This window comes from Marinobacterium stanieri (genome assembly GCF_900155945.1).
GTDB lineage: Bacteria > Pseudomonadota > Gammaproteobacteria > Pseudomonadales > Balneatricaceae > Marinobacterium > Marinobacterium stanieri.
The window spans coordinates 346,029-458,556 of the sequence record NZ_FTMN01000003.1 but is presented as its reverse complement, the minus strand read 5'-3'; the positions used below and the strand labels follow the sequence as shown (position 1 = coordinate 458,556).

Genomic DNA, 112,528 nt, shown 5'->3' with positions numbered 1-112,528 from the left:
TCGGGCATAGGGAAACAGCGTGCGATCCAGCCAGTACGCCAGCACCGCTGCGATAGTGACCAGCGCAATCTTATACAGCACCACGGGCAGCTGCTGAGGGCTGACCAGGGCGATGCCTGCCAGCAGTGCCACACTGACAATCAGCCAGACAACCAGGCGTGGAATGGGGAGTTTAGAAAGGAAGTTCTGCAGCATGTCGGCGTCCTCTGACTGTTGTGGGTACAGTCAGAGAATGACGCCTATCTACGGGGGAGTAATTTGAACGGGGGCAAAATCAGTTCAGGCCGTCAAATTGCTTTGGCTTGTAGCCAGTAATTTACATATTTTTGGTGAATTGGGAAAACTCGTGCCAGACAGCTAAAAAAACGAATAGAGCCATAGAAAAAAAGAACACACCACTCACCAAGACCAGCGAAAGCAACTTGGTTTCAGTCATGAAAGGAGCCATCACCGATTCAGGCACAAACAAAACAGCCAAGAAATTCAAGCACACAAGAATCAATAGCCCCATGCTAACGTGCAGCCTGTGTACAAGTTTTTCAAAATATTTCGTTTTCTTTGTATTCTCGACCAGCTTGTTCCCGCTTGCTGAAGCCAGAATAGTAAGAGAGGCCAAAACAAAACCGAATAATACCCCCGCAACGCTCGCCATGGTTGATGCAATAGGCTGAATTACATCTCGCCCAAACCCTGGGACAACTTGCCAGCTCAGATAAGCTATGCCGCTGGCGAAAGCAACACCAACAACGATGACAATTTGTTTCATTACAATTCAGCCTATACGTGTCTCATCAAGGGCGCCAAAGTAACTGAGTATCTCAGGCTCTTTCACGTTCCGGGCGTTGTCTATGACCTCTTGCATTCGACTGGCAGAAGGATAACGCCCATCAAACTCTATCACTTCATCGTATACCAGCCGGTCTGTTACTAGATCAAGAGGGTGAACGACTCCTCCAGCATCTTCCAGCTCAAGCTGAGCCTTTGATACGTCAAACCTGTCTTTCATTTCTAAGAATGCACGCTTAAGCCCAGAGTCTAGATAGCGCTGTTCTGGACTGTCGGAATGTCCATCTCCCCGCATGGTTAAATTTATTTTAGCTGCATTGGATACACCAAGGCTTTGCATGATTGAGTTATTGAAGTTGTGTTCCAAACCTTCAAACAAAGCTGGATTGGTTGGGCGAGCAATTGAAATTTCAGCCACACGGATATTTACATCATCAGCCATAAGCCGGCGTAGATCAGCAGCCTCAATGATCGGGTTGAGGCTGACATTATATCCACCTTGCGAGAGATAACGGCCAAACCTCATTGGATTGATAGCAAAGCGGTTTCGCTGGAGGATAATGAGGGCGTAGTCCGAGTAATATGAGAAAAACGTCTTATCAAGAAGCTGCTCATCCTCCGCCAAGTCAAGCTCACGCTCCTCTCCTCCGGGAATCGCCGCATGGGGCAGATCGGCTTTCTTATATTTGGCTATTACACCACGGTAACCCGTGCTAGTGGTTTCTATATCCCGAAGCTCATAAGCTTTCCCTCCAAGTTCGCGAACGGTGTTTTGATCAGGGGAACGGTGCTGGGTCAGTAGCTGCTCAAACACTTGCTCCATAGTGCGTGCAGGCAGGTCAGCACGACTGTTAATGATCTGACATTGAAAAAAATCACACCACACACGCTTAACATTTACAGGCATCCTTTTCTCCTTAAAGCTATCTGCTATCCCAAAGCACGTTTTTCAGTCTCATCTAATGCGACCAACATTCGTGCCGTACACAACCCCACAGCGCTCGCACTTGAACACCTTTCCGCATTCGTTTTTTGCCTGGAACTTCCAGCGGTGGCCTACGATAAAGCAGAGCATTCGGCCAGCAAAAGCTTTAAAAATCTGCATCCTAAAGTGTCCAGTTGTTAACAGTCACTTCACGGCTCGTACCAGCCATCCCAGTAGACACCCTTGGTGCCAGTCTCCTTTTTCGTGCAGGCAAAGTTTCTCTTGGTGCCTTCCAGACGCCCCGTCACATTGTCAGGTTTATCTATGATTACATCCAAGCCAAGACCGGAGCTGGTTTCAATATTAGTCAAGCAGCTACGCAAAGAACGGAACTCACCACCCATTACCGTATTGCTGCCACTTTCACCTTTGCCACCAAACAGGACGTAGAGCGCAAAAGCCATAAAGCCCAATAACAAAATTACACGAATCATTTTCCCTCCTTAGACCATGCCCAGGACAACCCCAAAGGTGATACCCGCTATGAACAGAAGCCCCGAATATTCGGGGAATTCCATCATCCAAGAGATGACTCCCCCCCTTGAAACTGTGTGTTCTGGTGTTTCAGATTCGCTCCGCAAATGTGATTCAGGCTCGGCAGTAACATTCAACCGAGACTTTAGATCACCACGTTCTTCCAACAGATCAAGGATGAACCCAACTTGATCACGGTGATCCAGGCGAAGCTCAGCTGCACCTTCGACACCGATTACCCGGTGGATCGTGCGCCAGGTCTCCCACGGCGGCTCCTCATATTGCAGGAACAACGCTTGAACTCGGTCATTAAGCTCCTTGCGTTCATCTTTGGTAAGCAGCCGGCCATGTGCATTATGTATTTGGTAAAAGTCCCTTCCGGCCACCCGGTTGTTGATTCCATCAACGTCCAATTCCATGTCATATCCATCCTTACTTCTTGATGAAATTGCGCCCCGCTACAGTATTGCCATTACCGGAAACGCTAAAAGACGTATCGCCCCCGCTATCAATGATGCTGCCTTTGTTTGACACTCTGCCACCGCTCTTGGCAAACACGCTGGCAGTTGAACGTAGGGCTTTTTTGCCTTCAGGAGCGCTTTGTCGGTAGCAGTCGATCAATTGCTGCTCATCAACCGACAGAACGTTCAAAGCCTCCATCACCAAGTCGGCATTACCGATCTCCAGCCCAGTAAGTAGCATCTGCACACGAGTCTGGGCCTCTGTATCCAAGCCTGTTATTTGGGCCTTTTCAGTTGCATTCGCCACAGCACCCAGCCGACGTTCTAACTCCTTCTCACCATCAGAGCGGAACATTTCACCTTCCCCTGTTGCGAGCCATTCCGCACGAACATTGAGCTTGCGGATCAATGCTTCATTTTCTTCCCGCGTAAGATTCAAAGCTCTGCCGCGAGTCAGGTTTTTTACGCGATCCACACTCACGCCCATGACTTCAGCCAAGCCTTTCTGCTTGCACCCAACAGCCGTCATTAACTCCTTCAGCTGAGCCGAAAGTACTCCAGACATAAAAATACCCTTGACTAGGAGTACTCAGTACTCCTATATTTAAGTCACACACACGCTACAACTGATTCACACACTTCTAAGACGCAGGAGCGCCCTATGAATATTCCGTATCCGCTGCCTAAAACAACTCCTTACACCGGGGCCGAAGTCAAAGCCCTATTCGAGGCTGCCGGTGTGCCGATTTCTACTTGGGCCGAAGCCAATGACTACGACCGCCGCAAGGTTTACATGGTCATCAATGGTCAGTTTAAGGGCTCTCGCGGTGCATCCCACGACATTGCAGTCAAGCTGGGCATGAAGCTATCGCTGGATGCGGTTGCTCGCGGGTTAAAAAACCACGCTCATCAAGAATATGCCGTTGCTTGAGGTGCGCCGCTATGACCACTTTCTTCAACACCTTCGGTTTCCCCGTTAATGCTCCAGTGATCGGTGACGTTGTGCCAGCTCAAGCTGCTCGACCAACCCCGACAACATCGCCTGCGCATAAGGCTCGAAAGCCGTATCGGGCCATCGTTGCTTGCTCAGCGCGTTGCTCAATCCATTTAGGCCATGGCCGCCGCCAGTCTCAGAGGCCGACGCAAGATGAAGCCACGCTTGGGCTAACGCCTGCACCTGGCCTTCTAGTTTCAGTAAACGCTCATCAGTCGTCATAGCCATGTCCTCGGTTGATCAATGTACCGAAGAGCCTAGCGCTTTTGAAATTGATTTACCTATAGCAAAAACAAAATTTGTTTGGAAGCGGCAACAGTCGCAGCAAAAAGAGGAGTTCCAATGACTTCCCGGCGTTGGAAACACTATCAGCCCAGCAACATCCGTCGCGCCCTTGAGGGGTGTAAGGAATTTGCGCGAGAGCGCCATAACCTGAGCGTCGAACGCATTGCAACCGAGATGGGGCTGGAAGATCACTGGGTTCTTTACAAATGGATCCAGACAGGACGCATCCCGGCCACACAGATCATCCCGTTCGAGAGGGCTTGCGGTATCAACCTGGTCACTCGCTGGGTAGCGGCCCATACCGGCAAGCTGCTGGTTGATATTCCATCCGGGCGCCAGGCAGAAGCCGAAGATATTCAGGAATTGCAGGAGCAGTTGAACGCCGTTACGGGGCTGCTGATTAAGTTTCATGCAGGCAAGACCGGCGCTGAAGACACGCTGGCCGGTATTCAGAACGCCATGGAAGCACTGGCCTGGCACAGGGGCAACGTGCAGCAACACGCGCAACCACAACTGGAGTTTTAACGATGTCAGAGACCTACGTCAGTAATACCGGCGTCAAGCACTTAAGAGCCATCAAAGCGCTGTCAGGCCACACCCTGGATGGCGTCAGCAATACCGAGCTGGCTCAGGCGCTTAATGTCCCAGCCAGTGGCGTCACCCGCATTATGGCCACCCTGATCGCCGAGGGATTTGCGGTGAAACTGGATAACGGCCGATTTGCCCCCAGCGTGGCGCTGCTTCAGATAGCGCAACGGACGGCCAACGAGCTGAGCAATGGCGCTGATCGGATAAATGAACTTACCCAGCGCATTGCGGCTGGCAGTCGATAAGGACGGGGCAATGAAAACAAAGAGCGAATCACCTCAAGACCAAGCCATGCAGATTCTAGGCATGGCCGAGGCAGCCTTTAACCAGCACATGATGACGCTGGTGATGCAAGGCAACCCGGTGCGTGAAATGGCCAAAAACCATGACATTCCGTTTTTGGCCGAACATAACCCTGAGTTTAAAAACCCTTTGCTGAGTGCACTGCTGATTCAAATTGCTGATCGTTTTGAATCATTGATCCGTGAAGGGAAAACGACCACTCAGTCATTGAAAACAATGCGCATAGACGGACTTCTGGACCGCTATATGGAACTGACCGAACCCGGCGTGGAGGTGCACTGATATGGATCGCGATAGCTCAATTGGAACACAAGAAGAGAACCACGAGCTGGAGCTTGATTCTCAGTCCGTGCAGGCAGTGCATGAGCTGCAGAACAAAAATGCGGCATTGCAGAGCGCTTTCAGCGAGGAACAGCAGCACAAGAACGCGGTTGTAAACCAGCGTATTGGTCGCCGGCAGATTCTCACCATGTTTGAGAAAATCAGTAACGTTACGAATCTGGTTGATCTTCAAAAAATAAAGGAATCTAAGGAATACAAAGGGTTACAGGTCAGCATTGATGGGGAAACTCGCAATATTACGACTTGGGCCGACTACTGCCGGGTAGTTGAAGGGCGTTCCGTCGAATCCATCGACCTCGATCTGCAGAACCTCAATGCATTCGGCGAAGAGCTGTTTGAATCGATGCGTCAGGTCGGCATTGGTCCTGGAAAGATGCGGACCTTGCGCAAGCTTCCAGATGACGATATTGCGCTGATTCAGCAGGCCCGCGAGTGCGATGACAAGGACCAAATCGCGGAGCTGGTCGACAGCTTAGTGAGCAAACACGCCAGAGAGAAGCAACAGCTCGCTCAAGATAAAGAACAACTCACCAAAGAGCGCGACGACGCCCAGGCTGATAAAGCAGCTGTCGACCAGGTACTCGCAGACAAGTCCAGCAAGATTGATGAGCTGGAAAAGCAGGTCAGCCGCAAGCGCCTGGAACGCCTACCCCCTGATGAAGAAAGCCAGCACCTTCGGGAAGAAGCGAACAGTCTGCTGTTTGATGCCGAAACGTCCATTCGGCAGCTTGCTCAGCCCCTGGAACAGGTTGTCAGTCATGCAACAGAACACGGAATCGATATCGGTCATTGGTTGCGCGGTCAGCTGGATCAGCTGAGCGAGGCAACCGAGTACCTGCGTGAGCAATTGGGCATGGTCTCCTGGCAGCCATCTACCGACCCGGATCTGGATGGCGAGCAATGGGACGGTCAGGTCGTTGATGCGGAGAGGACAGTTCAATGAATACCTTGGCACAGGGGCAGTTCCTGCTCGACGTGGCACAACGTGCCGATCAGGCCGGTCATGGCGGCAAGAAAGAGATTTACGCTTCTGCTGCCGAACAACTAGGCGTGAGCATCCATACACTGCTGCGCCAACTGTCGGAGATCCGCCCAAGCAATCGTAAACGCCGTAAAGACGCCGGGCAGAGTGCGCTGTCCCGTAATGATGCAAAGAAGATATCGGCCTACATGATGGACAGCCGCCGCAAGAATAATAAGCGGCTGTCATCCCTGGAGGATGCCGTGGATGTTCTGCGCTCTAACGGTGAAATCGAGGCTGGGCGGATTGATGACGAGACCGGTGAGTTTTGCCCACTATCGCTGTCGGCTATTAATCGCGCGCTTTACCAGTACAACCTGCACCCGGAGCAGCTACGCCGCCCGACACCCAAGCAGGTATTGGCCAGCAAGCATCCGAACCACGTGTGGCAGATCGACCCGTCACTGTGCGTGCTCTATTACCTGCCCACCAAGGCCGGTGAAGCGCTCCAGGTGATGGATGAGGCGAAGTTCTACAAAAACAAACCGGGCAACATCCGTCGCATCGAAAAGGAGCGTGTCTGGCGTTACGTGATTACCGACCACACCAGTGGCGTGATCTTCGTGCATTACGTGCTGGGGGCTGAGAGCGGTATCAACCTGCTGACCGCTTTTATTCACGCCGCCATTAAGCGTGATGGCGATCCCTTCCACGGTATCCCTCAAGTGGTGATGGTCGACCCTGGCAGCGCCAACACCGGTGCGGTGTTTCGCAACGCGTGTCGAGCGCTGGGCATTCACCTTCAGGTGAATGTGCCGGGTCAACCTTGGGCAAAAGGCCAGGTGGAAAAAGCAAACGATATTGTCGAACGCTCCTTTGAACATCGACTGAAGTTTCTGGCACAGCCGCCCACCAGTCTGGACGAGCTGAATGCCGCTGTTGAGCACTGGATGACCTGGTTCAACGGCACTAAAACACACAGCCGCACCGGCAAAACCCGTTATGCGGTTTGGCAGACGATCCGAGCCGATCAGTTGATCATTGCACCTGAAGCCCAGGTAATCCGCGCGGTGGCAATGAGCAAGCCGGAAGTGCGCAAAGTAACAGTACAGCTGGAAGTCAGCTTCCGCAGCCGCACCTACTCCGTGGCCAATATTCCTGGCGTTCAGGTTGGCATGCAGTTGGAAGTCACTCGTAACCCCTGGCATGACGATGTGGCAGGTGTGCTTTACAAGGACGAAGACGGCCGTGAAGTCATGCAACTGGTTCAGGCTCAGGAAATGAATGAGTACGGCTTCCCGGTGGATGCGCCTGTGATTGGCGAAACATTCCGCAGCCACGCTGATACGGCCCTGGATACAAACCGCAAAGAGGTGGAACGCCTTTCTATGGGCGCTGACACCGACACGGATGCTGCCGAGAAGCGCAAACGTGGTGCAACTCCATTTGCCGGTGAGCTGGACCCGATGAAACCCATCACCGATACCCAGCTACCGGATTACCTGCCCAAGCGCGGTACTGAGCTTGATGTGCAGGCACCCACTGTTCAGGCCATTCGCTTGAACCATATCGATATCGCCCGCCGCCTGCGTCCGAAGTTTGGGGATGAATGGACGGGTGAACACTACAACTGGCTGGTTCAGCGTTATCCCGAGGGTGTCACCGAAGATGACCTGCCCAGCATTGAAGCCGCTATGCGCCGCATGAAACCCACGACGCTGAAAGCGGTTGGAGGTGAGTAATGTCTATGCGTCTTGATCGGGTACTGACGTCGTTGGATTTCACGAAATCCGATCTTGCCCGCCAGGTACATCTGTCCCCGGCAACGATTACGCAGCTGGTTCGTTACAACAAGTGGCCGAAGTCACGCACCGTTGAAGATTTCCAGGCCGAGATTATCGACATCCTGCGCGCCAATGGCCTGCAGCCATATCAGGAGAAAGGATTGTTCGAATTTGAAGCCCGCCCTCTGGCTCCAACCCAGAGGACGGCCCCAAGCCATAACCCAAACGCTGAGCAAGACCATAACTTGGAGAACCTGATGCTACTACGCAAACAGACCCTCAAACCAGAGACCAAACGCACCTTCCGGCTGTTCCGCGACCCGTTCGCGGAGGTGCGTGCTGCTGAAGAGGTGTATCTGACACACGATATTCGCTATGTGCGTGAGTCCATGCGCTCGGGTGCCAAGTTCGGCACGTTCATGGCGATTGTTGGGGAGTCAGGTGCTGGTAAATCGACCTTGCGTAAGGATCTGGCTACCTGGGCAGCCAATGAGCATGACCCGGTCATCCTGATCGAGCCCTACGTGCTGGGTATGGAGGAATCGGACGAGCGCGGCAAGACGCTGAAATCAGGCCATATCGCTGAATCCATCATGCGCTCGGTAGCCCCAGGCGAAAAGATCAAAGCCAGTTCTGAAGCTCGTTTCCGCCAGTGTCATGAGGCTTTGCTGGAAAGTTTCCGTGCCGGCAACCGCCATGTGCTGATCATTGAGGAGGCCCACGGCATGCCAATCGCCACCCTCAAACACCTGAAACGCTTCTATGAGCTGGAAGACGGCTTCAACAAACTGCTCTCCATCATCCTGATTGGCCAGACCGAGCTGGGTCGCCGTCTGGATGAACGCAACCCGCGTGTGCGTGAGATCGTGCAGCGCTGTGAAGTCGTCACGCTGCGCCCCTTGGATTCACATCTGGAAGGCTATCTGCAACACCGCTTCCAGATTGCCGGCGCGGACCTCAGCAAGCTCATGGACGCCAACGCTATCGAAGCACTGCGCACCAAACTCACCGGACAGGGGTTCTCTGCGCTGTACCCCCTGGCGGTTCATAACGTCGTAACGGCTGCATTGAATGAAGCAGCTCAACTCGGCATCCCAAAACTGACCGCTGACCTCATCAAGGGGGTGTGACATGTCGCACAAGAATAAAGACCTGCAAAACCAATTGATCACAGAGCAGCTGAGCAAAACACAGTTAGCCGTCAATACATTGCAGGCACTCCACCTCACGGTGTTGAGCATCGACAAAATTGGTGAAAGACCCCGCATCCGCATCCTGCCTGGGAAAGGCTGCGAGCAGCTTCGTACCGGGTGGATCACTCGTTCCATTAAGAACGGTCTCCGTTTTACTGAAAAAGTCGCCTTGGTCGCTGAGTGCCAGGTTAGCTGGGAGGAACGCTCATGAGCCTGCCGGGATATTACATCGTTGACCTGAAGGCCACGCGAGAGGCTAACCAGGTGATGTTCATGAGCCGAAGCCTGGGCGCTTCGGCGACCCCGGCCGCCGGGAATGCTGTTGTTTTCAGTGAAGAGGTCGTGAACGGCGATACCGAGCTGTATGACAACGGTGAAACCACCCGTGCTGTCTTGCGCAGCACTATCCACCAACACACAGGGGATCTGATGGCACTGCTGCATGGCCGCCCCGAACCCCATGAAGAGGAGATGATTGCATGACCGACACTACTGTTCAGCCTCACATCCCTGAAGGTTACCTGATGAACGCGGCCGGGCACCTGGTACCGGTCAGCACCATCAAAGATATCGATATGGCCCGCAATGATTTGGTGCTTGAGTTCGTTGCTCGCGCCGAGCAGCTGCAGGAGAAGATGCGTGACTTCAAACTCAGTGCTCTGGGCGATGTTCAGGCATTTGTGGAGCTGTCGGCTGAAAAATACGACGTGCAGATCGGCGGCCGCAAAGGCAACGTCCAGCTGACCAGCTTTGATGGCAAGTATCGCCTGACACGCTCCATTCAGGACCAGCTGTCATTCGATGAGCGCCTGAAAGCTGCGAAGGCACTGATCGACAACTGCATCCACCGCTGGGCTCAGGGCTCGGCCGAGGAGATCAAAGCTCTGGTTGAACATGCTTTCCAGGTAGATAAGGAAGGCAACATCTCCACTGCACGTGTACTGGGGCTGCGGCGCTTGGATATCCAGGATGACGAGTGGCAGAAAGCCATGCAGGCAATCGCCGACTCCATCCAGGTGACCGGCAGCCAGACCTATATCCGCCTCCACAAACGCGTCGGCGAGTCCGATCAGTGGCAGGCGATCCCTCTGGATATGGCGAAGTTGTAGGAGGCGTGATGACTCAGAACAGTCAATATGCGGGTGTCATCACCCTTGAGGACTTGGCTAAAACTCTGGCCTTCCAGGTACAGATGACAGAGCACCAAGCTTACCAAGCCCTGCGGGCGTTCGGCCACATTGTAGTGACCGCTGTCGCCCAGGATAAGGCTGTCCAGATCGAAGGCTTTGGCATGTTCGATAAAGGTCATAAACCCAACGGCGAGCCAGCCATCCGGTTCCGACAGCACAACAGCGTACGGGAGGTGTTGAGTCATGGATAAGAAGATCCTGGATAAGATCAAGAAATGCCTGGCGTTAGCGAAGTCCAACAACGCGAATGAAGCAGCAACAGCCTTGCGACAAGCGCAGAAGCTGATGGCTGAACATGGGATTACTGGCGATGATTTGGAACTGAGTGAAATCCAGCGTGCGGAAGTATTCGGATGCCCAGCGCAAACCCCATCCAAGTGGGTATGCCACTTGGTATCCATTGTCGGAGAAGCGTTTGGCGTTGAAGCCGTGTTGATGGGCAAATTCAAGGGCTGCGATGTGTCATTTATCGGCCCCGGCAGCCAACCGGAAATTGCCAGTTACGCCTATACCGTTCTCTACCGCCAAGTCAGCGCCGATCGCACAGCCCATGTACGCAGCTTGGGCAAACGCCTTAAGCCATCAACTAAGACCCGGCGTGGTGATCTGTTCGCCCTGCACTGGGTGCATGCGGTATATGCCAAAGTTCAGAAAATGGCGATGTCTGAACGCACCTGTCAGCTGATCGAGACCTTTAAAGAACGTGAGTTCTCCAACCTGACCACTACCGAAGGCCGAGAAAGTAAGACCAATAAGCGGGATATGGCATCAGCCCTGGCAGGACGTGTCCAAGGCCGTAAAGCGAACCTTCATCATGGTATGAGTGGCCACGCTGAGGAGCAGATGAGAATCGGAGGTGGGGCATGATTCATGACTTGGAACAACCTGCCAAAGACTGGGTTGCCGATCACATCGAAAACTTTGGTGTGCTTCTTAATAAAGGCGATGACCCAAGCTGTTTGATTCGGGTCCAGGGCTGCGAAATCGAAATACGCCTGAACAAAGTGCCTGGTCTTTTCGAGCGCTCAGAACAACATATAAATGTGGGTGGTGATTATGCAGCTCTCAACACTTGAAACCAGCGTCATTTGGGCATTGAACGATCACGGCCCTGCAGGCATTTCAACCATCATGATTCACGTGGATGGTTTGGAATCTAAGGCTCAGTTAAAACAGCTTTTGAAAAACCTGGCTGAGAAGGAACTCGTCAAGTTTCAATCAAACGGACAGTGGTGCGTGCTGAAAGACGCGAAGGGTTTGGCACTTGAAGTGGCCGGAACAGCAACCGCCAGTAGGCTGAAAAGCGCACCTGTTCAGAACCCCGCGCCACAGAAGAAACAAACGGCCAAAGCGCCGTCCAAGGCTCCTGCACATCCAGCGTCAGATAAACAGGATATTAACCCCGGAAAACTTCTAACAGACCTAGCAGAAAGGCTCCCTGAAGGAGCAGAGCTGAGGTTGAATAAAGAAGCAATCATCGTGCTGTGGAAGTCCCTGATCTTCCACTCCTCAGCGCCTGAGCTTGAAGGGACTATCCGTGCGATTAATACACTGGACCAGCAGTTGGTGCCGCAATGAGTAAGAACGCTGCGCGTACACGTGACTTGGCAGCGATACATGCTGCCAAGCGCGACCTCGCCATGGATGATGACACTTACCGAGACATGCTGGAGAGCTGGACCGGCAAACGCAGTGCTGCGGATCTCAATGCTCGCGAGCGCGGCCTGGTATTAAGCAACCTCGGCAAACTGGGGTTTCAGCGCAAACCACGCCAGCAGGTAGGTACTCATCCAGGCAAGCCGAACAACCTGGATTCAACACCCATGCTTCAGAAAATAGAAGCGCAGCTGGCTGATATGCAGTTGCCCTGGAGCTACGCCGATGCGATCGCCAAGCGACAGTTCAATATAGAGCGAGTGGCCTGGCTCAAACGCCGTGAACACTTCGATGCGGTCATCGCTGCGCTACACGTAGAGCAAGAAAAGCGGGCTCTGTGGCAAGGCGTCGAACGGGAAATGAAGCGACTGGGTATTAGTGAGGCCGATATCGAACGTGACTATAAACCACGCAAGGGCTGGAAGCGAAACCGCAAAGCGTTACAACAACTGCTCACTCTGCTGAATGTGAAGGAGGTGTGACATGTCTCGTGATGGATCAGTAATGGAAGGCCGACGCCATGAACTCCTGGAGGACGTACACGCGCAGACAGCGACGGTCATGCAGGAGCTTGGTATTGATGAAGCGGTCGCCGACCAGGTCGGGTGTGCCTTGGCAGACCATCTGGCTCAGAACTGGGGCGGTCAGAACTTTACAATCCCGATGGATCACCACTATCGTGTCAGCAAGCGCGACCAGGAGATCTATGCTGAGTTTGATGGCCGCAATCACCACGTGCTAGCCCGCAAATTCAACATGAGCGTTCGAGGCATATATAAAGTCATCAAACGCATCCGAGCCAAGGGCGACCCGGATCAGCATACGCTGTTCTGATCCGGTCCCCGGACCTTCCGTATTCTGAAACTCCTTTTCAATTTCTCATCCCGCCCCGTTGCATCCTATCCCTGTCCGTCCCACATTTTTCTCACATTCCCTGGATATTTATCTCACCTCTAAACAGTTGATGGTAGTGGCAGGTACTTTTTTGCCTGCAGCTACTGGACTGTATTGGCAGGGCGATCAATTGCTGAACTGGCTGCCTTTAGGTGCTTGTGCGGGCGGTTTTTTGGCAGCGCTGCTGGTTTATACCCTGAGTGGTGGCAGTCGGCTGACACCCTTGCGCATGATTTTGACCGGCGTGATCTGCGCCGCGATTCTCAGCGCCCTGGTAACCGGCGTATTGGCGTTATGGGGGCAGGCGCATACGGAGACTCTCGTATCCTGGTTGGCGGGTAGTCTTCATGGAAGAAGCTGGCAGCACCTGGAGGTGATTATGCCCTGGTCGCTGGCTGGATTGCTGGGTGCGGTTCTGGTGCTGAAACCGCTGAGTTTGTTACGGCTCAACGATGAGCAGGTGCTGGGGCTGGGGCTTAATCTGGGGCGCTGGCGTGCCGCAATACTCCTGTTGGCCACGCTGTTGGCGGCCAGTGCAGTTGCTGTGGCTGGCCCCATCGGATTTGTCGGTTTGGTGGTGCCGCATATGGCGCGCCGTTTGGTCGCCGGGTTCTTGCCAGGTCAATTGATGGTGGCGGCTGTGATCGGAAGCCTGTTGGTATCCCTGGCAGACTTGGTCGGTCGTGTAGTGGTGCAGCCTTTTGAGCTGCCCGTCGGTGTTTTGTGTGCGCTATTAGGTGTACCGGCTTTTCTATATTTATTGCGGCGACAGCCTGGATGACACAGGAAAATACACAATGAGCCTGATAGCTGAACAGGTGTGTCTGGGATATGACGGGCGCGCGATTGTTGAACAACTCAGTGTCCAGATATGCCCGCATGGGATAACAGCATTGATTGGCCCCAATGGGTGTGGCAAAAGCACCTTGCTGAAGGGGTTGGCAGGCCTCCTGAAGCCTATTGATGGCCGAGTGTCTTTGCGAGGCGAGTCGTTACACTCCTGGGCACGGAATAAGTTGGCACTGGAGGTGGCTATGCTCCCCCAGAAGCCGCTGGCGCCTGAAGGGGTTTGCGTCCGTGAATTGGTTGAATATGGTCGTTTCCCCTATCAAGGTCTGCTGCGCGGTGCCAGTGCGGAAGACCGGGAAGTAGTGGCCTGGGCGATGGAGCAGACAGGCGTGGCAAACCTTGCAGATAAGCAGGTGCAAGCACTTTCAGGTGGGCAGCAGCAGCGGGTCTGGATTGCCATGGCAATTGCGCAGCAGTCCAGCATTCTATTGCTGGATGAACCCACAACCTTTCTTGATTGGGGGCACCAGCTGGAAGTGCTGGAGTTGCTGGCCCGGTTGAACAAGGAACAGCAACTGACAGTTGTAATGTCACTGCATGATCTTAACCAGGCAGCACAGTTTGCTGACCGAATACTGGTTATGGAAAAAGGACAGTTGGTTGAGCATGGCTCACCAGCAGAGGTTATTGATTCCCAGATGCTGGCACGTGTGTTTAGCGTGAATGCTCAGGTCAGCGAGCAGGCTGATGGCAAGCCGTACAGCCAGGCATTGAGTTCGATGAAAGCCATTCAGCGCACAGGGGTGGAATAGGAAGTGAAAGTGAGGGACCTGCAAAAACGCTATCAGAAAGGACGGATTCCTTTTACCGCCTGTCGCCAGGATCCGCGTTTTTCCTATTGCCTGTACGTGCCTGAATGCCATCAGAACTATCCTGAACAGACAGCGCCGCTATTGGTAGTAGTACACGGCTCTGCACGTACCGCTGAAAGCTTTCGCGACGCCTTTGTAGAGTTTGCAGAACGGGAAAGGTGCGTGGTGTTGGCACCGTTGTTTCCGATCGGCGCAGTGGCTGCTGAAAGTTCAGATGGTTACAAGCTGCAGCCACCACGCGGTTATGCCTACGATCATCTGTTACTGGCAATGGTGGATGAAGTCGCGCAGGCATTTCATACGGAGCGTGATTTTTTGTTGTACGGTTTTTCCGGTGGTGCCCAGTTTGCGCACCGTTTTTATTATCTTCACCCTCAACGTATAAAAGGGCTGTCAGCTCATGCGCCTGGCCAGGTATGTCTCCCACCCCAGAGTGAGGAGGCATTGCATGCCATGCGGCAGGTGCCGGTGCAGTTGGTAATTGGCAGTGAGGATCGTGGTACTGAGCGTTCTGGGCTGGAGATGGGCTTGGGCCGGGCGCAGCTGTTGCAGATGTTGGCTGATGCGCTGGGAGCTTTAGGCGTGAATGTTTGCCGCCAAGAGGTTGAGGGAGCGGGGCATGATGGTTTTGCCCTGTTACCGGCGGGCCAGGCGTTTCTGGCCGAACAGCTCAGAAATGGACGATGCTAATTATTAGGAATGTGCAATAAAAAGCCGGTGCGAACACCGGCTTAAGAACTCCAGGGCACCTACATATTCGGGTAGTTAGGTCCGCCTGCACCCTCAGGTACCACCCAGGTAATGTTCTGAGCCGGGTCCTTGATGTCACAGGTTTTGCAGTGGACGCAGTTCTGTCCATTGATTTGGAACTGTGGGCCATCATCGCCTTCAACCACCTCATACACACCCGCCGGACAGTAGCGCTGTGCCGGTTCGGCGAATTTGGGCAGGTTCTGGCTGATCGGGATGCTGGCGTCCTTGAGCTGCAAGTGGCAGGGCTGATCCTCTTCGTGGTTGGTGTTGGAGAGGAAAACCGAGGACAGCTTGTCAAAAGAAAGCACGCCATCCGGTTTCGGATACTGGATCTCCTGGCATTCGCTGGCCGGTTTTAGCTGCTCGTGGTCTTTGTGCTCGTCATGCAAGGTAACCGGTATCTTGCCACCAAACCAGTTCTGGTCGATGTAGTTGAACGCACCGCCAAGATAGGGGCCGAACTTGTGCATGGCCGGACCGAAGTTGCGGGCGCGATAGAGCTCATCATACAACCAGGAAGAGGTATAGGCGTCGGTGAAGCCGCTCAGGTCCTTGCCGCCCTCGTCACCGGCGACCAGTGAATCAGTAATAGCTTCTGCCGCCAGCATGCCAGACTTCATGGCGGTGTGGATGCCCTTGATCTTGGAGAAGTTCAGGGTGCCGGCATCACAGCCGATCAGCAGCGCACCGGGCATGGTCATCTTGGGCAGGGTGTTGAAGCCGCCCTTGGTGATCGCACGAGCGCCGTAGGAAACGCGCTTGCCACCTTCAAGATACTGTTTGATCTCGGGGTGGTGTTTCATGCGCTGAAACTCATCGAACGGGCTGAGATAAGGATTGGAGTAGTTCAGGTCGATGATCAGACCGACGACTACCTGGTTATCTTCAGCATGGTAAAGGAAGAACCCGCCACTGGCGCCATCACTCAGCGGCCAGCCTGAACCGTGCACGACCAGGCCTGGTTTGTGCTTGGCCGGATCGATATCCCAGAGTTCCTTGATGCCGATACCGTAGTGTTGTGGGTCGGAATCCTTGTCGAGGGCAAACTTTTCGATCAGCTGTTTGCCCAGGTGGCCACGGCAGCCTTCGGAGAAAATGGTGTATTTGGCATGCAGCTCCATGCCGGGCATGTAGTTGGGGCCCTGCTCGCCAGCGGCGGTCACGCCCATGTCACCTGTGGCAATGCCTTTAACGCTGCCATCTTCGTTGTACAGTACTTCGGCAGCGGCGAAACCGGGGAAAACTTCAACGCCCAGTTCTTCAGCGCGTTCGCCCAGCCAGCGGGTCACATTGCCGAGGCTGACAATATAGTTGCCATCGTTATGCATGGTTTTGGGGACGAAGGCGTTGGGCAGTTTGGCTGCGCTGTTGGCATCCTTCAGCATGAATACCTGGTCTTCAGTCACCGGTGTCTTCAGGGGGGCACCTTGCTCTTTCCAGTCGGGGAAGAGTTCGTCCAGGGCGCGGGTTTCCATTACAGCGCCGGACAAAATATGTGCGCCGACTTCGGAGCCTTTTTCTACCACACAGACGGTCAGTTCCTGCTCGGCAGCCTGGGCCTGCTGCATCAGGCGGCAAGCGGCTGAAAGGCCAGCGGGGCCTGCGCCGACGATGACTACATCAAATTCCATCGATTCACGATTCACGGTTGTTCCTCCATCGGTGTGGATGCTGTGCTCTTATTATGTTGAACCACATCGTATGACATGTCTGTAAAATACCATCATAAGTAAAAACCCTTATTTGTAAAGCTTGATCCCTGTCAGAGGGGCTGCGGGTCATTGAAAATAGGGGATTTTGCGTATTCGTATTATCTGGTTATGATGCAGGCTGCGAGGCCCTGTAGAGCCAACAATACACAAGCAAAGGGTAAGGCAATGAAGGTTCTGGTAACGGTAAAGCGAGTTATCGATTACAACGTCAAGGTGCGGGTCAAATCCGACAACACGGATGTTGATCTGAATAATGTGAAAATGGCGATCAACCCTTTCTGCGAGATTGCGGTTGAAGAGGCCGTTCGACTGAAAGAAGCGGGCACGGCGACCGAGATTGTTGTGGTTTCACTGGGCCCGCAGGCGGCTCAGGAACAGCTGCGTACCGCTCTGGCACTGGGTGCCGATCGCGCCATTCTGGTGCAGAGTGACGAAAATCTGGAATCCCTGTCGGTAGCCAAGCTGCTGGCCAAGGTTGTTGAGAAAGAACAGCCGGATCTGGTGTTGATGGGTAAGCAGGCCATCGATTCCGATAACAACCAGACGGGTCAGATGCTGGCTGCACTGACTGGCATGGGGCAGGGTACTTTTGCCTCCGAGGTCAAGGTTGAAGATGGCAAGGTTCAGGTGACGCGTGAAGTCGATGGTGGTCTGCAGACGGTTGAGCTGAGCACACCAGCGGTCGTGACAACCGACCTGCGCTTGAATGAACCGCGTTATGCATCCCTGCCCAACATCATGAAAGCCAAGCGCAAGCCGCTGGAAACTCTGACACCGGCTGATCTGGGTGTTGAGGTTAAGGCCAATACCAAATTGCTGAAGGTTGAGCCGCCTGCAGAGCGTTCTGCCGGTATCAAAGTGGCAGATGTGGCTGAGCTGGTCGATAAACTGAAAAACGAGGCGAAGGTGATCTGATGAGTATTCTGGTTATTGCTGAACATGACAATCAGGCGCTTAAGCCGTCTACTCTGAGCACGCTGGCAGCGGCTGCCCAGATTGGTGGTGACGTGACCCTGCTGGTGGCTGGCAACGGCTGTGCGGCAGCAGGTGATGCCGCGGCCAAGGCAGAGGGTGTGGCCAAGGTTTTGCTGGCAGATAACCCGGCCTATGACCATGAAATCGCCGAGAATATGGCTGCGCTGATCAAGTCGCTGGCCGAAGGTTACACGCATATCCTGGCACCGGCATCAGCCAATGGTAAGAACTTCATGCCACGTGTTGCGGCGTTGCTGGATGTGGGCCAGATCTCTGACATCATTAAAGTGGAATCGGCTGATACCTTTGCGCGTCCGATTTACGCCGGTAATGCCATTGCGACCGTGCAGTCACTGGATGCAGTCAAGGTCATTACCGTGCGTGGTACGGCCTTTGATGCGGTATCTGCCGAGGGTGGCAATGCAGCTGTTGAAGCTCTGAGCCAGGTTGAAGATACCGGGCTGAGCCGTTATGTAAGTGAAGAGATGGCCAAGTCCGACCGTCCTGAGTTGACCTCGGCGCGTGTGGTGATTTCCGGTGGTCGTGGTATGGCCGACAGCGAACATTTCCACTTGCTGGAAAAAGTCGCAGACAAGCTGGGCGCTGCCGTGGGTGCTTCGCGTGCGGCCGTCGATGCCGGTTTTGCACCCAACGATATGCAGGTTGGTCAGACCGGCAAGATTGTTGCCCCTGAGCTCTATGTTGCCGTGGGTATCTCCGGTGCCATCCAGCATCTTGCTGGCATGAAGGACTCCAAGGTGATCGTAGCGATCAACAAGGATGAGGAAGCTCCTATCTTCCAGGTAGCGGACTATGGTCTGGTAGCGGACCTGTTCACGGCCCTGCCGGAGCTGGACGAGTCTCTCTAAGACGCTGCAATGAAAAAGGCCACGGCATATGCCGTGGCCAATTATTTCGCTGTCTCGTATAACGGCAGCTTACCTTCCCTTGATCGGCGCTCCCGAGCTCAGGACGCCTGTTGTGTCTGGTGAGTGGGATGGGTTGCGATAAAGTGCTGCAGTGCACTGTTCAGCAACGCCTGTTTTTCACGGTCACCGCAACGCTTGGCGCGTTCAATATCATCAATTATAAAGCGTTGAATACGCTGTTCACCGTCATGGGTGATCAGGTAATGGCCCAAAGCGACCGCAATCATGGGGTCCATGTGTTCATGTTCTGCAATAGCGGCAATTTCATCAGCCGATAGTTCACTCATTTCCAGGCACTCTTCATAGGTCAACATACCGCTCCTCCTGTCGTTATTTTGGGGGTGGTTTGACTTTGAACCAGGAATCTACGCCTCTCAGTTTAGGGGTAGATGGGTAATTATCGAGTCTTTCTGGCTGTATAATATTCATACAGTTTCGGGATTGGTGTACTCCTGCTCATGCTGCATTTGCTAACAGGAATGCCGGTTCTTTGGTGCAGGTGTTATCCTGCTTGCTTTGCAATGATTGAGCAGGAGCAATAATGGATCTTAGCCCCGATCAGATGTCGCCCACGGATATTTATCATGCCTTGACGCAGATCATAATACCCAGACCCATTGCATGGGTATTGAGTCCGAACGACACTAATGCCGAAAGCCTGAACCTGGCACCTTTCTCTTTCTTTAACGTGGTGTGCAGTGATCCTCCCATCCTGATGCTGTCGATGGGGAATAAATCTGACGGAACACTTAAAGACAGTTGCCGTAATTTGCTGGAGCGACAGAGGTGTGTCATTCACATTGCCCAGGATGCACAGGCTGCCCAGGTATCCGATAGCGCCAGAGAACTGAACTTAGGTGAATCTGAGCTTGAAGGCACCGAGCTGGAGCTTGTCGACTTCAACGGCACATCGATGCAACGTCTGCGTCAGGTGCCAGTGGCCCTGGCTTGTCGGTTGCATCAGCATCTCGAAGTTGGCAATAAGCCGCAAAACCTTCTGTTGGTGGAGGTGGAGCATATCTGGGTGGATGATGAAGTTTGCTTCAACGATGGCAAAGGGCGGGTACGCTTTGATGCCGAGAAAATAAAACCGCTGGCCCGACTGGGTGGAGCTGAATACGCCAGCCTGGATCAAGTGTTCCGGGTTCAGCGTCCCTAGGCCTGTTTGACTTATCCTGACGACTGCTGCAGAGTGCGCGCTTTTTTGTGTCTGGCCAAGCTCAGTCTTGGAGGAGAAAAAGGATGAACGCTGTACTCGCGGCTGTTGTCGTGATGCTTGTATTAAGTCTGTTGCGTACCCCTGTGGTCGTGGCGCTGGTCGCTGGCGCGTTAACCGCAGGTCTGCTGTCCGGAATGGGGCTGGAGCACACGCTGGATGTGTTCAGTGGTGGTATTGGCGGCGGCGCTGAAGTCGCGCTCAGTTATGCCATGTTGGGTGGTTTTGCCGTTGCGATTGCCCAGTCGGGCCTGCCGCATGCCATGGCGGATATGGTCCAGCGCAAACTGGGGGCCACGCAGGGTGCCGCCAGCCGTACCGTCAAGTACGCTCTGATTCTGGCGCTGATTGCGGTAGCCATCTCATCACAGAACCTGATCCCTATACATATCGCCTTTATCCCGTTGCTGGTACCGCCTCTATTGATGGTGATGAGCAAAATGCAGCTGGACCGTCGACTGATTGCCTGTGTGCTGACGTTTGGCCTGGTGACACCCTACATGTTTTTGCCCGTCGGTTTTGGCGGCATCTACCTGAACAATATTCTGCTGCAGAATGTGGCCGACAATGGCCTGGCAACCGATAACCTGAATGTTATGGCGGCCATGTGGATTCCCGCACTGGGCATGCTGGTGGGGCTGTTGCTGGCACTGTTCAATTATCGCAAGCCGCGCCAGTACGACATGGAGCGTCTGCAGGCGGCCGAGCGGGTTGAGGTCAACTATAGTGCGGCACGCCTGGCATCAGTCGTGGTTGCGATTCTGGCGGCGTTCGGAATTCAGCTCTGGAGCGGCTCCATGGTGCTGGGTGCCCTGGCCGGCTATATGGTCTGTACCCTGACGGGCATCATCCGCTGGAAGCAGGCGGATGGCGTGCTGATTGACGGCATGAAAATGATGGCGATGATCGGTTTCATCATGATTACCGCGGCAGGTTTTGCCGAAGTCATGCGTGAAACCGGTGAAATCGCAACACTGGTGAGCGGGACAAGCGATCTGATCGGAGGCAACAAGGCGTTGGCGGCACTGCTGATGCTGCTGGTTGGCTTGTTGGTGACCCTGGGTATAGGGTCTTCGTTCTCAACCATTCCGATCATTGCGGCTATCTATGTGCCTTTGGCCCTGTCGCTGGGCTTCAGTCCACTGGCAATTGTGGCATTGGTGGGTACAGCAGGTGCGCTGGGTGATGCCGGTTCGCCGGCCTCTGATTCAACATTGGGCCCGACTTCAGGCTTGAATGTTGACGGTCAGCACCACCATATTTGGGATACAGTTGTTCCCACCTTCTTGCACTACAACCTGCCGCTGTTGCTGGCAGGCTGGGCTGCGGCAATGGTGCTTTAAGTTCTGTAAAACTACGTGTCTGGCTGTTTGAACGGCAGCCAGGTGCGTAGCTCCTCAATCTGCAGCTCCATATGCTGCTGTTCCTCACGCACAAACTCTCCTACTGCGCGATTGAAGTCCGGGTGGGCCATGCGATGCAATGACCAGGTTCTGACCGGCTCGAAGCCGCGCTGAATTTTGTGCTCCCCCTGAGCACCGGGGTCAAAGCGGTCCAGTCCTTGCTGGATGCAATAGTCGATCCCCTGATAATAGCAGGCTTCAAAATGCAGGCTGTCGTAATGCTCGAGACAGCCCCAGTAGCGGCCATAAAGACAATCTTTACCGATGAAATACAATGCGGCGGCAACTGCCTGTCCTTGATCTTCTGCCATGATCAGCAGCATCTGGTCAGCCATCTGCTGGTGCAACTGGTGGAAAAAATCTGGCGCCAGGTAGCCTTGCCGGCCACGCTTCAAGTAAGTGGCCTGATAGAAGCGATAAAACTGCTCCAGATGCTGTGGCTGAATAGCTTCACCGGTTAATGCGTTCAGTTGAATGCCTTGTTCCGCTACCTTGCGGCGCTCACGACGCACGGATTTTCGTTTGCGTGAATTAAAGCGGGCGAGGAAATCGTCAAAGTTCTCATACCCCTGGTTAAACCAGTGATACTGGCTGCCCAGGCGAGGGTGTGTTGCACTGGGTGCGGTTTCAATCACACCAGGTTGCGGAAACAGGCAATGCCAGGATGAAGCACCCACTTCCTGCATGATCTGATCGAGAATTCCCGGTAGCAGCTCAACGGCCGTCGCTAGAGGAAGTGATGTGCCAAATCTTGGTCCTGTGGCCGGTGTAAACGGGATCGCATTGACCAGCTTGGGATAGTAGGGCAGGCCGTTGCGTTGATAGGCATCGGCCCAGGCCCAGTCGAATACATATTCACCCCAGGAGTGCGATTTGATGTACAGCGGTATGACCATCACCGGATGGTCGTTGTTATCGGTCACCAGGGCATGCAAGGGTTGCCAGCCGGTGCCTTCGCCAACGCTGGCTGTCTTTTCCAGCGTGTGCAGAAATGCATGGCGAAGGAAGGGGTAATCTGTACCGCAGAGGCTGTCCCATAGATCAGCGGGAATTGCATCGATGCCGGGGTGGAGATTGACTTTATACATGCTGACCTATACTAATCCTGTCACCATTTGGATTGATATCGAAGGAGCCGTTAATGGACGAGTTGGAGCTGGAATTTGAGCTGGACCCCCGTCTTGTCACTGATACTATCGCGATTGGCGACTTCCCGCTCTGTCGTTTGCTGTTGATGAACGACAGTCAGTACCCCTGGTTTATTCTGGTGCCGCGCCGTGCTGGTGTGACCGAGCTGTACCACCTGCCGGCCAATGAACAACAGCAGTTGATTCACGAGGCCAGTGAGTTGTCGGAGACGCTGGCCGACCTGTTTCAGGCGCGCAAAATGAACGTGGCAACACTGGGTAACATGGTGCCTCAACTGCATATGCATGTCATTGCCCGCAAGGAGTCTGATCCTGCCTGGCCAGGGCCTGTTTGGGGTAAGGTGCCTGCAGTGCCTTATGCACCTGAGGAGCTGGCGCGCGTACGCAGCAAACTGGAAGTGTTACTGGATGGGGAGTTGGCGTTCGAGCCGCATGATTGAGTGATCGATGAGAGTCGGGTTCGCGCGCGGAGCGCGCTCCCACAAAGCGCTCCCACAAAGCGCTCCCGCTGACCGCTGCCACAGTGTGCTCCCAGGGTGCTCTCTCATAGAGAGGTGCTGACCAGGTTGCCGGGGGCTGACATTAACCTGTGGGAGGCCAGTCCCCTGGTCGAATATCCGTTAGTCTACCTAATCAGGTGGACACAATTCAGGGCCTTTCGAAGGTCAGCATTCTTCTATCCCGGCATTGCCTGTCGCCGGGCCTGTCAGGTCCGGCTAAATCGGTTATAATCCCCGCCTTTGAATTCCATGTTGCACCCAGATACAGGAACAGGACAGTATGCGTAGCCATTATTGCGGCGACCTCAGAGCAGAACATATCGGAGAAGACATTACCCTGAGCGGCTGGGTTCACCGCCGTCGTGACCACGGTGGGGTTATCTTCCTCGACCTTCGTGACCGCGAAGGTATCGCCCAGGTCGTGTTTGACCCGGATCGCGAAGAGAGCTTCAATCTGGCCGATAGCGTTCGTAACGAGTTTGTTGTCGAAGTGCGTGGCACCGTGCGTGCGCGTCCGGAAGGCACCATCAACAGCGAAATGGGCACTGGCGAAATTGAAGTGCTGGGCAAAGAGCTGGTTATCCTGAACAAGGCTGAAACGCCTCCCTTCCAGCTGGACGAGCACCAGCAGGTGGGTGAAGATGTGCGTCTGCGCCATCGTTACATCGATCTGCGCCGTCCTGAGATTCAGCGCAAACTGCGTTTCCGCTCCAAGATTACGCATAACATCCGCAATTACCTGGAAGAAAACGGCTTTCTCGATATCGAGACCCCGATTCTGACCCGTGCGACCCCTGAAGGTGCGCGTGACTATCTGGTACCAAGCCGTACCCATGAGGGTAGCTTCTTCGCTCTGCCGCAGTCACCCCAGCTGTTCAAGCAGCTGCTGATGGTGTCCGGCTTTGACCGTTACTACCAGATCGCCAAGTGCTTCCGTGACGAAGACCTGCGTGCAGACCGTCAGCCTGAATTTACTCAGATCGACATCGAAACCTCGTTCATGGACGAGGAAGGTATCATGGGTCTGACTGAAGGCATGATCCGTGATCTGTTCCAGGAGATCCTGGACGTTGATCTGGGTGATTTCCCGCGTATGCCGTACTCTGAGGCGATGGACCGTTTCGGTTCCGACAAGCCTGACCTGCGTATTCCGCTGGAGCTGGTTGACGTTGCCGACCTGCTGCAGGATATCGAATTCAAGGTCTTTGCTGGTCCGGCCAAGGATCCGAAAGGCCGCGTTGCAGCACTGAAAGTGCCGGGTGGCGCCCAGCTGACCCGTAAGATCATCGACGAATACACCAAGTTTGTTGGCATCTACGGTGCCAAAGGTCTGGCCTGGATCAAGGTCAACGAACTGGCCAAAGGTGTTGAAGGTCTGCAGTCGCCGATTGTTAAGTTCCTGGGTGACGAAGTGGCCATGCAGGTCATGGAGCGTCTGGAAGCAAAAGATGGCGATATCATCTTCTTCGGTGCTGACAAAACCAACGTTGTTAACGAAGCCTTGGGTGCGCTGCGTATCAAGGTTGGTGAAGACATGAACCTGATCGAGCGCGAGTGGGCGCCGCTGTGGGTTGTCGACTTCCCGATGTTTGAAGAAACCGACAACGGTGGCATGACTGCGCTGCACCATCCGTTTACAGCCCCGAGCTGCACAGCGGAAGAGCTGGTAGCCGAGCCGGAAGGCAAACTGTCCCGTGCCTACGATATGGTTCTGAACGGTACCGAGCTGGGTGGCGGTTCTGTCCGTATCCATGATCAGGATATGCAGAAGGCTGTATTCAAGGTGCTGGGTATCTCTGACGAAGAAGCGGAAGAGAAATTCGGCTTCCTGCTCAACGCACTGAAATTCGGTGCGCCGCCTCACGGTGGTCTGGCCTTCGGCCTGGACCGTCTGGTGATGCTGATGACAGGCTCTTCTTCCATCCGTGAAGTGATTGCCTTCCCGAAAACCCAGAGTGCCGGCTGTCTGCTGACCGACGCACCGGGTGAAGTCAGCGCCGCACAGCTGCGCGAGCTGAACATCAAGCTGCGCAAAACCCCCTGATCCTATTCAGCGTGGGTGGGCGGTCGCCAGGCCGCCCGAATACATGACGAACAGATGAACAGGGCCGCCCGGCTCTGCAATCAATCGAGGATGTAGTTTTATGGCAGGTCATTCCAAGTGGGCTAATATCAAGCACCGTAAAGCGGCACAGGATGCCAAACGGGGCAAGATTTTCACCAAACTGATTCGTGAGCTGACAGTGGCCGCGAAAGAGGGCGGTGGTAACCCGGAGGACAACCCGCGTCTGCGCGCAGCTGTCGACAAGGCGTTGGGCGCCAACATGAAAAAGGACACCATCGAGAAAGCGATTGCTCGCGGTGCCGGTGGCGGTGAAGGCGACAACTATGACGAGCTGACCTATGAGGGTTATGGCCCGAACGGTGTCGCCATTCTGGTTGAGTGCATGACCGATAACGTGAACCGTACCGTGTCTCAGGTTCGTGCGGCTTTCAACAAGGCCGGTGGCAACCTGGGTACCAACGGTTCTGTTGCCTACCTGTTTGAAAAGAAAGCTCAGATCTCATTTGGCGATGATGCCGATGAAGACGCGATCATGGAAGCAGCGCTGGAAGCGGGTGCTGATGATGTCGTTACCAATGAAGACGGCTCCATCGATGTGTTCGCTCCCTGGCAGGAATTCATGGATGTTAAGCAGGGGCTGGTTGAAGCCGGTCTTGAGCCGGTATATGCCGAAGTAGGCATGATCCCGTCTACTACCGTTGATCTGGATGTGGACACCGGCACCAAGGCGCTGAAGCTGATCGATGCGCTGGAAGATCTGGATGATACCCAGAACGTCTATCACAATGCCGATATTCCGGAAGAGGCCATGGCCTGATCCTGATCGGATGTGAGTCATAGAGACCGGGGGCAACCCCGGTTTTTTGTACATGCAGGATGGTGGAGCAGCGATGCGGATTTTGGGGATTGACCCTGGCTCACGCATTACCGGCTACGGGCTGATTGATATTGATGGCCCCAAAACTCATTACGTCGCCAGTGGGTGTATTCGCATCAGTGGTGAAAACCTGGCTGAGCGTCTGCAGCAGGTGTATGCAGGTGTGACCGAAGTTATCCAGCGTTACAATCCTGTTGAGATGGCCATTGAGCAGGTGTTTATGGCCCGTAATGCTGATTCGGCGCTCAAGTTGGGTCAGGCCCGAGGGGTGGCAATTGTTGCAGGCGCGAATCATGCGCTTCCTGTTGCTGAATATGCTGCACGTCGCGTCAAACAATCGGTTGTCGGCAGTGGCGGGGCTGATAAGACCCAGGTGCAGCACATGGTCGCACATTTATTGAAGCTGCCGGGCTTGCCGCAAGTGGATGCGGCCGATGCTCTGGCCATTGCACTTTGTCATGCCCATTCTCGGGCGGGGCTGGCACCCGCAACGCGAACACGCAGTCGTAGCAGTGGTCGTTGGCGTTTATAAGGATTAAAGGAGAGCTTTCGTCTTGATCGGATATCTGAGAGGGCGCATTTTGGAAAAGCAGCCGCCCTGGTTGCTGCTGGACGTTAATGGCGTTGGTTACGAGGTGGAAGCCTCGATGAATACCTTTTACGGCTTGCCGGAAGTTGGTGCCGAAACCGGGCTGCATACGCATTTCGTCGTGCGAGAGGATGCGCAGCTGCTGTTCGGGTTTGTTGATGCACAGGAAAAGCTCCTGTTTCGGTCATTGATTAAGGTGAATGGTGTAGGGCCCAAATTGGCATTGTCCATTCTGTCGGGTATCAGTGCCGATGCATTTATTCGTACCGTGCACCAGGAAGATACTTCGGCTCTGGTGAAAATACCGGGGGTAGGCAAGAAAACGGCCGAGCGTTTGATTGTCGAGATGAAAGACCGTTTGGCACTGCTTGAGTTGCCGACCCTGACCGAGCTCGAACTGAGCTCAGGCAATCTGCCGGCAGCGGCACCGGCGGCTACGGATCACCGCGCAGAAGCTGAAAGTGCCCTGGTTGCTTTGGGGTATAAACCGCAACAGGCTACCAAAGCGATCGAGAAAGCGGCGGAAACCCTGGGTGCTGATGCAGTAACAGAGGTGCTGATTCGTCAGGCGCTGAAAACCATGGTGACAGGCTGAGATAACAGGCATGAAAATCGAAGAAGATCGTTTCATTACTCCAGTGGCCAGCTCGAATACGGAAGAGGTGCATGACCGTGCCATCCGCCCCAAGCTGCTGCAGGACTATGAAGGCCAGCCAGCGGTGCGCGAGCAGATGGAAATATTCATTCATGCGGCCCGGGCACGTAATGAAGCACTGGATCATACTTTGATTTTTGGGCCGCCGGGCCTCGGCAAAACCACTCTGGCCAATATTATTGCCCATGAAATGGGGTCGCAGATCCGGACTACATCAGGCCCGGTGCTGGAAAAGGCCGGTGATTTGGCAGCATTACTGACCAATCTTGAGGCAGGCGATGTGCTGTTTATCGACGAAATTCATCGCCTGAGTCCCAGTGTGGAAGAGGTGCTGTATCCGGCGATGGAGGATTATCAGCTGGATATCATGATTGGTGAAGGTCCGGCTGCACGCTCAATCAAGCTTGATCTGCCACCCTTTACCCTGGTGGGTGCGACGACTCGTGCAGGCTCACTGACATCGCCTCTGCGCGACCGCTTCGGTATTGTGCAGCGCCTTGAATACTACTCTATTGAGGATTTGACCGGCATTGTGATGCGATCGGGTCAGTTGACGGATACGGAAGTGGAGTTGGAAGGCGCGCGTGAGATTGCCCAGCGTTCGCGCGGAACGCCCCGTATTGCGAACCGTCTGTTACGTCGTGCACGAGATTTTGCCGAAGTAAAAGGGGATGGTTGTATCAGTAAACAGATCGCTGATCTGGCCCTGAATATGCTGAATGTAGATGAACGGGGCTTTGATCATATGGATCGGCGCCTGTTGCTGACCATGATTGAGAAATTTTCCGGTGGCCCTGTCGGAATCGACAACATCGCCGCGGCGATCAGTGAAGAGCGCGATACCATTGAAGATGTGCTGGAGCCCTACCTGATTCAGCAAGGCTTCATTATGCGCACACCGCGTGGACGCGTAGTTACCGATCATGCGTATGTCCACTTCGGACTGGAAAGGCCTGACTGATATCAATCCCTCGTGATGAATTGATGACGTGGACTCAGGGTGTGATCAAGGTCAAGTAATCCTGGGTCAATCCTGCTTTAGCATGGCTGTAGCCACTAAACAGGGGGAAGGCCAGATGTCCGCGTTATTAAGTCACGATGAGCTTGAGGGTATCGCCCTGGAGCTGCGCGAGTTATTGGACAGCCTGCACGAAGAGCTTGCAGATGAGCTGCACACCATCGAGCATGCCCGTCATCAACTGCAGCAGGCACGTGCCAGACAGAGTGACCGCGAAGCGGCGCTTGAGTTGGCGCAGCGCCTCAATCTCGAACATCTTCGAGAGCATCTGGATACCATTGCCGCCTGCAACGAGGCTCTGCAAAGAATCAGTCGTGGCCATTACGGCCGCTGTACCCGTTGCGGCGAAGCAATTGAGCTGAATCTCTTGCGCGCAGACCCGCTCACCCATCGCTGTATGGCCTGTCAGAGCTAATCTCTTGTTTTAAAATCTGCGGCTGTTATTGTTGTCTGCCATCATGGTTTGATTAGGGCAACGGCATGCCGTTTCAGTGGCCGGTTCGGGTCTACATCGAAGATACCGACGTAGGTGGTATCGTCTACTACGTAAACTATCTCAAATTTCTTGAGCGTGCCCGTACCGAGTTGCTGCGCAGTCATGGCTATTCTCAGCAGGCGCTGGCAGCTGCCGGAACCCTCTTTGTCGTCACCCGAACCGAGTGCGACTATCGCAAGCCCGCCCGGCTGGATGATGAACTTCTGATTGAAGTCGAGATCGAAAAGATTTCAGCCACGCGTGTCACGTTTTTGCAGCAGATTGTCCGATCTTCAGATTCTGTTCTGCTTTGTCAGGCTAGAGTAGTGGTTGCCTGTGTGTCGGCAGCTGAACTCAAGCCACAGCGTTGGCCCGCAACACTTATTGAATATATGCAATGTAATCTTAGGCGCAGCTGACCGTTGAGGAGAAGTAATGGAAGATAAGCTGTCTATCTGGAGCCTGGTGCTTAACGCAAGCCTTGTTGTGCAGCTGGTGATGCTGTCGCTGTTGCTGGCATCGTTTTTGTCCTGGGTGATGATTTTTCAGCGCAATCAGGTCATGCGCAAAGCGCGTCGCTCGTTGAAGCTGTTTGAGGATCGTTTCTGGTCAGGTATCGACCTGGGGCAACTGTTCCGTGAGGTAAACCAGACACCCAACCCCAACAGCGGTGCCGAAAATATCTTCCGTGCCGGCCTGCAGGAATATACACGCCTGAGCCAGAAAAGCGGCAGTGACCCTGACATGATCATGAATGGCGTTCAGCGTGCCATGCGTGTTGCCATGGCGCGTGAAGAGGAACGCCTGGAGCGTCATCTGCCGTTTCTGGCGACGGTAGGCTCCACCAGTCCTTATGTCGGCCTTTTTGGTACCGTCTGGGGCATTATGAATGCTTTCAGGGGCTTGGCAAACGTGCATCAGGCTACGCTGGCATCCGTGGCGCCAGGTATTTCCGAGGCGCTGGTGGCGACTGCAATAGGTCTGTTTGCGGCTATTCCCGCGGTTATCGCCTTTAACCGCTTCTCGGCTCAGGCTGAAGGCTTGTTGAGTGCCTATGACACCTTTGCTGATGAGTTCTCCAGCATTCTTTATCGCCGCGTACACCGCGCGGCCTGAGGCTGAAGCATGATTCGCAAGCAACGCAAAAAGCGCAGACTGAACTCCGAAATCAATGTTGTTCCCTATATCGATGTGACCCTGGTGTTGCTGGTGATATTCATGGTGACGGCGCCGATGCTGACTCAGGGGGTCAATGTTGAACTGCCCCAGGCATCAGCGGAGCCCGTAGATGACCAGAATGAAGAGCCAGTGATCCTGACGGTGGACGCTGCCGGGCAGTACTACATTAATGTGGGTGGGGATGAGGAAACCCCCTTGAGTGCTGACCAGGTAGCGGAGCGAGTGGGCAAGGTTCTGCAATCCGCACCGGACAAGCTATTGCTGGTGCGAGGCGACAAGAACACCAACTATGATCAGGTCGTCCAGTTGATGGTGCTGCTGCAGCAAGTAGGTGCAGGCAGTGTCGGGCTGGTGACAGAATAGGGCGCATGGTGGATTTTAGAAGTTACATTCTGCCCACGTTTCTGGCTCTGCTGATTCACGGCCTGGTGCTGGCGCTGTTAAGCACGCACTGGATTGATCATTCTGAACCCAAGCGATCCATGCCGAGGCATATTCAGGCCCAGATGATCGACTTGAATGCACTGGCTGAGCGTCAGGCAGAGCAGGAGCGTATCACTCAGGAAAAGGCCAAGCAGGCTGAGGCTGCTAAAGCCAAGGCCCAGCGTGAGCGTGAGCAGGCGGCTGCCGAGAAACGGCGTCAGGAGCTGGAACGCAAGAAGGCCAAGGCGGAAGCCGAGCGCAAGGCAAAGCAGGAAGCTGAGCGCAAGCGACAGCAGGAAATTGCTCGCAAGCGTGAAGCCGAGCAAAAAAAGAAGGCAGAGCTCGCAGCCAGGAAAAAAGCCGAGGCCGAAGCTCGCAAGCGTAAAGCTGAAGAGCAGGCGCGGCGTGAAGCCGAGAAGGCGAAGCAGGAAGCTGCCGAGCGTGCTCGTAAAGAGGCCGAGCGGCGTGAGCAGCAGGCAAAAGCTGAGCAGGAATTGCAGCAGGCGCTGGAGCGGGAGCGCCAGGCGCGCGCCAAGGCTGAAGCGGCTGCGGCTGCTCGACAGCAGTCACAGGCAGTGATTGGTGATATTCGCAGTTATATTCAGGCTGTATTGCAGGATAGCTGGCGTATACCCAGTACCGCGCGTAACGGGATGGAAGCAATCGTGACGATTCACCTGCTGCCCAGTGGTGAGGTGGACCAGGCATACATCGCCAAAAGTAGTGGTAATGCGGCCTTTGACAATACCGCAGTTCAAGCCGTTTATCGTGTCCAGTCTTTTCCGCGTGTAGCGGATGTAGATCCGATACTGTTTGAGCGTCAGTTGCGTAAATTACAGGTTAAATTCAAGCCGGAGGGCCTCAGGTGGTAAAACTGAATCAGTTACTGGTATTGGCGCTGGCGGCGCTTATGTCTATGTCCGTTCGCGCCGAGTTGGTGGTGGAAGTGACTCAGGGCGTGGAGTCACCGACCCGTATCGCAGTCGTCCCTTTTGCTAATGACAGTGGTCTGGCTCTGAGTGAGGACGTAGCAGATCTGGTGCAGCAGGATTTGGGGCGCAGTGGCTTTTTCGAACCCATGGCGCGTGAAAACATGCTGGGCTTTCCCAGCCGTCGTGCCGATGTCTATTTCCGTGACTGGCGTATCTCACGGATGGACTACGTGGTAATCGGTCGTGTTGAAAACAACGCAAGCGGACAGCTTAATATTACCTATGAGTTGTTTGATGTGTTGCGCGAAGAGTCTTTGATGACTGAGCCGCTAAGTGTCCCTCAGGGCGGTTTGCGCGATGCGGCACACTTCATTGCCGACCGTATTTTCGAAGAGCTGACCGGGCTCAAAGGGGCCTTCTCGACACAAATCGTGTACGTCACGGCTGAGCAGCTGTCCGCTGGAAAGCAGCGTTTCCGTCTGAAACTGGCCGATTGGGATGGCGCGCGTGCGCAGACTATCCTTGAGTCTCCTGAGCCTATTCTGTCTCCCGCCTGGTCAATGGATGGCAGTAAACTGGCGTATGTCTCTTTTGAGACCAGCAAACCCTCCATCTATGTTCAGCATCTTGCCACGGGTAAGCGTGAGCGTATTCAGTCGTTCCCGGGGCTGAACGGTGCACCGGCCTGGTCACCGGACGGCAATCAGCTGGCGCTGGTGCTTTCACGTGATGGGAATCCGGAAATTTATGTGCTGAACCTGCAGACACGTGAGCTGCAGCGCATTACCCGCCATTACGGCATTGATACCGAACCCAACTGGTCTCCGGATGGCCGCTCGTTGATCTTCACGTCCGACCGTGGTGGTCAGCCGCAGATCTATCGTCTGGACCTGGCGAGTCGTAACCTGGAGCGTCTGACCTTTGAAGGCAATTACAACGCAAGTGGGCGTCTTACTCAGGATGGTCGCTTCCTGACCATGGTTCACCGCAGCCAGGGTGGGGGCAATGGATTCGATATTGCCGTCCAGGATTTGAAAACCGATCGTGTGGATATCCTGACGCGTTCAGGTCTGGCAGAATCACCCAGTATTGCGCCTAATGGTAGTATCGTAATCTATGCTACCCAGGAAGGGACGCGTGGTGTGCTGTCGGCCGTATCTCTGGATGGTCGGGTACAGTTCAGAATGCCGGCGAATGAAGGGGATGTGCGTGAGCCTGCATGGTCACCCTATCTCCGCTAATTTGCATGATCCAAACATTACACTGATAACCAATTAACTATATAACGCTTAGAGGAAACAGCATGCGCGTAGCCAACTTTACCAAAGCCGTCGCCATTACATCTGCAATGATTCTGGCCGGTTGTAGCACAACCAGCACTACTACTGATGGTGGCGCTGCAGGCTCTGCTAATGGTGGTCAGGACGGCGCTGGTGCCAGCAGTTACGGTGCAAACAGCGGTGGTGTATCCGCCGGTCAGGTGGTCACTCGTGAAGACCTGAATCAGCTGCAGACCGTTTTCTACTTCGACTTTGATAAAGCCGTTGTTCGTCAGCAGGGTTTTGCTGATCTGGAAGCACATGCGCGTTACTTGGCACAGAACCCCACTGCCTCTGTGCGTTTGGAAGGTCATGCCGACGAGCGTGGTACCCGTGAATACAACATGGCGCTGGGTGAGCGTCGTGCAAAGTCCGTCGAGCGTCTGCTGATGGTCAATGGTGCGACTGCCAACCAGGTTGAAACTGTCAGCTACGGTGAAGAAAAGCCTGCCATGATCGGCCATGATGCCGCTGCCTGGGGCAAAAACCGTCGCGTTGAGCTGAAATACCTGAGCAAATGATCCGTATAGCCAAAAATGGCATCCTGGTGGGGCTGCTCAGTGCAGCCGCACCGGCTTTCGCCGATGTCCCGGTAATTGAGATTCGTGAGGCGGGAAGCGGCTCCACGACTTCTGGTCAGCCTGTTGCGCTGGGCGCCAATTCTGCGGGAAACGAAATGGTGCTGCTGATTCAGCAGCTTCAGGACGAAGTGAGGAGCCTGCGTGGCACGGTTGAGCAGCAGCAGCGTCGACTGGACCTGCTGGAGCAGCAGCAGCGTGAGCGTTACCGGGACATTGACCGTCGTCTGAGTCTACTGTTCCAAAGCCTGCCCGCAGATGCCGCGCTGGCGACGGGTGAAGGCTCTGCGACAGCAGCACCATCTGTTCCCGGGGCTGCCGAGTCTCCGGTTTCAGCTGATAAGCCAGCGGTTCCGGAGTCGGTAACACAGGATGTTCAGCAGGCGTCTGAAAGCCCGTCAGCACCCGCCAGTGCCGATCAGAATGCCTATGAAGCGGCGTACGGTCTGATACGTCAGCGTGACTTTGTCGAGGCCAATAAAGCGCTTACAGCGTTTATCAATACCTATCCCAACAGCGGGCTCATTCCGAATGCCTGGTACTGGAAGGGTGAGGTGCACCTGGCGCAACAGCAACTTGAGGGTGCCCGTCAGGCGTTTACACAGGTGCTGAATAATTACGCCGAGCACAGTAAGGCACCGGATGCCATGTATAAGCTGGGAGTGCTGTTCGGGCGCAGTGGTGACACGGCCGGGGCTGAGCAGATGATGCGTAAGGTGATTGATACCTACCCGCAGTCATCAGCTTCTGAGCTGGCACGGGGTTATCTGACGCCTTAATTTGTAGCCAATAGATTTGATGTGAGTTGATGAAACAAGGTGAAAAACGAGCAGTTGTTCTGCTCTCCGGTGGTCTGGATTCAGCCACTGCTCTGGCAATGGCAAAAGAGCAGGGTTATGCCTGCTATGTACTCAGCTTTGACTATGGCCAGCGTTCTCTGACGGAGTTGAATGCGGCGCGTGCCATTACCGCTCAGCTGGGTGTTGCCGAGCATCGTGTGTTGCGCCTTAGTCTTGAAGACTTTGGTGGTTCAGCATTAACCGACAACAGCATTGATGTGCCTGAAGATGAGTGTGAAGGTGTTCCGGTGACCTATGTGCCGGCGCGTAATACCGTCTTTTTGTCGCTGGCGCTAGGGTGGGCTGAAGTACTGGATGCTGATGCCATATTTATTGGCGTTAACGCGGTGGATTACTCCGGTTATCCGGACTGTCGACCGGAGTTTATCCAGGCATTTGAAACCATGGCGAACCTGGCAACACGTCGAGGCGTAGAGGGTGATCCTATCAGTATCGAAACACCGCTGATGCACCTGACCAAGGCTGATATCATCGAAAAGGGCACTGCGCTGGGTATCGATTACGCATTGACCGTGTCCTGTTATCAGGCCGATGATGAAGGGCGTGCCTGTGGTCGTTGCGACAGTTGCCGGCTGAGAGCTAAAGGCTTTGCAGACGCCGGTGTGGCAGATCCGACTCGTTACATGTAATTCTTTTGAAAAAGGGGTTGCCTTTCACGCAGTTAGGCGTAAAATGCGCAGCCCAGTGGGTCGTTAGCTCAGTTGGTAGAGCAGTTGGCTTTTAACCAATTGGTCATAGGTTCGAGTCCTATACGACCCACCACTTCCTTTCATCAGGCTGTCTGCCTGAGTCGATGGGTCGTTAGCTCAGTTGGTAGAGCAGTTGGCTTTTAACCAATTGGTCATAGGTTCGAGTCCTATACGACCCACCATTTTTTCCAGTACTATCTTCATTTTCCTGTCACATTCTATCTGTATGCCTGTGCGCAATGTTTTCCGTGCATTGCTGCAACTATGGTATAATCTGCACCCTAGATTTATGCCCTCATTGGCAGTAACCCCCGCGGGATGACAAGAACCAATATTATGTTGAGTAAGCAGGACCTTGATGATCGCATTCTGGTGCAGGAGCATTTTGCTCAGGAGCACCTGCCGTCGCAGATGGGATCAGCAGAAATCGAACAATACAAAGAAAAGATTCGTCGACTCCTGGCAGAAAAAGATGCCTGTCTGGTCGCGCATTACTACACGGATGATCTGATCCAGCAGCTGGCCGATGAGACCGGCGGTTGTGTTTCAGATTCTCTGGAAATGGCGCGCTTTGGAGCCAAGCATCCAGCCTCGACATTGATTGTGGCTGGCGTTCGTTTCATGGGCGAGACGGCCAAGATTCTGAGCCCTGAAAAGCGCATTCTTATGCCGACCCTGGAAGCGACCTGCTCACTGGATATTGGCTGTCCTGCGGACGAGTTCGCGGCATTCTGTGATCAGTATCCCGATCATGAAGTGGTGGTGTACGCCAATACCTCGGCTGCCGTAAAAGCTCGTGCCGATTGGGTTGTTACCTCCAGTATTGCGCTTCAGGTCGTTGAGCACCTGAGTGATCAGGGCAAGAAAATCATCTGGGCGCCTGACAAGCATCTGGGCGAATATGTTCAGAAGCAGACCGGCGCAGAAATGATTCTTTGGGACGGTAGCTGTATCGTTCACGAAGAGTTCAAGGCCAAGGGTGTTCTGGATCTTAAGCAGGTTTATCCCGATGCTGCGGTACTGGTTCATCCCGAGTCACCGGATTCGGTTGTCCAGATTGCAGACGCCGTGGGCTCTACCAGCCAGCTGATCAAGGCGGCTCAGGAAATGCCCAATGAGACCTTCATCGTAGCGACTGACCGCGGTATCTTCTACAAGATGCAGCAGGCGGCGCCGGGTAAACGTCTGCTGGAAGCCCCTACGGGCGGCTCTGGCGCAACCTGCCGCAGCTGTGCTCATTGTCCGTGGATGGCCATGAACGGTCTGGATAACATCCTTGCGGCACTGGAAAATGGTGCGGATGAGATCCACGTGGATGATGAGTTGCGCGAACAGGCGCTCAAGCCGCTTCAGCGTATGCTGGAGTTTCAGGCCAACTGATCCCTGTTCGGAAACGGCTTCACACCAGGGTGCGAAGCCGTTTTCATCACACTTTTCCTTGCTTGCACGTATTAACCTAGAACTGCTGTTTCATCTCTTCTCGAAGCGCCTTGGCTTCACGTTCACGCTGTTCCAGTCGAGCCCTGTCTGAGCCTGTCAGACCTTTTTCCCGTTTGGCATACTCAATCTGACGCAAAGCCAGATCAAACTGTGCTGTCAGCAGGAAATATTCTATGCGCGCTTCATGCACACCCAGCTTGTCGTCTATGAGGCCCAGGGTCTCACTTAGCTGGTACAGCACCTCTGCATCCTCGGGGTAATCCCGTGACAGGCTGCGATAGGCGCTTGCTGCCTGCTGATGCTGTCCGGCTCGGTGCAGAGCGTTCGCGCGCAGCATGCGTACGGGGCGGTTGCCTGGATACAGTTGTAGCAGCTGGTCGGCGAGGGCAACGGCCTGCTGGTGTTGTCCAGCTGACTGTAGCTGTTCGATACGTGTCATCTGCACGTAGGGGTGGCGTTTCAGTGAGTCTGGCAGGGACTGCCAGGTTGATTCGGCCAGTTGATGCTGCCCATCAGCAATGGCAGACAAGAGCAATCCATACTGATTGGCCAGTGACGGGTTTTTCTTGTGGGCGGCCTGGTATTGTTCAAGAATCTTGCGAGAGCTTTCATTGAAATGCACGGTCATGCGTGCTTTGACCAGCTGGAATTCAAGCGATGACTCGGTATTGCGTGGTTTGGGCAGCTGGTGCGCACGGTTCATGGAATCGGCGATACGGGATTCTGTTACCGGGTGGGTCAATAGAAACTCAGGTGGTTTCTGGCCATAGAAGCGATAGCTGCGCTGCAAGCGTGCAAACATGCTGGGCATGGCTTCTGGATCGAAACCGGAAGCGACCAGCGTTTGCATGCCGGCTCGGTCGGCTTCCTGCTCGTTTCGACGGCTAAAGGCAAGTTGCTGATAGGCTGAAGCACCCATGGTAGATGAAATGACCGCCATTCCACCTTCGGAATCCGCGGCTGCCAGCAAAATACCGGCCAGCATGCCCGCCAGCATCATGGGCCGATTTTTGCGTTCCTCTTCAAGGCGCTGGGCGTAATGACGCTGGCTTAAATGCGCCAGTTCGTGTGCCAGCACGGAAGCCAGCTCGCCTTCGGATTCAGTGGTCAGAATGAGACCACCGTTAACGCCAATCACGCCACCGGGAACGGCAAAGGCATTTATGCCGCGATTATCCAGCAGAAACATGGAGACGCGGCGATCCTGTACCTGGCTGTTCGGCAACAGGCGCCAGATCAGGTCTTCCAGATACTGATAGCTTATCGGGTCCTGTAGCATGGGGGCCTGACCGCGCAGGATGCGTGACCAGCTTCGGCCCAGGCGGTACTCCTCTTGCAGGCTAATAGTCGCAGAGGTGCTGTCATTCAGCTGCGGCAGGTTATAGTCGTTAGCCTGGGCGGTTGGGGGCAGTGCCCACAGCAGCATACAGATCAGGATATGACGAAGTTGCAACATGGGGCCTTCACTTGTTCGGTTAACCTGTTGAAAGGATATGGTATAAAGTGCGATGCGTTCATGGCTAGTGTATAGGAGATAATGGATGACCGAACCTACGTTCGACCAGGAGCTGGATACCAGCGGGCTGAGTTGCCCCATGCCGCTGTTGAAAGCCAAGGTGGCCCTGCATCAACTCCTGCCGGGTCAGGTGCTTAAAGTGATCGCTACCGATGCCGGCTCTCTGCGAGATATTCCTGCCTATACTGGCCTGTCTGACCATGAACTGATTGATACGTTCAGCGAAGAAGGGCGTTACATTTTCTGGATTCGTCGTGGCCATTCGGCCTGAGGTCTTAGATGCGCAAGATTTTAAGTAAATGGATTGATCAATATTTCTCTGACGAGGAAGCCCTGTTTCTGTTTCTGCTGCTCGGTGGTGCCTTGCTGGCTATCTGGGTGCTGGGGCAGCCCCTGGCGCCGGTGATTGCCGGGGTTATTCTGGCTTTCCTCATGCAGGGCATGGTGGACTGGCTGTGTGAAAAGGGTATGCCTCACCTGGCGGCGGTGGCGTTGGTTTTTGTGCTCTTCCTCGGGTTTGTATCGGGCTTCCTGATTTTCGTGATGCCGATTGTGTGGCAGCAGCTGGTAAACCTCTTCAATGAGGCACCCCGGATGGTGGCTGAGATGCAGGCGTTGCTGCTGGTTCTGCCGGAGCGCTATCCGGATTTGATTTCAGAGACGCAGGTGCGGGAGCTGATTGCAGCGGCAGCAACTGAACTAAGCCGTTTGGGGCAGTGGGTGCTGACGTTTTCACTGAACTCGATCACGGGAATCATGACCATCCTGATCTATCTGGTACTGGTTCCGATCCTGGTGTTTTTCTTCCTCAAGGACGGGCGTCGCTTGATGAGCGGTTGGGTCGCCTTCCTGCCACCGAAACGTGAAATGATGACCCGTGTCTGGCATGAAATGGATGACCAGATCGCCAACTATGTACGTGGCAAGGCCATCGAAATCATGATTGTCGGGGTGGTCAGTTACGTAACCTTCGCCTTTTTCGGCATCAACTATGCCGCGCTGTTGGGCATTCTGGTCGGGCTGTCAGTGGTTATTCCCTATATCGGCGCGGCCGTTGTGACCTTGCCGGTAATGCTGATTGCCCTGTTTCAATGGGGCTGGAGTAACGAATTCATGTACCTGATGATTGCCTATGGTGTGATTCAGGCGCTGGATGGGAACGTGCTGGTACCTTTGCTGTTCTCTGAGGCGGTAAACCTGCATCCGGTCTCGATCATTGTCGCGGTGCTGGTATTTGGAAGTTTCTGGGGATTCTGGGGGGTGTTCTTTGCCATTCCGCTGGCTACCCTGGTTAAAGCCATTGTCAGTGCCTGGCCCAAGGCGGTAGAAGAAGCGGCAGCCGAATAGAGCATCGGCTGCCGGAGGTTTTTACAGGGCCTTAACGGCTTCCAGTACCTCGTCAACGTGCCCCTTGACCTTAACCTTGCGCCATTCCTTGCGCAGTACGCCTTCCTTGTCGATCAGGAAGGTGCTGCGCTCAATGCCCAGGTGCTCGCGGCCATACATTTTCTTCAGCTTGATCACATCAAACAGCTTGCACAGCTCTTCTTCCTTGTCGCTGATGAGTTCAAACGGGAATTCCTGCTTGGCTTTGAAATTCTCGTGGCTGCGCATGCCGTCACGGGATACACCGAAAATCTCGGTATCCAGAGCCTGGAATTCCTGGTAGAGATCACGGAAATCCTGGCCCTCGGTGGTGCAGCCCGGGGTGCTGTCCTTGGGGTAAAAATAGATCACGATGTTTTTGCCTTTAAGGGCGCTCAGGCTGACTTCAGTCTCGCTTGTGGCCTGGGCAGTAAAATCCGGAAAAGGCTTGTCGATTTCGGGTGTGCTCATGGGAACTATCCTTGGCTGATAAAAAGTCGCTTACACTACTACGCGAGGCAGCACGATTTCGTTTAGAATGCGTTGTTTACGATAGCAAAAAAGGCGCTGCTGGTTGAGGCTTCTGATTCTCACCGGTAGCATGGAAACCTTAGCTCACTGAGTTCCCGGACAAGATGGAGAAGAAAATGATTCGCGGCAGTATGGTAGCGCTCGTGACCCCGATGACAGCCAACGGAGAAATCGATTGGGCTGCTCTGAACAAGATAGTGGATCTGCATCTTGATAAGGGAACCGACTCCATCGTTGCCGTTGGTACCACAGGTGAGTCTCCGACACTGGGCTACGATGAGCATCTGGACGTCGTTAAAGCCGTCGTTGAGCGCGTCAATGGACGTATCCCTGTTATCGCCGGTACCGGCGCCAACTCCACAGCAGAAGCGATCGAAATGACCGAGCGCGCTGCCAAGGTCGGTGCTGATGCCTGCCTGTTGGTTGTTCCCTACTACAACAAACCGACTCAGGAAGGTCTGTATCAGCACTTCAAGGCGGTTGCCGAAGCGGTTTCCATTCCGCAGATTTTGTACAACGTACCGGGCCGAACCTCTTGCGACATGTTGCCCGAGACAGTTTACCGTCTGGCCGAAATCGACAATATCGTCGGTATCAAGGAAGCCACCGGCAACCTGGACCGCGCACGTGAACTGATCGAAAACGTGCCGTCTGATTTCGCGGTGTACTCCGGTGATGATGCAACGGCCATCGAACTGATCCTGATGGGCGGTAAGGGCAACATCTCGGTTACAGCCAACGTGGCGCCTGCTGAAATGGCCGAACTTTGCCGCCTGGGTCTGGAAAAAGACTTTGAAGGTGCGCGTGCATTGCAGGCCAAGTTGATGCCGCTGCATACCAACCTGTTTATTGAAGCCAATCCGATTCCGGTTAAATGGGCGATGGCAGAGATGGGTCTGATTGAGCAGGGGATTCGCCTGCCGTTGACTGTTCTGTCCGAGCAGTACCAGGAACTGGTTCGTGCATCACTGCGCGAGTGTGGCGTCATCTAACAGGGCAGTTTTATGCAAATACTACGGACGCGCTACCTGCCGCTGGTGCTGGCGGTTTCCTTCGCTACAGGCTGCAGTAACAACCCGATCTACGGTGACGAAGGTCTGGTAAGGGACCGAAGCCAGGATTACGAGCTGGCAAACAAGGCTGATCGACTCGAGTTGCCGCCACACCTGCGTGCCAAGTCCATGCAGGATCAGCTGGTGGTCCCGGATGCCGGTGTTACAGCTGTCGGCCGCGGCGGTGATTTCAAGGTGCCGCGTCCGGAGTTCTTCTACGCCGAATCCGGTACGGAGAACGTTAACCTGCGCCGTATGGATGGCGAGAAGGTGATCCTGGTTGATGAGCCCATTGCCGATGTCTGGCGCAAGCTGCATGATTTCTGGACTTTCAATGATATCCAGATTGCCTATGCCGACCCGCGCCAGGGCGTGATGGAAACGGACTGGATTACCCTGGATGGTCATGATTACAGTGCCATCGACCTTTGGGTGAAGCGCTTGACCCTGCAGGATATCGATTCGGACACCCGTAACAAGCTGCGCATGACTGTACGCCCTGATCCCGATGATTATGGCCGTACTTCCATTCGCCTCTCTCACGTCCAGTTCCCGCTGGAGCAGGACGTTGCCGAGATTAACTGGCAAGAACAGGCAACGGACGTTGAGTACAAGTCCGACATGATGTTTGAAATGTTGCGCTACCTCAGCAAGGCCAGTGCCGAACCGACGGCACAAACCCTGCTTTCCATGCAGCAGAAAGACGGTGTCGTGCGCCCGTTGCTGGGACGTGATGCCCAGGGTAATCCGGTGTTGAAAGTCGGTGCCGGTGCCGATCAGGCATGGGAGCTGGTTAACGAAGCGCTGGACAAGGCAGAGCTGGATGTAGGTACGCGTGATCAGTCACTGGGTGTGTTCTACCTGACCTACACCACCACGACACCGGTTGAAGAAGTCAACAAGATGGGCTTCTTCGAGTGGTTGCACTCGGACCGCGACGAAATCACTCTGAATACTGACTTCATCGACTCTGCGCTTGGGTTCGAAGAGGGTAGTGACGTGATTCGTTATAGCTCCAGTTCCAATGAGCCGGCTGCTGAAGCCGGTGGTGATGTAGAATCTGAGCTGTCTGATCCGAACAATGCTGCCAACCAGGACGGCTATAAAATCTGGTTTGGTGGTCGTGTGCTTTATGTCTTCGGTAGTGGTGATGATTCGGGCCGATACAACGCAGAAACTGACAGCTTTGAGCATGTCGGGCGTTATCAGCTACATCTGAACCGCAGTCGTACCGGTGTTTTCCTGAGTGTGCATACTGAACAGGGACTAGAAGCACCTGCAGTTGTCGCAGAGGAGATTCTCTGGGCGGTAAAAGACCAGATGCCGGAACAGATCTAGTTTGATATCATCAAGTTCACTAAAAACGGGAGCCAGGGCTCCCGTTTTTTATGCATGTAACCACTGAAATAATGGGTTCAGAGGTTCATTCGGGATTTCAGAATGGGCAGGGGCTTTCCAGCTCCAGGCGCTCTCCGGTTTCCGGGTGATCAAACGCCAGCATTTCGGCGTGCAGGTGCAGTCTTGAGTAACGCTCTGCCTGTTCGGGTTGCGCATAAAAACGATCACCCAGAATAGGGTGGCCAATGGCCATCATATGTACCCGTAGCTGGTGTGAGCGTCCGGTAATGGGATACAGGGTAACCCGACTTGTATTCAGTCCCGGGTCTCGTAAGGTGCACACCCATTCGGTGGTGGCCTGCTTGCCCTTGTCATGATCAACCATTTGCAGGGGGCGGCGTTCCCAGTCACAGCGCAGAGGCAGCTCGACACACCCTTGATCCTGTTCCATAAGGCCTTCCACAACAGCGCTATAGCGCTTGTCGGTACCGCGCTCCTGAAACTGCATGCTGAGGTGGCGATGGCTGTCTGCACTCAGGGCAAGCACCAGTATGCCTGATGTGGCCTGATCCAGCCGGTGCACAATACGAGCTGTCGGAAAGTGCTGCTGCACACGCCGCCACAGACAGTCCTGTTTGTCTTCGCCGCGCCCGGGTACAGAGAGCAAACCGGCAGGCTTGCTCACAACAACAACCTGGTCGTCGTGGTAGAGAAACTCAGGCATCCGGATGCACCAGCAGCAGCATGGACTCCACATGGGCGGTCTGCGGGAACATATCCATGATGCCAAATCGTTTGATGCGGTAGCCCTGTTCCAGTAGTGGGGCTAGATCGGCTACCAGTGCTGAAGGGTTGCAGGAAATATACAGAATGCGTTTGGCACCATAGCTTGCCAGCTGATTGACGGTTTCACGGGCGCCGGTACGCGGTGGATCAAGCAGAATCAGGTCAAAACCTTCACGGAACCAGGGTGCGTGGCGGAACGTCTGTGTCAGGTCAGCTCGGTAAAAACTCACATTGTTCAGGCTAGCCTGTTCGGCGTTACTGCGTGCACGCTCGACCATGGTGTCGGACCCTTCGACGCCTACCACCTGCGCAGCTTTTTGCGCCAGCGGCAGAGTGAAGTTGCCAAGGCCTGAAAACAGGTCCAGCACGCGCTCCTCGGTAGAAGGTGCAAGCCACTCGAGCGCCTGATTGACCATCGCCTGGTTGATGGCCGCGTTTACCTGAATAAAATCCGTGCTGGCAAAAGCCAAAGACAGGTCCTGTCCTGGCAGGCTATACAACGCTTGGGCATCAGTCGACGCGGAGTTATCCAGGGCAATTTCCAACACCAGGTCAAGTTCGTCTGCGACCTGTTGCAGTCGTACCTGAAGGTGTTCTGGCAGGCCTCGTGTACAGCGCAGACGCAGGTAGCCGCCCTGATCGCCCCGGCTGATATCTGCATGTGTGATGCGGCGTACATCGCCCTGGTCATGCAGAGCCTCGCGCAGTAAGGCGAATACGGGTTGTAGCTGCTTATCCATGACCGGACAGCTGTCGATATCCAGCAACTTGTTACTGCCGCGGCGGCGAAAACCGACAATGACTTCACCGTCACGTTGACGCTGATTTATTCCGATACGTGCAGAACGGCGGTAGCCGGATGCGTCGGCAACAAGTGGCGGCAGAATCTCTTCAGGTTCCACATTGGCGTAACGCTGCAGTTGGTCCAGTACCTGGCGGGATTTGTGCTGGCGCTGTGCCTCAATGTGCAGGTGTTGCAAGTCGCAGCCGCCACAGTGTCCGTAATGTGCACACAGTGGCAAGACACGGTCAGGACTGTCAGTGTGGCGTTGGATTACCCTGGCCGTATTGTAGCGTTTATGCGTTTCCTCAATCCGGACCTCAACCTCTTCCCCGGGAAGTGCATCAGCAATAAACGTGGTTTTGCCGTCAATCAGGCCAACACCACGGCCTTCATGGCTAAGGCGCTCCACTTTCAATGTGTGTGTGCTGTCGATGCTGGTTGAGGGCGTGCGGCGCTTGGAGGGGCCGCCATATTTGATACGTGAACGTCGCATAAATGCTGAATGCCTTGCTGATACGGGTTAATCGAGCGCTGAAATTGAATGCAGATGCCAATTGTACTGGATTTGATAGCGGTATGGGCGGTATCAGCCGCTAATGGAGTCCGTTCGGCATTGGTCTGCAACTCGTGTCATAATTTGACCCTTCATTTCCATTCCAGTCGAGTCAGAGAGGCATCAATGTCGCAGGAGCATCCATTCGCACCCTATGTCCGAATTCTGGGGAAGGGTAAAAAGGGTAGCCGTTCCCTGACAACCGAAGAGGCCCGTGATGCAATGGGCATGATCCTGGATGACAAGGTAGAGCCAGAGCAGCTTGGCGCTTTTCTGATGCTTATCCGAATCAAGGAGGAGGCGCCGGAAGAGTTGCAGGGTTTTGCGCAGGCCGTGCGTGCGCGCATGCAGCCTCCGGCTGAGCTAACAGCTGACCTGGACTGGTCGTCGTATGCCGGCAAGAAGCGTCGCCTGCCCTGGTTTTTATTGGCTGCGCTGGCTTTGGCTGATGCTGGTATCAGGGTATTCATGCATGGGGCGCGTGGTCATACCCCGGGCAGGATCTATACTGAAGATGTGCTGGCTCAGTTCGGAATCAGTGCATGCGCGGACTGGGCAGCAGTTGGAGAACAGCTGTCACAGAAAAACTTTGCCTTCATGTCCATTGATGCCCTGGCCCCGCGCCTTGGTCAAATTATCCAGTTGCGGCCTGTTTTGGGCCTCCGCTCACCCGTACATACCCTGTGTCGTCTGTTAAACCCCTTGCAGGCAGAGTGCTGCATTGATGGCGTTTTCCATCCTCCTTATGCGCCTATGCATCAGAAAACGGCGCAACTGTTGGGAACGGCATTTAGTCTGACCATCCGTGGCGATGGTGGCGAAGCTGAAATGAAGCCTGACTCTGACAGCGAGCTGCATTGGGTAATGAAAGAGCAGCTGACCGAAGAGTTCTGGCCTCGTTTGTACGCGCAACGACTGGTTCGCGAGGATGAGCTGGATACTGAAGACTTGTTGCGTTTCTGGCGCGGTGAGCTGGTGCATGAATACGGTGAGGGCGCCGTCATCAGCACGCTTGCCGGAGCGCTGAGATTGGTGTCCAAAGGGCAGCAAAAGTCAGCAGCTGAGTGGGTGGAGGATGCGCGCCAGTGCTGGCAAAAGCGCGATCTGACGCGGTTTGGCTAATATCCGATCAATTTACTCAAGATTAAATTGGGTGTATGCTGACACCAAGTGCAACCTAGAGCCAAATGAAGATTCACAAAGGTAGTTTATGACCATTACAGTGACCAAGCCTGCCGAAGGGTATCTGGCAGAGCTGCTTGAAAAACAGAATGTTGAAGGTATTGCGGTACGCCTGTTCGTCACTCAGCCCGGTACTGCCTACGCCGAAACCTGCCTTGCCTACTGCCGTCCTGACGAGGTTAATTCGGAAGACGAAATCATGGACCTGGAACTGCTGCGCTTCTATATTGAGCGTAACAGCCTGCCATATCTGGAAGAGGCGCTGGTCGACTTTTCCGAAGATCGTATGGGCGGCCAGCTGACAATCAAGGCTCCGAATGCCAAGGTGCCGAAGGTCTCAGCCGATAGTCCCATGGATGAGCAGATCAATTATGTGCTTTATTCAGACGTTAACCCGGGCCTGGCATCTCACGGCGGTGAGGTTAAGCTGGAACAGTTGATTGAAGAAGAAGACGGTGCAATTGCTGTATTGCGTTTTGGTGGCGGTTGTCAGGGCTGCAGCGCAGTGGATATGACGCTCAAGGATGGTGTTGAAAAAACGCTGATCGAGCGCGTACCGGGCCTGAAAGGCGTGGTAGATGCTACCGACCACAGCGTTCGTGAAAACGCCTACTTCAAGTAATCCTCTCGCTTTATCCGCGGGGGAATTCAGTCAGGTTCCCCCGTCCTTCCGCACCGGTCTGCCATTTTATTAGTCGTAAGTGGTTGTATTTAGATTAAAGATCCCCATTGAATGACTAAGCGAACATTACCAAGTAGCGTCAGCGTACCTGGCGCCCTGCAAAGAGGCACTCATCATGGATCATATTGAAGCAAACGATGACGCTGTGACCGTCGAGCTTCCCGTATTGCCCCTGAGGGATGTGGTTGTATATCCCAATATGGTGATCCCGCTGTTCGTGGGTCGTGAAAAGTCGATCCATGCGCTTGAACTGGCAATGTCAGGGGATAAGCAAATTCTGCTGGTTGCCCAGAAGAGTGCATCTGAAGATGAGCCCAGAGCGGGAGATCTGTTCGATATTGGCTGTGTTGCCAATGTGTTGCAGATGCTGAAGCTGCCGGATGGCACCGTGAAGGTGCTGGTAGAAGGTGAATACCGTGCCGGTGTGGAGCAGCTGGTTGAAGAAGCCGAGTGTTTCAGTGCCCAGGTTAAGGTGCTGCCCGTTGATACTGTCAGCAGCGCTGAAGCCGAAGTCTACAAAAAGACGGCGCTTGATCAGTTCGAGCGTTTTGCTCAGGTCAACAAGAAGATCCCGAGCGAAGTTCATAGCTCTCTGCAGGGCATTGATGATATCGGCCGTCTGGCAGATACCATTGCTGCCCACATGGCACTGAAGCTGGAAGAAAAGCAGTCCATTCTGGAAATGCTCGGCGCGCGCAAGCGTCTTGAGCACCTGATGTCATTGATGGAAGCGGAGATCGACCTGGTTGAGGTTGAGAAACGTATCCGTGGACGCGTCAAGAAACAGATGGAAAAGAGCCAGCGCGAGTACTATCTGAATGAGCAGATGAAAGCGATTCAGAAAGAGCTGGGCGATATGGATGAGTCAGGCGCTTCCGATATGGAAGAGCTGAAAAACCGTATCGAAGCCGCTGGCATGCCTCAGGAAGCGCTGGACAAGACATTGAGCGAGTACAACAAGCTCAAGATGATGTCTCCCATGAGTGCAGAAGCCACGGTTGTCCGCGGCTATATCGACTGGATGCTGCAGATTCCCTGGACCAAGCGTTCACGCGTGCGTCTGGATATGCGCCATGCCGAGAAAATCCTGAATGAAGATCACTATGGTCTGGAAGAGGTCAAGGACCGCATTCTGGAATACCTGGCGGTACAGAAGCGAGTCAAGAAAATCAAAGGCCCGATTCTGTGTCTGGTTGGTCCTCCGGGTGTAGGTAAGACCTCACTGGGCCGCTCCATTGCGCGTTCCACCAACCGCAAGTACGTTCGTATGGCGCTGGGTGGTGTGCGAGATGAGGCCGAGATCCGTGGCCACCGTCGTACCTACATCGGCTCCATGCCCGGTAAACTGATCCAGAAAATGGCGCGCATCGGTGTCAAGAACCCGCTGTTCCTGCTGGATGAGATCGACAAGATGGGTATGGATCATCGCGGTGACCCCTCATCAGCTCTTCTGGAAGTGCTGGATCCGGAGCAGAACAGCAGCTTCAATGATCATTACCTGGAGGTGGATTACGATCTCTCCGATGTGATGTTCGTGTGTACCTCCAACTCCATGAATATCCCGGGTCCGCTGCTGGACCGTATGGAGATTATTCGTATTCCGGGTTACACCGAAGACGAAAAGCTCAACATCGCACGTCGTTACCTGGTGCCCAAGCAGCTGAAGAACAACGGCATCAAGGCGAAAGAGCTGGAGATCACCGATGAGGCGATTCTGGGCCTGGTGCGCTACTACACCCGTGAAGCCGGTGTACGTGGCCTGGAGCGCGAAATAGCCAAGATTGCACGTAAGGTTGTGCGCGAGCTGGCACTGGAAAAAGAAGGCCAGAGCCTGAAAGTGACAGCCGACGAGCTGGAACACTACAACGGCGTCAAAAAGTTCAAGTTCGGTATGGCGGAAGAGGAAGATCAGGTGGGTCAGGTTACTGGCTTGGCCTGGACTCAGGTCGGCGGTGATATTCTCACCATCGAATCCGCTGTTGTGCCGGGTAAGGGCCGTCAGATGAACACCGGATCTCTTGGCGATGTCATGAAGGAATCAATTCAGGCTGCCATGACCGTTGTACGTAATCGTGCCCGCCTGCTGGGTATTCAGCCGGATTTCCATGAGAAGCGTGATATTCATATTCACGTACCTGAAGGGGCAACACCGAAAGATGGTCCCAGTGCCGGTATTGGCATGTGCACCGCAGTTGTTTCGGCTCTGACCGGTATTCCTGTACGTGCGGATGTGGCCATGACGGGTGAAATCACCCTGCGTGGACAGGTTTTGGCGATCGGTGGGCTCAAGGAAAAGCTGCTCGCAGCACACCGTGGCGGAATTCGTACGGTGGTCATTCCGGAAGAAAATACCCGCGATCTCAAGGAAATTCCCGACAATATCAAGGCAGATCTTGATATTCGTCCGGTCAAGTGGATCGATGAAGTGCTGGACATTGCACTGACGCATGCACCAAAACCCTTGACAGATGATGAAATTGAAGCTGCTGCAAATGAGAAAAACGGCAGCCGAAATGAACCCAGTCAATTAAGTACGCATTAACGCAAAGCCCCAGCATAAAAGGGCTGTAGCCAGTTGACACCTGTTTCGGGCAGTTGGTATAAAGTTGCAGACTATGCGCTGGGCAAAGACAACGGATAGAACACGACAACGATTCTAAAAGGGGAACAATGTGAATAAATCTGAACTGATCGACGCGATTGCTGCATCTGCTGATATCCCGAAGGCAGCCGCCGGTCGTGCACTGGATGCAACACTGGAATCTGTCACTGAAGCGCTGCAGCGTGGTGAATCCGTCGCTCTGGTTGGTTTCGGCACCTTCGCGACCAAAGAGCGTGCTGCTCGTACCGGTCGCAACCCGCAGACTGGCAAGCCGATCGACATCGCCGCTGCAACTCTGCCGACTTTCAAGCCGGGTAAGGCTCTGAAAGACGCAGTAAACAAGTAATCGGAACTGAAGTCCTGATTACCTCGGAGCGGTAGTTCAGTTGGTTAGAATACCTGCCTGTCACGCAGGGGGTCGCGGGTTCGAGTCCCGTCCGTTCCGCCAACTTACGATCCTGTCCGACATCCCGTCGGATATTTAAAGTGATCTGAAAAAGCGCATTCCCTCCGGATGCGCTTTTTTTATAAATCAGAGTGTACGCTTACAATGCTTCAAACCATCAGGGAAAATTCACAGGGGATTATCGCCAAGGCGATTGTCGGCCTGATCATCGTGACCTTCGCGCTGTTCGGTGTGGAGTCACTGATCGGTCTGGCCAACAGTGAAAAACCGCCTGCAGAAGTCAACGGTGCCGAGGTAAGTGCCGTGGAACTGCAGCGTGGAGTCGAACTGCAGCGCCGCCGAATTCTGGCTCAGATGGGCGAGGATGCGGATCCTGCCGCAATTGACGAGAATCTGTTGCGCCGCCAGGTGCTGGATGCGCTGGTTAATCAGGAAATCCAGTTGCAGTCTGCCGAAGAGCAGGGGCTGTATCTGTCTGATGCCATGATTGATCAGATGATTGTATCCACGCCGGATTTTCAGATTGATGGCCGTTTTGATCCCAACCAGTTTGAATCCACTTTGCGTACGGTTGGCATGACGCCGCTGATGTATCGTCAGCTGCTGCGCAAGGAGCAGTTGATTGGTCAGGAGCGCAGTGCATACCAGCTGTCTGCATTCGCCACGCCGGCTCAAGTGAAACAGCTGCTGGCACTGGACCGCCAGACTCGCGACATTGCCTGGACACGTCTGTCCCGTGACGCAGTCGAGGAAGGTCTGGAAATCACCGAGGCCGACCTTAAAGCGCGCTATGAAGCCAACCTGGATCGCTTTATGACAGAGCCACAGGTTGTGCTCTCCTATGTCGAACTGAATCAGGCAGATTTTGCCGATCCTGAAGCTGTATCGGATGCTGATGTGCGCGGTGCCTATGAGCAGGAACTGGCGCGCTTTGAAGCTGATGAAGAGCGTGATGCTGCCCATATCCTGCTTGAAGTCGGTGATGCAGGTGAAGCTGAGGTGCGTGCAGAGGCTGATGCATTGCGTCAGCGTATTCTGGATGGGGAAATCACGTTTGCGCAGGCCGCCGAAGAGTTCTCTGCAGATCCGGGTTCCGCTGCACAGGGTGGTGAGCTTGGCTTTAATGCCCGTGGTGTCTTCATTGGTCCGTTCGAGGACACGCTGTTTGGCATGCAGTCAGGTGAGCTGTCTGAGCCGGTACGCACCGAGTTCGGTTACCACCTGATCAAGCTGAATGACATCCGTGCCACAGAGGCGCCTTCCTATGACGAGCGTGCTCCGGTTCTGCGTGCAGAGCTGGCAGCGCAGCAGGCTGAAGCCGGCTACGTTGAGGCTCTGGAGCGTCTGGCTGATTTGAGCTTCTCGTCGGCAGATCTGGAAGTTCCTGCTGAAGAACTGGGTCTGGCCATTCAGACAACTGAGCCATTTGCCGAAACCGGCGGCAGCTCTGAGTTGACCAATAACTCTAAGGTCCTTCGTGCGGCCTTCAGTGCTGATCTGCAGGATGAAGGGCTCAACAGTGCTCCACTTGAACTGACGCGTGAACGTGCGGTTGTCGTACGTGTGAAGGAAAATATTCCGGCACGCCAGTTGGCATTTGAAGAAGTGGAAGCACAGCTTGAGGCTGAACTGCGTCAGGAGCGGGGCTCTGAAGCGCTATCGGCGCGTGCTGAGGCACTTATTGCAGCGCTGAGTGAAGGCAAGTCACTGGATCAGGTGGAACCTGACCTGAGCTGGTCTGTCGCTGCTGATATGGCGCGTGAGTCGGATCAGGCGCCTTTGGCGGTTAATCGCCTGGCCTTCGAAATGGCACGTCCTGCCGGCGAGCAGCCGGTCTATGCCGAAGTTGCCTTGAACGATGGTGACCTAGCGGTTGTGGAGCTTTCTGCGGTTAATGAAGCAGACCTCAGTGATGTTGATGCTGAGATGCTGCGTCAAATGGGTGGCTTCATGGCTAACCGTTATGGTCAGCTGAGCTATCAGGCGCGTCTGGAAGCGATTGAAGCTGCTGCTGAAGTGGAGCGTAACTAACCTTACGTTTATCTTCGACATGAAAAAGCCGCCCTTGGGCGGCTTTTTTCGTTGTTGAGGTGTTCGCCAGGCTGGAGTTAAAGGGCTGATGCAGACAGCAGGTTACGGGTGTACTCGTGTTTTGGTGAAGAAAACAGCGTTTCAGCATCTGCATGCTCGACCACGTTGCCCTGACGCATCACCATGACCCTGTGGCTCATTGCGCGAACAACAGCCAGGTCATGGCTGATAAAAATGTAACTGAAACCATAGCGAGCCTGTAATTGGCGTAGCAGTTCAATCACCTGCTTCTGCACGGTTCTGTCCAGCGCCGAGGTTGGCTCATCAAGAATAATCAACGCCGGTTTGAGGGCTAGTGCCCGTGCTATGGCGATACGTTGACGCTGGCCACCAGAGAATTCGTGTGGATAGCGGTTCTGCATCTGCGCATCAAGACCCACTTCCTCAAGCGCCCGGCAGATGATTCTGTTCAGTTCATTGCTATCCCTGATGCCCTGCACCTCCAGGCCTTCAGCAATGATCTCGCCGATCGTCATGCGGGGGCTGAGGCTGCCGAAGGGGTCCTGAAACACCACCTGTAGCTGCTGTCTAACTGGGCGCATCTGTTTGCTCTTGAGCGTATCAAGCCGCACACCCTTAAACTCAATTTGGCCTTTGCTGCTGATCAGGCGCAGTATTGCCATGGCTAGGGTGCTTTTGCCGGAGCCTGATTCACCGACGACGCCCAGTGTTTCACCGGGGTTGAGTGTGAGATCGATACCGTCGACTGCGCGATGATAGCCCTTGATGCGTTTGAGGAGTCCTCCGCGTTGTTCAAACCAGACTTTAAGGTCTTTGGTCTGCAGCAACGGAGATGAATCAACTGCTATGGGGTCCGGGCTGCCTTCAGGTTCTGCGGCGAGCAGGGTGCGTGTGTAGGGGTGTTTAGGTGCGCGGAACAGGCTTTCACAGGGGCCTGTTTCCATGATTTCACCCTGATGCATAACGCAGACGCGGTCAGCAACACGGCGGACAATATTCAAATCATGGGTGATCAGCAAAATCGCCATGCCCAGGCGCTGTTGCAGAGATTGCAGAAGTTCCAGTATCTGCTGCTGTACGGTTACATCCAGTGCAGTTGTCGGCTCATCTGCGATCAGAAGTTCCGGCTCGTTGGCCAGCGCCATCGCGATCATGACACGCTGTCGCTGACCACCTGAAAGCTGATGAGGGTAGTGCTCCAGTCGGCCTTCAGGGTTATCAATGCCCACCAGTTCAAGCAGCTCAATCGCTTTTTCCCTGCATTGCTGGCGCCCAAGGCCGCGATGCAGGCGCAGCGTTTCGCCAATCTGCTTCTCCAGGGTATGCAGGGGGTTGAGCGACGTCATCGGCTCCTGGAAGACATAGCTGACTTTGTGGCCGCGAATCTGCCGCAGCTTGAGTTCACTGGCCTTGATCAGGTCCTGATCACGATAATGAACAGCGCCGCTGGGAAAGCTCACCTGATGTGATGGCAGTAGTTGCAGCAAAGACAGGGCAGTGACCGATTTGCCGGAACCTGACTCGCCCACCAGCGCCAGGGTTTCACCTGGATTGATCTGAAAACTGACCCTGTTCACTACCGGGGTGTCTGACCCGGTAAATTGCACGCTCAACTGGTCAACGTTCAGTAGAGGTTTGGTCATGATCAAACTTTCCTTGGGTCAAAGGCATCGCGAACCGCTTCGCCGATGAATATCAGCAGTGTCAGCATAACTGATAGCGTGATGAAGGCTGTCAGCCCAAGCCAGGGAGCGTGCAGGTTTTCCTTGCCTTGTGCCACCAGCTCACCCAGAGAGGGCGATCCCGGCGGCAGGCCAAAACCAAGAAAATCCAGAGCAGTTAGCGTCACGATGGCGCTATTGAAAACAAAAGGCATGAACGTCAGCGTGGCGACCATGGCATTGGGGAGCACGTGTCGGTACATGATTTGTACGTCGCTAAGCCCCAGGGCGCGTGCAGCGCGGACATATTCAAGATTGCGCCCGCGCAAGAACTCCGCCCTTACTACATCGACCAGGCTCATCCAGGAAAACAGCAGCATGATGCCCAGAAGCCACCAGAAGTTGGGTTTGATGAGGCTGGCCAGAATGATCAGCAGGAACAGGACGGGCAGTCCCGACCAGACTTCGATAAAGCGCTGAAACAGCAAGTCGATGCGGCCACCGTAATAGCCCTGCACCGCCCCGGCACAAACCCCTATGACCGAGCTGGCCAGTGTGAGAATCAGCGCAAAAAGCACTGAAATCCTGAAGCCGTAAATGACGCGTGCCATCACATCGCGACCCTGATCATCGGTGCCAAGCCAGTTGGTCGAGGTCGGTGGTGACGGGGCTGGCTGCTCCAAATCGTAATTGATGGTGTCATAACTGAAGGGAATCGGCGGCCAGAGTATCCAGCCTCCATCCTCTTCAATGATTTCCTGGAGGTAGGGGTCCCGGTAGTCGGCGGGCAGGGCAAACTCGCCGCCGAAATCGACCTCGGTATACTCTTCAAGAACAGGTACAAAGTACTGGTTGTCATGCTGGATCAGGATCGGCTGGTCATTGGCGATCAGCTCGGCAACCAGACTTAAAAGGAAGAGAGTGGCAAAAATCCAGAGCGACCAGTAACCCCGTCGATTTCGTCTGAAACTGTCCCAGCGGCGCTGTTGTATAGGACTCAATCGCATGTCAGACCTCCCGGCTCTCGAAATCGATACGGGGGTCAACCAGGGTATAGGTGATGTCGCTGACCAGTTTTAACAGCAGGCCTACCAGCGTGAAGATATAGAGTGTGCCGAAGATAACGGGGTAGTCGCGGTTGATGACGGCTTCGTACCCGAGCAGGCCCAGTCCATCCAGTGAGAAAATCACCTCGATCAGCATGGAGCCGGTGAAGAAAATACCGATCAGAGCGGCGGGCATGCCGGCAATAATCAGCAGCATGGCGTTCCGGAAGACGTGGCGATACAGCACCGAATTTTCACTCAGGCCTTTTGCACGTGCAGTCAGCACATATTGTTTATGGATTTCATCCAGAAAGGCATTTTTGGTCAGCATGGTCAGGGTGGCGAAGCTGGATACCACTGATGCCAGTACTGGCAGGGTAATGTGCCAGAAGTAGTCACCAATCTGCTGCCACCAGGTCATTTGATCAAAGTCGGGGGAGGTTAGTCCGCGCAGCGGGAACCACTCCAGATAGGTGCCCCCGGCAAACAACACAATGAGCAGAATGGCGAACAGGAAATTGGGAATGGCGTAGCCGATAATGATCAGGCTGCTGCTCCATACATCAAAGGGTGTGCCGTCGCGAACGGCCTTGCGAATACCCAGAGGTATGGAAATGAGATAGGTGATGAGTGTGGTCCAAAGCCCCAGTGAGATCGAGACCGGCAGCTTTTCGATAATAAGGTCTACAACGCTTTTATCGCTGTAAAAGCTCTTGCCGAAGTCGAATTGCAGGTAGTTGCCCAGCATCTGCAAAAAACGTTCGTGTGCGGGCTTGTCGAAGCCGTACAGCTGCTCAATTTCGGCAATCAGACTGGGGTCCAGTCCTTCTGCACCTCGGTAGCCATCGCCAGTGGTATCGCTTTGGGGTCCGCTGCCCATGCGGTTGGTGGCCGCAACACCCATCCCTTCCAGTTCAGCAATTGTCTGTTCCACCGGCCCGCCGGGCGCAAACTGAACCAGTACAAAGTTCAGCAGCAGAATGCCCAGCAGGGTCGGAATAATCAGCAGCAATCGGCGCAGTATATACGCTGCCATCAGGGTTTGGCCCACCAGGTATCCAGGCCGATATCATACTTCGGGCTGGTTTCGGGGTGCGCCAGGTGGTTCCAGTAGGCGATACGCCAGGCGCTGATGTGGTAATGCGGGATGACATAGTGATTCCACTGCAGAACGCGATCCAGTGCGCGGGCATGGAGTACCAGTGGATCCCGGTTAGGCGCGGCAATCAACTCCTCTACCAGATAGTCAATCGCAGGGTTGCGAATGCCGATCAGGTTGCGGCTACCGGGGCGGTCTGCACTATCGGATTTCCAGTAATCGCGCTGTTCATTCCCCGGGGAGCTGGATTGGCCGAAGCCGTAGACAATCATGTCAAAGTCAAATTGGCGCAGCAGGTTGATGTACTGTGACACGTCAACAATGCGAATATCCGCGAAAATGCCCAGGCGCTCCAGGTTGCGAATGAAGGGTGAAACAACGCGCTGGAATTCCTTCTGCACCAACAGGATTTCAAAGCGGAAGGGCTCCCCGGCAGCGTTCACCAGCTTGCCATCCTGAAGTGACCAGCCATCTTGTTGCAACAGGCGCAGTGCCTGACGCAGCTGTTTGCGGTTACGGCCACTGCCATCGGTTTGGGGTGCCTTATATACCTGGGTAAAGACTTCAGGCGGCACCTGATCGCGAACGGGTTCCAATATTGCCAGTTCAGCAGGCGTGGGCAGCTCGTCAGCAGCCATCTCGGAGTTGTCAAAATAGCTGTTGGTGCGGGTGTAGGCATTATAGAAAAGATTCTGGTTCGTCCACTCGAAGTCGAAGGCGTAAGTCAGCGCTTCACGAGTTTTGGCGGAAGCAAACTGGGGGCGGCGAGTGTTCATGATGAAGCCCTGCATGCCCCTGGGATTCTGGTGCTTGATCTCTTCCTTGCTGATGCGGCCATCATCAAAGGGGGCACCGGTATAGCCTGTGGCCCAGGCCTTGGAGGCGTGCTCGCTGCGATAGTCGTACTCGCCTGCCTTGAAAGCTTCAAGTGCTACGGTGCTGTCTCGGTAGTAATCGAACTGACGCTGATCAAAATTGTGCCGGCCAATATTGACCGGCAGGTCCTTGCCCCAGTAATCATCGCGGCGCTGGTAAACGATGGTGCGACCTGGGTCGATGCGCTCGATGGAATAGGGACCGGAACCCACGGGAATATCCAGTGACGGGCTGCTGAAATCACGCTCCTGCCAGTAATGCTTGGGCAGAATTGGCACTTCACCCACGATCAGGGGAAGCTCCTGGTTGGAGGTATCGCCAAAGTCAAAGTGTACCCGGGTCGGGGACAGTGCCTTGATCTCTTCGATGCCGCCATAGTAGCTCTTGAAAAAGGGGCTGCCTTTTTCCAACAGGGTGTTGAACGTAAATACAACATCTTCGGCAGTGACCGGCTGGCCATCGCTGAAGGTGGCTTCAGAGTGTAACTCGAACTCTACCCAGCGTCGTTGCGGGTCCAGTACAACTTCTTTTGCCAGCAGACCGTAGAGAGAGAAAGGCTCGTCGAGGGCACGAGCAAGCAGGCTGTCATACATCAGGCCTGTACCATCGGCGGCCGTGCCTTTGATGATGAACGGGTTAAGGCTGTCAAAGGTGCCTATGGAGGCTTCGCGAAGGCTGCCGCCTTTGGGGGCATTCGGATTCACGTATTCGAAATGCTCGAAACCCGAGGGGTATTTGAGCTCGCCATGCATGGCAATACCATGGCTGGATGTTTCGGCGTTCGCGGTGCCAAAGCCAAGGCTGCAGCTGAGTACAGCAGTGAATACCCATTTGGGCAGTCTATTCAAACCTCGCACAGATCTCTCCTTGCAATGACGACTAACGATAGAGCACTGCTTTTACTGACCCGCTGTCAGGGTTTGGGTTCATTCCTGTCAGCGAACTGCTGCAGTTTGTCATGAATTTCCCGGCGTTTCACACCGCTTTTAATAAGCTCCTGATAATAATGGGTTAGGCGCTGCTCCAGCTCTGATTCACCCTGTGCAAGCTGACGGATCAGGTCGGTATCCATCCAGCGCCGTATTTTGCTGAACAGCACCCATTTGAACAGTACTGCCAACACTACAGAGATAACAATGATGACGATACTGAGCGTATCCATGCTAGCTGGCCTCCGCAATATCGACATAAAGGGTCAGGGGTTGACCGGGTCGCAGCAGGCTGTCTGCCTTCAGCTGGTTCCACTCCAGAATGTCACCAATGCTGACGCCAAACCGGCTGGCGATCACGGATAGGGAGTCGCCCTTACGAATCCGATAGCCGACCTTTTTGACCTGGGGCGAGCGAGCTTGTGTATCCGGCAACTTGATGTTGCCCGTAACGGGCTCGCTGGCACCCAGTACCAGCAGGGTCTGGCCTTCACGCAGTGTATCGCCGGGCGCCATCTGGTTCCAGCGTGCCAGGCTGCGAACACTGACACCGTAACGTCGCGAGATGCTCCAGAAGCTTTCGCCCTGGTTAACGGCATGGTAAAGCTTGTCGGTACTGGTCTGCTCAAGTCGCTGGCGCTGTGCCTGCTTTCTGCGGGTCTCGCTGAGGGCGTATTCGGTTGCTGGACGAGTGGGCTGAGGAACCAGTAGCGCCTGACCTGCTCGAATCATATTGCCCTTGATGCGGTTGCCCTGGCGAATAACATCTGTTGAGCTGTGGAAGCGCCGTGCAATGGTGCTGAGTGTATCACCGCGTTTGACGGTATAGCGGTGCCAGCTAACCCGTTGGTCCGCAGGCATGGCATCAAGGCTGGCCTGTAGCGAAACTGCCTTCTCAGCAGGTACCAGCAGTATATGAGGGCCCTCGGGGTCTGTTGCCCAGCGATTGAAACCGGGGTTTAGGCGGTAGAGAGCATCGGTGTCCATGCCGGCCAGCTCGGCAACTTCAGCCAAATCAATCTGGCCGCCAGTTTCTACCTGAGCAAAGTAGGGCTCGTTGCTGATGGGGCTTAATGTCAGTCCCAGCTGTTCAGCATCGCGTACCAGTCGTGCTACTGCCAAAAGTTTGGGTACATAGGCTTCTGTCTCGCGAGGCAGGTCCAGCGACCAGTAATCGGTAGGCTTTCCCTGTCGCTTGTTACGGCGAATCGCCCTGCTTACAGTACCGCCGCCCGCATTGTAGGCCGCCAGTGCCAACAGCCAGTCACCGTCGAAGCGCTTGTTAAGCTGCTGCAGGTAGGTGAGTGCAGCATCGGTAGAGGCCAGGATGTCGCGACGCCCGTCATACCACCAGCTGGAGCGAAGGCCAAAGTGGCGAGCGGTGCCCGGGATAAACTGCCAGGGGCCTGCTGCTCGGCCGTGTGAGTAGGCAAAGGGATCAAAAGCACTCTCGACGGCGGGCAAAAGCGCAATCTCTGCCGGCATGTCGCGTTTCAATACTTCGGTGATGATGTGGTGGTAATACGGAGCAGCTCTTTCACTTACCCGAAGCAGGTGAGTAGGGTGGCGCTGATACCATTTCAACTGGGTTTGCACGCGCGGATGGTCAATATCGACCGGCAGTTGCATGTGCAGTCGGGTCAACTCCCAAAGATCTTCGGGTGCCTGTTGCTCCTTGGTGTTACTGGAAGTGCCGGAGCGGTTGGCAGCAGTTTGGGTATTAGCCTGATCCTTGGCAGTTGCGGGCGAATTGGAGCTTTGCTCGGGTTTTATGTTGGCCGTCTGACAACCAGAGAGGACCAGGCCCAGTGCCGAAACCAGCACCAGGGTCGGTAAAGATCGCATTGCAACAGAATCCCAAAATAACCTTAAAAAACATGATTCTATGGATCCTGTTAAGAAGGGTCAATTTAGCAAACTGTCTAATATCAATATATGACGCTTAACAGAGGATTAAAGCAGGCTCAAAAACCGATATTTTAACGAAAATACCAGCGTTCTGAGCCTGGCTTTATCTGTGTGCGGGCTGGTTAAAGTGATTAATGCAGAGCGGTGTTAAAACTGGTTTTTCCATTCCCGAAGGGCTGCCAGTACTTCTACATCACTGCTCAGAGCATTGCCACTGAAGTGTTCGGCAGAGTTGATAACGGCTTGTACCTGTGTCCGCATATACGGGTTGATCAGTTTTTCCTGAGCAATGGTTGATGGCAGTGTCGGTTGATTGTTTTCACGCAACTTGTGACAGCGTTCACGGGTGCTGGTGATATCTGTGTTTTCGGGTTCTACACAGGCGGCGAAACTCAGGTTGGCCAGGGAGTACTCGTGGGTACAGTACACCTCGGTTGCGTCAGGCAGGCTGGCAAAATAGTGCATGGCGTCCAGCATCTGTTTGGCGGTGCCTTCAAAAAGGCGGCCACACCCAGCCAGGAAAAGAGTATCTCCGCAAAACAGTTGCGGGGTGCCTTGCGGCTGAAAAAAACTGATGTGGTCGCGTGTATGGGCCGGTACGGCTTGAATGGTTAATCCAAGGCCGATAATGTCGATTTCATCGCCCTGTGATAACGGCTGTGAAATGCCTGCAAACGGTGAATCCTTGGGGCCGTAAACAGGGACATCAAAGGCGGACACCAGTTGGGCAACGCCGCCGGTATGATCGGCGTGATGATGGGTGATCAGGATGGCATCCAATTCCAGCTGGTTTTCCTGCAGCCAGGTCATAACCGGGGTTGCATCACCAGGGTCGACAACAACTGCCTTGTTGCCTGCTGAAGCTCGGGTTAGAGCCCATATATAGTTGTCGTTAAAAGCCGGAATGGGAGTTACGGTAAACATGGGGAACTCCTGTGTCATAATTTGTGATGAGCAGCGCTTGGTTCAGGGCCTTGGATGACTACTGTATACTGGCGCCGGATGAGATGTCACAACTTTCAGGGCGCATGATGAAGTTCAGTGCACAGATGCCGCAACACAAACTGGCTCCGCTATTGGCCGAGTGGTTTGATTCCGAGCTGGGTCAGGAGCTGATCGAGCATGAGCGAGCCCTGGCCGAACAGGTGCTGCCGACCCTGTTTGGATACCACCTGTTGCAGGTCGGCTATGACTGCCGCCAAACACTGTTTGAAACCAGTCCCGTGTCACGCAAGGTAATGCTGATTCCGGCCATGCAGCTTGGCGCCGGACCGTTCACCATTTTGGCCGAGCATGAAGAGTTACCGGTTCTGAATAACGAAGTGGATGTGGTCATATTGCATCATGCGCTTGATTTCGCCACTAATCCGCATCAGGTACTGCGTGAAGCTGCGCGTGTACTCAGGCCGGGCGGGCATCTGGTCAGTTTCAGCTTCAACCCCGCCAGTTACTGGGGGCTAAGGCGTTTAACGAGGCGCCGAGTCCCGCCCATGTGGTCAGGTCATTTTATTCGCCTCGGGCGTTTGCATGACTGGTTGAGCCTGCTTGAAATGACGGAGCTCAAGACCCGATCAGCTTGCCATCACTTGCCTTTGAAAAGCCCGAAATGGCGTCAACGCTTGCGCTGGTTTGAGAAGCTGAGTCAGCGTGTGCCCATGCACAGTGGTGCCACCATGATGGTTTTGGCGCGCAAGGATGTGGTTGGCATGACACCGATTAAACCGGAATGGCGTCGCCGACGCATACTGAGCATGCCGGTACCTGAACCCAAGCCTACAGCCAGAGGATAAAGCTTGAAACCTGTTGAGATCTATACGGATGGTGCCTGTAAAGGAAATCCTGGCCCGGGTGGCTGGGGCGCTGTCTTGCGTTACGGTGAACATGAGAAAGAACTCTTTGGTGGTGAACCCGATACCACCAACAACCGCATGGAGTTGCAGGCGGCCATCTCCGCACTGGCGAGTCTGAAGCGTCCCTGTGAAGTTGTGCTCACAACCGATTCACAGTATCTGCGACAGGGTATTTTGAGTTGGTTGGCTGGCTGGAAGCGCAATGGCTGGAAAACGGCCGCGAAAAAGCCGGTCAAGAATATGGACTTGTGGCAGGCGCTGGATGAACAGGTTGCGCGGCATCAGGTTGAGTGGCGCTGGGTCAAGGGTCATAGCGGCCACCCTGGTAACGAGCATGCAGACCGGTTGGCCAATCGTGGTGTAGAGGAGTTTGGCAAGGCATGAGCATGAGACAGATTATTCTCGATACCGAAACCACGGGTATCGACCCGGAAGCTGGGCACAACATCATTGAGATCGGTTGTGTCGAAATGGTTAAGCGTAAGCTGACCGGGAACAATTACCATCGTTACATCAAGCCTGACCGTGAGGTAGAGGCCGAGGCGATTGAAGTCCACGGTATTACCAACGAATACCTGGCCGATAAGCCCAAGTTTGCGGCGTTGGCAGATGAATTTCTGGACTACATTCGTGGCGCGGAGCTGATCATTCATAACGCGGCATTCGACGTGGGCTTCATGAATGCCGAGTTGGCGCGTAATGGTATCGCCGAGCGGATTGAAGACATCTGTCAGGTAACCGATACCTTGGCACTGGCGCGGAAGAAATATCCCGGCCAGCGCAACAGCCTTGATGCGCTCTGTCGTCGCTACGGTATCGACAACTCGCATCGTGAGCTTCACGGCGCCCTGTTGGACTCCGAGATATTGGCGGATGTCTATTTGTCCCTTACTGGTGGGCAGACCAGTCTGCAGTTGGGTCAGAATGGTGGTGGCAGTGAAGAAGAGGGTGAAGTTATTCGCCGTATCGATACCTCTCAGTTGTCACTCAAGGTAATGCGCCCGAGTGAGGATGAACTGGCAGCACATGAGGCTTTTCTCGACCTGCTCGACAAGAAAAGTGACGGTGCTGTCTGGCGACGTGCTGATGCTGACCCGGTGACACATTAAGGGATTTGTGATGTTCTCTGTACCTGTTCGTTACTATTACCTGGCGTCTCAAGGCCGCTTGTTTGCTTTCGAAGGCGAGCAGGTGTTGAGTCGAGAACAAGCTGATCGTTTCAGGCCCTTCGCCGAAGCGGAATTAAGTGTGGGCGAAGGTGTGGGGTTGCTGATTGTCCCGGCTGAGATTCTGGCGGGAGCTCAAGAGATCGCCTTGCGTGCATTACTGGCCAGTGCGGCAGATGAGCTGATGTTTGCTCAGCACTCCAGGGCCGCCCAGCTGGCAACCTGGCATGATCAACACCGCTTTTGTGGGCGTTGTGGAACGCCCATGTCAGACCATGAAAAAGATCTGGCACGGCAGTGCCCTCAGTGTCATCTGACTCAATATCCGCGTATCTCGCCTTGTGTGATTGTGCTGGTGCGCCGAGGTGAAAAGTGTCTGTTGGCACGGGCGCCGCATTTTGCCCCGGGTCGTTTCAGTACCCTGGCGGGCTTTATCGAAGCGGGGGAAACGGCAGAGCAGGCGGTTGCGCGCGAAATCATGGAAGAAGTAGGGATTGAGGTAGGCAATGTGCGTTTCTTTGCCAGCCAGTCCTGGCCGTTCCCGCATCAGCTCATGCTGGGCTTCTTTGCTGATCATGCGGCAGGTGAGCTGCAGCCGGATGGGGTGGAAATAGTTGAGGCCGACTGGTTTGGCGTGGGTGAACTGCCGGACTTGCCGCCGCAGTTCAGCATCTCACGCCAATTGATTAACCATTTCTTCTCTGAGCAAATCAGCGATTGAACAGCTTGCCCAGTTTGGTGGCCAGCATGACGTTGCCTTCGGCACGCAGCTGGCCCTTGAGGTAAGCGCTCATGCCATCCTGCTCGCCGCTGATGACAGCCGTTAACGTGGCCTGATCCAGATGCAGGGTGAGGCTTGGGTCATCATGCAGGCCGATCTGACTATCGCAGCCATCAGGCCTTACATGTACGTAAAACGAGTCCGCATCTGTCAGGCGGAATTGGATAACGGCATCGAGGCCCTTGGCATTTTCCGCATTGAACTTCTGCGGCATTTTTTGCACGATCCGGTCGATGCTGAGCAGCTCGGTCATGAGTGAAAGTATCCTGAAATAGAGTGACATGATTCCCAGAGGATCTATGGTACAGTAGCCGGATTCTTAAGCGAATACACGGGTTTACCGGAGATTGAACTTGACAGCCTTTGTTGCGGAATATGGCCTTTTTCTGGCCAAGGTTATTACCCTTATTGCAGGTGTTCTGTTGTGTGTTGGTGGCATTGCTGCAGTGGTTGCTCGCCGTCGCGAACATCAGCCGGATGGACACATTGAAGTCAAGAGCCTGAATGACCGCTTTGATGAAATCAAAAGCGATATCGAAGCGGCGGTTGTTGACGAGGCGTTGGCCAAACAACATGAAAAGGCGCGCCGCAAACAGGAAAAGGCTGAAGCCAAGGCTCTGAAAAAGACCTTGAAGCAGGGCAAGGATCCCGAGAAAAAACGCACGCGAGTATTCGTGCTTGATTTTGATGGCGATATCCATGCTTCTGACGTAGACCGTCTTCGTGAAGAAGTCAGTGCGGTGCTGATGATAGCTGATCAGGATGATGAGGTTGTGCTGCGCCTTGAAAGTGGTGGTGGTCTGGTTCATGCCTACGGTTTGGCCAGTTCGCAGCTGGAGCGCTTCCGCTCGCGCAACATCCGCCTGACCGTGTGTGTCGATAAGGTTGCGGCCAGTGGTGGTTACATGATGGCGTGCATTGCCGACCATCTGGTGGCAGCGCCTTTCGCGCTTGTGGGTTCCATTGGTGTGGTCGCGCAATTGCCTAATTTCCACCGTCTGCTTAAAAAGCACGACGTGGATTACGAAGTGCTTACCGCCGGCGAATACAAGCGCACCTTGACCGTATTCGGCGAAAATACCGAAAAAGGCCGGCAGAAGTTTGTCGATGAGCTGGAAGATACACATACCCTGTTCAAGGAATTTGTATCCGAGCACCGCCCGCAACTGAATATGCCTGAAATTGCGACCGGTGAAGTCTGGTTTGGCAAGCGTGCGCTGGAGCATAAGCTGGTTGATGCCGTTACAACCAGTGATGATTACCTGTTTGATCTCTGCCGAGAACACGATGTATTTGAGGTCAGCTACGAAGTTAAACAGAGCCTGCAGGACCGCCTGGGTCATCTGACGGCAACAGCTGCTGACGGTGCCTTGTCCCGTATTTGGCAGCGCGTGCTCAATAGTCGATTCTTGTCTCGATAAGGGCGCACGGGTGGTCGCCAGTCGACCATTTGATATTCTAGATTGATGGCAATGGAACAGCAGATGTACGACTCAATCGATACCGCCGGCAGGATACTGCGTGCGGCCGAAAAGCTCTTTGCCGAGCAGGGTTTCAAAGGCACGACCATGCGTCAGATTACCACCGAAGCGGATGTTAATCTGGCGGCGGTAAACTACCACTTCGGCTCCAAAACCGGGCTCATTCATGCTGTTGCCGGCCATACTCTGGAGCCCTTGTGTCAGGATATTGAAGCGGCCCTTGCCGAGCATGGTCGCACCGAGGTTGTTCCGCTTGGTCCATTGCTGAATATTCTGGCCTCGGCTTTGGTGCGCATTCACCAAAGCAACCCCTATGCATTGTCAGTACTGATGCGTTGTCTGGAGCAGGCTTACCGGCCAAATCAGGCCGAATTACAGGCATTTCTACTCAACACCTATGGCGCAAGGCTGCATCACTTCCTGCAGCACCTGCGCCATGGCAGTGGCGTTGAAGGCGAAAGTGAATTTTTCTGGCGTCTTCACTTTCTGCTGGGCTCGGTGGTGTTTACGCTCTCAAACCTGCATGCGCTGGTCGCGCTCGATGCTGAAAGTGACAGCGATGAAACAGCGCTGGAGCCAGTTTTGCGCCGTCTGGTGCCGGTATTGACGGCTGGCATGCAAGCACCGGTACAGCGCGAGATCAGCTGATGCTGTCATTAACCGTTTCCATTCGTCAGCAACGTCTGTCTGTCATGCAAGGCGATGAGTGCCTGGTCGTTTATCCGGTCTCGACGGCCAGTGCTGGCGCCGGCGAGCAGAACGGCAGCGGCTGTACACCCCGTGGGCGCCATTATGTGCGTGCTTGTATCGGTGGCGGGCTTCCCTCGGGAACTGTTTTTGTTGGTCGGCGTCCCACAGGGGAGGTATACACCCCGGCGCTGGCCGCGGAATATCCTCAGCGTGACTGGATACTGACCCGAATTCTCTGGCTTTGTGGTCTTGAGACCGGCCGAAACCGGGGCGGCTCAGTGGACACGCAGCGACGTTATATCTATATCCATGGCACCCCCGATACCGAACCTATGGGTGTGCCGCGTTCTCATGGCTGTATTCGCATGCGCAATGCAGACTTGCTTGCGCTGTTTGACCAGGTGCAGCCGGGAACGCCCATCCTGATCGAGGAGTAAGATCGTGACTACAGGCGTATTGATGCTGGATCTGGCGGGAACGGAATTAACCGACCAGGAGCGTCTCCTTCTGGCAGCTCCCGAAGTCGGTGGCCTTATCCTCTTTGCCCGCAACTATGAATCCCCTTCGCAATTAAAGGGCCTGATGCAGGATATTCGAGCTGTGCGTGAGGATATTCTTGTCTGTGTGGACCATGAGGGCGGTCGGGTCCAGCGTTTCAGGGACGGCTTTACCCGTTTGCCGCCCATGGCAGTTCTCGGGCAGCGTTGGCAACAGGCGCCGGCTGAAGCAATTGCCTGGGCCCATGAATTGGGCTGGCTGCTGGCGTCCGAACTGCGTGAATACGACATCGATTTCAGCTTTGCACCGGTGCTTGATCTGGACTGGGGCAACAGCAGTGTTATTGGTGACAGGGCCTTTGCTGACAATGCGACTGCCGTGACTGAGCTGGCCGGCGGCATAATGGCGGGCATGCACGAGGCAGGTATGGCTGCTACGGGCAAACACTTTCCGGGACATGGCTGGGTAGCTGCCGACTCACATCTTGAACTCCCGGTTGATGAGCGCAGTTTCGCCGAGATTGAAGCGGATGACCTTCAGCCCTTTGTTGCTCTGGCGGGGCGTGGGCTTGATGCGGTAATGCCGGCTCATGTGATCTATCGCCAGGTATGCTCGGCGCCTGCAGGCTTTTCCCAATACTGGTTGCAGCAGGTGCTGCGTCAGCGTCTGCACTTTGATGGCGTGATCTTCAGTGATGACCTAAGCATGGAGGGGGCCGGTTACGCCGGTGACTTCAAGCAACGCTGTGATCTGGCGCTGGATGCGGGCTGCGATATGGTGCTGGTCTGCAATAACCCTGAGGCGGCGGGCCAGGTGTTGGCGCATCTGCAGCAGCGCAAGGTATCAGCCCACCCGCGTCTGCAGCGTATGCGTGGTCGCCCGTTTGCCGAGGTGGATGCGGAGCGCCTGCAACGTGCGCGTCAGTTGGCTGAGCGACTCGTTGGAGGCGCCTGATGCTGGAGCAGTTGCTGACCCCCGCAGTCTCTCGCTTCGTGGAGTTCTGGCCCTGGCTGGATGACTATCGCTGGCAGCTCGGCGCAACCCTGCTGGTGTCACTGGTATGGGTGCTGACTGTTCTGTTCAATATGGTCATGAGCCGATTGATCAGCCACCTCAGCCATCGAGGATCACAACTGGATGGTCAGTTGCTCAAGGCCGCACGTTCGCCTCTAAGGGCCATGATCTGGGTGCTGGGGCTATCCCTGCTGCTGGAAATCCTTGATCGCAACGATCTGGCCGCTACCGGTGCGATCGGTGATGAAGTCCGGCGCTTCGGGACCATCCTTATTCTGGCCTGGGCCGGTTTGCGTTTGATCAAGGTAATTGAAGACTGGGTGATCGGTGCCACGGGAAGTCGGCAGCGCATGGATCGCACTTCGGCCGATGCCATTGCCAAGTTGATGCGCCTGATTCTCTTTGTACTGGTCGGCCTGACCCTGTTGCAATCAGCGGGTGTCAGTATCTCCGGTATTCTCGCCTTTGGTGGTGTGGGTGGTATTGCAGTCGGCTTCGCGGCGCGTGATCTGCTGGCCAATTTCTTTGGCGGCCTGATGATCTATATGGATCGCCCTTTTCGCGTTGGTGACTGGGTGCGCTCACCAGATAAGGAGATCGAGGGGACAGTGGAGCATATCGGCTGGCGCCTGACGCGTATTCGCACCTTTGATCAGCGCCCGCTATATGTACCCAATGCAACCTTTATCAATATCGCGGTCGAAAACCCTTCGCGCATGTTCAATCGACGTATATTCGAACATGTGGGCGTGCGTTATGACGATGTTAGCCGGGTGCAGCAGATTGCGGATGAAATACGTGAAATGCTGTCCGAGCACGATGAGATTGATACCCGTCAGACACTGATCGTGCACCTGAACCGCTTTGGTCCTTCGTCACTGGATATCATGGTGTACACCTTTACCAAAACCACGCAATGGGTGCGATATCATGAGATCAAGCAGGATGTCATGCTGAAGATCGCGCAGATCATTGAACGCAACGGTGCTGAGTTCGCCTTCCCGACCCAGACCGTGCATTTGGCAGGTACAGAATCAGAAGAGCCAGCCTTTGCAGGCTTTCCGCAGGCAGGTGAGGGGCAGCTGCGTAAATGAGTCGTAGCGGTAATGCCCAGCAGCGCTGGCTCAAGCAGCTTTCACGCACCGGTTCCAGCTGGATTCGCTTATCCATAGCGCTGGGGCTGGTGTCTGGCCTGCTCCTCATCCTTCAGGCGCATATCCTGGCCAGTGTGATTCATGACACCCTGTTTGCCGATGGCAGCCTGATGGATCAATGGGGGGCTTTGGCACTTTTCCTGGGTGCCTTGCTGCTCAGAGCCTTGCTGTCACCGATCAGGGAGTGGGCTGGACAGCAAAGTTCAACCCGGATACGTCAATCCTTGCGCCAACAGCTACTGCAGAAGCTGGCACAGCTGGGGCCGGCCTACACTTCCGATGAACGCAGTGGTCGACTGGTCAGTGAGTTGATGGAGCAGGTTGAGGCCCTGGATGGCTTTTTTGCTCGTTACTTGCCGCAAATGTCGCTTGCTGCCCTGTTACCGCTGGTATTCCTTGCCTTTGTGTTTCCGGTTAACTGGGCCGCTGGCCTGATTTTCCTGTTTACCGCACCGCTCATCCCTCTGTTTATGGCGCTGGTGGGCATCAAGGCCGCCGAAGCCAATCGTCGAAATTTTGAAGCGCTTTCACTGCTCGGTGCGCAGTTCCTGGATATAGTGCAGGGCATACTGACACTGAAGCTATTTGATCGCAGTCGCGAGCAGGCGGATGTGGTAGCCAGTGGTGCCGAAGGTTTTCGTGTACGTACGATGCAGGTGTTGCGCCTTGCGTTTCTGTCCTCTGCGGTACTGGAATTCTTTGCTTCCATTTCCATTGCGGTTGTTGCCGTATACCTTGGCTTCAGCTTCCTTGGTCATCTCGACTTCGGTTACTGGGAGTCCCCGGTTACCCTGTATCAGGGGTTGTTTATTCTGCTGCTGGCGCCTGAGTTCTACCTGCCGCTAAGGGAGCTGGGTACGCACTACCATGCCAAGCAAGAGGCGGTGGCTGCGGCTGATCGCTTAAATACCCTGCTTGATCAGGACAGCCTGTCCTTGCCATCCGAGGGGCAAGGCCTGGATGGCGCCATCAAGTCAATCGAAATCAGTCAGGCTCAGCTCAGTTATCCGGGGCAGACGCAGCCGGTCTGGTCTGACCTGAATCTGAAGCTTGTATCGGGGCGGCTGGTCGCGCTAATAGGTCGCAGTGGCTCGGGAAAATCATCGTTGTTGCAGGCGTTGTTGGGTTTCAGGGCACTTGATGCCGGTGAGATACGTGTCAATGGGCGCTTGTTGAGTGATGTAGGTACCGATGCCTGGTTGTCTCGTGTTGCCTGGGTGAGCCAGCATACCAGCCTTCTTCCCGGCACCTTGCGGGAGAATCTGCTGTTTGCAGCACCTGAGGCGGGGGATCAGGATCTCTATGCTGCCCTTGAAGAGGCTAATGCATTGGAATTCGTGCAGCGTTTGCCGGAAGGTCTGGATACCCGGGTCGGTGAGCGAGGTGTCGGGCTTTCTGGCGGTCAGATACAGCGAATAGGGCTGGCGCGCGCCTTTTTGAAAAATGCCCCTGTGCTGTTGCTGGATGAGCCGACGGCCAATCTGGATCGCGACAGTGAGCACCTGGTGCTGCAGGCGCTGGAGCGTTTGTGCCAGGATCGGCTGGTCTTGATGTTGACCCATCGTCGCGCCTCCATGTTGCGGGCTGATGAGATCTGGCGGCTGGAAGAGGGCAGGTTGATCGCGGTGGAGGCTGAGTACTGATGCGAGCACTGGTCCCCTTTATTCGATTGATGCGAGCGCATCTGGGCTGGGTTGTGCTGGGCATGCTGGCGGGCCTGTTAACGTTGCTTGCCAGTGTCGGACTTTTGACCCTGTCTGGCTGGTTTATTTCAGCGACAGCACTGGCCGGAGTGAGCCTGGTGACTGCGCAGGCGTTCAACTATTTTACCCCGGGTGCCGGTGTCAGGGGTTTTGCCATCCTGCGCACAGCTGGACGCTATGCCGAGCGTATCACCACCCATGAGGCGACCTTCCGGTTGTTGGCCCAGTTGCGGGTATGGTTCTATACGCGCCTTGAGGCTTTGGGGCCTGCGCACCTGCAGCGGTATCGCTCCGCTGACCTGCTCAATCGACTGGTCAGCGATGTTGATGCGCTGGATAACCTTTATCTACGTGTTCTGGCGCCTACCTTCATCGCAGGGCTGATCGGTCTTTTGGGCGTGTTTTTCCTCAGCCTGTTCAGTGTCCCTGTAGCGCTTGTTGCTCTGGCAGGTTTGGTACTGGCGGGTGTGGGTGTTCCCTGGCTTGCGAATCGCGCCGGTCGCCGTTTGGGGCGTCGGCAGGTCGAGTTGACGTCCCTGCTGCGCACCGAGCTGACCGGTATGGTTCAGGGCCTGGCAGATTTGAGTATTTATGGCGGCGTGGACAGGGTTGTACAGCGTACGCAGAAGGCCGAGCGGCGCCTGTATTCGATTCAGCGGCGCATGGCGCTGATCAGTGGTGCGGCTTCGGGGCTGAACACGCTGATAGCGGGTGCCAGTACTTTGCTGGTATTGGTTATCGGTGTGGCCATGGTGCAGGAGGAGATGATTGCGCCGGCGATGCTGGCCATGCTGGTATTTTGTGTGCTGGCACTGTTTGAAGCAGTGGCGCCGCTGCCGCTGGCGTATCAGTATTTGGGGCGAACTGCAGCTGCTGCCGAGCGGTTACAAGAGGTGGCTGAAGCCGAACCTGAGGTTGTGTTCCCGCAGGCAGGGGTAGAGCCGGTTGCGCCGGGCCGTATCGCATTTACCGATGTCAGTTTTCGCTATCAAGAGGCTGCACCTCTGGCGCTGTGTGATTTCAATTTGACCATCGAGCCAGGAGAGTCGGTGCTCATTCTGGGGCATACAGGCAGTGGCAAGAGTACCTTGCTGAACCTGCTCGCGCGTTTCCATGACGTTACCCGTGGCGAGGTTGAATTGTCTGGTACACCTGTTCGCGATTTCAGTGAGTCACAGTTGCGTGCCCAGATAAGCACGCTGTCGCAGCCTGTTGAGCTTTTTGCCGGTACCCTGGCCGACAACTTGCGATTGGGTAACCCGGCGGCTGATGATGCGGCACTGTTAGAGGTGTTGAGTATCGCCCGGTTGGATCAAGAGTTGGGTGATCGGCCCCTGATGTATTCAGTGGGTGAGTCAGGTGGGCGACTGTCAGGCGGCCAGCGAAAGCGTGTGGCGCTTGCCCGTGCCTTGCTGCGAGAAGCGCCCATTCTGTGGCTGGATGAACCGACCGAGGGTCTGGATATCGACACCGAGCGTCTTGTGATGCAGGCAGTGCTTGGCCGCTGTGCATCTCAAACGCTGGTCGTGATCAGCCATCATTTGCAGATGGCCGATCAGTTTGACCGTGTTGTGATTCTGGATGCTGGTCGTATTGTCGAGCAGGGCAGGCCTGCTGAGCTGGCGGCGGATACAGGCAGTCGCTTCAGTGAATTGCTGGAGCTGTAGATAGCCTGCCGATCAGGTACAGGCCTGTGGGAACAGGCCTTAGTTCACCGGTCGAATGCGCAACAGGACCCCGAATTTGGGGTGATCTATGTAGTGTGTTTCCTTTGAGCGCATGCGGCGGGACTGGCTGAGTTGCCAGGTATTGGCCGGTGTTTCTGCTTCTGCCGGAAAGCCCACCACTTCTGGTGTCTCTACGCTATTCTCTGAACTACTGTCGTCAACACCCTGGTCCATCGACGCTGTTTCGGCGGTTTGCACGGGTGTGCTGGTGTCGCGCGGCATGTCGACCAGACGGTTGGATGTAAGCTGCAGGTTCGGCTGGGCATGCAGGAAGCGTTTCTTGTAGATGCTCAGATTCCCACTCAGAGCATAATCCTCGAAATTGGCATCAATCAGAACCTTGCGTGCGCTTGACGGGCCACCAATCGGCTGCAACCAGCCCTTATGATAGAGCAGGGCGTAGTTGCCGCTGCGAGATAAGGCTGCAGCATCACCCCCCAGTTGCAGGTCGCCGGTTGGCAGTTGCTCGAAATACTGGAGCGGGTAGCCGTTCCAGGGCGACAGGGTAATGCTGCCCAGTGTGTCCGGTGCTTCCAGTCGAGGCCAGAATTCGCCGCCATCATCGCTGTTCAGGTTGGCAAAAACGACCATTTCGACCTTGTACATGTCTGCTGCCTGCAGGCTGGTAGCAGCCGCAGTGAGGCTCAAGGCCAGGGCGGTTCGGCGAAAAAACTTGGTCATGGTTCAGCGATTCTCCTTGGCTGACAATTGTCCCAGCAGGGCTTCAACGGCGGTGAAGCGAGATGCAGGTTTTTCCATGGGCTGAGTAAACCTGAGTATGTTGGCGCCGTCCAGTTTGAAATGCTTCGGCTGACGCTGAATCATGTTAATAATCACCATTGGGTCAATAGAGGGCTCGGCCTCAAACTCGATTCGGCCACCCTTGTCGCCGGCATCCAGTTTTACAATCCCAAGCGCTTCAGCCTTGAGTTTGATCTGGGTAAGGCGCATCAGGTTGCGGGTTGATTCCGGCAGCAGGCCGAAACGGTCGATCATTTCAACCTGCAACTCATCCAGTTCGGCTTCGCTGCCGGCGTTGGCGATACGCTTGTACATGATCAGGCGATTGTGTACGTCTGGCAAGTAGTCGTCCGGTATCAGTGCCGGCAAATGCAGATTGATTTCGGTGCCGTGATTGAGTGGTTTGTCCGGGTCTGGCGTTTTGCCTTCCTTGATGGACTGTATGGCCTGGTCCAGCATCTCCATATACAGGCTGAAACCTACGCTCTGCATTTGGCCGCTTTGCTCTTCGCCAAGCAACTCGCCGGCACCGCGAATTTCAAGGTCGTGAGTCGCCAGGGTAAAGCCGGCACCTAGAGTGCTGGATTGGCCGATGGCTTCAAGGCGCTTCTGCGCGTCTTTGGTCAGCAGTTTAACCGGCGGTGTCAGCAGGTAGGCGTAGGCCTGGTGGTGCGAACGTCCTACACGGCCACGCAGCTGATGCAGCTGCGCCAGACCAAACTTGTCGGCACGGTCAATGATAATGGTGTTGGCACTGGGAACATCGATACCGGTTTCGATGATGGTGGTACAAACCAGTACATTGAAGCGCTTGTGATAGAAATCACTCATCACCTGTTCCAGCTCGCGTTCACGCATCTGGCCATGACCGATTGCAACGCGAGCCTCAGGAACCAGGTTGCTGATCTCTTCGGCCACGCGGTCGATACTCTTGACCTCATTGTGCAGGTAATACACCTGACCGCCACGCAGCAACTCTCGCAGTATCGCCTCCTTGACCAGGGGTGTCTCGCTCTGGCGTACGAAGGTTTTCACCGAGAGGCGTCGAGCCGGTGGCGTGGCGATGATGGACAGGTCACGTATGCCGGACATGGCCATATTCAGGGTACGAGGGATTGGCGTGGCCGTCAGGGTAAGGATATCCACCTCAGAGCGCAGGCTCTTCAGGCGTTCTTTCTGCTGAACGCCAAAGCGGTGCTCTTCATCGATGATCACCAGTCCCAGATTTTTGAAGTTGATGTCACCCTGCAGCAGCTTATGCGTGCCGATCAGTATATCGACCTTGCCCTCGTCGACGGCCGCCATGGTTAGCTGCTGATCTTTTGCGCTCTTGAAGCGGGAGATAAGCTCGATATTCACCGGCCAGTCGGCAAAGCGGTCACGGAAATTCTCAAAATGCTGTTGGGCCAGCAGGGTAGTCGGCACGAGTACAGCGACCTGCTTGCCGCTTTGTGCGGCAATGAAGGCGGCGCGCATGGCAACTTCAGTTTTACCAAAGCCCACATCGCCACAGACTAGTCGATCCATGGGGGTAGCGGCTCGCATGTCACTGACAACCGCCTCGATTGCGTTGGCCTGGTCGGGAGTTTCTTCAAAGGGGAAGCTGCTGGCGAATTGCTGATATTCCTGTTCTTCAAATCCAAAGCTGAAGCCCTTGCGGGCTGCACGTCGGGCGTAGATATCGAGCAACTCTGCGGCAGAATCACGTACCTTTTCAGCGGCCTTGCGGCGCGCCTTGGACCACTGTTCGGTTCCCAGCTTATGAAGCGGTGCGGACTCATCGCTGGCCCCGGAGTAGCGCCCAATCAGATGGAGTGAGGCAACGGGGACATAGAGTTTGGCTTCATTGGCATATTCGAGCACCAGAAACTCATTGTGCTGCCCATCAAGCTCGATGGTTTGCATGCCTTGATAGCGACCGACACCGTGGTCCACGTGTACGACGGGTGCGCCAATGGTCAGTTCGGACAGGTGGCGAATGGCCTGGTCGGCATCGAGCTGTTCCTTTTCCCGGCGCCGGCGCTGGAATATCTGCCGGCCAAACAGCTGTGTTTCGGTAATCAGGTGAAAATGACCGGGCAGGCTAAGCCCTTGCTCCAGCGGGAAGGTCGTGATCGCAAGGGGAATGTCCGACTCAATGAAGGCCGACCAGTTACTGCATTCAGTCAGTGGCAATCCCGCTTTTTGCGCATGCTCCATAAGCGCTTCGCGGCGGCCTTCTGACTCTGCACAAATCAGCACGGGATCGTTATGTTGCTGACGAAACTCAATCAGATTCAGCAGTGGGGCCTCACGCGCTGATGATGTCAGGTCGGGTGGCGGTTCGCTGGGCAGGTTATCGCGGCCCGGGCGAACATCCTCTGCTTCCTGTGTAGTACGCAGCACAGGACGCTGGCGCAGTTCTGAGAACAGCTCTTCGGTGCTGATGAAAAGTTCTTCAGGCGTAAGTACAGGGCGCTGCAGGTCTCTGCAGCGCTCCTGATAGCGTTGGCTGACATCCGTACTGAAATGATCAGCTGCCGATTTGAGATCGGCATCATGCAAGATCAGTGTGCTCTCTGGCAGGTAGTCGAGCAGGGTGGCCATGCCATCAAAAAACAGTGGAGAGTAATACTCGATGCCGGGAGGCGTCAGCCCGCTGGATACATCCTGATAAATAGGACACTGGGTATGATCAACGTCAAAACGCTCACGCCAGCGCTGTTTGAACTGGCTGATGGCCGCTTGATGGAACGGAAATTCACGCGCAGGCAGCAACCGGATGCGTTCTACCTTCTCGATGGAGCGCTGTGATTCCGGATCAAAGGTGCGAATGCTGTCGATTTCATCATCAAACAGATCGATGCGCAGCGGCAGGTCGCTACCTGTAGGGTAAAGATCGATGATGGCGCCGCGGATGGCAAACTCGCCATGCTCGTAAACCGTATCTACGGCGGTATAGCCGGCATCAATGAAACGCTGGCGCATTGCCAGGCTGTCCAGTTTTTGTCCCTGTTCGAGGAAAAGTGCGTTGGCGGTAACAAAGCTGATCGGTGCAATACGATGCAACAGGGTGCTGACCGGGACGATTAAAACGCCGCGCTTCTGCTCAGGCAGCTGGTGAAGGGTGCGAACGCGCTCGGAGATAATGTCCTGATGCGGTGAAAAACTGTCATAGGGCAGTGTCTCCCAGTCGGGGAGCAGGTCAGCCGGAAGTTCCGAGTTGGTATAGAAACGGACTTCCTGCAGCAGGCGTTCGGCAGTTTCCATATCCTGGCTGACCAGAAGGATCATGCCGTCATGCTCGCGGCTCAGTTGCTGCACGAGAAGGCCTGTCGCGCTGCCCCTTATCTGGCCAATACGCTTGATATCTCCAGGGCCTCTGGGAATCGGAACCTTGATTGCTGCAGTCAACGCTTGCTCCTCGCTCCATGCTGGTAAAGGCACTATTGTACCTTCTGGTGAGGGTGTTCGCAGCTGGTGGAGACACTAAGGACCAAAGTATACGGTGTCAGGTTTGCCCCCGATGGCCGAAAAGAGGATAATGCGCGCACCCAAATTGAGCGATGACAATTTCGGAGTTACCTCGTGAGCCAAGAAATGATTTTCGCAGACTGGAAAGCCCGTGAAGCAATCGCAGAAGCGATGGTGCCCCTGGTTGGCCGTCTGTACCGTGACCGCAACATTGAAATCTCTGTATACGGCCGCTTGATCGTCAAGCGTTCCGTTATCGATATCCTGAAAGCACACCGCTTCGTGCGTCAGATCGAAGGTGAAGAGATCTCCGTTGTGGATACCTTCCCTGTGCTGGAAGCCGTCGCTGCGATGGATGTGACCAATGCGCACATCGATATCGGCAAGCTGGCGGTTAAATTCCGCAACGAAGGCGATGGTCGCACTCTGCAGGCATTCCTGCAGGAAGAGCTGGCTGGTGCTTCCACTGAGCCGGCTGAAGCTCACGAAAGCACTGATGTCGTCCTGTACGGTTTCGGTCGTATCGGCCGCCTGCTGGCGCGCCTGATGCTGGATCGTGCCGGTGGTGGTCACTCTCTGCGTCTGCGTGCCATTGTTGTGCGCAAGGGCAAGGCAGAGAACGACCTGGAGAAGCGTGCCAGCCTGCTGCGTCGTGACTCCGTGCATGGTTCCTTCAAGGGCACCATCCAGGTAGATGAAGAGAACAACGCACTCATCGCCAATGGTAATTACATCCAGATCATCTTCGCTGATGGCCCGGATCAGGTTGATTACACTCAGTACGGCATCAAGAATGCTCTGGTGATCGACAACACTGGTATCTGGCGTGATGAAGCTGGCCTGTCTCTGCACCTGAAATCCAAGGGTGTTGCACGTGCGCTGCTGACTGCGCCGGGTAAAGGCGTCAAGAACATCGTGATGGGTGTGAACCATCAGGACGTTAACGACGATGACCGCGTTCTGTCTGCTGCATCCTGCACAACAAACGCCATTGTTCCGGTTCTGAAAGCCGTAAACGACCAGTTTGGTGTTGTAAATGGTCATGTTGAGACCGTTCACTCCTACACCAATGACCAGAACCTGATCGACAACTACCATAAAGGTGATCGTCGTGGTCGCGCAGCTGCGCTGAACATGGTTCTGACCGAAACCGGTGCTGCCAAGGCTGTTGCCAAGGCGCTGCCGGAGCTGGAAGGTAAGCTGACCGGTAATGCCATCCGTGTACCGACTCCGAACGTTTCCATGGCGATTCTGAACCTGAACCTGGGCAAGGATACCGACAAGGAAGAGCTGAACGGTTATCTGCGTGATGCTGCTCTGTACTCTGATTTGCAGAAGCAGATCGACTACAGCAACTCACCGGAAGCGGTTTCCTCTGACTTCGTTGGTTCTCGTGCAGCAGGTGTTGTAGATGCACTGGCGACCATTGTTGATGGCAACCGTTGCGTTCTGTACGTCTGGTACGATAACGAGTTTGGTTACAGCTGCCAGGTAATTCGCATGGCTCAGCACTTGGCCAAATGCACTCTGGATGCTTTCCCGGAAGCCAAGCACTAAATAGCTCGGTTTTTGAACACTAAAGGTCGCCGTGAGCGGCCTTTTTTGTATTTGATACTTTATATATCAATACGAAATAACCATATATGTAAAAGATCTATTACGAAGATTACATTTTGATGGCTGCAGGCCCAAGTAAAACAGTGGCTTGTAGAAAAATAACCGGAGTCTCGGTTATACTTGCAGGGATTTTTTGGTGGGAATTTCCCTGCATGAAGGGGTGGGCGCAAGTCGTTGTTTAGATTGGACGTTAGTCGAGTCTAAAGGCTGCGTCATTAAGTTGTGCAGAGAACCTCCTAGATATTTTTGTAAGTTGGGTGAGACTAATGATCAAGATCAATAAAGGTCTGGATCTGCCTATCGCGGGCGCACCGGAACAGACCATCACTGATGGTGCTGCCGTGCGTACCGTAGCTCTTCTCGGCGAAGACTACGTCGGCATGAAGCCGACCATGCTCGTCAAGGAAGGGGATCGGGTAAAACTCGGTCAGGCGATCTTTGCCGATAAAAAGACAGAAGGGGTCAAGTACACGGCTCCCGGCGCGGGTACTGTGAAAGCAGTAAACCGTGGCGAGCGTCGTGTGCTGCAGTCAGTGGTCATTGAACTGGATGATCAGGAAGAAGCAGTTGAGTTTGCCAAGTACCCGGCAGCTGAGCTGGGTCAGCTGACCCGTGAGCAGGTTGAAGAAAACCTGGTTGCTTCCGGTCTGTGGACTGCATTCCGTACCCGTCCGTTCAGCCGTGTACCTCAGCTTGGCACTACGCCCAGCTCCATTTTTGTTACCGCTATCGACACCAACCCGCTGGCTGCTGATCCGGCCCTGGTGATCAAGGAACAGGCAGACGCTTTCAAAAGCGGCCTGACCCTGCTGACCCGTCTGGGTAGCAAGCAGGTATTCCTGTGTAAGGAAAGCGGTGCAGATATCCCTTCAGTTGATGGTGTTCGTACTGAGGAATTTGCCGGCAAACACCCCGCAGGTAATCCCAGCACCCACATCCATTTCCTTGACCCTGTGTCTCAGGATAAAACCGTTTGGACTGTCGGTTACCAGGATGTAATCGCATTTGGTCAGCTGTTTGCCGAAGGCAAGCTGCCGACACAGCGTGTAATCGCGTTGGGTGGCCCTCAGGTCAACAAGCCGCGTCTGGTACGTACCCGTCTGGGTGCCAGCACCGAAGAGCTGACCGCCTCTGAACTCAAATCCGGCAAGAACCGTATCATCAGTGGTTCAGTCTGGAATGGTCGTCGTGCAATGGGCCCTCATGGCTACATCAGCCGCTACGCCACCCAGCTGAGCGTTCTGCTGGAAGGTGATAGCCGTGACTTCATGGGCTGGATTGCGCCGGGCAGCAACAAGTTCTCCGTACTGAACATGTTTGCGTCCGTGTTTGCGCCGGGCAAGAAGTTCGATTTCACCACCACGACGAACGGATCCGAGCGGGCAATGATTCCCGTGGGTCAGTTCGAAGCGTTGATGCCGCTTGATATCCTGCCGACCCAGCTGCTGCGTGCACTGGTTACCGGCGATATCGTGACCGCGATGCAGCTCGGTTGTCTTGAGCTGGATGAAGAAGACCTGGCTCTGTGCACCTTCGCGTGCCCGGGCAAGTATGAATACGGTCCGATTCTTCGCGACAACCTGACGCGCATCGAGAAAGAGGCGTAAGAGAGGCTGGTCATGAGTTTGAGAACCGTTCTTGATAAAATGGAGCCGCATTTCCACAAAGGCGGCAAATATGAAAACTGGTACGCTCTTTATGAAGCGGTCGATACCATTTTCTACACCCCGGGTCATGTGACCAAGAGTCCTGCGCACGTTCGTGACGGCGTAGACTTGAAGCGCATCATGATCCTGGTATGGCTGTGTACTTTCCCGGCGATCTTCTTCGGTATGTACAACGTTGGCCTTCAGGCTAACACAGCTATGGCTGAACTGGGCCTGACCGAATCTACCGGCTGGCGTGGTGCTCTGGCAGCAGGCCTGACGGGCTTCAGTCCTGACAGTGTCTGGGACAACATCATCCATGGTGCTGTCTACTGGCTGCCGATCTATATCACAACCTTCGTCGTGGGCGGCTTCTGGGAAGTTCTGTTCGCCATGAAGCGTGGCCATGAAGTCAACGAAGGCTTCTTTGTGACCTCTGTGCTGTTTTCCCTGATTCTGCCGCCGACTATTCCGCTGTGGCAGGTTGCACTGGGTATCAGCTTTGGTGTGGTAATCGGTAAGGAAGTATTCGGTGGTACCGGTAAAAACTTCCTGAACCCGGCGCTGACCGGTCGTGCTTTCCTGTTCTTCGCCTACCCGGCGCAGATGTCAGGTGATGCGATCTGGACAGCGGTTGATGGTTTCTCCGGTGCAACTCCGCTGGGCCTGGCAGCCATGGGCGGTGTTGAAGCGGTTCTGAATGCCAACATCACCTGGTTCGATGCTTTCGTAGGTACTATCCAGGGCTCCGTAGGTGAAACCTCTACGCTTGCGATCCTGATTGGTGGTGCTGTCATCCTCTTTGCCCGAATTGCAGCCTGGCGCATTGTTGCCGGTGTTTTCCTGGGCATGGTGGCGATGTCAACGCTGTTCAATATGATCGGTTCCGATACCAATCCGATGTTTAACATGCCGTTCTGGTGGCACCTGGTTCTGGGTGGCTTTGCTTTCGGTATGATCTTCATGGCGACCGACCCTGTGTCTGCGTCCATGACAAACACCGGTAAATGGTTCTTCGGTGCGCTGATCGGCATCATGGTTGTCCTGATCCGTGTCGCCAACCCGGCATTCCCGGAAGGTATGATGCTGGCGATCCTGTTTGCCAACCTGTTTGCACCGCTGATCGACAACTTTGTTGTCCAGGCGAACATCAAGCGGAGGATGAAGCGTAATGTCGTCTAATAACGATACTATGGGCAAAACCCTGCTGGTGACCGTGCTGCTGTGTGTTGTTTGCTCAGTAGTGGTTTCTGCAGCAGCGGTAATCCTGAAGCCAAAGCAGGTTGCCAACAAGGAACTGGACCGTAAGAGCAATATTCTTGCGGCGGCAGGTATTTCCGACCCCAACAAGAGCGTGGATGAGCTGTTTACTCAGATCACCACCAAGTATGTTGATCTGGATACCGGCAAATACGTTGATGTACCGGCTGGCTACGATGACGCTAAAGCGGCTAAAGATCCGCAGCAGAATGTGCGTCTGAGCCGTGAAGAAGACAAGGCAGGCATCAAGTCTATCGCTCAGATCAAGCCGGTTTACCTGGTTCAGAGCGACAATGGCGATGTTGAGAAAGTGGTCCTGCCGGTACACGGTAAGGGTCTCTGGTCTACGATGTACGGATTCCTGGCGCTGGAAGGCGACCTGAATACCGTTGTGGGTCTGGGCTTCTTCTCACACGGTGAAACCCCGGGTCTGGGTGGTGAAGTAGATAACCCGTCCTGGAAAGCCATCTGGCCTGGCAAGAAAGTGTACGGTGAAGACAAAACGGATCCTAAGATCACTCTGATCAAGGGTGCTGTTGACGCCTCTACGCCAAATGCCGAGTACAAGATCGACGGACTGTCCGGTGCCACGCTGACCAGTAACGGTGTGACCAACCTGGTTCAGTTCTGGATGGGCGAGAACGGTTATGCACCGTTCCTGAACAACCTGCGTGCAGGGGGGGCTTAATCCATGTCTAAGACTAAAGACGTTCTGGTAACGCCAATTTTCAAGAACAACCCGATCGCTTTGCAGATCCTGGGTGTTTGTTCTGCCCTGGCGGTTACCTCCAACATGGCGACCGCGATGGTGATGACGCTGGCAGTAATTGCCGTAACAGCGTTCTCCAACTTCTTCGTGTCGCTGATTCGTAACCACATTCCGGGCAACATCCGAATCATCGTTCAGATGACGATTATTGCCTCGCTGGTAATCGTGGTTGACCAGATTCTCAAGGCATTTGCCTACGAGATCTCCAAGCAGCTGTCGGTATTCGTTGGTTTGATCATTACCAACTGTATCGTAATGGGCCGTGCGGAAGCCTTCGCCATGAAGAACCCTCCGCTGCCGAGCTTCATGGACGGTATCGGTAATGGTCTGGGTTACGGTGCGGTACTGCTGTTCGTTGGTTTCTTCCGCGAGCTGTTTGGTGCCGGTTCTCTGTTTGGTATCGAGATCCTGCCGCTGGTTAACAATGGTGGCTGGTACCAGGGCAACGGCCTGATGCTGCTGCCGCCGAGCGCATTCTTCCTGATCGGTATCTTCATTTGGATCATCCGTACCTGGAAGCCGGAGCAGGTTGAGAAGCCTGACTTCGAAATGGCTCCGAACACCAAGAAGGAGGCTGCGTAAGTCATGGAACAAATGATCAGCCTTGCTGTTAAGGCGATTTTCGTTGAAAACATGGCGCTGGCCTTCTTCCTGGGGATGTGTACCTTCCTGGCGATCTCGAAGAAGGTCCAGACTGCAATTGGTTTGGGTATTGCCGTTATCGTGGTGCTGGTCATCACGGTCCCGGTCAACAACCTGATCTTCAACTATCTGCTGCGTGAAGGTGCGCTGGCCTGGGCCGGTTATCCTGAAGTGGACCTGAGCTTCCTGGGTTATATCTCCTACATCGGCGTAATTGCCGCGATCGTACAGATCCTGGAGATGTTCCTGGACAAGTTTGTGCCGTCTCTTTACAACGCGCTGGGTGTGTTCCTGCCGCTGATCACCGTGAACTGCGCCATCATGGGTGCTGCTCTGTTCATGGTAGAGCGCGACTACACCTTCGGTGAAAGTGTTGTATACGGCGCAGGTGCTGGTATCGGTTGGGCGCTGGCAATTGCCGCCCTGGCAGGTATCCGTGAGAAGCTCAAGTACAGTGACGTTCCGCACGGCCTGCGTGGCCTGGGGATCACCTTTATCACTGTGGGTCTGATGTCTCTTGGCTTCATGTCATTCTCCGGCGTACAGCTGTAACCGGATGACAGGTAAGCGTGAAGGATAGGATGAACCGATGAATATAGAAGTCATTATCCTCGGTGTGGTGATGTTTACGGCTGTGGTGCTTGCACTCGTTGCCGTAATCCTCGCTGCCCGAGCCAAGATGGTCAGCTCAGGCAATGTGACCATCGAGATCAACGATGATCCGGAAAAATCGATCACTGTTCCGGCCGGTGGCAAGCTGCTGCAGACTCTGGCCGACAAGGGTATCTTCCTGGCGTCCGCATGTGGCGGCGGTGGTACCTGTGCACAGTGTAAATGTCAGGTAACCGAGGGCGGTGGCTCCATGCTGCCGACCGAGGAATCTCACTTCACTCTGCGTGAAGGCAAGGAAGGCTGGCGTTTGTCCTGCCAGGTTGCCGTCAAGCAGGACATGAAAGTTCACGTTGAAGACGATGTCTTCGGTGTGAAGAAGTGGGAATGTACTGTTGAGTCCAACCCGAACGTGGCGACCTTCATCAAGGAACTGACCCTGCGTCTGCCTGAAGGTGAAAACGTTGACTTCCGTGCCGGTGGTTATGTCCAGCTTGAAGCGCCACCCCACGTGGTTAACTACAAGGATTTCGACATCCAGCCCGAGTTCCGTGGTGACTGGGACAAGTTCGACATGTGGCAGTTTGTGTCCAAGGTCGACGAAACCGTTATCCGTGCGTACTCCATGGCGAACTACCCGGAAGAGCGTGGTGTTGTTAAATTCAACATTCGTATCGCGTCTCCGCCTCCGGGCAGCCAGGGTATTCCGCCGGGTCAGATGTCTTCCTATGTGTTCAACCTGAAGCCGGGTGACAAGATCACTGTTTACGGGCCCTTCGGTGAGTTCTTCGCCAAGGAAACCGATAACGAAATGGTCTTCATCGGTGGTGGTGCCGGTATGGCGCCCATGCGTTCACACATCTTTGACCAGCTGAAGCGTCTGAACTCCAAGCGCAAGATCTCCTTCTGGTACGGTGCTCGCTCTGTGCGTGAAGCCTTCTACGTTGAAGAATTCGACAAGCTGGCGGAAGAGAACGAGAACTTCACCTGGCATCTGGCGTTGTCTGATCCGCAGCCGGAAGACAACTGGACCGGATACACCGGCTTCATCCATAACGTGCTGTATGAGCACTACCTGCGTGATCATGATGCGCCGGAAGACTGCGAATACTACATGTGTGGTCCTCCCATGATGAACGCATCTGTAATCAAGATGCTGGAAGACATGGGTGTTGAGCCTGAAAATATCCTGCTGGATGACTTCGGTGGCTGATATTGATGGCTAATCAGATACGTCTGACTAAATGGCTGGCAGCTCTGCTGCTGGCCGTTTTTGTTTTTGGACTTCAGGGTTGTGATACAGGCCCCAAAGAACAGGTTGTAGGTTTCCAGGGCATGACCATGGGGACCACGTTCAGCATGAAGTGGGTGGCGAGCTCGGAAGACGAGTTGGCTGCTGTTCGTACTGACGCCGGCAAGTTGCTGAGCCAGGTTAATCAGCAGATGTCGACTTACATCGATGACTCTGAACTCTCACTGCTGAATCAGATGCCGCATGGCCAGGTTCGCAGTGTAAGTCCCGAGTTGATGCAGGTATTGGCCGAAGGGCAGCGCATCAGTGTGCTCACCGGCGGTGCCTTTGATTACACGGTAGGTCCTCTGGTCAATCTGTGGGGGTTTGGTCCTGATGGCCGGATCACCCATGCGCCTGAGCAAGCCGAAATCGACAGTCTCAAGAGCCGTATCGGTTATGGTTTTGTCGAGCTTGACCCCCAGGCACAAACAGTTGGCAAGCAGGGTGAGCAGTATGTAGACCTGTCTGCCATTGCCAAAGGCTATGGCGTTGATGAGCTGGCACGCCTGCTCGAAGCGCGTGGTATTGAGCGCTATCTGGTCGAGATAGGTGGAGAGCTGCGTGCGCGTGGTAGCAAGCCCAATGGCGAGTCCTGGAAGCTGGCAATTGAAACGCCGACCCAGGGGGAGCGCAGTGTGCAGGAAATCATTTCGCTGACCACGGGTGGGGTTGCTACATCGGGGGATTACAGGAACTACTTCGAGGAAGATGGTGTCCGATTCTCCCATACCATTGACCCACGCACAGCGCGTCCTATTACGCATCGTCTGGCGTCGGTCACGGTGATTCGCCCAACCTGTATGGAGGCTGATGCATTAGCAACTGCCCTCATGGTGATGGGCGAGGAAGAGGGGTACAATTTTGCCCTTGAACATGAAATTGATGCCTTTTTTATCAGTAAGACTGATGAGGGCTTTGCGACCCGCTTTACACCGGGTTTCGCCAACTACATGAATTAACAGGAGGGAATTATGGCTACCATGATCCTGACCTTTGCGGCTTTGCTGCTAATTGTTGTTGCCATGTCCGTAGGTGTTCTCCTTGGGCAGAAACCGATCAAGGGCTCCTGCGGTGGCATGAGCGCGCTGGGTATGGATACCGTATGTGATATCTGCGGTGGTAATCCGAGCAAATGCGATGAAGAAAATCAGCGCGTGGCAGGCAGCGACGACGCTGATCTTGCCTATGAGGTTAAATCTAAAGGTTAATAGGTTGTTGTAATTGGCACCGTTAAGCTGGACGCTGACTGCTTAAGGTAGAAGCGTTCGCTAGTGGACGATCAACTAAGGGGAAAGTAATGGCTGTATATGACTATGATGTCGTAGTAATCGGTTCTGGTCCTGCGGGTGAGGGGGCTGCCATCAACGCAGCCAAGCAGGGGCGTCGAGTCGCTATCGTTGAAGAGCAGGATACGGTAGGCGGCAACTGCACTCACAAAGGGACTATCCCGTCCAAGGCACTGCGTCACTCAGTCAAACAGATCATCGAATTCAACACTAACCCGATGTTCCGTGATATCGGTGAGCCGCGCTGGTTCTCCTTCCCCAAGGTACTGAAGCGTGCGGAAAAGGTTATTTCCAACCAGGTTATGCTGCGTACCAACTTTTATGCGCGTAACCGTGTAGACGTATTCTTCGGCCGTGCCCAGTTTTCACAGCAGGGTGAGGTTGTTGTTGAAGGCGACAAGACCGGCCGTGAAGTACTGCGTTCCAAGAATTTTGTTATCGCAACCGGTTCCAGCCCCTGGTGTCCGCCTGATATCGACTTCGATCATCCCCGTATCTACAACTCCGATACAGTACTCAAGCTGAGCCACACCCCGCGTACACTGGTTATTTACGGTGCAGGTGTTATCGGCTGTGAGTATGCTTCCATCTTCAGTGGCCTGGGTGTGAAAGTGGATCTGATCGATACCCGTGATCGCCTGCTGTCTTTCCTGGATGATGAGATCTCTGATGCCCTGAGCTATCACCTGCGTAATAACGCCGTGAAGATCCGCCATAACGAAGATTATGAATCGGTTATTGGTGATGACCATGGCGTGACCATGACGATGAAGTCAGGCAAAAAGCTGCGTGCGGATGCTTTCCTCTGGTGTAATGGCCGTTCAGGCAATACCAAAGGGCTGGGGCTGGATAAAATCGGTCTGGAAGCCAATAGCCGTGGCCAGTTGCAGGTGGATGAGCACTACCGCACCGAAGCTGAAGGTGTATATGCAGTAGGTGATGTGATTGGCTGGCCGAGCCTGGCCTCTGCAGCGCTTGACCAGGGTCGCTCTGCATCTGCCGACATGCTGTCTGAAGATGACTTCCGTTATATCAATGATGTCCCGACCGGTATCTACACCATCCCGGAAATCAGCTCCATTGGTAAAACAGAAGAAGAGTTGACCGCTGAGTGTGTTCCCTATGAGGCAGGGCAGGCCTTTTTCAAGGATACTGCACGTGCCCAGATCTCGGGTGAGCCGGTCGGTATGCTGAAGATCCTGTTCCACCGCGAAACCTTACAGATTCTCGGTATTCACTGCTTCGGTGACCAGGCTTCAGAGATCATCCATATTGGCCAGGCAATCATGAGTCAGGAAGGTGAGGCGAATACGCTTAAGTACTTCGTCAATACCACCTTCAACTACCCGACCATGGCAGAAGCCTACCGCGTAGCGGCCATCTCGGGCCTGAATCGTATCTCCAACCTCTAAGATTCAGGAAAGCGCCTACTTAAAAGCCGGACTCAGTCCACTGCTGTCCCATAGTTTTTGATCATAAAGGGATCCTCATTTGAGGGTCCCTTTTTTCTGGCTTTAATGGAGGAGGATTAAGCAGCGCCCAAAGGGGCATGCGTTCGAACAAGCTCACCTGAAGTGTTCGCATTATGCGTTGTACGCTCCAGCCTTGCCGGGCGCTGTGGCGAGCAAACGAGAGCAGTAGATAGCAGATCATGGCGATCCAGATCTGCGTCAGCACAGCATTCTTACTGTTACCTAAAAACGCCTTTATCTTCAGGTTTTGCTTGAGCGCTTTGAAGAAGAGTTCCACCTGCCAACGATCCTTATAGATCGCCGCAATCGTCATCGCGGCCAGCTTGAAGTTGTTGGTGATAAAGCGGAAGTGTTTACCGCTTTCCGGGCAGTTATACCCCACCAATCGAAGCGTGGGTGCGCCCTGTTTTTGCGCGTGCTGACTGCTCAGCTCAATCACTTGATCGTACTCAACCGACGTCTTGGCACGTACTGGATTCGATTTCTGCACCTGATAAACAGCTTTGGGTCTCAGTCGCGTGACAAAGCTAACCTTTTGTTTTGTCAGCTCTCCATACCAGCGGTAATCAACATAGCCCTTATCAAAAGCCACGATACTGCCTGCCGGGAAGGTGAACTGGCGCCCCTGAATCAAATCGCCTTCCCGTCCATCACTGAGCGCAACGAACTCGGGAATTAAGCTGGCGTTGTTCAGGCCGGTATGCAGCTTTACACCGGCTTTTGACTGATGGATTTTTGCCCAGGGGAAAATATTCAATGACAGATCGATGGTGCTGGCATCGAGTGAATAAAGTGGATTTTTGAAGCGAAATTTATGCGCATTTGAACGCACAGAACAGCGTTGCAAGAGCTTATAAAAAACGGCCTCATAGAGCTCGGCAGGCTGCTGCTCATTGAGGCGGGCGAGGGTTGAGCGAGCAATCGGCTTGGCTCCGAGGTGGTAGAGTTTATGCCGCTGACTGGCGAGGCTAGACTCGATGTCGCGAAGACTTTGTCGGCCAGAAATCTGGGACATCGCAATGCCAATGAACTGATCCCAGCGTGAAGCTGAACGGAGCTTTTGCCCCACATGATGCTCACGGGCCGTTCGCTCAAAATCATGTCTGGACAAAGGCTGGAGCAACTGATGAAACGCGGTGTTATGATGAGACAAAGCCTGAATCCTTTGTGAGTAGAGTGTTTGGTCGCACTCTCATTTTACTCACTTGGATTCAGGCTTTCTCATTTGCTGCCATTTATGGGACAGCAGTGGGACTCAGTCCGGCTTTTTTGTGCGTGTCTTTGGCGGCAGGTAAACGTCATCTTCAAGGTGTTTGCCTTTTACCTGAAGTCGCTTTTCAATCCAGCGGTTGTAGAGCTTCCACAGGAAAAAGCCCGGCAGCATCATCAGCATAATTCCCAGCATCAGGCCAGCGCCTGCGTGGGATTCCGGCACCAGTTCGCTGGCCCAGTCCAGTATTCCCAGCTCCCGTCCGGCAAAAAACCAGGCGATCAGACCTATGAAGCCAACACCTGTAGCCAGCAGATATAGGCGGGGGTAGGGGGTATCAAGCGGCTTCTGGCTCATGAAAGGCTATCCTGTGCGTGCTGACGTTTCTTTGCCTGGGCTTCCAGAATCAGGCGGGCCAGCTGGGTGCGGCAGCTCTCGGGCATGCGCAGAAATTCGACCCCGATTTCATATTCATTCCCGGCTTCAATCGCTGAGCAGCGCATGACGCGGGCATAAAGAAGTAACCCGAGGCGAGACTCAGTGAAAACCAGTTTGAGTGCCAGTGCCTGTCCCGCTTCCAGTGGTGCAGTGCGGGTAAAATTGAGACCACCTTCACTCAGGTTGATGTACTGAGGCTCGCCCTGTTCAAGGCTGAAGGTATCGGTAGAGAGTGTATTGGCTATCAGGTCGATCTTGCGATTCAGCACACGAAAGCAGGCTTCGGCTGCTGGAGACTGTTCTCCGAGGCGATGCAGGCAGTGATTGGATTCAGCTTCCAGGTCACGAAGCTGTGCCTGCAAAAGGAAGAAGGGTGAGACCTCAAACTGATCGGGCCGACCTGACTGTTGAATCTCGGCATCGCTGATGCACTGGTGTTCAATAATCACCGGGTGGTCGATTCGGTAGAACTGACGCCTTTCGGTCACGCTGAGTCTCCTCGTCTCCATTTGGAATCACTGCTGTCAGTATACGCAACAAACACGCAATTCTGTTAGAGCTGTGGTGCTAACTATGGTTTAATCCTGCCCCATGTTCAGACCACTATCATTATTTGTCGGGCTCAGGTACACCGCTGCCAAGCGTGGCAATCATTTCATATCCTTTATTTCGCTGGTTTCGATCCTGGGCTTGATGCTGGGTGTCGCGGCTCTCATTCTCGTGCTCTCGGTTATGAACGGTTTCGACCGTGAATTACGTCAGCGCATACTGGGCATGGTGCCGCATGCCACCTTGAACGCCTACGGCGATCAGGGGCTGGAGAACTGGCAGAGCCTGCAGGCTTCGGTTGAGACGGCACCGGGTGTTGAGGGGGCTGCTCCCTATATCCAGGCACAAGGCATGCTGACCAGCCGTGGTCGTGTCCAGGGTGTACTGGTCAACGGTATTGATCCCGCACTTGAGGCGCAGGTATCTATCATTCAGCGTCATATGCAGGAAGGTGACCTTAGCCAGCTTGATGGTGGTGAATATCGCATCGTACTGGGTGAGCTGTTGGCGCGTTTCCTTGGTGTAACGGTCGGCGATAAGGTCACCCTGGTGCTCCCTGAGGCTTCGATCAGTGTTGCCGGTGTGGTTCCCAGGCTCAAGCGCTTTCAGGTCAGTGGCATCTTTTCAGTGGGTGCCGAGCTGGATTCCAACCTTGCCTACATTCATATCGCGGATGCAGCCCGCATCAAGCGTATGAGCACGGGTCGTGTAGATGGCTTGCGTTTGAAATTTGATGACTTGTTCCAGGCCCCCAGACTGGCGCGTGAAGTCGCTTCTGCGCAATCCGAGCCGCTTTATGTCAGTGATTGGACGCGTACCCATGGCAACCTGTTTCAGGCCATCCAGATGGAGAAGCGGATGATCGCCTTGTTGCTGCTGCTGATTGTTTTTGTGGCGGCCTTCAATATTGTCTCGACGCTGGTCATGGTGGTGACAGACAAGCAGGCGGATATCGCCATCCTGAGAACCATGGGCGCAACGCCGGCCACCATCCTGCGGGTGTTTATGGTTCAGGGTATTCTGATCGGTCTGATCGGAACGGCGCTGGGTGTGTTGCTGGGTGTGACTCTGGCGCTGACAGTTACGGACCTGGTTGCCTGGATTGAGCAGGTGCTGGGTATAGAGTTCCTGTCAGCCGATGTGTATTTCATCAGCTATTTGCCTTCCGAGCTGCTCTGGTCCGATGTGGGCATGATTACCCTGGCTGCATTCTCCATTAGTTTCCTGGCCACGCTTTATCCCGCATGGAGGGCGTCGCGTACTCAACCGGCAGAGGCATTGCGTTATGAGTGAACCAGTATTGCTGGCTGAAGCGATCCGCAAGGGGTTTCAGGAGGGTGGCAAGTCTTTTGAGATCCTCAAGGGCGTCGATTTCCATGTCCAGCCTGGCGAACGTGTTGCCATTCTGGGCAGTTCCGGCAGTGGCAAAAGTACCTTGCTGAATATACTTGGCGGGTTGGATAAGCCCGATAGCGGCGAGGTCAGTGTTACCGGGGAATCGCTCTATTCAATCAGTGAGCGTAAGCGATCAAGTCTTCGCAATCAGGCGCTGGGCTTTGTCTACCAGTTCCATCATCTTCTGCATGAGTTTTCAGCCCTCGAGAACGTTGCCATGCCCCAGCTGCTGGCCAAGGTAGGTACTGAAGCGGCCCGAAAGCGTGCTGAAGCATTGCTTGTACAGGTTGGTCTGGAGCATCGCTTAAGCCACAAACCTTCCCAGTTGAGCGGTGGCGAGCGCCAACGCGTCGCCATCGCCCGTGCATTGGTGAATGATCCCGCCTGTGTGCTTATGGATGAGCCGACAGGTAATCTGGATCGTCATACGGCGGCTGATGTGCAGTCCTATCTGGACCGGCTGAATGCGGAGTTGGGGACTGCGTTTATCATGGTGACCCATGACCTGGGTCTGGCGCAGAAAATGGACCGAACACTGGAGCTTGTGGACGGTGAACTCAAGGCCGTTTAGCGGCCGTTATGGTGATTGCGCTGATGACGCTGTTCGATGCGCTTTCGCCAGCTCCGATTGACATGCCAGATCCAGAATCGGCTGATGGCGACATACCCCAGAAGGCCGAACACAACGGCGCAGATAGCACTACCGGTTAACAGTGGCCACCAGATGGATGAAATCTCTGCCTGAATGGTCTGCAATGACCATGCATGTGACTGACCCAGGCTGCTTTCTTCACCCAATACCCACAAGCCAAGTCGATAACAAACATAGAAGATCGGTGGCATGGTCAGTGGGTTGGTGATCCAGACCAGGCCGACTGAGATCGGCAGGTTGCTGGAAACCCATACGGCTAATACGGCGGCAACGACCATTTGCCCGGGGATGGGCATAAAGGCGCACATAATGCCGACCAGAAATGCACGCGCAACGGATTTGCGCGTCAGATGCCATAAGTTAGGGTCGTGAAGATGTCGACCTAACCAGCTGAGGTGTCGATGGCTGCGCAATGTGCGCTCGTCGGGCATGTATTTACGGATCAGCTTGCGCGGCATGGAAACATCGTGACGTCAGCTATCAGTGGGTGGCGACATTATGCCGCCTGAAAGTCGTTAATCCAACACTAAGGATCAAGGATGATCACTTATTTGGCTGGAATAATGCTTCCGGCTATCCTGCCGTCCCTGCAATATGCGCTGCTGCTGGCCTTAATACTGGCCTTGGGCTGTCTTTGGCGCCGCTGGCGCAACTCTCTTTTGACTCTGGTGTTGGGCGTGTGTATTGCCAGCAGTTATGGTGCCTGGCAGTTGCATCACCGACTCGACCAGCCCCGAATTGATGTGACTCTTTCAGGGGAGGTTGTAGGTCTGCCGGTTTCACGCAATGGTCGCCTTCAGTTTGTGCTTGGTATTTCTCAGGTTTTAACCGACTCACAGGCCGCAATCCGGTTACGTAAGGTCAAGCTTAGTGATTATGAATCAGACGTTGAGCTGAGGACGGGTGATCAGGTCGTTGTGCGTGCGCGGCTGAAACCGCCACGAGGATTATATAACCCTGAGGCTTATGATCTGGAGCGTCACTATTTGGCCAGCGGGCTGGATGCCCGCGGATATGTGCGTGAATGGGTTGAGTTGAAGCCTTCGGCGCCGGGCCCCTGGCAGTGGCGGCAGATGTTGAGAGATCACCTTACGGAACACTATGATCGAACCGCCGCGGGGACGTTGACGGCATTGGTGCTGGGCGAGCGCGTTGCATTCACTGATCGAGAAAGGGAGGTGCTCAGGATCACGGGTACGGCACATCTCATGGTTGTCAGTGGTCTGCATGTGGCTGTGGTCGCCGGTTTTGCGTGGTTTTTGGGGCGGCTCGCGGCTGCTGTTTGTGCCGGAGTGACGGGTAACCGGGCCTGTATCCGTGTCTTGCCCCTGGTGTTTGTGGTTGCGCTGGTGACGGTCTATGCATGGTTGGCCGGCTGGGGATTGCCGGTGCAGCGAGCCTGGCTGATGATGCTGGTGTTTGTATTAGGAAGCTGGCGCTTATTGCAACTGACAGCATGGCAACGTTGGCGTTGGGCACTGGTTGTGGTCGTCAGTATCCAGCCGTTGGCTGTTTTGGAGGCAGGCACCTGGCTGTCGTTTACGGCAGTGGCGTTGATTATTCTGGCCAGTCAGTCGGGTGCATCAGTTAAGCGCTGGACTGACATGCCGGCAGCCTGGGCCAAAATTCAACTGTCGTTGTTTTTGGGCATGCTCCCCATCACGGTGCTGTATTTTCAGCAGTTCAACCCGTTGGGGATTCTAGTTAACCTGATTGCCGTGCCGCTGTTGACGATGGTGGTGTGGGTACTGCCCCTGGTATTGCCGCTGGCCGTATCCCTGCCTGCTCTTCGAGGTCATGTTGAGGCTTTTATTGCACAGTATTGGCAAGGGCTAGAGTGGGCAGCGGATGCGGCAGGGCTTTACATGACCACAATTAAACCCGATGCCGGGCGCGTGCTTCTTTCATTGTTGATAGGGTGCTGTGCACTCCTGCCGTTAGGGTGGCTGTATCGGCTGCTTGTCTGTGTCGCCTTTCTGCCGTTGTTGTGGGTTAAACAGACTCCGCTGGAGAATGGGCGTTTTGAAGCGCTGGTGTTCGATGTTGGTCAGGGGCAGGCCGTGTTAGTGAAAACAGCTGCTGGCAACGTGCTTTACGATACCGGGCCTGGCTATCGCTCTGGTGGTGCTGCGTTTGATTACGCGATCGCGCCCTATCTGAGGGCAGAAGGGATAAATCAGCTGCATACACTGATATTAAGCCATGATGATATGGACCACAGCGGCGGCTATGAAGCGCTGCTGCGAGAAGTGCAGGTTGATCGGTTGTTGGCCGGTGAGCCTGAGCAGCGTAAGGGCAGTATTGCCTGTGTAGATCAGCGCTGGGTAATGGGTGGTACCGAGTTCAGGGTATTACCTGCGTATTCAGGCTCGACAGAGGCGCTGGCATCCAACGAGCGCTCCTGCGTACTTAGTGTGCGTAATGAGAAATGCAGTCTGCTGCTGACGGGGGATCTGGGCCACAGTGGCGAGTATCGTTTGTTGTCAGCCGGTCGTGTACAGCCACACACCTGGTTGATTGCGGGTCATCATGGCAGTCGCGATTCCACCAGTACTGAGCTGCTTGAACAGGTACAGCCAAGGCGGGTGCTGATAAGTGCCGGTTTTGCCAACCATTTCGGGCATCCGCACCCCGAGGTTCTGCAGCGTCTTGGAGCGCACAATATACCCTGGATAGAGACCGGCAATGCGGGAGCAATTACTCTGTCTGCTAATGCGGACGGCTGTTTATTGAGCCAGCACAGGCAAACAAAAAAGCGTTATTGGACAGCTGGTTAACCCGCTACTCCTGGTTTGGGGGCTGTGCTACAGTTAGCGCGATCTACAGGAGGTGACGACAGGTGTTTGAAGTACTTTTTGCCGGTGGCTGGTTGATGCTGCCAATTGTAGCTTGCTCCATTCTGGCCCTGGCGATCTGCGCCAACCGCTTGATGGTATTGCGTCCTCAGCTGGTTACGCCCAGAGGCCTGCTGGCAGAAGTTTGGGAACTGACGCGCAGCGGCACCATGACTGCAGAGCGTTTGAAAGTTATTCGCAGCTCCAGTCCTTTGGGGCGCATCATCGTGGCAGGACTGAATAACTCGCGACATGGCCGTGACATCATGAAGGAGAGTATTCAGGAAGAAGCCTCCCATGTTATTCATGACCTCGAGCGCTTCCTCAATCCACTGGGAACTGTGGCTGCAGTTACGCCTCTATTGGGCCTTCTGGGTACCGTGATTGGCATGATCAAGGTGTTTCTGGAGATCATGGCGCAGGGGACCGGAAATGCCGCTATTCTGGCTGGCGGGATTTCAGAGGCGCTGATCACAACTGCCGCGGGCCTGTCGGTTGCGATTCCCGCTTTGGTGATGCATCGCTATTTCCAGCGCCGTATCGATACGCTTGTTCTGACCATGGAGCAGGAGTCGGTCAAACTGGTTGAAGCGATTCATGGCGATCGTGAGGTCGACATCCACTGATGTCGGAGGCATAACGTGAAATTCCAACGCCAAAGACGTGAAGAAATTAACATCAATTTGACGCCACTTATTGATGTGGTTTTTCTGTTGCTGATCTTCTTCATGATAACGACCACCTTTACCCGTGAATCTCATCTGAGCATCAGCTTGCCGGAAGCGTCGAGTGCTGAGTCTCCTGTTGAAGAGCCGAAAAGTATTGAAGTGTTAATCGGCGCAGATGGCCAGTACTCGATTAATGACGCACCCCTGGTAAACAACGAGTCCCTGACGCTGAGGCGAGGTATCCTCAAAGTGGCCGGTGATGCCCGTGATATGCCCTTTGTTATAACGGCTGATGCACAAGCACAGCATCAGGCCGTTGTGCGTGTGATGGATGTGGCAGGGGATCTGGGCTTTTCCGCACTGAGTATTACGACGCAGCAGGCTGCCAGGGAGTGAGTGTTCTGGCCGATGCCTGGTACCGTAACGCGGCCTGGCTCAAACTCCTGCGTCCCTTGTCTGCGCTTTTCAAGTTGCTGGTAACCCGGCGCTGTCGTCGTCAGCGCCAATATCAAATTGATCCGAGCCCGCTGCCAGTGCCGGTTATCGTAGTGGGTAACATCACTGTCGGTGGAACCGGTAAAACCCCGCTTGTTATTGCGTTAATCGAACACCTGAGGCAGGCGGGCTATACACCTGGTGTAGTCAGTCGTGGCTACGGTACCCAGGCGCCTTATTATCCTTTCTCCGTACAAGCGGATACTGTTCCCGAGCACGGAGGTGATGAGCCTTGTCTGATTGTGCGGCGCACCGGCGCACCTCTGTTTATCGACCCCAATCGTATGGCGGCAGCCAATGCATTACTGGAACAGCACGACTGTGATGTGCTGATCAGTGATGATGGCTTGCAGCACTACGCCATGCCGCGCGATATCGAGATTGCCGTGATTGATGCTGCCCGAGGCCTGGGTAATGCGCGATGCCTGCCTGAGGGGCCGTTGCGTGAGCCGCCCGAGCGCCTTGAGGAGGTGGATTGGGTTGTGTTTAACGGCCAGGTCCCGACACAACTGCTGTCATTGCCGCCACTGGCGAATGTCCCTGTTGCCATGCAGCTGCAGCCCGGCGAACTCTGGTCACTGCAGGGTAAGGGGGCAGTGGCGCCGGCAAACTGGTCAGGCGGGCGTAAGGTACATGCAGTGGCCGGCATCGGCCACCCACAACGTTTTTTTGATACCCTTAATACTCTGGGGTTTGACGTAATAGAGCACCCCTTCGCGGACCATGCACACTATGAGCCAGAGCAGCTCACATTTGAGCCCGAGTTACCGGTGATAATGACAGAGAAGGATGCTGTAAAATGTATGGAACAACCTCCAGCTCAGGCATGGGCGCTGCCGGTAGAAGCCTGTCTGGAGCCTGATTTCCTGTCCGCATTACTGAAGCAACTGGCCGCTCGCTCGGCCCAACTGATGGATAAGCACAATGGATCCCAAGCTACTTGATATTCTGGTCTGCCCTGTTTCCAAAGCCCCTCTGGAATGGAACCGGGAAACCAATGAGTTGATCTGCCGCGCCAGTGGCCTAGCCTATCCGATTCGGGATGATATTCCCGTGATGCTGGAATCCGAAGCCCGTCAGCTCACGGCCGATGAAAAGCTCAAGGAGCATAAGCCGTCATGAGTTTCAGCGTCATTATCCCGGCCCGTTATGCTTCAAGCCGCTTTCCGGGCAAGCCCCTGGCCGATCTCAATGGCAAGCCCATGTTGCAGCATGTCTACGAGCGTGCCTGTGAAAGTGAGGCTGTGCGGGTTGTTGTTGCCACGGATGATCAGCGAATTGCCGATGTGGCCAGGGGGTTCGGTGCGGAAGTATGCATGACCTCCTCAGATCATCCCTCCGGCACAGATCGTCTGCAGGAAGTGGTGCAGACATTGGGGTATTACAGTGACGATATAGTGGTGAATGTTCAGGGCGACGAGCCCATGGTGCCGCCACGCATCATTAATCAGGTCGCACATAACCTGATGGCGATGCCGGAAGCGGGTATCGCGACCCTGTCCGAGCCGATTGAGACCGTCGAGTCCTTGATGAACCCCAACGTCGTCAAGGTGGTAACCGACACTCGCGGCATGGCCATGTATTTCAGTCGTGCCCCCATGCCCTGGCCGCGTGATGCGTTCATGCAGGGTGTGACCGATGAAATACCTGAGGGCTTTGACTGGCAGCGTCATATCGGCCTCTATGCCTACCGGGTGAAGATGTTGAATGACTTTGTGCGTTGGTCGCCGGCGCCGCTGGAGTTGACCGAGTGCCTGGAACAGCTTCGCGCGCTCTGGAATGGTGTTGGTATCCACGTTGCGGTCGCTGATCAGATACCGCCCGCGGGCGTTGATACGCCGGAAGATCTGGCACGTATTGCCGCGATCATGGCGCAGGGGCAGGGCGAGTAATATGAGCGAGCCGGTCCGGATTTTATTCGTTTGCCTGGGCAATATCTGCCGCTCACCTACGGCGCATGGCGTGTTTGAAAACAGGATAGAGCAGCTGGGTCTGGCGGAAAGGTTTCAGATCGATTCTGCCGGCACTGCCGCCTACCATGTGGGTAAGGCGCCTGATCCGCGCACCCAGGCTGCAGCACGTCGCAGAGGCTATTCGCTGGAGCACTTGAGGGCGAGAGCGGTAGATGATGAAGACTTCTCCCGCTTTGATTTTATTCTGGCAATGGATGATGCCAATCTCAGGGATCTGCGCGTTCGCTGTCCCCGGGGGTATAAAGGGCATCTGGGGCTGTTTCTTGATTTTGCCGAGGGGCAGCGGACACGTGAAGTGCCGGATCCCTATTACACCTCCGGCGAGGCCGGATTTGATGAGGTGCTGGACCTGGTCGAAGCGGCCAGTGAAGGATTGTTGAGGCATGTGCAGCGGGAGCAGGGCATTTGACCTCGCTACCTTTCCAGTTCGATATCAGTCTTGCACAGTGTAATACGCTCGGTTTGCCGGCGCGCGCTGGGCGTTTTCTGGACGTAACCTCTATTGAGCAACTGTCTGAGCTTGAATCCTGGCTCAAGCAAGAAGCTGCTCCTTTGCTGGTGCTGGGTGGTGGCAGTAATCTTGTATTGGCTGACGACTTGCCCGGTGTGGTGGCGCATATTGCCATCAGGGGGTGGGAGTTGATGGCTGAGCAGGATGCTGAGGTTGTGTTAAAGGTTGGGGCTGGTGAGAACTGGCACCAGACAGTCGCCAGGACCCTTGAGTCTGGCTACTTTGGTCTTGAAAACCTGGCGTTGATCCCGGGCACCGTGGGTGCCGCTCCTATTCAGAATATTGGCGCCTATGGTGTCGAGTTGAAAGACCGTTTGCGTGCGGTAGAGGTGTTTGATCGTCAGGATCAGTCGATTCGGCAACTGAGTAACGCCGAGTGCCGCTTTGGTTATCGTGACAGTATTTTCAAATCGGGCGAGCCGGGGCGTTACATCATCACGGCAGTCGAGTTGGTGCTTAATAAAACACCTGACTTGCAGCTGGATTACGGTGGTTTGCGAGAAGCGCTATCTGGAATTGATGCGCCAGGTCCGCTGGATGTGTTTGATGCTGTGTGCCGAGTACGGCGTAGCAAGTTGCCCGACCCTGCGGAGCTGGGTAATGCCGGTAGCTTCTTCAAGAACCCTCTGGTGCACTCGGCGGTTTATGAGCGAATCCGCGCTGACTATCCTGATCTGGTGGCATTTCCTGAAGCTGATGGCCGTTGGAAGCTGGCAGCAGGCTGGCTAATCGATCGCTGTGGCTTGAAAGGCGCGCGAGACGGCTCTGTAGGCACCTATCCCCGACAGGCGCTTGTACTTGTGAACTGGGGTGGTGCACGTCGTGCTGACGTTGAACGCTTCTCCAGCTCTATCAGAGAGGCTGTGCTGGACCGTTTTGGCGTTGAGCTGGAGCCTGAGCCGCGTTTTTATCCCTGACTACAGTTTGCCTTGATGTTGAAATAAAGGTTCCGGACTAAAGCTGCTAAAGCAAAGGTGCTTAAACAAAAAAACCGCATACCCGTGAGGGATGCGGTTTTTTTATGAGCATCTGTTCAGGTCCGTTGCCGGGCCCGACAGAATGCATCAGCCATTACTTATGAAGCATCTGAGTCAGCCTGGGTCTGACGACGACGCACTTCACGAGGATCGTTAGGTGCACGGCGGCTGCGACGACGAGGCTTGGGCTCTGTCTCAGCAGCAGTTTCAGGCTCAGCGGTGGCTGTTTCTGCTGGTTGGGTTTCAGCGGCAGTGGCTGATACTTCCTCAGTAGAGGAATCGGCAGCTGTGGCTGTTTTGCTCTCAGAGGTATCAACGGCTGCTTTAGCAGGCGTGTTCTCAGAGGCATCAGCAGATGCTGCTTCAGCTTTCTGTTCAGCGCTTGCGGCTTCCGGGGCTACAGCAGTCTGCTCAGGCTGCTTTTCAGCTTCGGTGGCCTTATCACTGGCCTCAATGGTTTCAGTTGCAGTGGCAGCTTCTGTGCTTTCAGCATCAGCCTGCTTGCCTGGCTCTTCTGCCCGGGTTTCAGGCTGGGCTTCAGCTTCAGGCTTGTTGGAGTCGTCACTTTCGCTTGCCGGTGCCTCTTCGTCCTTGGTTGTTGCGTCTTTATCATCCTTCTTGGCTGTATCGGCAGACTTGTTGCGAGATGGACGACGGCTGCGACGACGTTTGGGCTTGCTCGGTGCTTCGGCTGTTTCCTCACTGTTCTGCTCGGCTGAGCCTGCATCCTTATCGGATGCCTCTGAGTCTACGTTCTCTGAGTTTGTAACATCAGAGTTGGCTGCTTCTGCAGCGCTTTCAGAGGCCTTGGCTGATGCGGGCAGAGTGTCTTCAGCTGGCGTGTCAGTGGTTTCTGTAGCCGGTGCTTCAGCGGTTGCTTCAGTGGCTGTAGCGTCGGTGCCGGTTTGTGCAGTATCGCTCTGGCCGGCTTCGGCTGTAGCGGGCGCGGCTTTGGTTTCCTCGCTTACAGTCACTTCGCCAGCAGTAGCTTCGACAGAATCGGCAGTTGCACCAAGCGTTTCATTGGTGATTTTGCTTTCTGCCAGCAGGGCCTGGATTTCAGTCTCGGCGGCTTCATCGCGCATGGCATCCGGAAGAGGTGTGCGTTTTGCTGTGCGCTCTTCAGAGTTGCGACGGCGACGGCCACGTCCGCGTCCGCGGCTTTCATTCTGTTGATCCTGCTCGGCATTTTGTTTGTTGCCGGTTTCGGCGTCAGCAGGTTTTTCACTGCGGTTCTGCTCGGTCTGGGACTGTGTCTTGTCGCTGGCTTCGTCACGGTTGCGACGACGGCGACGACGACGGCCGGAGCCTTCTTTTTTCTCAGGTTGCTCGGTTTCACCGATGGCAGGCAGGTTCTGTTCGCGCTCAACGGTGATGATTTCATCCTTGTCACGACGCTCAGGCTGCTTGCGGCGGCGGTCACCGGTGTCGCGGCGACGGGAGCGTCGGTCACCACGGTTGCTGCGCTTATCGTTGCGATCACCCTTGTCGCGCGGCTTATCATCAGAAGACGAGGCCGGTTTTTTGTCCTGCTGTTTCGGCTGCTCTTTTTCCGGCTGGCTGGTTTCACCACCCCCGAAAAGGCCGCGCAGAGCAGACAGGATGCGTTCACCGAAGGAAGGTGTAGCGGCAACCGGTGCCTTGGCTTCGACCGGAGTCTCCTTGGCAGGAGCCGGTTCTGCTTCAATCTCGGTTGACTTGGGTGCACGTGTCGGCGGTACAACGGCTTTAACGGCAGCCTGTTCGCGCTTGGGTGCTGCAGGCTTGGATGCTTCGACCTGTTCCGGTTCCTGCTCAGGCTGGAGGGTGTAGCTCACATCCTGAGTAGTGGTGACGGTGTGGTCGTCACGCAGGCGAACCACCTCATAGTGAGGGGTTTCCATGTTGGGGTTGGGAACAATAACGGCACGGACCTGGTGGCGCAGTTCAATGTTATGAACTTCGTGACGCTTCTCATTGAGCAGGTAGGTGGCAACCGTAACAGGCAGAATCGCGCGGATCTGAGCGGTGCGGTCCTTGGAGGACTCCTCTTCGATCAGGCGCAGGATAGACAGTGCCAGGGATTCGGTATCACGGATGCTGCCCTGGCCGTTACAGCGCGGACATACGCTGCCACGGGATTCAGCCAGTGACGGGCGCAGGCGCTGGCGTGACATTTCCAGCAGGCCGAAGCGGGAAATGCGACCCATCTGGACGCGGGCACGGTCCAGCTTGAGGGCATCACGCAGGCGGTTTTCGACTTCGCGCTGGTTCTTGATAGGCGTCATGTCGATGAAATCGATCACGATCAGGCCGCCGATATCACGCAGGCGCAGTTGGCGCGCGATCTCGTCTGCCGCTTCAAGGTTTGTCTGCAGAGCGGTTTCTTCGATGTCGCCGCCGCGGGTTGCGCGTGCGGAGTTGATATCGATGGATACCAGTGCTTCGGTCGGATCAATCACAATTGAACCGCCAGACGGCAGTTTTACTTCGCGCTCGAAAGCGGTTTCGATCTGGCTTTCGATCTGGAAACGGTTGAACAGCGGAGTCTGCTCTTTGTACAGCTTGATGCGGTTCTCATAGCTGGGCATGACCTGCTGCACAAACATCTGTGCCTGATCGTAAACGCTGGGGTTGTCGATCAGTACTTCGCCAATATCGGCGCGCAAGTAGTCACGGATGGCACGGATTACCACGTTGCTTTCCTGGTACACCAGGAAGGGAGCAGGGCGCTCGTTTACGGCCTTGATGGCATCCCATAGCGTGATCAGGTAATCCAGGTCCCACTGCAGTTCTTCAGAGCTGCGACCAATGCCGGCTGTGCGGACAATGGCACCCATGCCGTCCGGGATGTTCACGCCGGACAGGGCTTCTTTAAGCTGGGTGCGGTCATCACCTTCAATGCGGCGTGAGATACCACCGGCACGCGGGTTGTTGGGCATCAGGACGAGATAGCGACCGGCCAGACTGATAAAGGTGGTCAGTGCAGCACCCTTGTTGCCACGCTCTTCTTTATCAACCTGAACAATAACTTCGGTGCCTTCCTTGACAACTTCCTTGATGTTCGGGCGCTGGCCGCGTTCGGGCTGCTTGCAGAAATACTCGCGGGAGATCTCTTTAAGCGGCAGAAAGCCGTGGCGTTCGGCACCAAAGTCAACAAAAGCGGCTTCGAGGCTGGGTTCGACGCGGGTGATGCGTCCTTTATAGATATTGGCTTTTTTCTGTTCGCGGCTATCGGATTCGATATCCAGATCAAACAGACGCTGGCCATCGACCAGCGCTACGCGCAACTCTTCAGGTTGAGTTGCGTTGATCAGCATTCTTTTCATGTTGTGTGCGTTCTCATAAACGCAACGCTTCTCGCCCTGGTCGCCAGGGAGGGAATCAATGTCCAGTCTTTGGATGGGTGGTTAATCGGTACACCACCGGCTACCTGGCAATCGGCCCAGTAGCTCTAAATCGTCAGTGAAGGAAACGCAGACCTATGTCGTTATTGTCTATGGCTGTTGCTGCTGCAGTTTGAACGCGAGCAGGTTCCGGGTCAGCGTGCGTCTTCACCTCCAACTGAACCTTCTGTCTAACGAAGGTCGTGAAAGCGTTACGTGAAAAATTGGTTTCACGGTATTTAATCTATGCCGCAATTCGGGCCTTGCGCGGCCTCAAGTCCGGGTAACTGGAGGGGCCGTCTGCAGGAATTGAAATTTACTAAAGCCAACCGCCTGCGGCATCGGTAGAATATAACAGCTAACCCAGAAGGCATCAATTAAGAGTCATTTTCTCTGTATGACGCAAAAAACGCAGCAAAAAGCGCAACAGGTCCGTTTTGTAGAAGTTGATCCGGACCAGGAAGGACAAAGGATCGACAACTTCCTGCGCACCCAGCTTAAAGGCGCTCCGAAAAGTCTTATTTACCGCATCCTTCGCAAGGGTGAGATCCGTGTCAACAAAAAACGGGTGAAACCCGATACCCGTATCAATGCAGGTGATCTGGTTCGTATTCCCCCCGTTCGTATTCCTGAGCGTGGTGAGTCTGCGCCAGTGAGTGCAAGCCTGGCTGAACATCTGGAACAGGCTATTGTGTATGAGTCCGATAGCCTTGTGGTGATTAACAAGCCTTCCGGTCTTGCCGTGCATGGCGGTAGTGGCGTCAGTCTTGGCATGATCGAAGCCTTGCGCCAGATTCGGCCCAAGAGCCGTTTCCTGGAGCTGGTGCACCGGTTGGACCGCGATACGTCCGGCTGCATTATGGTGGCCAAGAAGCGCAGTATGCTCCGCTATCTTCATGATGCGCTGCGACAGCGTAAGGTCAACAAGATCTATCACGCCCTTGTTGTTGGGCGTTGGGAAAAACGCAAGCAGGCCATCGATGCGCCCTTGCTTCGGTATGAGCTTAAATCCGGTGAACGCATGGTCAAGGTGAACCCGGATGGCAAGCCGTCGGTTACCCGTTTTCAGGTATTGCGTCGTTTTCAGGATGCTGCCACGCTGATTGAAGCGCGGCCGTTAACCGGACGTACACATCAGATACGCGTACATACACAGTATGCAGGTCATCCCATCGTGGGTGATGTGAAATATACGCCGGATGCTGATAATGAACATTTTCGCCAGTTGGGCATCAAGCGCTTGATGCTGCATGCGGCCCGGCTTGAAGTCGAGCTGCCGGATGGCGAGCAGCTTAGCGTTTCTGCTCCAATGGACGCAGAGACAGAAAAGCGGTTGTCAGCTTTGGCTGATCGTTTTGCCGGTGAGGAGTAAATGCCATGGATAACCCACAGAAAGCGCAGTTCTTCGCAGCCGCTGATGCGATGTTGGCGGCGGGGCGTAACCCTGAACCGGAGTTCCTGCTCGATCAATGTCGCCTGAACGATATTGCTGAAGCAGAAGAGCTGCTGTCGGAATGGCGCAAAGGGTTGGGTAATCGATTAGGCACCCCGCGCTCTCCCATTGCGGGAGAAGTGCCTGAGTCGGTTCAGGCGATGATGGCGCGTTTGTGGCAAGCCGCTGTTGATGAAGCAACAGATCGTGCCAATCTGATCCAGCAGATCCGCGTGCAGCCGGAGGAAGCCCAGGCTAAAGCCTGTGATGATGCCCTGCGTGAGTCCCGTGGCGAAATTAGCGAGCTCGAGAAGCGTTATGGCGAACTCGAACGTCGCTTTGAAGCGCTACAGGATCGTGCCAGTGCGCGCGAAAAAGAGATTGAATCCCTGAAACAGGATTTGTCTCAGGAACGCAATGAGCATCAGCGTACTGCCCAGATGCATGCCAATGTCTGTCAGGAGTTGGCGCAACTGCAAAAAACACATCAGGATGCGCAGAAAGTATTTGAGCAGCGCCTCAAGGATGAAAAGCGCTACAGCCTGGAGGCGATTGCCAAGGCTGAAGTGGATACGCGTCATTACCGTAATGCCCTGGATAAGCTGCGGGATGAAAGCGGGCGCGCGGAAGCAGACCTGTCGCGTCAGCTGTCGGGTGTAGAGAGCCAATTGGGCAAGCGTGATGCCAAAATCGATACGCTTACCACTCAATTAAAACTGACCAGTGATGAGCTGGGCCGGTTGAAGTCCGAAGACGTTCAGCAGAATAAAGAGCAGGCACAATTGAGCTCTCAGCTGCTGGCCGAGCGTAACAAGGTCAAACGACTTGAAAAACAGGTGCTGGAAGGTGAGCAGGCGCGTGACAAGGTCGCTGCCCGGCTTGAAGCGCTCACGGCCGAATCGTCCAAGCGCGAGCAGCAACTGCGTAGCCAGTTGCAAAGCTCTGAAGACCAGCTGCAAAAAAGCCAATCCAGCCTGGCAACCATGGAAAAACGTATTGCTGCGCTGGAGGAAGAAAATCGTCGTCTGAAGAATCGAGCCTGAGCCAGGTGATTGACTTCATTGAGGAAAAGGGTTGGTTGCTTGTTTATTCTATAATGTTATATTGAAGCTTGATTTATAAAACCTCGGGCGACGTGAAATGAAACTGCAGCAGCTTCGTTACATCTGGGAAGTAGCACGACATGACCTGAATGTTTCTGCCACCGCGCAGAGTTTATACACCTCTCAGCCGGGCATCAGTAAGCAGATTCGCTTGCTTGAAGATGAGTTGGGTGTCGAGGTGTTTGCACGCAGTGGTAAGCATCTGACGCGGGTTACGCCGGCAGGTGAGGCGATTCTGGAGATTGCCGGAGAAGTGCTGCAGAAGTGTGATGCCATTCGTCAGGTCGCCCAGGAGTTCAGCGATGAGCGCAAGGGCAAGCTGGAAGTGGCGACTACACATACCCAGGCCCGCTACGCGCTGCCGCAGACCATTCACGACTTCATCAAGGATTATCCGGATGTGTCCCTGCACATCCATCAGGGCACGCCCATGCAGATCTCCGAGATGGCGGCAGACGGTACGGTTGATTTTGCCATTGCCACCGAAGCGATGTCGCATTTCAGTGATCTCATCATGATGCCCTGCTATCGCTGGAACCGTTCAGTGGTTGTGCCCGAAGGGCATCCGCTGACCGAGTTGCCCGAGCTGACACTGGAAGCACTGGCCGAGTGGCCGATCATTACCTATGTGTTTGGCTTTACAGGCCGCTCCAAGCTCGATGAAGCCTTCATTAACAAAGGCCTGGAACCCAAGGTGGTGCTGACTGCAGTCGACTCCGATGTCATCAAGACATACGTTCGCCTGGGGCTGGGTGTCGGCATTATTGCCACCATGGCATTTGAAGACGGACAGGATGATGGTCTGGTCGCACTGGATGCCAGTCATCTGTTTGAACACAGTGTGACGCGTATCGGTTTCCGCAAGGGGACTTTCCTGCGCGGGTACATGTACGACTTCATTCAAACCTTTGCCCCTCATCTGACACCGGATCTGGTTCGTCGTGTTCAATCCTGCAGCAATCGACATGATGTGGACGAACTCTTTGCAGGGCTAGAGCTGCCGGAGCATTGAAAGCCTTGATACGACAAGGTAAATTGTGGCGCACTAATATTTACTTACTGGAGGCGTCCGCGTGGAACTGGCTTGTCTTGACCTGGAAGGTGTTCTAATCCCCGAGATCTGGATTGCATTTGCAGAAGAAACCGGTATCGAGGAGCTTAAAGCCACAACCCGGGATATTCCCGATTACGACGTCCTGATGAAGCAGCGCCTGCGTATTCTGGATGAGCATGGTCTGACCCTGCCGCAGATTCAGGATACCATCAGCCGCCTGGCCCCGCTGGAAGGTGCACGTGACTTCATCGACTGGTTGCGTGAACGCTTCCAGGTAGTGATTCTGTCCGATACCTTCTATGAATTCGCGGCACCCCTGATGAAGCAGCTGGGTTACCCCACACTGCTGTGCCACAAGCTTGAAGTGAACGAAGAAGGTCGTATCACTGACTACACGCTGCGTCAGCGTGACCCCAAGCGTCAGTCAGTACGTGCTTTCCAGTTGCTGAACTACCGTGTGATTGCGGCCGGTGACTCCTACAACGACACCACCATGCTGGCTCAGGCTGAGTCCGGTATTCTGTTCCATGCACCGCAGAACGTAATTGAGGAGTTTCCTCAGTTCCCGGCTGTACAGACATTCAGCGATCTCAAGCAGGCGTTTGTTGATGCAAGCGCCCGTGATCTGAAAATCTAAGTGTACGTGAGGTAGGTATGAAGAGGTTTCTGCGCAAGCCATTAATGTTGGGTGTCTTCCTGCCGGCCGTGGCTTTGACGCTTGGTGCCTTTTCATATCAGCCTCTGCATTCTGATCTTAAGCTGCCTATTCAGGCATTGCCGGACAGCGAGCTGGAAAGCCCGGAATCACTGAGCCGGGTTGATGTTCGTGTGCCGGACTTTACCTACACAATTCAGCGCGGCGATACGCTCAGCACCATTTTCGACATGCTCGATGTGGGGCAGGCAGCCATGTATCAGGTGCTGGAAAGTGATGTATCCATCCTGGCGCTCGATACACTGAAGCCGGGAGACCAATTGAGCTTCTGGCTCTACGAAGGGCAGCTTGATCAGCTGGAGCTGCGTTTCAGTCCTGCGCATCAGGTTGTGTTCTCTCGAGCAGGGGAAGAAACCTTTGAATACAGCGAAGTGCGTGTTGAAGGTGAATGGAAAGAGGAAGTGGTAGCTGGTGATATTAACGGCAGCTTCTATGTGTCCGCCAAGCGCGCCGGACTGACGGCTTCGGAGATCCAGAAGGTTTCAGCACTGCTTCAGGACAAGCTTAACTTTCGACGAGACCTGCGTGCCGGCGACAGTTTCCAGGTTGTGCGTGCCAAGCAGTACATTGAGGGTGAAGCAACGGGTAATACCCGCCTGGAAGGGCTGCGTATCCTGAATCGCTCACGCGAGCTGACGGCATTCAACTTTGAGGGTCAGTATTTTGACCTCAATGGTGACAGCCTGGCCCGTGCGTTCATGCGTTACCCGACCAAAGGTCGATACCGTTTGAGCTCCCGCTTCAATCCCTTCCGCAAACATCCGGTGACAGGCCGTGTGCGTCCGCATAATGGTACCGACTTTGCTACGCCCATAGGCACGCCGATACTGGCGACGGGCGATGGGGTGGTGACGCGCGTTACCAAACATCCCTATGCCGGTTTGTACATTGTGATTGAGCATGGGCAGAAGTATAAAACTCGCTTCCTGCACCTGAGCAAGGCGCTGGTAAGCAAGGGGCAGACCGTGAGTCGTGGCCAAAAGATAGCGCTTTCGGGTAACTCGGGCCGTTCAACCGGCGCGCACCTGCATTACGAGCTGCATATCAATGGTCGTCCGGTGGATGCCATGAAGGCTGCCATACCTGTCGCAGAAGGGGTTAATCAGGCCGACCGTCTGGCGTTTGATTCCCTGCGGGATCGCCTGCTTGCGCAGATGAATAAGCAGGGGCAGGGTTAATTACCCAGCCCGTGGAGCAGGTTATTAACCTTATTGAAGGTTTCCTGATACTCTTCCTCAATTACTGAGTCGGCGACAATTCCACCGCCGGCCCAGCAGTAAATCTCGCCTTCCTGGCACAGCAGCGTACGAATGGTGATGCTTGTATCCATGCGTCCGCAGCAGCTGATATACCCTATAGAGCCGCAGTATACCGAGCGACGCTGAGGTTCCAGCTCGTCAATGATTTCCATGGCACGAATCTTGGGAGCACCGGTGATAGAGCCGCCGGGGAAGGCATCCCTGAGCAGGTTAAGTGCCGTTGTGCCGGGCTTGAGTGTGCCGCAGACACTGCTGACCAAATGGTGCACATTGGGGTAGCTCTCGATGCTGAAAAGCTCTGGAACATCGACACTGCCTGGGGCGCAGTTGCGGCTGATATCGTTGCGCAACAGGTCAACGATCATCAGGTTTTCGGCGCGATCTTTCTCGGCATTGCTCAATTCCTGCGCCAATGCTGCATCTTCCTCAGCGGTTTTGCCACGCGGGCGTGTTCCCTTGATGGGGCGTGTTTCCACTTGCCCATCGCTATCCACAAACAGGAATCTTTCAGGTGACAGGGACAGAATCGCACCTTCGGGTGACTCCATGTAGGCTGCGTGGGGTGTTGTCGCCTGTCTGCGCAAGCGTTTATAGGCGTGCCAGGGGTCGCCCTGGTACTGAGCCTGGAAGCGTTGGGCAAAGTTGATCTGATAGCAATCGCCGGCATGGATATAGTCGTCGATTTTTTCCAGCGCCTGGCGATATTGATCAGCGCTCAGGTTGCTTGCAAAGGGTTGTGTAAGTGCGAATCTGTCCGGGGCGGAGTTGTTGCATGCCGGAGAAACCAGCAGGCTTTTTACCTGGTCAATGACGTCATTAGCCAAGGGGTGCCAGATCAATCGACGACTATTGTCGACATGGTCGATGACAACTGCCCAGAGGTAGCGACCCACCAGAAGCCAGGGGTAATCGATATCTGCCTGTGCGTGCTCGGGAAGCTGCTCGATAGCACGGCCAAGATCGTAGCCGAAAATACCCATCAGTCCCGCATTAAAAGGGCTGTCAGATAGTGGCTCCGGTGTGCCCAGTTCATCAAGCAATTGTTGCAGGCAGGCGAAGGGAGGCTGACTTGGGTCCAGTTGCAACGGCTGACCGTTGCTGTCGCGGCAGCTCAAGCCGGCAGCAGACATGGAAACGACGCGGTCGGGGCCTGCGGCGATGATGTCATAGCGTCCGGTGATGGCCTCTGGCTGACTGCTGTCCAATAAGACGGGGTGGCCCAGAGGACGAACGCGCTCCAATACCTCGTGTGCATTCAGCCGATTATCCAGTGCCTGTTGCTGTATCACCCGTCACGCCTCTTCAAAATGCGCATTTTACCCTGTACATACCGGGAATCGCGACCCTCTAACCCGTTATAATTAATGGGGTAACCCTTTTTGAGGATCATTATGAAACACCCTTGTCAGATTTCAGAGCATCGACTGGCGCTGCCGGACCAGTCTCTGTGCTATCGCCTGTACCGTAATCCGGACGTCGCTCCCGGTCGGCGCTTACTGCTTGTGCACGGCGCCGGTGTCGCCGGTGCTGATACCTGGCATCTGCTCACGGCATACCTGGCGCATTGGCACGAAATTCTGGTGCCGGACCTGCGTGGTGCCGGTGATAGCCACTTTCCTGACCGGAAAGAGTATGCCTTCAAGGTAGAGGAGCTGGTCAGTGACATGGCGTCGTTGCTGGATCACCTGGCCTGGTGGCAGTTCGATCTGGCCGGTTATTCCCTGGGCGGGCTCGTCAGCATGCTATTGAAGCAGCGCTATCCTGATCGGGTCGGCAAGCAGTTTCTGCTGGAGTCCGCGGTGCTCGACCGACCCGACTGGACGACCACCGTGCAACTGCGTCAGCGTTATTCGGAAGCAGCCGTGCACCTGCGCGATACGGATCATGAGCGGGGCATTGTCCAGTTTCTGGATACCATTTCCCCGAATCGACGCGTATCACCTCAGGTACAGGCGGTTGCCGTAAAACGATTGGGACGCAGGCCCGAAGGCTTTGCCTTTGCGCTGGATGCCGTTACCGATGCAATCAACCGAATCGATCGCGAGCAGCTGGTGGCTGCGCAGGGAGATGTCAGCAGTTTTATCGGCGGACAAAGTGTCGATTTAATGCATCAGTACCATCTTGGGCTGGCTGAGCGGCTCCCGAACTGGCACTACTTTATGGTCTCGGGTACTGATCATTCCTTGCCATTTCAGAAGCCCAGGCAGATCGCGCGCAGCATGAACGAAGAGCTGCAGCGGTACCTTGAACAACACTGAGGGAATCCCCCTAGACTTTTGTCGGATGTCGACAATTTTTCCATTCAGCCATGTTGACGCTCAAGTTTAGCAGCGGTATCGTTGCTTCATTGAACATTGTCGACAATCTTGGTGAGGATCGAACAGGACGTGAAAGAGCAGACAGGGCAGCGCAAAGTAGTGCCGCTTGAACCCGAAACTCGAACCCTTGCAGACCGTGTATGTCAGCAGATCGTGACCGCCATCGTAAAGGGTGAAATCCCGCCGGGTCACAAGATCAGCGAGCCTGAACTGGCACGCACCTATGGCATCAGTCGTGGCCCCTTGCGTGAGGCCATTCGCCGCCTTGAGGGCTGGCGCCTGGTAGAGCGCAAGGCGCATGTGGGAGCACGAGTCGTTCAACTGTCCGCCCATGAGTTGATTGAGATCTACCGCGTCCGTGAAGCCCTGGAAGGCATGGCTTGCCGACAGGCTGCTCAGAACATGACGGATGAAGAGATCGAAAGCCTCAAGCGCCTGTTGGATGAGCATGAAGCATCTGTAGAACAGCGTGAGGGCCGCTCCTACTTCCAGAAAGAGGGCGACCTGGATTTTCACTACCGCATTGTTCAGGGCAGCAAAAACTCCAAATTGCTGGAGCTGCTGGGCGACGATCTTTACCACCTGGTACGCATGTACCGCTATCAATTCAGTGTTTCCAGCTCCCGCCCCAAGCGGGCACTCAAGGAACACCGACAAATCATCGATGCGATCGAGGCGCGCGATGAGGAGTTGGCCGAAATGCTGATGCGCCGACATATCAGTGCGGCACGTCGCAATATAGAAGCCAAGCTGGATACCGATAACAAACCGGAAGGGGATAAACATGGCTGAAAAACTGACTGCAGGCGGACGTTTCCGCAAAGCACTGGCTGACAGCAATCCACTGCAGATCGTAGGTACGGTCAATGCCTACAACGCAATGATGGCAACCCGTGTTGGCCACAAGGCGATTTACCTGTCAGGCGGTGGCGTTGCCAATGCATCTTACGGTCTGCCGGATCTGGGCATGACCTCCATGAATGACGTGGTCGAAGATGTACGCCGTATCACCAGCGCTGTTGATACCCCGCTGATGGTTGATATCGATACCGGTTGGGGTGGTGCTTTTAACATTGCCCGCACCATCAAGGAAATGGAAAAGGGCGGTGCAGCTGCCGTTCATATTGAAGACCAGGTTGCCCAGAAGCGTTGTGGTCACCGCCCGAATAAGGAAATCGTCTCTCTGGAAGAGATGGTTGACCGTGTAAAGGCTGCCGTTGATGCCAAAACCGATGGTGACTTCTTCGTCATGGCGCGTACCGATGCCTTCCAGATGGAAGGTCTGAACGCAGCCGTCGAGCGCGCCCAGGCATGTCTGGAAGCTGGCGCTGACGGTATCTTCGCCGAAGCCGTGCACACTCTGGACGATTACCGTGCTTTCTCTAACGGCATCAACGGTGCTCACCTGCTGGCCAATATCACCGAGTTTGGTGCCACGCCGCTGTTCAACACCTCTGAGCTGTCCGAGGCCGGTGCAACCATGGTGCTGTACCCGCTGTCCGCCTTCCGTGCGGCCAACAAGGCAGCCTTGAATGTATATGAGCATCTGCTCAATGACGGCGACCAGAAGGCCGTTGTCGACAGCATGCAGACACGCATGGAACTCTACGATTTCCTTAACTACCACGACTTCGAGCAGAAGCTGGACGCCCTCTTTCAGGAAGGCAAAAACAAATAAATATAAGTCATCATCCGCATAGCGGATCGAGAAAACTGGTACAGGGAGGCCTGGCCTCCCGGCAACAGATTAAGGAGTGACAGATGGCAGAAGCAAAGAAACTCGGTGGCGCAGGTCTGCGAGGACAGTCAGCAGGCGAAACCGCACTTTGTACTGTAGGTAAAACAGGTGCCGGTCTGACCTACCGTGGTTACGACATCAAGGAACTGGCTGACAAGGCGCAGTTTGAAGAAGTTGCTTACCTGCTGCTGTACGGCAAGCTGCCGAACCAGGCAGAACTGGATGCGTACAAAGCCAAGCTCAAAGGGATGCGTGGTCTGCCTGAAGCCCTGAAAGTGGTGCTGGAACAGATCCCGAAAGATGCGCATCCGATGGACGTTATGCGTACCGGTTGCTCCATGCTGGGTAACCTGGAAACAGAACAGGATTTCTCCGAGCAGCACGATCATATCGACCGTATGCTGGCCGTGTTCCCGTCGATCATCAACTACTGGTACAACTTTGCCCATAACGGCAAACGTATCAACACCGAGACCGACGCTGACTCTATCGGTGAGCACTTCCTGTGGACTCTGCATGACAAGAAGCCGGATCCGCTGCACGTTAAAGTAATGCATGCGTCGCTGATTCTGTACGCCGAGCATGAATTTAACGCCTCAACCTTCACTGCACGTGTCTGTGCTTCCACTCTGTCTGATATTCACAGCTGTGTGACCGGTGCAATCGGTTCCCTGCGTGGCCCGCTGCACGGTGGTGCCAACGAAGCTGCCATGGCCATGATTGAACAGTGGAAATCGGCTGATGAAGCTGAAGAAGCGATCATGGGCATGCTGGCGCGCAAAGACAAGATCATGGGCTTCGGCCACGCGATCTACCGTGACTCCGATCCGCGTAACGCGATCATCAAGGAGTGGTCGGAGAAACTGGCAGAGCAGGTGGGTGACACCGTTCTGTATCCGGTTTCCGAGCGTGTTGAAGCGGTGATGTGGCGCGAGAAGAAACTGTTCTGTAACGCTGACTTCTTCCATGCCTCTGCTTACCACTTCATGGGTATTCCGACCGAGTTGTTCACGCCGATCTTCGTATGTTCGCGCGTAGCCGGCTGGACTGCTCACGTGATGGAGCAGCGTGCCAACAACCGTATTATCCGTCCGTCCGCTGACTACTCTGGTCCGGAATCGGCCGAATGGGTTGCGATCGAAGATCGCGCCTGATCGCTGCGGGGTGCGGTCGAAGAGGCCGCACCCATCGCTCCTCGGGATAAAGGCTAAGCGCACTGCGCTCCCAGGCCCGCGTCAATGAACACCTACTCGATGGACTCCCGACGCCATGAATACTGAATTTCGTAAATCTTTGAACGGTACCGACCTGGATTACTTCGACACCCGCGCGGCAGTTGAAGCAATCGAGCCCGGTGCCTACGCCAAACTGCCGTACACTTCACGTGTACTGGCTGAGCAGCTGGTACGCCGCTGTGCCCCGGAAGCCCTGACCGATTCGCTGAAGCAGCTGATCGAGCGCAAGCGCGACCTGGATTTCCCCTGGTATCCGGCACGTGTAGTTTGCCATGACATCCTGGGTCAGACGGCTCTGGTGGACCTGGCGGGTCTGCGTGATGCGATTGCTGAAAAGGGCGGTGACCCGGCAAAAGTAAACCCGGTCGTACCGACTCAGCTGATTGTTGACCACTCTCTGGCCGTTGAAGCGCCGGGCTTTGACCCGGATGCGTTCGATAAAAACCGTGCCATTGAAGACCGTCGTAACGAAGACCGTTTCCACTTCATCGACTGGACCAAGACTGCGTTCAAAAATGTCGATGTAATCCCGGCGGGTAACGGCATCATGCACCAGATCAACCTGGAGAAAATGTCTCCGGTGATCCAGGCGCGTGATGGTGTAGCTTTCCCGGATACCTGTGTCGGTACCGATTCCCATACACCGCACGTAGATGCGCTGGGTGTTATCGCTATCGGTGTAGGTGGCCTGGAAGCGGAAACCGTTATGCTGGGCCATCCTTCCATGATGCGTCTGCCGGATATCGTGGGTGTTGAGCTGACTGGTGAGCGCAAACCGGGCATCACTGCAACCGACATTGTACTGGCGATCACCGAGTTCCTGCGTAAGGAGCGTGTGGTCGGTGCTTATCTGGAATTCTTCGGCGAAGGTGCCGACAGCCTGACCATTGGTGACCGTGCCACTATCTCCAACATGACACCGGAATACGGTGCCACTGCGGCGATGTTCTACATCGATGGCCAGACCATCGACTACCTGAAGCTGACTGGCCGTGAACCTGAGCAGGTTGCTCTGGTTGAACAGTACGCCAAGGAAACCGGCCTTTGGGCTGATGACCTGAAAACGGCAGAATACGAACGTGTACTGACTTTCG

General features: G+C 54.8%; 119 protein-coding genes and 3 tRNA genes (2 of these 122 only partly in view). 92 read left to right on the top strand and 30 right to left on the bottom strand.

The window, feature by feature from the left end:
• From BW956_RS09720 to BW956_RS09695, 6 genes are all read right to left on the bottom strand, one after another.
• Nucleotides 1–195: the 5' portion of a putative holin gene (locus tag BW956_RS09720; protein ID WP_076462567.1), read on the bottom strand. 159 nt of this gene lie to the left of the window's left edge; 195 of the gene's 354 nt are visible here — the first part of the coding sequence; its start codon is at nt 193–195; the stop codon falls past the left edge of the window.
• A 121-nt stretch (nt 196–316) separates the two neighbouring features.
• Complete coding sequence (locus tag BW956_RS09715; RefSeq protein ID WP_076462566.1) at nt 317–766, bottom strand: hypothetical protein; 450 nt, start codon at nt 764–766, stop codon at nt 317–319.
• Nucleotides 767–772: 6 nt separating this feature from the next.
• The gene (locus BW956_RS09710) at nt 773–1,693 is read right to left on the bottom strand and encodes a DUF6731 family protein (RefSeq protein WP_076462565.1); all 921 of its coding nucleotides are present in this window, start codon (nt 1,691–1,693) and stop codon (nt 773–775) included.
• 227 nt (nt 1,694–1,920) lie between these two features.
• Nucleotides 1,921–2,205 carry a hypothetical protein gene (locus BW956_RS09705; protein WP_083703004.1) on the bottom strand — a complete coding sequence of 95 codons (285 nt, stop codon included), beginning with the start codon at nt 2,203–2,205 and terminating at the stop codon, nt 1,921–1,923.
• Nucleotides 2,206–2,214: 9 nt separating this feature from the next.
• Nucleotides 2,215–2,664, bottom strand: a complete 450-nt coding sequence (locus BW956_RS09700) for a hypothetical protein (protein WP_076462564.1) — start codon at nt 2,662–2,664, stop codon at nt 2,215–2,217.
• A gap of 13 nt (nt 2,665–2,677) precedes the next feature.
• Nucleotides 2,678–3,271 carry a helix-turn-helix domain-containing protein gene (locus BW956_RS09695; RefSeq protein ID WP_139327156.1) on the bottom strand — a complete coding sequence of 198 codons (594 nt, stop codon included), beginning with the start codon at nt 3,269–3,271 and terminating at the stop codon, nt 2,678–2,680.
• Between the two features lie 96 nt (nt 3,272–3,367).
• Between BW956_RS09695 and BW956_RS09690 the strand changes: the two genes are divergently transcribed.
• Nucleotides 3,368–3,637, top strand: coding sequence for a DNA-binding protein (locus BW956_RS09690; RefSeq protein WP_076462562.1), 270 nt, complete (start codon nt 3,368–3,370; stop codon nt 3,635–3,637).
• A 45-nt stretch (nt 3,638–3,682) separates the two neighbouring features.
• On the opposite strand, the gene BW956_RS09685 is transcribed toward BW956_RS09690, so the two are convergent.
• A complete protein-coding gene (locus BW956_RS09685; RefSeq protein ID WP_076462561.1) occupies nt 3,683–3,922 on the bottom strand; it encodes a hypothetical protein in 240 nt (79 codons plus the stop codon).
• Nucleotides 3,923–4,042: 120 nt separating this feature from the next.
• Between BW956_RS09685 and BW956_RS09680 the strand changes: the two genes are divergently transcribed.
• From BW956_RS09680 to BW956_RS09595, 18 genes are all read left to right on the top strand, one after another.
• A complete protein-coding gene (locus tag BW956_RS09680) occupies nt 4,043–4,510 on the top strand; it encodes a hypothetical protein (protein WP_076462560.1) in 468 nt (155 codons plus the stop codon).
• Nucleotides 4,511–4,512: 2 nt separating this feature from the next.
• Nucleotides 4,513–4,818, top strand: coding sequence for a helix-turn-helix domain-containing protein (locus tag BW956_RS09675; protein WP_076462559.1), 306 nt, complete (start codon nt 4,513–4,515; stop codon nt 4,816–4,818).
• Complete coding sequence (locus tag BW956_RS09670) at nt 4,781–5,158, top strand: hypothetical protein (RefSeq protein ID WP_175611990.1); 378 nt, start codon at nt 4,781–4,783, stop codon at nt 5,156–5,158. The genes BW956_RS09675 and BW956_RS09670 overlap by 38 nt, the downstream gene beginning before the upstream one ends.
• 1 nt (nt 5,159) lies before the next feature.
• The gene (locus BW956_RS09665) at nt 5,160–6,161 is read left to right on the top strand and encodes a coiled-coil domain-containing protein (protein WP_076462557.1); all 1,002 of its coding nucleotides are present in this window, start codon (nt 5,160–5,162) and stop codon (nt 6,159–6,161) included.
• Entirely contained in the window at nt 6,158–7,921 is a 1,764-nt protein-coding gene (locus tag BW956_RS09660) for a DDE-type integrase/transposase/recombinase (protein WP_076462556.1), read from the top strand. Before BW956_RS09665 ends, BW956_RS09660 begins: the two co-directional genes overlap by 4 nt.
• Nucleotides 7,921–9,093 carry an ExeA family protein gene (locus BW956_RS09655; protein ID WP_217695116.1) on the top strand — a complete coding sequence of 391 codons (1,173 nt, stop codon included), beginning with the start codon at nt 7,921–7,923 and terminating at the stop codon, nt 9,091–9,093. Before BW956_RS09660 ends, BW956_RS09655 begins: the two co-directional genes overlap by 1 nt.
• A 1-nt stretch (nt 9,094) precedes the next feature.
• Nucleotides 9,095–9,367, top strand: coding sequence for a hypothetical protein (locus tag BW956_RS09650; protein ID WP_076462555.1), 273 nt, complete (start codon nt 9,095–9,097; stop codon nt 9,365–9,367).
• On the top strand, nt 9,364–9,639 hold the full coding sequence (locus tag BW956_RS09645) for a hypothetical protein (RefSeq protein ID WP_076462554.1): 276 nt from the start codon (nt 9,364–9,366) through the stop codon (nt 9,637–9,639). The genes BW956_RS09650 and BW956_RS09645 overlap by 4 nt, the downstream gene beginning before the upstream one ends.
• Nucleotides 9,636–10,265, top strand: coding sequence for a DUF3164 family protein (locus BW956_RS09640; RefSeq protein WP_076462553.1), 630 nt, complete (start codon nt 9,636–9,638; stop codon nt 10,263–10,265). The genes BW956_RS09645 and BW956_RS09640 overlap by 4 nt, the downstream gene beginning before the upstream one ends.
• Nucleotides 10,266–10,273: 8 nt before the next feature.
• Nucleotides 10,274–10,537, top strand: coding sequence for an HU family DNA-binding protein (locus BW956_RS22900; protein WP_076462552.1), 264 nt, complete (start codon nt 10,274–10,276; stop codon nt 10,535–10,537).
• Nucleotides 10,530–11,213 carry a DUF2786 domain-containing protein gene (locus BW956_RS09630; protein WP_076462551.1) on the top strand — a complete coding sequence of 228 codons (684 nt, stop codon included), beginning with the start codon at nt 10,530–10,532 and terminating at the stop codon, nt 11,211–11,213. The genes BW956_RS22900 and BW956_RS09630 overlap by 8 nt, the downstream gene beginning before the upstream one ends.
• Nucleotides 11,210–11,422 carry a hypothetical protein gene (locus BW956_RS09625; RefSeq protein WP_076462550.1) on the top strand — a complete coding sequence of 71 codons (213 nt, stop codon included), beginning with the start codon at nt 11,210–11,212 and terminating at the stop codon, nt 11,420–11,422. Before BW956_RS09630 ends, BW956_RS09625 begins: the two co-directional genes overlap by 4 nt.
• Nucleotides 11,403–11,924 carry a hypothetical protein gene (locus tag BW956_RS09620; RefSeq protein WP_076462549.1) on the top strand — a complete coding sequence of 174 codons (522 nt, stop codon included), beginning with the start codon at nt 11,403–11,405 and terminating at the stop codon, nt 11,922–11,924. Before BW956_RS09625 ends, BW956_RS09620 begins: the two co-directional genes overlap by 20 nt.
• Nucleotides 11,921–12,484, top strand: a complete 564-nt coding sequence (locus BW956_RS09615) for a gp16 family protein (RefSeq protein WP_076462548.1) — start codon at nt 11,921–11,923, stop codon at nt 12,482–12,484. The genes BW956_RS09620 and BW956_RS09615 overlap by 4 nt, the downstream gene beginning before the upstream one ends.
• Nucleotide 12,485: 1 nt before the next feature.
• Nucleotides 12,486–12,836: a Mor transcription activator family protein gene (locus tag BW956_RS09610; protein WP_217695115.1), complete on the top strand. Its 351-nt coding sequence runs from the start codon at nt 12,486–12,488 to the stop codon at nt 12,834–12,836.
• Nucleotides 12,837–12,987: 151 nt separating this feature from the next.
• A complete protein-coding gene (locus tag BW956_RS09605) occupies nt 12,988–13,677 on the top strand; it encodes a FecCD family ABC transporter permease (RefSeq protein ID WP_244894344.1) in 690 nt (229 codons plus the stop codon).
• A gap of 16 nt (nt 13,678–13,693) precedes the next feature.
• Nucleotides 13,694–14,497, top strand: coding sequence for an ABC transporter ATP-binding protein (locus BW956_RS09600; RefSeq protein WP_076462547.1), 804 nt, complete (start codon nt 13,694–13,696; stop codon nt 14,495–14,497).
• A 9-nt stretch (nt 14,498–14,506) separates the two neighbouring features.
• Nucleotides 14,507–15,247 (top strand): alpha/beta hydrolase family protein, encoded by a 741-nt coding sequence (locus BW956_RS09595; RefSeq protein ID WP_175611989.1) that lies wholly within the window; start codon nt 14,507–14,509, stop codon nt 15,245–15,247.
• A gap of 59 nt (nt 15,248–15,306) precedes the next feature.
• Here the strand turns inward: BW956_RS09595 and BW956_RS09590 are convergent, their stop codons facing one another.
• On the bottom strand, nt 15,307–16,941 hold the full coding sequence (locus BW956_RS09590) for an electron transfer flavoprotein-ubiquinone oxidoreductase (RefSeq protein WP_217695121.1): 1,635 nt from the start codon (nt 16,939–16,941) through the stop codon (nt 15,307–15,309).
• Between the two features lie 246 nt (nt 16,942–17,187).
• Here BW956_RS09590 and BW956_RS09585 point away from each other — a divergent pair, with 246 nt between their 5' ends.
• Together BW956_RS09585 and BW956_RS09580 are read left to right on the top strand one after the other, a co-directional pair.
• Nucleotides 17,188–17,937: an electron transfer flavoprotein subunit beta/FixA family protein gene (locus tag BW956_RS09585; protein WP_076462544.1), complete on the top strand. Its 750-nt coding sequence runs from the start codon at nt 17,188–17,190 to the stop codon at nt 17,935–17,937.
• Nucleotides 17,937–18,866: an electron transfer flavoprotein subunit alpha/FixB family protein gene (locus BW956_RS09580; protein ID WP_076462543.1), complete on the top strand. Its 930-nt coding sequence runs from the start codon at nt 17,937–17,939 to the stop codon at nt 18,864–18,866. The genes BW956_RS09585 and BW956_RS09580 overlap by 1 nt, the downstream gene beginning before the upstream one ends.
• A 98-nt stretch (nt 18,867–18,964) precedes the next feature.
• On the opposite strand, the gene BW956_RS09575 is transcribed toward BW956_RS09580, so the two are convergent.
• Nucleotides 18,965–19,240: a hypothetical protein gene (locus BW956_RS09575; RefSeq protein ID WP_076462542.1), complete on the bottom strand. Its 276-nt coding sequence runs from the start codon at nt 19,238–19,240 to the stop codon at nt 18,965–18,967.
• Nucleotides 19,241–19,467: 227 nt separating this feature from the next.
• On the opposite strand from BW956_RS09575, the gene BW956_RS09570 reads away from it, so the two are divergent.
• The gene (locus BW956_RS09570) at nt 19,468–20,085 is read left to right on the top strand and encodes a flavin reductase family protein (RefSeq protein WP_076462541.1); all 618 of its coding nucleotides are present in this window, start codon (nt 19,468–19,470) and stop codon (nt 20,083–20,085) included.
• A gap of 83 nt (nt 20,086–20,168) precedes the next feature.
• Nucleotides 20,169–21,485 carry a Na+/H+ antiporter family protein gene (locus tag BW956_RS09565; RefSeq protein ID WP_076462540.1) on the top strand — a complete coding sequence of 439 codons (1,317 nt, stop codon included), beginning with the start codon at nt 20,169–20,171 and terminating at the stop codon, nt 21,483–21,485.
• A gap of 11 nt (nt 21,486–21,496) precedes the next feature.
• Here BW956_RS09565 and BW956_RS09560 read toward each other — a convergent pair whose 3' ends face one another.
• Nucleotides 21,497–22,633 (bottom strand): GNAT family N-acetyltransferase, encoded by a 1,137-nt coding sequence (locus BW956_RS09560; protein ID WP_076462539.1) that lies wholly within the window; start codon nt 22,631–22,633, stop codon nt 21,497–21,499.
• A gap of 53 nt (nt 22,634–22,686) precedes the next feature.
• Between BW956_RS09560 and BW956_RS09555 the strand changes: the two genes are divergently transcribed.
• From BW956_RS09555 to nadA, 18 genes are all read left to right on the top strand, one after another.
• Nucleotides 22,687–23,133 carry an HIT domain-containing protein gene (locus BW956_RS09555; protein WP_076462538.1) on the top strand — a complete coding sequence of 149 codons (447 nt, stop codon included), beginning with the start codon at nt 22,687–22,689 and terminating at the stop codon, nt 23,131–23,133.
• A gap of 340 nt (nt 23,134–23,473) precedes the next feature.
• Complete coding sequence (gene aspS, locus BW956_RS09550) at nt 23,474–25,237, top strand: aspartate--tRNA ligase (protein ID WP_010325513.1); 1,764 nt, start codon at nt 23,474–23,476, stop codon at nt 25,235–25,237.
• Nucleotides 25,238–25,337: 100 nt separating this feature from the next.
• Nucleotides 25,338–26,075, top strand: a complete 738-nt coding sequence (locus tag BW956_RS09545) for a YebC/PmpR family DNA-binding transcriptional regulator (RefSeq protein ID WP_076462537.1) — start codon at nt 25,338–25,340, stop codon at nt 26,073–26,075.
• Between the two features lie 73 nt (nt 26,076–26,148).
• The gene (gene ruvC, locus BW956_RS09540) at nt 26,149–26,667 is read left to right on the top strand and encodes a crossover junction endodeoxyribonuclease RuvC (RefSeq protein ID WP_010325511.1); all 519 of its coding nucleotides are present in this window, start codon (nt 26,149–26,151) and stop codon (nt 26,665–26,667) included.
• A 22-nt stretch (nt 26,668–26,689) separates the two neighbouring features.
• Nucleotides 26,690–27,319 carry a Holliday junction branch migration protein RuvA gene (gene ruvA / locus BW956_RS09535; protein WP_076462536.1) on the top strand — a complete coding sequence of 210 codons (630 nt, stop codon included), beginning with the start codon at nt 26,690–26,692 and terminating at the stop codon, nt 27,317–27,319.
• Nucleotides 27,320–27,329: 10 nt separating this feature from the next.
• A complete protein-coding gene (gene ruvB / locus BW956_RS09530) occupies nt 27,330–28,340 on the top strand; it encodes a Holliday junction branch migration DNA helicase RuvB (protein ID WP_010325509.1) in 1,011 nt (336 codons plus the stop codon).
• 115 nt (nt 28,341–28,455) lie between these two features.
• A complete protein-coding gene (locus BW956_RS09525) occupies nt 28,456–28,812 on the top strand; it encodes a TraR/DksA family transcriptional regulator (RefSeq protein WP_076462535.1) in 357 nt (118 codons plus the stop codon).
• Nucleotides 28,813–28,877: 65 nt separating this feature from the next.
• A complete protein-coding gene (gene ybgC / locus BW956_RS09520) occupies nt 28,878–29,291 on the top strand; it encodes a tol-pal system-associated acyl-CoA thioesterase (protein ID WP_076462534.1) in 414 nt (137 codons plus the stop codon).
• 16 nt (nt 29,292–29,307) lie between these two features.
• On the top strand, nt 29,308–29,988 hold the full coding sequence (gene tolQ / locus BW956_RS09515; RefSeq protein ID WP_010325506.1) for a protein TolQ: 681 nt from the start codon (nt 29,308–29,310) through the stop codon (nt 29,986–29,988).
• 9 nt (nt 29,989–29,997) lie between these two features.
• Entirely contained in the window at nt 29,998–30,414 is a 417-nt protein-coding gene (gene tolR / locus BW956_RS09510; protein WP_010325505.1) for a protein TolR, read from the top strand.
• Nucleotides 30,415–30,419: 5 nt separating this feature from the next.
• Nucleotides 30,420–31,346, top strand: a complete 927-nt coding sequence (gene tolA / locus BW956_RS09505; RefSeq protein ID WP_076462533.1) for a cell envelope integrity protein TolA — start codon at nt 30,420–30,422, stop codon at nt 31,344–31,346.
• Nucleotides 31,340–32,647, top strand: a complete 1,308-nt coding sequence (tolB, locus tag BW956_RS09500; protein WP_010325503.1) for a Tol-Pal system beta propeller repeat protein TolB — start codon at nt 31,340–31,342, stop codon at nt 32,645–32,647. The genes tolA and tolB overlap by 7 nt, the downstream gene beginning before the upstream one ends.
• A gap of 62 nt (nt 32,648–32,709) precedes the next feature.
• Nucleotides 32,710–33,246, top strand: coding sequence for a peptidoglycan-associated lipoprotein Pal (pal, locus tag BW956_RS09495; RefSeq protein ID WP_010325502.1), 537 nt, complete (start codon nt 32,710–32,712; stop codon nt 33,244–33,246).
• On the top strand, nt 33,243–34,082 hold the full coding sequence (gene ybgF / locus BW956_RS09490; protein ID WP_076462532.1) for a tol-pal system protein YbgF: 840 nt from the start codon (nt 33,243–33,245) through the stop codon (nt 34,080–34,082). Before pal ends, ybgF begins: the two co-directional genes overlap by 4 nt.
• Before the next feature lie 29 nt (nt 34,083–34,111).
• A complete protein-coding gene (gene queC, locus BW956_RS09485; RefSeq protein ID WP_076462531.1) occupies nt 34,112–34,792 on the top strand; it encodes a 7-cyano-7-deazaguanine synthase QueC in 681 nt (226 codons plus the stop codon).
• Between the two features lie 57 nt (nt 34,793–34,849).
• A tRNA-Lys gene (locus BW956_RS09480) sits at nt 34,850–34,925 on the top strand.
• Nucleotides 34,926–34,958: 33 nt separating this feature from the next.
• Nucleotides 34,959–35,034: transfer RNA gene (locus BW956_RS09475), tRNA-Lys, on the top strand.
• Between the two features lie 154 nt (nt 35,035–35,188).
• On the top strand, nt 35,189–36,232 hold the full coding sequence (gene nadA / locus BW956_RS09470) for a quinolinate synthase NadA (RefSeq protein WP_010325499.1): 1,044 nt from the start codon (nt 35,189–35,191) through the stop codon (nt 36,230–36,232).
• A 76-nt stretch (nt 36,233–36,308) separates the two neighbouring features.
• On the opposite strand, the gene BW956_RS09465 is transcribed toward nadA, so the two are convergent.
• Nucleotides 36,309–37,748: a M48 family metalloprotease gene (locus BW956_RS09465; protein ID WP_076462530.1), complete on the bottom strand. Its 1,440-nt coding sequence runs from the start codon at nt 37,746–37,748 to the stop codon at nt 36,309–36,311.
• Nucleotides 37,749–37,833: 85 nt separating this feature from the next.
• On the opposite strand from BW956_RS09465, the gene BW956_RS09460 reads away from it, so the two are divergent.
• Both BW956_RS09460 and BW956_RS09455 read left to right on the top strand, forming a co-directional pair.
• Nucleotides 37,834–38,079, top strand: a complete 246-nt coding sequence (locus BW956_RS09460) for a sulfurtransferase TusA family protein (protein ID WP_010325497.1) — start codon at nt 37,834–37,836, stop codon at nt 38,077–38,079.
• 8 nt (nt 38,080–38,087) lie between these two features.
• Nucleotides 38,088–39,155 (top strand): AI-2E family transporter, encoded by a 1,068-nt coding sequence (locus BW956_RS09455; protein WP_076462529.1) that lies wholly within the window; start codon nt 38,088–38,090, stop codon nt 39,153–39,155.
• 21 nt (nt 39,156–39,176) lie between these two features.
• Here the strand turns inward: BW956_RS09455 and BW956_RS09450 are convergent, their stop codons facing one another.
• Entirely contained in the window at nt 39,177–39,644 is a 468-nt protein-coding gene (locus BW956_RS09450; protein WP_010325495.1) for a peroxiredoxin, read from the bottom strand.
• Between the two features lie 176 nt (nt 39,645–39,820).
• On the opposite strand from BW956_RS09450, the gene dapA reads away from it, so the two are divergent.
• The gene (gene dapA, locus BW956_RS09445; protein WP_010325494.1) at nt 39,821–40,696 is read left to right on the top strand and encodes a 4-hydroxy-tetrahydrodipicolinate synthase; all 876 of its coding nucleotides are present in this window, start codon (nt 39,821–39,823) and stop codon (nt 40,694–40,696) included.
• 12 nt (nt 40,697–40,708) lie between these two features.
• Nucleotides 40,709–42,094 (top strand): outer membrane protein assembly factor BamC, encoded by a 1,386-nt coding sequence (gene bamC, locus BW956_RS09440; RefSeq protein WP_010325493.1) that lies wholly within the window; start codon nt 40,709–40,711, stop codon nt 42,092–42,094.
• Between the two features lie 97 nt (nt 42,095–42,191).
• On the opposite strand, the gene BW956_RS09435 is transcribed toward bamC, so the two are convergent.
• Together BW956_RS09435 and rlmD are read right to left on the bottom strand one after the other, a co-directional pair.
• Nucleotides 42,192–42,818: a pseudouridine synthase gene (locus BW956_RS09435; RefSeq protein WP_076462528.1), complete on the bottom strand. Its 627-nt coding sequence runs from the start codon at nt 42,816–42,818 to the stop codon at nt 42,192–42,194.
• A complete protein-coding gene (gene rlmD / locus BW956_RS09430; protein WP_076462527.1) occupies nt 42,811–44,157 on the bottom strand; it encodes a 23S rRNA (uracil(1939)-C(5))-methyltransferase RlmD in 1,347 nt (448 codons plus the stop codon). The genes BW956_RS09435 and rlmD overlap by 8 nt, the downstream gene beginning before the upstream one ends.
• A 186-nt stretch (nt 44,158–44,343) precedes the next feature.
• Between rlmD and BW956_RS09425 the strand changes: the two genes are divergently transcribed.
• The 6 genes from BW956_RS09425 to BW956_RS09400 all read left to right on the top strand — a co-directional run bounded on the left by BW956_RS09425 (nt 44,344) and on the right by BW956_RS09400 (nt 51,120).
• Nucleotides 44,344–45,339: a glycosyl transferase family protein gene (locus BW956_RS09425; RefSeq protein ID WP_076462526.1), complete on the top strand. Its 996-nt coding sequence runs from the start codon at nt 44,344–44,346 to the stop codon at nt 45,337–45,339.
• 88 nt (nt 45,340–45,427) lie between these two features.
• Nucleotides 45,428–46,021 (top strand): Fe-S biogenesis protein NfuA, encoded by a 594-nt coding sequence (gene nfuA, locus BW956_RS09420; protein WP_010325489.1) that lies wholly within the window; start codon nt 45,428–45,430, stop codon nt 46,019–46,021.
• 175 nt (nt 46,022–46,196) lie between these two features.
• Nucleotides 46,197–48,623 (top strand): endopeptidase La, encoded by a 2,427-nt coding sequence (lon, locus tag BW956_RS09415; protein ID WP_010325488.1) that lies wholly within the window; start codon nt 46,197–46,199, stop codon nt 48,621–48,623.
• 130 nt (nt 48,624–48,753) lie between these two features.
• Nucleotides 48,754–49,029, top strand: coding sequence for an HU family DNA-binding protein (locus BW956_RS09410; protein WP_010325487.1), 276 nt, complete (start codon nt 48,754–48,756; stop codon nt 49,027–49,029).
• A 25-nt stretch (nt 49,030–49,054) separates the two neighbouring features.
• Nucleotides 49,055–49,131 (top strand) — tRNA-Asp (locus tag BW956_RS09405).
• A gap of 102 nt (nt 49,132–49,233) precedes the next feature.
• Entirely contained in the window at nt 49,234–51,120 is a 1,887-nt protein-coding gene (locus tag BW956_RS09400; protein ID WP_076462525.1) for a SurA N-terminal domain-containing protein, read from the top strand.
• Nucleotides 51,121–51,197: 77 nt separating this feature from the next.
• On the opposite strand, the gene BW956_RS09395 is transcribed toward BW956_RS09400, so the two are convergent.
• The 7 genes from BW956_RS09395 to gloB all read right to left on the bottom strand — a co-directional run bounded on the left by BW956_RS09395 (nt 51,198) and on the right by gloB (nt 59,584).
• Complete coding sequence (locus BW956_RS09395; RefSeq protein ID WP_076462524.1) at nt 51,198–52,784, bottom strand: ABC transporter ATP-binding protein; 1,587 nt, start codon at nt 52,782–52,784, stop codon at nt 51,198–51,200.
• A 2-nt stretch (nt 52,785–52,786) separates the two neighbouring features.
• A complete protein-coding gene (locus tag BW956_RS09390; protein WP_076462523.1) occupies nt 52,787–53,809 on the bottom strand; it encodes an ABC transporter permease in 1,023 nt (340 codons plus the stop codon).
• A 1-nt stretch (nt 53,810) separates the two neighbouring features.
• On the bottom strand, nt 53,811–54,884 hold the full coding sequence (locus BW956_RS09385) for a microcin C ABC transporter permease YejB (protein WP_076462642.1): 1,074 nt from the start codon (nt 54,882–54,884) through the stop codon (nt 53,811–53,813).
• The gene (locus BW956_RS09380) at nt 54,884–56,680 is read right to left on the bottom strand and encodes an extracellular solute-binding protein (RefSeq protein WP_076462522.1); all 1,797 of its coding nucleotides are present in this window, start codon (nt 56,678–56,680) and stop codon (nt 54,884–54,886) included. Before BW956_RS09380 ends, BW956_RS09385 begins: the two co-directional genes overlap by 1 nt.
• A 56-nt stretch (nt 56,681–56,736) precedes the next feature.
• Nucleotides 56,737–56,985, bottom strand: a complete 249-nt coding sequence (locus BW956_RS09375) for a hypothetical protein (RefSeq protein WP_010325481.1) — start codon at nt 56,983–56,985, stop codon at nt 56,737–56,739.
• A 1-nt stretch (nt 56,986) separates the two neighbouring features.
• Nucleotides 56,987–58,597: a LysM peptidoglycan-binding domain-containing protein gene (locus BW956_RS09370; protein WP_076462521.1), complete on the bottom strand. Its 1,611-nt coding sequence runs from the start codon at nt 58,595–58,597 to the stop codon at nt 56,987–56,989.
• Between the two features lie 210 nt (nt 58,598–58,807).
• Nucleotides 58,808–59,584 carry a hydroxyacylglutathione hydrolase gene (gene gloB, locus BW956_RS09365; protein ID WP_076462520.1) on the bottom strand — a complete coding sequence of 259 codons (777 nt, stop codon included), beginning with the start codon at nt 59,582–59,584 and terminating at the stop codon, nt 58,808–58,810.
• Between the two features lie 50 nt (nt 59,585–59,634).
• Between gloB and BW956_RS09360 the strand changes: the two genes are divergently transcribed.
• The 4 genes from BW956_RS09360 to nudC are packed head-to-tail and all read left to right on the top strand — an operon-like array spanning nt 59,635 to nt 62,397.
• Nucleotides 59,635–60,450, top strand: coding sequence for a class I SAM-dependent methyltransferase (locus BW956_RS09360; RefSeq protein WP_010325478.1), 816 nt, complete (start codon nt 59,635–59,637; stop codon nt 60,448–60,450).
• Nucleotides 60,451–60,453: 3 nt separating this feature from the next.
• Nucleotides 60,454–60,894, top strand: coding sequence for a ribonuclease HI (gene rnhA / locus BW956_RS09355; protein ID WP_076462519.1), 441 nt, complete (start codon nt 60,454–60,456; stop codon nt 60,892–60,894).
• Nucleotides 60,895–60,896: 2 nt separating this feature from the next.
• On the top strand, nt 60,897–61,619 hold the full coding sequence (gene dnaQ / locus BW956_RS09350) for a DNA polymerase III subunit epsilon (protein WP_076462641.1): 723 nt from the start codon (nt 60,897–60,899) through the stop codon (nt 61,617–61,619).
• A 10-nt stretch (nt 61,620–61,629) separates the two neighbouring features.
• A complete protein-coding gene (nudC, locus tag BW956_RS09345; RefSeq protein WP_076462518.1) occupies nt 61,630–62,397 on the top strand; it encodes an NAD(+) diphosphatase in 768 nt (255 codons plus the stop codon).
• Here nudC and BW956_RS09340 read toward each other — a convergent pair.
• Nucleotides 62,387–62,710 (bottom strand): SCP2 sterol-binding domain-containing protein, encoded by a 324-nt coding sequence (locus BW956_RS09340; protein ID WP_010325474.1) that lies wholly within the window; start codon nt 62,708–62,710, stop codon nt 62,387–62,389. The genes nudC and BW956_RS09340 overlap by 11 nt on opposite strands.
• Before the next feature lie 100 nt (nt 62,711–62,810).
• Here BW956_RS09340 and sohB point away from each other — a divergent pair, with 100 nt between their 5' ends.
• Genes sohB through cydC form a run of 7 tightly spaced genes read left to right on the top strand, consistent with a single transcriptional unit; the run spans nt 62,811 to nt 70,664 of the window.
• Nucleotides 62,811–63,878 (top strand): protease SohB, encoded by a 1,068-nt coding sequence (sohB, locus tag BW956_RS09335; RefSeq protein ID WP_010325473.1) that lies wholly within the window; start codon nt 62,811–62,813, stop codon nt 63,876–63,878.
• 51 nt (nt 63,879–63,929) lie between these two features.
• Nucleotides 63,930–64,586 carry a TetR/AcrR family transcriptional regulator gene (locus BW956_RS09330; protein WP_244894343.1) on the top strand — a complete coding sequence of 219 codons (657 nt, stop codon included), beginning with the start codon at nt 63,930–63,932 and terminating at the stop codon, nt 64,584–64,586.
• Nucleotides 64,586–65,065: a L,D-transpeptidase gene (locus BW956_RS09325; protein ID WP_076462517.1), complete on the top strand. Its 480-nt coding sequence runs from the start codon at nt 64,586–64,588 to the stop codon at nt 65,063–65,065. The genes BW956_RS09330 and BW956_RS09325 overlap by 1 nt, the downstream gene beginning before the upstream one ends.
• Nucleotides 65,066–65,087: 22 nt before the next feature.
• Nucleotides 65,088–66,080 carry a beta-N-acetylhexosaminidase gene (gene nagZ, locus BW956_RS09320; RefSeq protein WP_076462516.1) on the top strand — a complete coding sequence of 331 codons (993 nt, stop codon included), beginning with the start codon at nt 65,088–65,090 and terminating at the stop codon, nt 66,078–66,080.
• Nucleotides 66,080–67,234, top strand: a complete 1,155-nt coding sequence (locus tag BW956_RS09315) for a mechanosensitive ion channel family protein (RefSeq protein ID WP_076462515.1) — start codon at nt 66,080–66,082, stop codon at nt 67,232–67,234. Before nagZ ends, BW956_RS09315 begins: the two co-directional genes overlap by 1 nt.
• A complete protein-coding gene (gene cydD / locus BW956_RS09310; RefSeq protein ID WP_076462514.1) occupies nt 67,231–68,937 on the top strand; it encodes a thiol reductant ABC exporter subunit CydD in 1,707 nt (568 codons plus the stop codon). Before BW956_RS09315 ends, cydD begins: the two co-directional genes overlap by 4 nt.
• Nucleotides 68,937–70,664, top strand: coding sequence for a thiol reductant ABC exporter subunit CydC (gene cydC, locus BW956_RS09305; RefSeq protein WP_076462513.1), 1,728 nt, complete (start codon nt 68,937–68,939; stop codon nt 70,662–70,664). The genes cydD and cydC overlap by 1 nt, the downstream gene beginning before the upstream one ends.
• A 39-nt stretch (nt 70,665–70,703) precedes the next feature.
• Here the strand turns inward: cydC and BW956_RS09300 are convergent, their stop codons facing one another.
• Both BW956_RS09300 and mfd read right to left on the bottom strand, forming a co-directional pair.
• A complete protein-coding gene (locus tag BW956_RS09300; protein ID WP_076462512.1) occupies nt 70,704–71,405 on the bottom strand; it encodes a CsiV family protein in 702 nt (233 codons plus the stop codon).
• A gap of 3 nt (nt 71,406–71,408) precedes the next feature.
• Complete coding sequence (mfd, locus tag BW956_RS09295) at nt 71,409–74,858, bottom strand: transcription-repair coupling factor (RefSeq protein WP_076462511.1); 3,450 nt, start codon at nt 74,856–74,858, stop codon at nt 71,409–71,411.
• A 174-nt stretch (nt 74,859–75,032) separates the two neighbouring features.
• Here mfd and BW956_RS09290 point away from each other — a divergent pair, with 174 nt between their 5' ends.
• The 10 genes from BW956_RS09290 (at nt 75,033) to sthA (ending at nt 85,453) form a co-directional block, all read left to right on the top strand.
• Nucleotides 75,033–76,475: a glyceraldehyde-3-phosphate dehydrogenase gene (locus tag BW956_RS09290; RefSeq protein WP_029511336.1), complete on the top strand. Its 1,443-nt coding sequence runs from the start codon at nt 75,033–75,035 to the stop codon at nt 76,473–76,475.
• A 326-nt stretch (nt 76,476–76,801) separates the two neighbouring features.
• Nucleotides 76,802–78,142, top strand: a complete 1,341-nt coding sequence (locus BW956_RS09285) for a Na(+)-translocating NADH-quinone reductase subunit A (RefSeq protein ID WP_076462510.1) — start codon at nt 76,802–76,804, stop codon at nt 78,140–78,142.
• 12 nt (nt 78,143–78,154) lie between these two features.
• Nucleotides 78,155–79,363 carry an NADH:ubiquinone reductase (Na(+)-transporting) subunit B gene (locus tag BW956_RS09280; protein WP_076462509.1) on the top strand — a complete coding sequence of 403 codons (1,209 nt, stop codon included), beginning with the start codon at nt 78,155–78,157 and terminating at the stop codon, nt 79,361–79,363.
• A complete protein-coding gene (locus BW956_RS09275; protein ID WP_076462508.1) occupies nt 79,353–80,129 on the top strand; it encodes a Na(+)-translocating NADH-quinone reductase subunit C in 777 nt (258 codons plus the stop codon). The genes BW956_RS09280 and BW956_RS09275 overlap by 11 nt, the downstream gene beginning before the upstream one ends.
• A gap of 3 nt (nt 80,130–80,132) precedes the next feature.
• Nucleotides 80,133–80,792 (top strand): NADH:ubiquinone reductase (Na(+)-transporting) subunit D, encoded by a 660-nt coding sequence (locus BW956_RS09270; protein ID WP_010325460.1) that lies wholly within the window; start codon nt 80,133–80,135, stop codon nt 80,790–80,792.
• 3 nt (nt 80,793–80,795) lie between these two features.
• The gene (gene nqrE / locus BW956_RS09265) at nt 80,796–81,404 is read left to right on the top strand and encodes an NADH:ubiquinone reductase (Na(+)-transporting) subunit E (protein WP_010325459.1); all 609 of its coding nucleotides are present in this window, start codon (nt 80,796–80,798) and stop codon (nt 81,402–81,404) included.
• Nucleotides 81,405–81,441: 37 nt separating this feature from the next.
• Nucleotides 81,442–82,674: an NADH:ubiquinone reductase (Na(+)-transporting) subunit F gene (nqrF, locus tag BW956_RS09260; protein WP_076462507.1), complete on the top strand. Its 1,233-nt coding sequence runs from the start codon at nt 81,442–81,444 to the stop codon at nt 82,672–82,674.
• Between the two features lie 5 nt (nt 82,675–82,679).
• Nucleotides 82,680–83,714: an FAD:protein FMN transferase gene (locus BW956_RS09255; RefSeq protein WP_076462506.1), complete on the top strand. Its 1,035-nt coding sequence runs from the start codon at nt 82,680–82,682 to the stop codon at nt 83,712–83,714.
• Between the two features lie 12 nt (nt 83,715–83,726).
• Entirely contained in the window at nt 83,727–83,963 is a 237-nt protein-coding gene (gene nqrM, locus BW956_RS09250; protein WP_076462505.1) for a (Na+)-NQR maturation NqrM, read from the top strand.
• 89 nt (nt 83,964–84,052) lie between these two features.
• The gene (gene sthA / locus BW956_RS09245) at nt 84,053–85,453 is read left to right on the top strand and encodes a Si-specific NAD(P)(+) transhydrogenase (protein ID WP_076462504.1); all 1,401 of its coding nucleotides are present in this window, start codon (nt 84,053–84,055) and stop codon (nt 85,451–85,453) included.
• A gap of 61 nt (nt 85,454–85,514) precedes the next feature.
• Here sthA and BW956_RS09240 read toward each other — a convergent pair whose 3' ends face one another.
• From BW956_RS09240 to BW956_RS09230, 3 genes are all read right to left on the bottom strand, one after another.
• On the bottom strand, nt 85,515–86,666 hold the full coding sequence (locus tag BW956_RS09240; protein WP_076462503.1) for an IS4 family transposase: 1,152 nt from the start codon (nt 86,664–86,666) through the stop codon (nt 85,515–85,517).
• 102 nt (nt 86,667–86,768) lie between these two features.
• Complete coding sequence (locus BW956_RS09235; protein ID WP_076462502.1) at nt 86,769–87,080, bottom strand: hypothetical protein; 312 nt, start codon at nt 87,078–87,080, stop codon at nt 86,769–86,771.
• Nucleotides 87,077–87,649 (bottom strand): PilZ domain-containing protein, encoded by a 573-nt coding sequence (locus BW956_RS09230; RefSeq protein WP_076462501.1) that lies wholly within the window; start codon nt 87,647–87,649, stop codon nt 87,077–87,079. The genes BW956_RS09235 and BW956_RS09230 overlap by 4 nt, the downstream gene beginning before the upstream one ends.
• A gap of 103 nt (nt 87,650–87,752) precedes the next feature.
• Between BW956_RS09230 and BW956_RS09225 the strand changes: the two genes are divergently transcribed.
• Nucleotides 87,753–89,003, top strand: a complete 1,251-nt coding sequence (locus BW956_RS09225; RefSeq protein WP_010321918.1) for a lipoprotein-releasing ABC transporter permease subunit — start codon at nt 87,753–87,755, stop codon at nt 89,001–89,003.
• Nucleotides 88,996–89,676 carry a lipoprotein-releasing ABC transporter ATP-binding protein LolD gene (gene lolD / locus BW956_RS09220; RefSeq protein WP_010321919.1) on the top strand — a complete coding sequence of 227 codons (681 nt, stop codon included), beginning with the start codon at nt 88,996–88,998 and terminating at the stop codon, nt 89,674–89,676. The genes BW956_RS09225 and lolD overlap by 8 nt, the downstream gene beginning before the upstream one ends.
• On the opposite strand, the gene BW956_RS09215 is transcribed toward lolD, so the two are convergent.
• Nucleotides 89,673–90,215, bottom strand: coding sequence for a DUF2062 domain-containing protein (locus tag BW956_RS09215; RefSeq protein ID WP_010321920.1), 543 nt, complete (start codon nt 90,213–90,215; stop codon nt 89,673–89,675). The genes lolD and BW956_RS09215 overlap by 4 nt on opposite strands.
• A gap of 81 nt (nt 90,216–90,296) precedes the next feature.
• On the opposite strand from BW956_RS09215, the gene BW956_RS09210 reads away from it, so the two are divergent.
• From BW956_RS09210 to murB, 8 genes are all read left to right on the top strand, one after another.
• Nucleotides 90,297–92,534 carry a DNA internalization-related competence protein ComEC/Rec2 gene (locus BW956_RS09210; RefSeq protein ID WP_076462500.1) on the top strand — a complete coding sequence of 746 codons (2,238 nt, stop codon included), beginning with the start codon at nt 90,297–90,299 and terminating at the stop codon, nt 92,532–92,534.
• Between the two features lie 62 nt (nt 92,535–92,596).
• Nucleotides 92,597–93,217, top strand: a complete 621-nt coding sequence (locus BW956_RS09205) for a MotA/TolQ/ExbB proton channel family protein (RefSeq protein WP_076462499.1) — start codon at nt 92,597–92,599, stop codon at nt 93,215–93,217.
• Between the two features lie 15 nt (nt 93,218–93,232).
• Nucleotides 93,233–93,655 (top strand): ExbD/TolR family protein, encoded by a 423-nt coding sequence (locus BW956_RS09200; protein WP_076462498.1) that lies wholly within the window; start codon nt 93,233–93,235, stop codon nt 93,653–93,655.
• A complete protein-coding gene (gene lpxK / locus BW956_RS09195; RefSeq protein WP_076462497.1) occupies nt 93,652–94,698 on the top strand; it encodes a tetraacyldisaccharide 4'-kinase in 1,047 nt (348 codons plus the stop codon). Before BW956_RS09200 ends, lpxK begins: the two co-directional genes overlap by 4 nt.
• On the top strand, nt 94,679–94,876 hold the full coding sequence (locus BW956_RS09190) for a Trm112 family protein (protein ID WP_010321925.1): 198 nt from the start codon (nt 94,679–94,681) through the stop codon (nt 94,874–94,876). Before lpxK ends, BW956_RS09190 begins: the two co-directional genes overlap by 20 nt.
• Nucleotides 94,873–95,646 carry a 3-deoxy-manno-octulosonate cytidylyltransferase gene (gene kdsB / locus BW956_RS09185; RefSeq protein WP_076462496.1) on the top strand — a complete coding sequence of 258 codons (774 nt, stop codon included), beginning with the start codon at nt 94,873–94,875 and terminating at the stop codon, nt 95,644–95,646. The genes BW956_RS09190 and kdsB overlap by 4 nt, the downstream gene beginning before the upstream one ends.
• A gap of 1 nt (nt 95,647) precedes the next feature.
• On the top strand, nt 95,648–96,136 hold the full coding sequence (locus BW956_RS09180; protein WP_076462495.1) for a low molecular weight protein-tyrosine-phosphatase: 489 nt from the start codon (nt 95,648–95,650) through the stop codon (nt 96,134–96,136).
• Complete coding sequence (murB, locus tag BW956_RS09175) at nt 96,133–97,155, top strand: UDP-N-acetylmuramate dehydrogenase (protein WP_076462494.1); 1,023 nt, start codon at nt 96,133–96,135, stop codon at nt 97,153–97,155. Before BW956_RS09180 ends, murB begins: the two co-directional genes overlap by 4 nt.
• 158 nt (nt 97,156–97,313) lie before the next feature.
• Here the strand turns inward: murB and rne are convergent, their stop codons facing one another.
• Entirely contained in the window at nt 97,314–100,523 is a 3,210-nt protein-coding gene (gene rne / locus BW956_RS09170) for a ribonuclease E (protein ID WP_076462493.1), read from the bottom strand.
• A 454-nt stretch (nt 100,524–100,977) separates the two neighbouring features.
• Between rne and rluC the strand changes: the two genes are divergently transcribed.
• From rluC to BW956_RS09145, 5 genes are all read left to right on the top strand, one after another.
• On the top strand, nt 100,978–101,952 hold the full coding sequence (rluC, locus tag BW956_RS09165) for a 23S rRNA pseudouridine(955/2504/2580) synthase RluC (protein ID WP_010323952.1): 975 nt from the start codon (nt 100,978–100,980) through the stop codon (nt 101,950–101,952).
• 5 nt (nt 101,953–101,957) lie between these two features.
• On the top strand, nt 101,958–103,055 hold the full coding sequence (locus tag BW956_RS09160; protein WP_076462492.1) for a coiled-coil domain-containing protein: 1,098 nt from the start codon (nt 101,958–101,960) through the stop codon (nt 103,053–103,055).
• A 97-nt stretch (nt 103,056–103,152) separates the two neighbouring features.
• The gene (gene cysB / locus BW956_RS09155; RefSeq protein WP_010323954.1) at nt 103,153–104,127 is read left to right on the top strand and encodes an HTH-type transcriptional regulator CysB; all 975 of its coding nucleotides are present in this window, start codon (nt 103,153–103,155) and stop codon (nt 104,125–104,127) included.
• Nucleotides 104,128–104,188: 61 nt separating this feature from the next.
• Nucleotides 104,189–104,806, top strand: a complete 618-nt coding sequence (thrH, locus tag BW956_RS09150; protein WP_076462491.1) for a bifunctional phosphoserine phosphatase/homoserine phosphotransferase ThrH — start codon at nt 104,189–104,191, stop codon at nt 104,804–104,806.
• A 17-nt stretch (nt 104,807–104,823) separates the two neighbouring features.
• Complete coding sequence (locus BW956_RS09145) at nt 104,824–106,062, top strand: peptidoglycan DD-metalloendopeptidase family protein (RefSeq protein ID WP_244894342.1); 1,239 nt, start codon at nt 104,824–104,826, stop codon at nt 106,060–106,062.
• Here BW956_RS09145 and pabB read toward each other — a convergent pair.
• Nucleotides 106,059–107,432: an aminodeoxychorismate synthase component I gene (pabB, locus tag BW956_RS09140; RefSeq protein ID WP_076462489.1), complete on the bottom strand. Its 1,374-nt coding sequence runs from the start codon at nt 107,430–107,432 to the stop codon at nt 106,059–106,061. The genes BW956_RS09145 and pabB overlap by 4 nt on opposite strands.
• A gap of 102 nt (nt 107,433–107,534) precedes the next feature.
• Between pabB and BW956_RS09135 the strand changes: the two genes are divergently transcribed.
• The 5 genes from BW956_RS09135 to acnD form a co-directional block, all read left to right on the top strand.
• Entirely contained in the window at nt 107,535–108,401 is an 867-nt protein-coding gene (locus tag BW956_RS09135; protein WP_076462488.1) for an alpha/beta fold hydrolase, read from the top strand.
• 129 nt (nt 108,402–108,530) lie between these two features.
• Nucleotides 108,531–109,253, top strand: a complete 723-nt coding sequence (locus BW956_RS09130; RefSeq protein WP_010323959.1) for a GntR family transcriptional regulator — start codon at nt 108,531–108,533, stop codon at nt 109,251–109,253.
• Nucleotides 109,246–110,139, top strand: a complete 894-nt coding sequence (prpB, locus tag BW956_RS09125; RefSeq protein ID WP_076462487.1) for a methylisocitrate lyase — start codon at nt 109,246–109,248, stop codon at nt 110,137–110,139. The genes BW956_RS09130 and prpB overlap by 8 nt, the downstream gene beginning before the upstream one ends.
• A gap of 83 nt (nt 110,140–110,222) precedes the next feature.
• The gene (gene prpC, locus BW956_RS09120) at nt 110,223–111,353 is read left to right on the top strand and encodes a bifunctional 2-methylcitrate synthase/citrate synthase (protein WP_076462486.1); all 1,131 of its coding nucleotides are present in this window, start codon (nt 110,223–110,225) and stop codon (nt 111,351–111,353) included.
• 115 nt (nt 111,354–111,468) lie between these two features.
• Nucleotides 111,469–112,528, top strand: partial view of a Fe/S-dependent 2-methylisocitrate dehydratase AcnD gene (acnD, locus tag BW956_RS09115; protein ID WP_076462485.1) — the beginning only. It continues 1,556 nt past the right edge of the window; 1,060 of the gene's 2,616 nt are visible here — the first part of the coding sequence; its start codon is at nt 111,469–111,471; its stop codon lies beyond the right edge, outside the window.

Bases quoted from the DNA above. Each gene is read 5' to 3' on its own strand.
- ybgF (WP_076462532.1), top strand. From the start codon at position 33,243: ATGATCCGTATAGCCAAAAATGGCATCCTGGTGGGGCTGCTCAGTGCA.
- bamC (WP_010325493.1), top strand. From the start codon at position 40,709: ATGCAAATACTACGGACGCGCTACCTGCCGCTGGTGCTGGCGGTTTCC.
- BW956_RS09300 (WP_076462512.1), bottom strand. From the start codon at position 71,405: ATGACCAAGTTTTTTCGCCGAACCGCCCTGGCCTTGAGCCTCACTGCG.
- BW956_RS09575 (WP_076462542.1), bottom strand. From the start codon at position 19,240: ATGTTGACCTATGAAGAGTGCCTGGAAATGAGTGAACTATCGGCTGAT.
- BW956_RS09235 (WP_076462502.1), bottom strand. From the start codon at position 87,080: ATGAGCCAGAAGCCGCTTGATACCCCCTACCCCCGCCTATATCTGCTG.
- dnaQ (WP_076462641.1), top strand. From the start codon at position 60,897: ATGAGACAGATTATTCTCGATACCGAAACCACGGGTATCGACCCGGAA.
- BW956_RS09630 (WP_076462551.1), top strand. From the start codon at position 10,530: ATGGATAAGAAGATCCTGGATAAGATCAAGAAATGCCTGGCGTTAGCG.
- tolA (WP_076462533.1), top strand. From the start codon at position 30,420: ATGGTGGATTTTAGAAGTTACATTCTGCCCACGTTTCTGGCTCTGCTG.
- BW956_RS09455 (WP_076462529.1), top strand. From the start codon at position 38,088: ATGCGCAAGATTTTAAGTAAATGGATTGATCAATATTTCTCTGACGAG.
- lon (WP_010325488.1), top strand. From the start codon at position 46,197: ATGGATCATATTGAAGCAAACGATGACGCTGTGACCGTCGAGCTTCCC.
- BW956_RS09625 (WP_076462550.1), top strand. From the start codon at position 11,210: ATGATTCATGACTTGGAACAACCTGCCAAAGACTGGGTTGCCGATCAC.
- nadA (WP_010325499.1), top strand. From the start codon at position 35,189: ATGTTGAGTAAGCAGGACCTTGATGATCGCATTCTGGTGCAGGAGCAT.
- BW956_RS09395 (WP_076462524.1), bottom strand. From the start codon at position 52,784: ATGACCAAACCTCTACTGAACGTTGACCAGTTGAGCGTGCAATTTACC.
- lolD (WP_010321919.1), top strand. From the start codon at position 88,996: ATGAGTGAACCAGTATTGCTGGCTGAAGCGATCCGCAAGGGGTTTCAG.
- BW956_RS09655 (WP_217695116.1), top strand. From the start codon at position 7,921: ATGTCTATGCGTCTTGATCGGGTACTGACGTCGTTGGATTTCACGAAA.
- BW956_RS09465 (WP_076462530.1), bottom strand. From the start codon at position 37,748: ATGTTGCAACTTCGTCATATCCTGATCTGTATGCTGCTGTGGGCACTG.
- BW956_RS09135 (WP_076462488.1), top strand. From the start codon at position 107,535: ATGAAACACCCTTGTCAGATTTCAGAGCATCGACTGGCGCTGCCGGAC.
- sthA (WP_076462504.1), top strand. From the start codon at position 84,053: ATGGCTGTATATGACTATGATGTCGTAGTAATCGGTTCTGGTCCTGCG.
- BW956_RS09225 (WP_010321918.1), top strand. From the start codon at position 87,753: ATGTTCAGACCACTATCATTATTTGTCGGGCTCAGGTACACCGCTGCC.
- BW956_RS09565 (WP_076462540.1), top strand. From the start codon at position 20,169: ATGAACGCTGTACTCGCGGCTGTTGTCGTGATGCTTGTATTAAGTCTG.
- BW956_RS09700 (WP_076462564.1), bottom strand. From the start codon at position 2,664: ATGGAATTGGACGTTGATGGAATCAACAACCGGGTGGCCGGAAGGGAC.
- BW956_RS09545 (WP_076462537.1), top strand. From the start codon at position 25,338: ATGGCAGGTCATTCCAAGTGGGCTAATATCAAGCACCGTAAAGCGGCA.
- BW956_RS09555 (WP_076462538.1), top strand. From the start codon at position 22,687: ATGGACGAGTTGGAGCTGGAATTTGAGCTGGACCCCCGTCTTGTCACT.
- BW956_RS09590 (WP_217695121.1), bottom strand. From the start codon at position 16,941: ATGGAATTTGATGTAGTCATCGTCGGCGCAGGCCCCGCTGGCCTTTCA.
- nagZ (WP_076462516.1), top strand. From the start codon at position 65,088: ATGCTGGATCTGGCGGGAACGGAATTAACCGACCAGGAGCGTCTCCTT.
- BW956_RS09705 (WP_083703004.1), bottom strand. From the start codon at position 2,205: ATGATTCGTGTAATTTTGTTATTGGGCTTTATGGCTTTTGCGCTCTAC.
- dapA (WP_010325494.1), top strand. From the start codon at position 39,821: ATGATTCGCGGCAGTATGGTAGCGCTCGTGACCCCGATGACAGCCAAC.
- queC (WP_076462531.1), top strand. From the start codon at position 34,112: ATGAAACAAGGTGAAAAACGAGCAGTTGTTCTGCTCTCCGGTGGTCTG.
- nfuA (WP_010325489.1), top strand. From the start codon at position 45,428: ATGACCATTACAGTGACCAAGCCTGCCGAAGGGTATCTGGCAGAGCTG.
- BW956_RS09340 (WP_010325474.1), bottom strand. From the start codon at position 62,710: ATGACCGAGCTGCTCAGCATCGACCGGATCGTGCAAAAAATGCCGCAG.
- BW956_RS09280 (WP_076462509.1), top strand. From the start codon at position 78,155: ATGAGTTTGAGAACCGTTCTTGATAAAATGGAGCCGCATTTCCACAAA.
- BW956_RS09560 (WP_076462539.1), bottom strand. From the start codon at position 22,633: ATGTATAAAGTCAATCTCCACCCCGGCATCGATGCAATTCCCGCTGAT.
- rlmD (WP_076462527.1), bottom strand. From the start codon at position 44,157: ATGCGACGTTCACGTATCAAATATGGCGGCCCCTCCAAGCGCCGCACG.
- nqrM (WP_076462505.1), top strand. From the start codon at position 83,727: ATGGCTACCATGATCCTGACCTTTGCGGCTTTGCTGCTAATTGTTGTT.
- BW956_RS09330 (WP_244894343.1), top strand. From the start codon at position 63,930: ATGGAACAGCAGATGTACGACTCAATCGATACCGCCGGCAGGATACTG.
- BW956_RS09570 (WP_076462541.1), top strand. From the start codon at position 19,468: ATGGATCTTAGCCCCGATCAGATGTCGCCCACGGATATTTATCATGCC.
- BW956_RS09370 (WP_076462521.1), bottom strand. From the start codon at position 58,597: ATGCGATCTTTACCGACCCTGGTGCTGGTTTCGGCACTGGGCCTGGTC.
- BW956_RS09660 (WP_076462556.1), top strand. From the start codon at position 6,158: ATGAATACCTTGGCACAGGGGCAGTTCCTGCTCGACGTGGCACAACGT.
- ybgC (WP_076462534.1), top strand. From the start codon at position 28,878: ATGCCGTTTCAGTGGCCGGTTCGGGTCTACATCGAAGATACCGACGTA.
- BW956_RS09325 (WP_076462517.1), top strand. From the start codon at position 64,586: ATGCTGTCATTAACCGTTTCCATTCGTCAGCAACGTCTGTCTGTCATG.
- BW956_RS09620 (WP_076462549.1), top strand. From the start codon at position 11,403: ATGCAGCTCTCAACACTTGAAACCAGCGTCATTTGGGCATTGAACGAT.
- BW956_RS09460 (WP_010325497.1), top strand. From the start codon at position 37,834: ATGACCGAACCTACGTTCGACCAGGAGCTGGATACCAGCGGGCTGAGT.
- BW956_RS09525 (WP_076462535.1), top strand. From the start codon at position 28,456: ATGTCCGCGTTATTAAGTCACGATGAGCTTGAGGGTATCGCCCTGGAG.
- rne (WP_076462493.1), bottom strand. From the start codon at position 100,523: ATGAAAAGAATGCTGATCAACGCAACTCAACCTGAAGAGTTGCGCGTA.
- cydC (WP_076462513.1), top strand. From the start codon at position 68,937: ATGCGAGCACTGGTCCCCTTTATTCGATTGATGCGAGCGCATCTGGGC.
- BW956_RS09275 (WP_076462508.1), top strand. From the start codon at position 79,353: ATGTCGTCTAATAACGATACTATGGGCAAAACCCTGCTGGTGACCGTG.
- nudC (WP_076462518.1), top strand. From the start codon at position 61,630: ATGTTCTCTGTACCTGTTCGTTACTATTACCTGGCGTCTCAAGGCCGC.
- BW956_RS09375 (WP_010325481.1), bottom strand. From the start codon at position 56,985: ATGGATACGCTCAGTATCGTCATCATTGTTATCTCTGTAGTGTTGGCA.
- BW956_RS09190 (WP_010321925.1), top strand. From the start codon at position 94,679: ATGGATCCCAAGCTACTTGATATTCTGGTCTGCCCTGTTTCCAAAGCC.
- BW956_RS09425 (WP_076462526.1), top strand. From the start codon at position 44,344: ATGTCGCAGGAGCATCCATTCGCACCCTATGTCCGAATTCTGGGGAAG.
- BW956_RS09675 (WP_076462559.1), top strand. From the start codon at position 4,513: ATGTCAGAGACCTACGTCAGTAATACCGGCGTCAAGCACTTAAGAGCC.
- BW956_RS09580 (WP_076462543.1), top strand. From the start codon at position 17,937: ATGAGTATTCTGGTTATTGCTGAACATGACAATCAGGCGCTTAAGCCG.
- prpC (WP_076462486.1), top strand. From the start codon at position 110,223: ATGGCAGAAGCAAAGAAACTCGGTGGCGCAGGTCTGCGAGGACAGTCA.
- BW956_RS09385 (WP_076462642.1), bottom strand. From the start codon at position 54,884: ATGGCAGCGTATATACTGCGCCGATTGCTGCTGATTATTCCGACCCTG.
- BW956_RS09285 (WP_076462510.1), top strand. From the start codon at position 76,802: ATGATCAAGATCAATAAAGGTCTGGATCTGCCTATCGCGGGCGCACCG.
- BW956_RS09710 (WP_076462565.1), bottom strand. From the start codon at position 1,693: ATGCCTGTAAATGTTAAGCGTGTGTGGTGTGATTTTTTTCAATGTCAG.
- BW956_RS09450 (WP_010325495.1), bottom strand. From the start codon at position 39,644: ATGAGCACACCCGAAATCGACAAGCCTTTTCCGGATTTTACTGCCCAG.
- prpB (WP_076462487.1), top strand. From the start codon at position 109,246: ATGGCTGAAAAACTGACTGCAGGCGGACGTTTCCGCAAAGCACTGGCT.
- BW956_RS09600 (WP_076462547.1), top strand. From the start codon at position 13,694: ATGAGCCTGATAGCTGAACAGGTGTGTCTGGGATATGACGGGCGCGCG.
- rluC (WP_010323952.1), top strand. From the start codon at position 100,978: ATGACGCAAAAAACGCAGCAAAAAGCGCAACAGGTCCGTTTTGTAGAA.
- BW956_RS09400 (WP_076462525.1), top strand. From the start codon at position 49,234: ATGCTTCAAACCATCAGGGAAAATTCACAGGGGATTATCGCCAAGGCG.
- cysB (WP_010323954.1), top strand. From the start codon at position 103,153: ATGAAACTGCAGCAGCTTCGTTACATCTGGGAAGTAGCACGACATGAC.
- BW956_RS09160 (WP_076462492.1), top strand. From the start codon at position 101,958: ATGGATAACCCACAGAAAGCGCAGTTCTTCGCAGCCGCTGATGCGATG.
- BW956_RS09180 (WP_076462495.1), top strand. From the start codon at position 95,648: ATGAGCGAGCCGGTCCGGATTTTATTCGTTTGCCTGGGCAATATCTGC.
- BW956_RS09715 (WP_076462566.1), bottom strand. From the start codon at position 766: ATGAAACAAATTGTCATCGTTGTTGGTGTTGCTTTCGCCAGCGGCATA.
- BW956_RS09645 (WP_076462554.1), top strand. From the start codon at position 9,364: ATGAGCCTGCCGGGATATTACATCGTTGACCTGAAGGCCACGCGAGAG.
- BW956_RS09615 (WP_076462548.1), top strand. From the start codon at position 11,921: ATGAGTAAGAACGCTGCGCGTACACGTGACTTGGCAGCGATACATGCT.
- pal (WP_010325502.1), top strand. From the start codon at position 32,710: ATGCGCGTAGCCAACTTTACCAAAGCCGTCGCCATTACATCTGCAATG.
- BW956_RS09315 (WP_076462515.1), top strand. From the start codon at position 66,080: ATGCTGGAGCAGTTGCTGACCCCCGCAGTCTCTCGCTTCGTGGAGTTC.
- BW956_RS09610 (WP_217695115.1), top strand. From the start codon at position 12,486: ATGTCTCGTGATGGATCAGTAATGGAAGGCCGACGCCATGAACTCCTG.
- BW956_RS09690 (WP_076462562.1), top strand. From the start codon at position 3,368: ATGAATATTCCGTATCCGCTGCCTAAAACAACTCCTTACACCGGGGCC.
- cydD (WP_076462514.1), top strand. From the start codon at position 67,231: ATGAGTCGTAGCGGTAATGCCCAGCAGCGCTGGCTCAAGCAGCTTTCA.
- BW956_RS09665 (WP_076462557.1), top strand. From the start codon at position 5,160: ATGGATCGCGATAGCTCAATTGGAACACAAGAAGAGAACCACGAGCTG.
- gloB (WP_076462520.1), bottom strand. From the start codon at position 59,584: ATGTTTACCGTAACTCCCATTCCGGCTTTTAACGACAACTATATATGG.
- BW956_RS09670 (WP_175611990.1), top strand. From the start codon at position 4,781: ATGAACTTACCCAGCGCATTGCGGCTGGCAGTCGATAAGGACGGGGCA.
- BW956_RS09695 (WP_139327156.1), bottom strand. From the start codon at position 3,271: ATGTCTGGAGTACTTTCGGCTCAGCTGAAGGAGTTAATGACGGCTGTT.
- aspS (WP_010325513.1), top strand. From the start codon at position 23,474: ATGCGTAGCCATTATTGCGGCGACCTCAGAGCAGAACATATCGGAGAA.
- BW956_RS09650 (WP_076462555.1), top strand. From the start codon at position 9,095: ATGTCGCACAAGAATAAAGACCTGCAAAACCAATTGATCACAGAGCAG.
- BW956_RS09640 (WP_076462553.1), top strand. From the start codon at position 9,636: ATGACCGACACTACTGTTCAGCCTCACATCCCTGAAGGTTACCTGATG.
- BW956_RS09255 (WP_076462506.1), top strand. From the start codon at position 82,680: ATGGCTAATCAGATACGTCTGACTAAATGGCTGGCAGCTCTGCTGCTG.
- kdsB (WP_076462496.1), top strand. From the start codon at position 94,873: ATGAGTTTCAGCGTCATTATCCCGGCCCGTTATGCTTCAAGCCGCTTT.
- tolR (WP_010325505.1), top strand. From the start codon at position 29,998: ATGATTCGCAAGCAACGCAAAAAGCGCAGACTGAACTCCGAAATCAAT.
- BW956_RS22900 (WP_076462552.1), top strand. From the start codon at position 10,274: ATGACTCAGAACAGTCAATATGCGGGTGTCATCACCCTTGAGGACTTG.
- tolQ (WP_010325506.1), top strand. From the start codon at position 29,308: ATGGAAGATAAGCTGTCTATCTGGAGCCTGGTGCTTAACGCAAGCCTT.
- nqrE (WP_010325459.1), top strand. From the start codon at position 80,796: ATGGAACAAATGATCAGCCTTGCTGTTAAGGCGATTTTCGTTGAAAAC.
- BW956_RS09270 (WP_010325460.1), top strand. From the start codon at position 80,133: ATGTCTAAGACTAAAGACGTTCTGGTAACGCCAATTTTCAAGAACAAC.
- BW956_RS09685 (WP_076462561.1), bottom strand. From the start codon at position 3,922: ATGACGACTGATGAGCGTTTACTGAAACTAGAAGGCCAGGTGCAGGCG.
- BW956_RS09680 (WP_076462560.1), top strand. From the start codon at position 4,043: ATGACTTCCCGGCGTTGGAAACACTATCAGCCCAGCAACATCCGTCGC.
- ruvC (WP_010325511.1), top strand. From the start codon at position 26,149: ATGCGGATTTTGGGGATTGACCCTGGCTCACGCATTACCGGCTACGGG.
- BW956_RS09585 (WP_076462544.1), top strand. From the start codon at position 17,188: ATGAAGGTTCTGGTAACGGTAAAGCGAGTTATCGATTACAACGTCAAG.
- nqrF (WP_076462507.1), top strand. From the start codon at position 81,442: ATGAATATAGAAGTCATTATCCTCGGTGTGGTGATGTTTACGGCTGTG.
- BW956_RS09390 (WP_076462523.1), bottom strand. From the start codon at position 53,809: ATGCGATTGAGTCCTATACAACAGCGCCGCTGGGACAGTTTCAGACGA.
- ruvB (WP_010325509.1), top strand. From the start codon at position 27,330: ATGAAAATCGAAGAAGATCGTTTCATTACTCCAGTGGCCAGCTCGAAT.
- BW956_RS09145 (WP_244894342.1), top strand. From the start codon at position 104,824: ATGAAGAGGTTTCTGCGCAAGCCATTAATGTTGGGTGTCTTCCTGCCG.
- BW956_RS09215 (WP_010321920.1), bottom strand. From the start codon at position 90,215: ATGCCGCGCAAGCTGATCCGTAAATACATGCCCGACGAGCGCACATTG.
- BW956_RS09435 (WP_076462528.1), bottom strand. From the start codon at position 42,818: ATGCCTGAGTTTCTCTACCACGACGACCAGGTTGTTGTTGTGAGCAAG.
- BW956_RS09210 (WP_076462500.1), top strand. From the start codon at position 90,297: ATGATCACTTATTTGGCTGGAATAATGCTTCCGGCTATCCTGCCGTCC.